Below are 115,343 nucleotides of genomic sequence, written 5' to 3'. Positions count from 1 at the left end.
GTTGCGGATGGAAGGGGAACACTTTGGGTATTAGACACAGCAGCACCGAATTTTTCTAAACCTATTAAAGGAGAGGCAAAATTAGTCGCTGTTGATTTAAAAACCAATACAATAAGAAAAGTATATACCTTTACAGAAGATGTTGTCCTGCCAACAACTTATCTGAATGATGTCCGTTTTGATTTTCGTGTTGGAAAAGCGGGTTATGCATATATAACAGATTCATCTTCCAAAGGACCAGGAGCTATTATCGTTGTAGATTTAGAAAATGGACACGCGTTTAGACGGCTAAATGGAGCAAGTTCAACTTCACCCGACCCTTATTTTTTACCGAAAGTAGAAGGTGAAATTTTGATGAACCGAAACAAAGATGGCTCAACATCTCCATTTAGATTGGCGTCTGATGGTATAGCGATTTCTCCCGATGGAAAGACTTTATTTTATTGTCCACTTACCAGTCGGCATTTGTATTCGATCTCAACAGAAGCTCTAAGAGACAGAACGATACCTGACATGGATTTACTTTATCAGGTGGAGTACTGGGGAGAAAAAGGTGCGTCTGATGGAATGATCACTGGGGCAAAAGGAAACATTTATGCCGGAGACTATGAAAACAACAGTATTCGAAAGATATTGCCGAATGGCATAATGGAAACAATCGCTCATGATCCGAGAATTTTATGGCCAGATACTTTTTCAATTGGGCCGGATCAATACTTATATGTCATTGTGAACCAATTACATCGGCAGGCACGGTTTCATTATGGAAAAGATCTGCGACAGAAGCCTTATAGTTTACTTCGTATGAAAATTGATGAATTCCCTGCTCCTACCTTTTCGTAATAAAATATAGTTGAATAATTTTCACATTACGTCAGGAGAGGTTTAATCGGTTATTAGTTTTTGCCCGGGAATTAGCTGACGATTCTACCTTCAATATTAAAACTCATATATTACCGACCCTTTCACAAAAAAAGTTTTTAGGAACAGTTTTATTGGCCAATGTTAAACTGTTCCTAAAAACTTTTCTATAGATTAGGTAAGTTTAATGCTGTATTAATATTATCGAAATCTAAACTGATTTGTTCGTTCGTATCCCAAGCGTGGTACCACCCCTTTTCTACCATATAACTAGAAATTTGTTCATGCATATCAAGAGCTTCCACCAAGTGATGAGTTAGAATCTCTTTAACTTCAGGCGTTCCTGATTCAGTAACTGCAAACGCATAATTTCTAATTCCACTTTTAGCTGCAATTAATTAATCCATTGCAACCATTCAATCAGATAGTCCATCAATTGTTGATACTAAAAAGGCTTCATCTCTACGTCCTTTAATTGCTTCACCTACTAAGCGTTTAGAATCGCCATCACCATACATTTCTGCCGTTTCTATTAGTTTCATGCCTAATTCTATTCCGAGTGATTTCCCTTTCTCTCATTTGAGTATTTTCTCCCATGTACCAAGTTCCTTGTCCTATTTTCGGTAGAGAAGTCCCATCAGGCAATGTAACTACACGACTTTCAAGGGAATTTTTTATTTTTGTTAATTTATTTTCGTTAATTTATTTTCGTCCTGTACACTTATTAAAAATCAACACTCCCTTTTGTATATTTTTATGTACCTAATGAACAAAAAAGGCGGCAATACTCTTTTGCAGTATTGCCACCAGTAAATCACTCAATTCTTACCTTATTTCTATTTTAGTTAGAACTGCTGCTTGGTAGGGTGGTAAGCTTCGGTTCAACATCCATTTAGGCCATTATACTAAGTGAGCTCCACCATCAATAAGAACAGCCGTCCCAGTAGTAAAACCATTTTTAGCAAGGTATACATAGGTTGCAGCTATGTCTTCCGGCTTTGCAATCCGTCCAACAGGGAGCTGTTGTGCAATGCCGTTGAACAGTGCTTGCCTCTGATCATCTGACATTCCAGCATAAATTGGAGTGTCTACAATTCCAGGTGAAACCACGTTTACCCTAATAGGGGCTAGGTCTATGGAAAGTCCTCGAACCAATCCTTCAATGGCTGAATTGATTGCCGCTAACGTAGTAGCGCCTTGAGGAGGACGAACGCCATATACACCAGAGGTTAAGGTGATTGAGCTCTCATTGCTTAAATATGGAAGTGCTGAACGAACAGTAATATATTGCCCCCAGAACTTACTATCAAACGCCTCTTTAGCACTTGCCACAGGCAGTTCGCTAAAGTGCCCCATTGCACCTTCTCCTGCTGTTACCACAAGGTGGTCAAATTTTCCAATCTTACTGAAAAATTCTGCTGCTTTTTCTTCGCTTCGAAAATCGATTTCAATTGCTTCTACACTGCCACCAAGAACTTGTTTTGCTTCATTTAATTTGGAAACAGAACGGCTGGCAATGATCACTTGAGCAGATTGATCTAGAAACGCTTTGGCAGTTGCTAAACCAATACCAGAAGTACCCCCTAAAACAACTACTCGTTTACCATTTAATGACATAGTAAAACCCTTCCTTCTTAAAACCTTTTGTATTGATCATTCATTGTGAAATTTATTTCTAAAACGATACTATTCAGTACTTATTATTCAGCTAATAATTTTAAGGATTCACGATTAAAGGCAGGAATGTCATCTGGAAAACGGCTTGTTACAATATTATTGCTAACTACAACTTCTTCATCTTTGTAGTTAGCACCTGCATTTTTGAGATCGTTCCTTATTGATTTGAAACCTGTTATGTCGACGCCTTTTAATAGGTCTGTATCAATTAATATTTGTGGGCCATGGCAAATGGCAAAAACAGGTTTACCTTCTTGTATAAATGCTTTTGCGAATTCACCAAAACGGTCATCTTCACGTAATAAATCAGGAGAGAAGCCGCCAGGGATTAGTAAAGCATCAAAGTCTTGAGGATTAACTTCCCCAATTCCTTTATCTATTTTTACTGTTTCACCTTTTTTACCAGTAATATCTTTTCCAGCTTGTATGTCGATTGTGATCACTTGATGACCAGCATCTTTAAATGCTTGTGCTGGTTCTGTGAATTCTACATCTTCAAATAAGTCTGTTATTAGTGTAGCGATTTTTTTGCTCATAATGATAAGCCCCCTTAAATTTGTAAAAGCATCGTTGGTATTATTCTCATTTACCCCAATAAATAAAAGCAATCTACCGTGTTTAGTATATTGGGAGTGTAAAAACAATTAGTATCGCACTGTCGTGTGTTTAATGATGGTGATGTATTTTTGAAGAATTCGTGATTTCAAATCCTGCTTGCGGCACATAGAAATACTTGATCCAAACCCCATCTAAAAACGGTTCCCTTTTATCAAGTAAAACATCAATGCCTTTGTCTGTTTTCACAATTTCATCATGGTCCGTGGGCGTATCAAGTTTTACATCATAATGGGCATGGTCCCCATGGTCCAATGTAACGTAGACACGAACCATTTTCCCTTCAGCCTCTTCACTTTCCAACATTTGTTTCAACACTTTAGCAGCATTTCGGTTAATTTTGCAGTTCATATCATTCTCTCCTATTCTAACAACTTTTATCTTTTTAATTAAGGAATCCTGTAAACAACCTCATAACCTGATCTCACGGTTTCATCCATATTCAATGCCTTAGAAAAATCATCAAGAAGGTTGCCTTGCTGATGTCTTCCTTTTTACCTTTCGCTTTTTATAATTTCTGCCAGAAGCTCGTATGAATGCAGGCGAGCTTTGTGGTCGTAAACTTGGGCAATAGCCATGATTTCATCAGCCTGGCTCTCCTTCAAAAATGTATGCAGCTTGTCCTTTATCGTCTGCTGGCTACCAACAATCGATGTGCCTAATTGCTGCTCGAGAGCCTTTAATTGGTAGCTGCTGGCCACTTCGGATATGTCATCTACCGGTGGTTGAAGCTGCGTAAGGTTGCCGCTCATCAGATTCAAAAATTGCTGCTGCAGGGTTGTGAAAAGGAGTTTTGCCTCTTTATCCGTTTCTGCTGCAATGATATTCAATGCCACCATCACATACGGCTTATCAAGAACATTCGAAGGCTTAAACGCCTTGCGATAGATCTGTAGAGCACCCAGAGTGTTAAGTGGCGAGAAATGGGCGGCAAACGCGAATGGCAAACCCAGTTCTCCCGCCAGCTGCGCACTGAAGCCGCTTGAACCTAGCAGCCAGATTGGAATATTCAAACCTTCACCTGGAATCGCTTTTATAGGGTTTCCTTGGGCCAAGGATGGATCAAAGTAACCGCGGAGTTCCGCTAATTGCTCAGGAAAGTCATCTCCGGTACTTCCCAAGTTGCGTCTCAATGCACGAGCGGTCCCCTGATCTGTACCGGGCGCCCGCCCCAAACCAAGGTCAATTCGTCCAGGATATAAGGATTCAAGAGTGCCAAACTGCTCAGCGATGACGAGCGGAGCGTGATTCGGCAGCATGATTCCTCCTGAACCAATCCGGATTTGTGATGTACCGGCTGCCACATGGGACATCACCACAGAAGTGGCGGAACTGGCGATAAACGGCATATTGTGGTGTTCAGCGAGCCAAAAACGGTTGTAATCAAGTTTTTCAGCATGCTGTGCGAGTTCCAATGTATGGCGAAAAGAATCAGCAGGAGTACTTCCGGCTGTTATCGGTGAAAGATCCAGCACCGAGAATGGAATTTCTTTTAGTTTAATTGCATGTTTAGACATAAAGTTCATCTTCTTCCCTTATCTAATTTTATTAAAAACTAATCTCATACTGGAATTTCATGAGTCGGAAAGTAAGGCCGCACAAACTCTCCAAGCTCCTGTATGACTTCCTCGGGAGGGCGCTTTGAAAAATACAATACAAATGCCAGGTGATTGACACCAATGGATTGAAATTGATATAAAATTTCTAATAACTGTTTACGCCCTACATGAAATCCTAAAGGAATCGGAACAGGAGACGCATCGGGATTTTCCGATAAATCGATAAATAAAGTCTGAGTGAAAGGTTTAAACACTCCTGGGGCGTAAATTTCCGACAACTCGCGATACTCGTTAATCAATTGAGCCTGTTGTGGGATAATCCTCGGGTAATGGATCCAGCCGTCCCCATTCTGGGCGATCCATTCAATCGATTGATTGCTGAATCCTGTCACCATGGTCGGAATCGAAGAAAAAGGCTTGGGGATCATTCTCATATCCGTTCCATCGATGACGCCTAAATCGCTGTTGATTGTCGGCCTGTCCTCCTTTAACAGCCGTTCAAGGAATGCATAATTCTTTTTAAACAGCCCTCCACTTTCGAGCTTGGATATTCCCAAAGCTGTGAAATCTTTATCCCGGTCTCCTGAAGCCACTCCCATGATCAGCCGTTCGGGAAACAACCGGTCAATAGATGATGCTTCCTTTGCAACTCTGACAGGATGGCGCAGAGGGAGGACCACACTAGCCGTCCCAAGTGCAATATCCTTGGTATGGGCCGCAAGATAAGTCAAATAAATCCATACATCATACATTTGACCATTATCATCAATATTCAAATTCTGAATCGTAACGTCCCGAAGCCACAATGCCGCGAAACCATGGTCTTCAATTTTGCGGGCAAGCGACAGCTGATTTTCCATAATCGGATATTTGGACATCCTTGCCGTCGGAATCGCGAAACCAAGCGTCATTTTATCCTTTTGGTACAACCTGTTATATGCACGATGCTGTAATAAACTCACTTCAATTCTCCTTAAATTTTTGTACTAATGTATTTTTCGAACTTTTTAATCGTCTCCTCATTACGGCGATAATACGTCCATTGTCCGATTCGCTTTATTTCAACAAGTCCGCTTTGCAGCAGAATCGATAAATACTGTGAAGTAGTGGATTGCGAAATCCCCGCCTTGCTTCGGATATCCCCTACACAAACCCCGCCTTCAAATCCTTCATCAGCAATAATATGGGCTTGCGGTGAAAAATGACTGTCGGGATCTTTTAACATTTGAAGAATGCTCACCCTCGTCTGGTTCGACAATGCCTTAAAAATTTCAACGGCTTGTTCATCATTTAAGCGTTCCAATTCCTGCCTCAATGTCATTTGCCTCTTTCTATATTGATTATCACTATCCCAATGGAAGTTGGATAGATGATCTGAAAGCATGATGCCAAATCGGTAATTCCCGATATTAATATATTAGCCATCTGGTCCTTCCAAATCAAATGATTTGTTTCGAAGGAGATACGGCGAAAAGTTCCCATCTTAAAAAAACCTGCAAATAACAGGTTTTCCGACGGTTCCGCCACTCCATCTTTGAACTTATTCCATTATTTTCAGCTTATACACTTCTCTATTTGATACAAGGTCTGCAATATTGTTCCTGTATTCCTGATAATGAGCAGACTGAATATGGTATTCCAGCGCTTCCTCATCCTTCCACACTTCATATAAAGCGAAAGTTTGGTCTTCAGATTGGTGCAAGTCATACTTTATACAACCTGCCTCTTCCCTTGATGCCACTTGTACCTTTTTGAGCTTTGATAATAGTTGCCCCTGCAGGCCTTCTTTTGGTTTTAATACAGCAGCAATTACAATATGCTCCATTTTCACCCCCCCTTAATAATGAGTAGTTTGTCTTTCTTTTATAAAGTTTTTAACGTGGCAGTAGAGTTTATGTCCCTCCCAGCACCGTGTAAAAAATATACCCTTTTAAATCTCTTATCCGCTTCAATTTTGTAAGCTTTTAACTGTTTACTCTTAACTTTTTTAGTATAACCAAAAAGTTGAGGCTTGTTTCAAGTAGTCTTGTAATTCTTTATCCAAGGCATTTTTAATCCATCTTATTAATCATTTTTGGTAACTTCCTTTAGAAACTGTTTGCTTGTACAGAAGTTCGTACAATCTAAACAAACATTTGCGTGAGGACAAGGTCCAGCGATTATTGGTAGACGACAATAACCATTAGGAAGTGCTTGTGCATTAATATTCTTTTTAAACCGTTGAAGACCTGTATCGTCAGCTTCACTTATCTCTGGCGCTAATTTTCAAATCAATTCGTTTACTTGGCCGATAGTAAATATATTCTTTTGTATTAGAAACAGCAATCGAAATTTCATCCGAAAATAATTCACCAACGACGTCCAGCAGTGAACTTAAGGTTATATCTTCCATACTATTAACACCTCATTCACATCTATATTAACACTAAATTTCACTGATGCTTAGAAACTATAGACTAGTAGTAATTATTTTAAGCCATTACTAATAACGGGTATACTGATAAGGAAAGGATGTGGTTCATCATGAATACAATGAAGGCGGTAGGATTAACTCGTTACCTTCCAATTGACAATCCCCAAAGCCTGGTGGACATAGTTGTAGAAAAACCAAAAGCAACGGGTCATGACATTTTGGTCAAAGTTGCGGCCATATCGGTCAATCCTGTTGATACAAAGGTACGAGCTCCTAAGGAAAGAGTTGAGGAAGTTCCTAAAATTCTAGGTTGGGATGTAGCAGGAGTCGTCGAAGAGACAGGACCGGACTGTTCATTGTTTCGTCCGGGAGATGAAGTTTTTTATGCTGGCAGTATTGCACGACAAGGCGGAAACAGTGAATACCATCTGGTCGATGAACGAATCGTTGGGCGCAAACCTGTTTCCTTAAGTTTTGTGGAAGCCGCAGCTCTTCCCCTAACCTCCATTACAGCTTGGGAAGCGTTATTTACCCGAATGTCTATTTCCCAAGATCCGGGCCCTAACAAAGGAAAGGCTCTGCTGATCATTGGTGCAGCCGGAGGTGTAGGTTCCATTGCCACTCAGCTTGCAAAACAAGCAGGGCTTACTGTAGTCGAGACCTTTGCTGCTGTCGATGGTGCTGATTTTCACTTATTTGAACATCAAGAGAAGCTGAGCAAAAAGGGGGAAAATTAGACTTGGTGTCTACACGCCCATTATGTATCAGTCTATAAGGCGGGCTTAGCTGTATGTATGCTATATATTCGTAAATGATCGACATCATGTTACTTACCATAAAACCTTCTATTTTCATCTGTTATCTCCACGTAATCTTTATCGTACGCATACATATTTACATTATTTTTATTTATATAAATCTCATAAATGCGTTTATTATATTCCTTAAATTCACTTAAAACTAAACATTCTCTTTAGGCTATTCGAAATAACTAAAATAACTCATCTTCCTCCAAAAAAACAAACCCACTATCAATAACCCCCTGCAAATACTCATCAAAACTGTCAGCAATCACTTTGTATTCGTCCGGGTCATGCACAAAGCGAATGATTTGACCACTTACCCCCTCTGGAGAAGGATTAAAGTCAATATAGAGCCTTGATGTTCCGCCATTATTCATACAGTCTGCAAAATGAATATAGGTTTCAGGGTGAAGTCCGTCTGGATTGATTCTAGGATCAACGTCTTCCTCGTATTCCAACAGGTACGAAACGTCCTCTTCTTCTTTTGAACTATCGAGCATTTGCTGCGTAGATAGTAAATAGTACGGATATCTCCCTTCTTCAACATCTGAACCTAGCATATAAACGGCAATTTCATTTTCACCGTATTTACGCCAATATGTACCATCAATCTTTTCAAGTAGTGTGATTAATGATTGGGGACAATTTGGATACGTTGATTTTAGTAAGTCTATATCCTTTTTTGTAGCACCACACGCTGTATTTAGTTCTGCAAGATCACCTGTTGGTAACGCTGCTTTTAATCTCGTTACAAAATTATTTACTAAGTCCATTACCTTATCCTCCTATAACGATAGCCGCTCTTATCATGAGCAAGCTGATTTCATTTTGAGCACTTTCTTCTCTCTTATAACGTACGCTTAGATTACTGCACGCTCCATACTTCTAAACTATCATTAATTCCCTTATCCTTAAACAATTTTCCACAATTTGTTAAAAACATGTTAAAATTATTCTATATGTTTGAAAAAACCTAAACAAACTCTTTCAAAGCAATCCATACATAGAAACGAGGAAACAAAATGACGAAAGCGAAATGGCTACTGATTCTTCTGTGCGTAATGGACTTGGGACTAGTAGCTATGCATCTATCAGGCTATTTCTTTCTCTCTTTGAAACCAACGGGTTATGTCATTCCTTTAGTCATCAATATGATCTTGCTGTTTTTCATTAATAAAAAGCTGTGGGTCGGTTTAGGACTAGTCGTTGGCGTTCCGGCCTTATTTATACATGGTTTTATGGTTTTGTTCATGGAATATGGCTACACAAAGATTGATTCACCCCACGATAAAAGATCTCTTATGATTGAGTATCGTCACGTCACTTTAGGTGAGACAACGTATTTTTATCACTTTTATAAAACACGATTTGGAATAATTGGTAAACTTCTCGACGATCAATCGGTGGAATTTATGGTTCGAGGGCCAGAATATCCTGTTGAAGAAGGAGCTGAGGCAGCATTAGGAGCCCATAACCCAACTTGGATTTCAAAAGATATTGTCCAGTTTAACTCATGGAAGGGAGCAAAAGATGTGTATTTAGCCTCTTCTTCATCAGCGGTAAGCACAAAGGAAATAGACAATTTCATACTGAAAGCAAAAAGCAACAGTGACGGAGAGACCATTACCATTAACGGGATGGATTTCATCACCCGGTATGATAAAAAAGCCGGTCAGCGTTGGATTGATGTTGTAAGCGATGGTGACGAAGGGCTAATACCCAGACAGCAGTGCTCCCGGATTGTACGCAACGAGGAGCGCGGATATTATATGTTAGAGGAATGTACGCATCAGTGGGAGTATGAGCTATATCCTCTTACGGACGGACAGTAATATTATGAGACCGAGACATAAGTAGTTCAGCCTCTACTATACCTGAACGATTGAGAGTTCATAACTTTTAATCGTTCAGATTTTTTGGTTGATTGTGAAAACAATGTTGGAAACAGGGTGGAATGGAGCGTAGGACACTCGACTCCTGCGGGAAAGAGAGGGAAAACTGAGATCCCGCAGCGCAGCGAGGAAGCTCAGGTTCCTCCCCGCGGAAAGCGAGTGGCCGTAGCGCAATGGAACGAACGTGTTGAGACAAACTAAAGAGATGGGAACAGCTAGTGTTCGTCTTTTAGAAGCAATCATTTTGTTATGTCCCAAACTCTTTTAATCTTTCTCTACAGCGCTAACTGCTTCACAATTTCTTTCTCAATCTTTCTCGGCTCCACAGTTGGCGCATAGCGCTCTAATACATTACCTTTCTTATCAACAAGAAACTTTGTAAAGTTCCACTTGATGTTTTTGGACAGGAGACCCTTTTTTTGATTCTTTAAAAACGTAAACAGTGGATCTTCGTTCTCTCCGTTCACGTCGATCTTCGAAAACATTGGGAAGATTACGCCATAATTGAGCTGACAGAACTGCGTTGTTTCATTAATATTATCGAATTCTTGGTTGTTAAATTGACTGCATGGAAAACCTAAGATTTCTAAGCCTTGTTCTTTGTACTTGTCATATAGCTCTTGTAATTCTTTAAACTGCCCTGCCAAACCGCAGTGACTAGCGGTATTCACAATGAGCACTACTTTTCCTTCATACTCTTTTAATGCTTGTTTTTCCCCATTTGTCTTTTTTACCGTCAAATCGTATAAAGTCTCCATTCGATTTCCTCCTCAATAAATATTGTGCGCTATTTAATTTTATAAAACATTTATTGAGAATTCAATCATTTTCCTTTTCATCAGAAACCACAAGACCATTTAAATAACAATTTCCAGCACAACAAGATGCCTCGTTCCCTTGCACTTTTTATTTAATACGATTAAAGTATATAGTGGTTGAATTTCTTCTATAGTAGAAATCAGCTCTCTAACAATCATTTCACTTTTTAATTTCGGGAACGCGTTTCCCTTTAAGGAAAGGGTTTAGATATACAATGAAAGATAATTTTTGGCATGAGTTGCCTCGTCCGTTCTTTATTTTGGCTCCAATGGAAGCCGTAACGGATGTTGTGTTCCGTCACGTGGTGACAGAAGCAGCTCGACCTGATGTGTTTTTTACAGAGTTTACGAATACGGAAAGCTACTGCCATCCGAAAGGAAAAGATAGCGTAAAAGGACGCCTAACGTTCACTGAAGACGAGCAGCCAATCGTTGCGCATATTTGGGGAGACAAGCCTGAATACTTCCGTCAAATGAGTATTGGTATGGCTGAAATGGGCTTCCGAGGCATTGATATTAACATGGGCTGTCCTGTACAAAACGTTGCAGGAAACGGAAAAGGATCTGGCTTGATTCGTCGTCCAGACGTTGCGGCAGAGATTATCCAAGCGGCTAAAGCTGGGGGACTTCCTGTCAGCGTGAAAACGCGCCTTGGCTATACAAAAGTCGACGAGTGGTACGACTGGTTAAAGCATATTTTAGAACAAGATATCGTTAACCTATCTATCCACCTTCGTACGAAAAAAGAAATGAGCGACGTGGACGCACACTGGGAGCTAATCCCAGAAATCAAAAAGCTTCGTGATGAAATTGCGCCTCATACGCTTCTTACGATTAACGGCGACATTCCTGACCGTCAAAAAGGCTTGGAGCTTGCGGAAAAGTACGGTGTTGATGGAATCATGATTGGACGCGGAATTTTCCACAATCCATTTGCTTTCGAAAAAGAAAAGAAAGAGCACACAAGTGAAGAGCTATTAGATCTTCTTCGCCTGCAGCTAGATCTTCACGATAAATATTCGAAAGAATTAGAGCCACGCCCATTCAAACCGCTTCGTCGCTTCTTCAAAATCTACGTTCGTGGATTCCGAGGCGCAAGTGAGCTACGAAACTTACTTATGAGCACAGAAACGACTGATGAAGTACGTGATTTGCTTGATGAGTTCAAGGATCGAACTGGTATGAAGGAAGACGAAGGTTTCTCAATTAAGTAACGCTTGTTTCACTTAAAAATAGCAACACAAAAAGCTGAGCCTACACGAGGTTCAGCTTTTGTTTTTTGATAAATCAAATTTGCTTACTCACCAAATCCATCTTCCGTTAACGCATAGTTAATGCGCACAAATAAATTATTCGTTTCTTGTCTGACTTGGGCATATACCTTTTCAAATTCCTCTTTGTTTTCAGCAGGGTTTTCAAATTTACCTACCTCTCCCCACATTGCTTGAACCATTTTCATATTCTGGAAAAGCTTATAGTCTAGCGGGGTTTGCGGAGCTGGTGCAAAAACAAGTGGTGCACCTAGTTTTTCTAGCTCTTCTTGTCCTACTACAAACGCTGGGTGATTGTATAGGTCACGGTCCATCGCGGTTTTAATATCGTTCATTGTCGGTCCAACTAAATAAAGCATCTGCATCATGCCTCGCTCTAAGTTCGTTGCTTGTTCCCACGTTCTGTATTCAGAAGGGTCTGTTCCTTGAAGCTGCTTTGGCTGATTAGCTAAAATCAATTTATAGATCTGATCGATTTCTGCCTGACTTTGAAGCTGATATGCTTGTTTGTCCACTGGATTAATAAACGCATCACTATAGTTCGTGATGTTTGAAACTTTTGGAGATGTCGTACCACTGACAATCGTTCTGATTGGCTCTTCCGTTAAGCTAAAATAAATTCTCCCCGTCTCGTCCATATAGTTTTCAACCAGCTCTTGTTCCGTATGGTCTTTTTCATGATATGGTGAATTAATTGGAACTGTTGGGATTCGAAGCTTGTCCATCTCTTCTTGGGATAGTTCCACTTTTGAGCTTTCTTCTTTTGAATTTTCCTCTTCAGTCTCTTTTTCTACCTTTTCTGCTTTCTCCTCACTAGCGTGCTCTTCTGTTTTATCTGCCGTAGCCGCTGTTTCTTTCGCTTCTTCTGCACTCTCGCCTTTACCACAAGCTGCTAGTAGTAAGCTTGCAGCCGCTACAAGTAACCATTTTTTCATCATGTTCGCCTCGCTCGTCCGTTTTTTCTCAACTAAAAAATTATATCATTCACAAATTGAAAATTATGGATGATATGTAAAAACAGGAAAATGGCATTAAGGACTAGAGTGAATATCATACGAATTAACTAATCATTAAGTCTTAGAAAATAGTCATGCACGATAGCCCGCTTTACATACATAAACTGTATGAATTGCAAATGCAGGGAGGACAATCTATGTATTCATATTTTCATGATTTTTATCGAAACACCTCAGATACAAAGCTTTTAAGCGCTATCCAAAAAGCTATTAACGCAGAGTATAGTGCTGTTTCGTGCTACGAGAAGTTAGCTAAACTAGCACCGACAAAAGAAGAGCGCAACAAAATACGTGAAATTCAAAAAGATGAAAAACGACATCTCGAAGAGTTCACCAGAATTTATATAGCGTTAGCTGGAAGACAGCCCTCTTATCAAATCACTGAACAATGTCCCAACAATTATAAAGATGGCATTGAGTTTGCGTTTAAAGACGAGCAAGAAGCTGTAGATTCTTACTTAGACATCTCAGACAAAGCTCAAGACCTTACGGTAAAAGATCGTTTTCGACGTGCAGCCTCAGATGAGCAAAATCACGCCGTATGGTTCTTATATTTTATGAAAAACCCAAAGCCTTCTTCGTCTCAAAGACAGCTTGATGATTACGGTGCTAAAGGAGCATTAAACGCACCATCACTATCGTTATCAGAAATGCTGACGTATGCACTTCAAGACGGATACCTAGCTCAGGCTAGATATAATAACGTTATTACAACGTTTGGTCCAGTACGGACGTTTGTCCAAATCAAAGAAGCAGAACTACGCCATATTGATGCATTACTGCCACTATTTGATCGCTACCAAGTACCGATTCCAGATGATACCTCTCAAAACCTTGTCAAAACTCCAGCAAACCTCAAAGCCGCATATTCAGCAGGTGTTCAAGCAGAAATCGATAACATCGCGATGTATGAACGCTTTTTGACATTCGATATTCCAAGTGATGTACGAATGGTCTTTTCGCAGCTACGAAACGCATCTGTAAATCATTTGGCTGCTTTCGAAAGAGGAGTTGCATCCTTCGGCTAGAAGCTTATTTATCTAACAAAAGGCTAGACTGACAGCAGTTTAGCCTTTTTGATATGAACATCATTCTTATACAGGCTTTCTGGCCACTTTATTTTTTCAAACCAGCAGCAAAAAAAGGACCGTTAAAAGTAATAATTGAAAAGATTTTAGCCATTTCTTCTGGAGATTCTTTTCGCCCACTATTAAGCCACTGTTGGATTACTCCTATGTGTGCAGAAGCTATGTAAGAAGCTAAATAGTCTCCTGGAACAAGGAAATTTTCTTTCCGAACAAAGTCAAAGGCTTCATTCTCAAAGATTTCTTTCCACATAAACTTTTTTAATCTCGTCTGAAAAGTTAAATCTCCGTTTGGACCTAATAACGCTCTCATAAAACTACTGTTTTCGTTTAGATATTCAAAGATTACGATTGCAATGGAAGACGGGACGGCTATCGGTGAATCCTCCTCTAGAGAAGCAACAACGCTTGGGAAATTTTCTTTTACAATAGTAGAAAGCTCTAGCATCACTTCATCTTCACATTTCTTCATTAAATCAAACTTATCCTCATAATGCGCATAAAAGGTGCCTCGATTGATGTTGGCTCTCGTTGTAATATCTTTCACTGAAATAGCGTCGAACCCTTTTTCTTCAATTAATTCAATGAATGCATTTTGAATGGATTCTCTTGTCCGAACAATTCGTAAATCCAAATGTTGATTTTTCACAGTATGTCCCCCTTTATTTTATCCAACAGATTGCTAAGCAGTGTTCCATAACCGACACATCCTTGAATTTTGATTATTGAACACTTATTACATGAGGTATAGAATTTGAACAGAACTAAAATAAACAACAGGTTGTTCATTATTCTATCAAAAGTATAAGGAGGACGAAACATGTTTAAAAACAAACTACTCTTACTTTCACCTATTATTGTATTTGGCATCATCTTTATTTTTTCACAAACATTATATCCATCCGTTCAGCCTGAACTAAAGAATTTACCGATTGCCATTGTGAACGAAGACGAAGGAATTCAGATTCCTAATCAACCGGAGGTAAACATGGGACAGAAAGTTGTGGACATGGTGCAGGAACGTTCGAAAGCCACAGCTGAAAGTGAACCTGCTGTAAAGTGGATTGTTGAAGAAAATGAAAATGATATGCAAAAAGGATTGGAAAATCGCGACTATTACGCAGCACTCATCATTCCAAAAGACTTCAGCGCAAAACAAGCTTCTTTCAGAACACCTGCCCCGGAAACAGCTAAAATAGAAATTTTTATCAATCAAGGGATGAACACTATGGCATCCACAGCGGCAGGACAAATAGTAAACAATGTAGTTGATCAGATGAACACAACTGTGCGCACTCAGCTCATTACTGAATTGGAAAAGCAAGGAGCAATGTTAACGCCAAAGCAAGCTGAACTGTTAGCGAACCCGATTGGTAAAACGGTAACGAATGTTCATGAAACCGGAAAAAATAGCGCAAACGGCAATGTTCCTATCTCTTTGTTTCAACCCGTGTGGATTGCTTGCCTAGCAAGCGCTGCGATTATCTTCATTGCCACTCGTAAATTACCGGTTAGAAACCGTAAAGATGTTGTAAAAACCAAATTAGGGCAAATTTTCACGGGAGCTGTTATAGCACTTGTAATTGGATTCAGCTTAACCTGGTTAGCTGATCACATGATTGGTTTCCATATTCCACAGCTTATAGAAACAGCCTTATTTCTAACAATCACGTCTTTTAGTTTTATCTTAATGATTTTAGCGGTTCTTTCACTAGTAGGAATCAAAGGGTTACCGTTATTTGCCCTGATGCTATTCTTTGGAGCACCTTTGCTTTCACTGCCTCCAGAAATGATTTCTTCTTTTTATCGAGACTGGATTTACTCATGGTTGCCAATGCGCTTTATGATTGAAGGATTACGAGATCTCTTCTTCTTTGGAAAGGACATAACGTGGGACGGTCCACTATCTATACTTGTATGGATTGGCATCATCAGTGGAATTATGATCCTACTTTCTACGTTTAAGCCACAAGCTGTTAACGAAAAAGTGGAGCTTGAACAGTAATAGGAATATAAACAAGCCGAATTCAGTTTGAATCCGGCTTGTTTATGCTTTGTTATTGACCTTCGTTTGATGAAAGAAACATTTCGTTTAGCTGCTCTAAACAACCTCTTGGAATATTACACCCTTTTTCTAAATATGTCCCAATATCTCCGTACTGCTTCATTATTTTTTGATAAACATCTTCAAAGTACTCACGCCGCACTTCTAACACGGGCCTAATTTGCTCAGGGGAAATTCGAAATAAGCTCATCCACCGAATAAATGACTCAGTTCTTTTCATCTTCGCTGCAATTAAGTCATTTGATTTTAAGTATTCATCGATTACCGTTTCATATGGAACGCCTAGATATAGTTGAATAATGGCAGCGACAAACCCAGTTCGGTCCTTACCACCCGTACAATGAATAAGAGCTGGCACTCGATTTGCATCTGACAAGAAGCAAATAATTTCTTTCATTTCGTCATGACAGCCAAAAGCCATATGCTCATACATATCTCTCATTATTTTTTCAAAATCAACGGTAGTAGATTTGCTCACAAGAAATTTTAAAAACTCAAAATGGGTAAACTCCTGGCTTTTATCATGAATTGATACAGATAATAGCTCTATATCAGGTCCCGGCTGCACTCGACTAACCTTTGATTTTTGTTCAGACGGCATTCTTAAATCACAGATTGCTTTAATATTCAGCTGACGAAAGGTCTCAATATCTTGTTTCGTTAGCTTTGATAGATCTTCTGAGCGAAACAAAACTCCTTCTTTAAGCTTTTCCCCATTCTCTGTCACCACTCCGCCAACATCTCGAAAGTTAAATAGCTTTTTAAAGTTATAGTTCATATCGTTTCTCCATTGTTTGTGATATTTGCTTTTCTTTATTCTACGATAGAGTACAAAAATACTGAACTGTTAATTAAATTCACTCTTTAATTCACGTTAAATGACTGTATTTCTTCAGGATAAAATAAATTATATTAATGATACTAGCCTACCCTCCATATATTGTAAATGGATTAAATTCTAATAGCTATAGGGGGGAAAACTATGGGCAACCAAGATTTTTATAGAGGCCCGGCCAATGGTTATCAGGGTTCAATTGAGTCCATTGAAGCAGAAGTCAGGGCATTAAAGCGTCACCTAAAGAAGATGAGCCGAGAAGAAAAGCGTCACTCAAGCAAACGAGACCAAAAGGAATCCCCACAAGAAGACTGTGAAACAGATGATGAGATTTTACCTGAAAATCAATTATTCCTAGAGGTCCTTGGTGAAGAAATACTGATAACCATGGATTCTGATCAATATAACTTATTCGGTCAAACTTTTCGTCCCATTTTTTGTGGAAAAGTAGTGGACGTAACAAATGGATTCATTACGCTAAATCCCGTCATTATAAAAATGCAAAATGTTCCATTTCATCGTTTCCCTATTCCATTAAGTTTCGCAATCGAACAAATTTCCAATTTCACACCGTTTGATAGTAGTACACAGTTCCCTATTCCATAATTCGGTTAAAGCCATTATTTAAAGGAGGTTATCTATATGTATCAATCACCATCTATTAATGAGATTCGACAACAAGTCGTTACGGAAGCGTTTGCTACGGCAAGTGGTGAGCGAAGTCTTATATTTATTAGTTCTTTTCCTTTTATATGTATTGGAACAATCCTTAAAGTGGAAAGCGATTACGTTTTTTTAGATATCGAAACCACTTATATTTCTGAATTAGAAGACAAGGTTATGCGCATTCATATTGATGATATAGATGTATTTTATATTGAGAATGGCGGGCCTTCTATACCGAAAATCCGCTAAGTTGTTAAAGGGGTTGATGGTAAGTGAAAAGATACTTTCATGTTGTTGCAATTCCCATTCGGATTGTCATTAATAACTTTGGTGATCACGATCCCAATGGAATGATGTATGTTTTAAAAGAAAATGAAAAAAAGGTACGTGAACAAGTGGACTGTAGCCCATTCATGCCCGTTGAGCTTGTCCAACCGCTGACAATCCGAGCAAATGTAGGAGACAATATTGAAATTTTATTTGAGAATAAGCTTCCTTTCCCAACATCTATGCATATCCAGCGAGCAGAATATGATGTTCAAACATCTGATGGAGCTTTCGTTGGATTAAATGCTGATAGTACGGTTCCACCTTGCCCTTCAGGTGAAACCCATATTTATCGCTGGAAGGTTCATAATGAAGGGATTCATATTTTTTCAGATTTAGGTAACTCGTTATCTAGTGAACTAGGGACTAATCTACACGGACTTTTTGGCGCACTCATTGTTCAAACAAAAGGATCTTGGTGGACAGATCCAGTGACAGGCGATGAAATAAATAGCGGTTTATATGCTGATATTCACAACCCACTAGGTCCGTCTTTTAGAGAATATGCATGGTTTTTCCACGATGAACAAGAAGCCAATAACTTAACCGGTGATCATCCAATTGACCCTCACACGCTACAGCCGTCCATGCAGCACTCTATTAACTACCGCTCTGAACCGATGAGAAATCGGCACATGTTAATACTAGAAGGTGTCGCTTGTAGTGACTGTGAGGGAGAAGAGGTTCACCATGATTCCTGGGCATTTGGCGATCCTGCAACGCCTGTCTTACCATCTTATGTAGGAGATCCTCTTAAAATACGTCTCATTCATGGAGGCGTTCAGGAAACCCATGTATTTCACTATCATGTTCATCAGTGGAAGTTTGAATTAGAAGATAGTGATTCTGACATCATTGACTCTCAAGCAATTTCACCACAAAATTCGTATACAATTTCACCGCTATATGGTGCAGGAAGCTTCCAAAAAGCATTTGGAGATATTATCATTCACTGTCATTTGTACCCTCACTTCGGTGAAGGAATGTGGGGAATGCACCGCATATTTAATACGTTGCAAGACGGTAGTCAGTGTTATCCTAACGGAGTGCCAATTCCTTGCTTACAGCCTTTGCCTGATCGGCCGTTACCACCAAAACCAACGGCAAAGAAACCTGGGTTTCCAAACTTTATTCCCGGTATAGTCGGCTGTAAGTCTCCAAGACCTCCTATCGGAATAAGCGATGCAAATCGAACACCCACCACGCTAGAAAAGAATCAGTTCGCACCGAATGCTTCTCCAGGCGCATTGTTTGCTAACCCTTGTATTGAAGGGGTAACACCTGTACGCGTTTATGACACGGTGTTGATACAGATGCCCATTCAATACAATGAGGAAGGTTGGCATGACCCTGAAGGACGACTATACGTTTTAGCAGAAGACGAAGAAGATGTTCTCGCTGGTCGAAAAAAACCTGAACCGCTTGTCATTCATGCCAATGCTGGAGAATGTATTAAGATTCGTTTTACAAATAAACTTCCCCAAGTATTGGGGGGAAATGCTTTTCAGTTAGTTAATCGCACCTATGAAGCAACTCAGCACGTTCACTTTGTAAAGTTTGACCCTTTATGTTCAGACGGCGCTAATACTGGCTGGAACTATAACACGGGGGTACTACCTGGAGAGACTATTGAGCTACAGTGGTACGCAGATGTAGAGCTCAGAGGCGTGTTTTTTCATGACCATAACTTTGCTGCTCAAGGGCAACAGCATGGCGTGTTTGGTGGTTTAAATGTTCATGCAAAAGGTGCTGAAGTTTTAGATATACAAACAGGAAAGCCCTCTGATACTGGTACAAAAACAATTGTTACACACCCTTTAATTGCAGACTACCGAGAATTCTCACTATTTGTTCACGATTTTGCTTTACTATTTGACAAGGACGGCTGCCCTCTTAACCCACCGCCTTTTCCTGGCTCTCAAGAAGATCCTGGGGTAATGGGTATTAACTATAAAAATGAACCTCTGCAATTCCGATTAGTTGAGCCAACGTGTGATCCTGCTTATGTGTTTAGTTCTTATCTACATGGTGATCCTGTTACACCACTACTTGAAACGTATAATGGCGATCCTGTTAGAATTAGATTATTTCAAGGTGCACAAGAAGAGTCTCATAGCTTTAATCTACACCGACAAATTTGGCAAAAAGAGCGCCAAGACCTGGATTCTGAACTAACTCAGCAGCAGCATATAGGTCTTTCTGAACACTTTACTCTTGCATTTTCGATAGAAGGTAAAGGCGATTTTGATATGTTATATCATTTCGGCAGCATTGACGACATATGGCTCGGAAACTGGGGATTAATGCGAACGTTTGAAGGAGAAGTAGATCACTTACATCCTCTTCCGGATCGCCCTTGTCCTCCAAAACGACAGTTACCTTTACCATGTGAGAATGGAAAGGTGCCAAAGAAAGCTGTTTCTAAAGAATGCCCGGGCCCAAAAGATGCACGTGTTATTAAATATAACGTTGTCGCAATGCAAACGGATATTGTCTACAACAAATATGGTGACCATGATCCATTTGGTATTGTGTTTGCTCTTGCGAAAGATGAAAAAGCGATTCGCTCTGGTAAATTAAACCCGGAACCTCTCATTTTAAGAGCAAACGTGGGGGATTGCATAGAAATAACGCTTCACAATAAGCTAAAGGGCTTTTCACATCCACAACATGCTATTCATGGCTATCCTGGAGTTCCTGTTGAAACACCGTTCCCACCTTCTTGTCGAATTTCTTTACATGCACAGCTTTTAGAGTATGACGTGAGAAATTCAGACGGCGCAACAGTAGGATTTAACCCTGATCAAACAATTGGTCCAGGTGAAACGATTACCTATCGCTGGTACGTCAGTCGTCCTGTAGGCGCATGTAACTTATGGGATATGGCTGATTTGCGTAACCACCGGCACCATGGAGCATTCGGAATCTTTATTGCTGAACCAAAAGGTACTTATTATTTGGATTCTGTTACTAGAAAGAAAGTACAGTCTGGCAATCAAGTCATACTCTCTCACCCTCTTTTGGGCGAAAAGCGGGAATTTGTCTTGTTAATGCATGATGGCGTTCGGTTAGTAGATCGCAAAGGTGACCTTATTATTGACCCGGAACCTATTTTCATGGACCGTGAAGAATTAGAAGACTTTGAAGATCAAGGCTCAAGAGGATTTAACTATCGATCAGAACGGTTTATTAATCGATTACGGCGAAACCCTGATATCTCTAAAGTTTTCAGCTCAAAGGTACATGGGGATCCATCCACTCCAATTTTTCTTGCTCACCCAGGTGATCCAATTACAATACGCTTCGTTTTTCCTGCTGACAGAGCACGCACTCATACTTTCACTTTACACGCTCATGAGTGGAGCCGAAGCATTCGTGATGTTAACTCAGAAGCTATTTCTGCAATAGGACAAAACACAATCGGTACGCATGAGAACTTTGAACTTCATGATGGAGCCGGCGGGCAGTTTGCTTTACCTGGTGACTATATGTATCGCTCTGGCGATATCCGATGGGATATTGAACTGGGGATGTGGGGAATTATGCGTGTCCTTCAAAAAGGTGACTCTCGTATTGCACCACTAAAAAAATACGAAAAGAGAGGATAAATATGGGTGATATTAAAAAAAGCCATTCCGATAAGACTAGCGGGTATCATCGGCACTTCCACTGTCCAAGTTGCATCTCAGAAGCTGAAAACGATCCTACAAGGTTCTGTTCTCCCGAGGAATGTCCCGAGGAAATACCCACTAAAAGATTTTCTGGTCCTACTAGGATTTTGCCAATTAAAGAGCATGAGGAATTAAAAGAATGTATTCATGAAGTTAACCAGCTTTTACTAGCCTTTGCGGATGAAAGAGATCCTCACTTATTAGAATCTTTTCGATTAAAAGTAAAATCGATGCGAGGACATTTTGTCACCGTTCATGTGTTATGTGGTAAAGCTGAAATTCCTATTGAAGGTGAGCTTTCCGATGCAGGAAAAGATTTTTTGATTATTGATCATTTACATCAAAATTTCTTCGTTCCGTACGAACGTATTTGCAATATCAACCACAGTGAAATGAATGAGCATATGACGGGAAGACACGGCGGAGAATTAGCCAACTTGAATGACTGCTGCCGTCGAGAATTAATGCTTAACTTTGGAGAAGTTGTAGCAGCCAATCCTTTTTTAATCAACCTATTCTTCGGAATGAGGCTGCACAAATTTTTATGTGCCTTTCTTAAATCCGATATATGTGTTGTGACGAAAGATAAAGGTGAAAAGAAAGGATGTTTATTGACAGTTGAAGAAGCTAACCTTACTTTAGAAATAAACGAATCAAAAGAAACAATATCTTTTGAAGAAATTTGCTTCATTAAAGACTAGCCTTTTACCATAAAGGACTCAAAACCAATTGGTTTTGAGTCCTTCCTTTTTAAAAAATCGCATCAGAAAATTTAGTGACTTGAACATTCAATAATCACGCGTTTTCCTATGTTCTTAAACAAATGGAAGTTTAAGTTGTCTGTTAGGCTTCCCAGTCTTAACTGCACCATTCCGTCACATGCTGGAATAGAAGGCGCTGGATGAAATTTTTTAATATGATGAGGTTGATTTTTTCTGCAAATGCACTTGCGGTGACGACGACAATGACAAGGATAATGGACGTGTTTAGAGTGTGTAGAACGATGTGAAGAATTATGGTTAGAAGTGGCCGTCTTCTTTACTTTATCGTGCCAAATGATTTTGCTCATATTATTTCTTAAAATTGTAACAACTGTACAATCGTCCTTCATTATATCGACAAAATCTGTTCCTACCATATATAAAGTACCTTCAACTTTATGTTTTGCGGTGGTGTTTGCAGCGGACTTAGGTTGTAGAGGTTTCGTTGCTTTCGTGGGTTTCACGTGTTGCGTGGGTCTCATGAGTTTCATAGGTTTCATAGGTTTCATAGGTTTCATAGGTTTCATGAGTTACTTTCACCTGCCTTTCTGATATTGATAACATGGTATGAACATGCCAAGCTTCAAGAATGGGTAACCACACAGATTCAGTAAATATTTCACAAAAAAAAACCTGGCGCCCTTCAAAACACCAGCTGAACCAATCCCATATATAAAACTGTTCCTCCCCCAATCGAAAGCAACATGCTTCCCCTCCATGCATGAAGCAATACCACAAAGCCAACTGCTAGCATTTCAGGTAACCCATGACTTCCTGAAATAAAGCTGATATCCTTTAACGAATACACTACCAACAGTCCGATAACCGCTGCCGGTAGAACAACTCCGAGATACTGAACATACTTAGGCGTTGGCTTGTTGGCTGGAAAAAGCAAAAATGGTAAAAAGCGCGTAATCATCGTTCCTAGAACGACCATGATGATCATGATAACTTGCTGGGTAATGCTCATATTACGTAGTCACCTCTGCTTTTTGAACCGGCTTGCGAATAAGCGTGAGCACCGCTAGTATCAAAATCATAGCCGGAATAATAAAGCTGCTTGGGTCAAAAACGAAGAGGCTTATGCTCGAAAAACCAACTCCGATTAGTGCGCTTTGGTACTGCTTGCCTTTTTTCCATTGCTCCATAAAAATGACGACAAACAGCGCGGTCATTACGAACTCAATCCCTTCCGTACTGAACGTAATAAACGAGCCAAAAATACTGCCAAGCGCTGATCCGAGCACCCAGTAGCAGTGGTTCAGTAGCGTAATAAAAAACAAAAAGTGGTTGTAAATCACTAAAGAAATAGGAAGGTTGAAAACCATGGATATCAGCTTTTTCTGGCTTGCTATCGGGCTAGCCGCCTTTGGTTATTTTATTGGAGATGGTTTGAAAAATTTTGGTAAACCCAAAGAGAAAACGACTTACCCTTATTTAATTAAAGAACGTGATCTTCACTATCACTTTAGCTTAACGAGAGAAGAGATGCAGGAACTATTAAGCAAGTACCCAGATGCTCCTAAAATTGAGCTGAAAGGCAAGACGTATTATCCGCATCATCAGTTTGTTGAGTGGCTTTCATCAGCCGATCTTTATACCAATAATAAACACAGAGAATAGATGGGAGAAATAGACATGGACGCTAGAATTACATATGATACTGACGCAAAGTTAGCTTACCTTTATCTCTTCCCCGCTTCGGCTTCTTATCAAATTCAAGAAACGGAAGAATTAGAAGTAAATCCTAGTTTACTGCTTGATATTGATAGTGAGGGCCGAATTGTTGGCATTGAGCTTTTCGGAATGCTTGCAGAGAAGATAGCGCCACTTTCTGGTGCTGAACATATCTATACAATGCATGATGAGATGTTCTCATTTTACCTATCATCTCAAGAGGTTCATGCAACATTTGTTTTTAACGGAATTAAATTTTGCTTTGCAGACGCTGATTATCAAGACTTCGTCGGCTTTGACGTAATTGATTCAAATCTATATGAGCGACAGCTATTGATGCAGCTCGTTAAGCCATAAAAGAAAGCTGTAAAAAGACAAGCTACCTTCAGCTTGTCTTTTCTTATTCATGAAATCTTCGTTCCATTTGGCAACTTTTCATCCGGCTGTAGCAGCACTACATCTCCTTCTCCTGGAACGCCACCTAAAACGAGCACTTCTGATTTAAATCCTGCAATTCGCATTGGTGGAAAGTTTACAACCGCGACGACTTGACGATTCAGAAGCTCGGTTGGCTCATAGCGATGCGTAATTTGCGCAGATGACTGCTTCACTCCGATCTCTTCTCCAAAATCAACTTCAAGCTTAATCGCCGGCTTTTTGGCCTCTGGAAACGGTTTGGCGTCAAGAATTGTACCAACGCGTAAATCTAATTTTAAAAAGTCTTCAATGTTTGCCATTTAGCTTGAACCACCTTTTTATTATTTTTCGATTGTAACCATTTCAGATTTTCTGCTTACATCACGTGTTGACCAAATCAGGATCCCAATTCCTATTAACAACAAGCTAATTCCGCTCCAAGACGTCATCGTCAGCTTTTCTCCTACAACTAAAACGCCAAGCATCGTTGCAGTTAGCGGCTCTGCTAACGCTAGAGTAACTGCGGTTGAAGATGAAACGTGTGCAAGCCCTTTGGCAAATAGAAAATAAGCAATCCCTGTGGCCATAACGCCAAGCTGAAGGCTTACACCAATACCTCTCATGCTTACAAACCACGACATATCAAATAAAAATAGGAGCGGTGATAAAAAAAGCGCGCTTAAAATAAAGACAACCGCAACGGCTGATAGTGACGAATACTTTTCCACTAACCCTCTGCTTGCAAGGGTGTAGCAAGCAAAGGATAGGCCTGCTCCAAGCGCCATGAAAATTCCCGTTATATTTAGGCTTGCCGATTCTTTGTTCAGAAATAACAGCACGCAGCCTAAGATAGATAAAAACGTAGAACACCACCAGATGATGCTTGGCCGCTTGTTTGAATAAAACCATTCAATAAGACCAGATAAAACAGGTGCACTCCCGATGGCCACAACTGTGCCAACCGCAACGCCTGTGATGGAAACTGCTGAAAAGAACAGCGGCTGATAGCATGCCATACTAAGAGCTGCGACAAGAGTGGCTTTTAGCGGCCATCCTTTTAGACGTAAATCTTTTCTAATCAGCAGAAGCAGTAATAGAAACACACCGCCTACTGCAAGCCTTGTTGCGCCAATAGCAATTGGGTGTGCGGAGTCCGGTGCTAGCGCCTGGGTAGTACCTGTTGTGCCCCATAGAATCCCTGCTAGTAAAATGAAAAAAGGAGCTGCTTTCACAATGATTCACCTCAATAAAAAGATAAAAAGAACGATTACCCTTATGATAAAGAATTCCCTATTCATTTTCTTTACCAAGTTTAATCTTCTTTTTATCTATTATTAAGAATTCGATATTTTTGCGGTGACACGCTTTCATGGCTGACAAACCATCTTGTAAAGGAAGAGGAGTTAGCAAAACCAATCTCTTCACTAATCCTGGACATCGACCATCCTGTTGATAGCAATAAACGCTTCGCTTCATCTAAACGAAGTTTCGATAAATACTCCTTCACGCTTTTTCCCGTTTGCTTTTTAAACCATGTCGAATAGTAAACGGGATGATAATGCTCAATTGCTGCGAGGGTTTCCAGGTTGAGTGGCTCCTTAAAGTGCTGATGAATGTAATCAATTGAAGGAGGATTGGACGTTTGGAGCTTTTTAGTCACATACCTCGTTAAATCAACTAAAGCAGAATAATCAGCAGGGTTTTTCGCTTCTTCTAACAATAAATACCGAATAGCTGACCACTGACTATCAAGCGTCATATACATGCTGTTTGTACCCTTTGGCAGGTACTGCGTTGGAATATCTAAGATTAAAAATTCATTTCGGTCTCTGGAGCGATAGTTATGATTCAGTCCCGGAGGCAGGTAAAAGCATTGATCCGGGCTAAGCGTTACTTCTTGAAACGCCATTTCCATATCAAGAGAGCCTTGCAGCGGAAAAAGAAACTGTCCAAATTCGTGCTGGTGCAGCGTGAATTCTTTCGAGTAGGATCTCTTTTCACACGTTAACTCGTTCACTTTATCCATTTGGCTCTCTCCTTTACGTTAAGTTGAATCTATTATAAGTGCAAAATCCGCTAAAAAAAAGCCTAACATGTCGCTAGGCTCTCGGTTTATTTGTTCATTTTCCAAACGGCCGCAACGTTCATCGCCGTTTTTTCCACATAGTCGCTGGCATTCGCAAAAGCATTTTCTAACGTCGTCACTCCTGGCACAATACTAAATAACGCATCGATACCATGCTCATAAACGACGTGGCTGTCAGCTCCGATGTTCCCAGCAATTCCAATGACCGGAATGCCATGCTTTTTGGCTGTTTTTGCTACGCCAATGGGAGTTTTACCATAAATGGTTTGCCCGTCAATTTTTCCTTCTCCTGTGATGACTACGTCCGCATCACGAACGGCTTCTAATAGATTTGTTGCTTCAATGACGATGTCGACGCCCCTTTTCAATTCCGCTTGTAAGAAAGCAAGCAGCCCTGCACCTAATCCCCCTGCTGCACCAGCTCCTGGCACGTCATCAATCTTTTGACCAAGGTCTCGTTCAAGAACGGCTGCGTAATGTCGTAAATTTCGATCCAAAAGCGCAACCATCTCTGGCGTTGCTCCTTTTTGTGGACCGAAGATGGCAGATGCTCCTCGCTCTCCGGTAAGAGGATTATCAACATCACACGCTACTTCAATTTTGACGTGCTGAAGACGCGAATCTAGCGTTGATAGATTAATAAAAGCTAAGTTTCCGAGTGCTCCGCCACCATCTAGAATTTCGTTTCCTTCTGCATCTAGTAACTGTGCACCAAGCGCTTTGGCCATTCCAGCGCCTCCATCGTTTGTGGCACTTCCACCAATTCCAATGATAATATGATTTACACCGTAATCTAGCGCTACTGAAATGAGCTCACCTGTACCTTTTGTTGTTGTCATAAGCGGATTTCGCTTAGCAGGGGGTACGAGATGCAATCCGGACGCGGCTGCCATTTCAATGACGGCTGTTCTCTTCGTTCCCAGAATGCCAAAGAAAGCTTCAACCGGCTCACCTAAAGGACCCGTAACCGTTTTTGAGATAATCTCTCCATCCGTTGCGTCAACCAGGGACTGAACCGTCCCTTCTCCTCCGTCAGCCATCGGTACTTTTACATAGTTTGCTTGTGGCAGTACTTGCTTAAAGCCTTTTTCAACTGCTTCAGCTACCTCTAAAGCTGATAAGCTTTCTTTAAATGAATCCGGAGCAATGACAATCTTCATTACGTTCTCTCCCTATACTTTAATATTAGCTAAATAGCTTGAACACACCGTAAATGAGCGTCGATAAAATCGCTAGCGTTAAACCAACTGCTGACTCATATGGAATAAGCTTAAGTCGTTCTTTAATTTCCATATTGACGCTTCCACCCGTTGCGTGGAAAAAGCTACCGTGCGGTAAATGATCTAAAACAGTTGCACCTGCGTGTACCATAGCCGCTCCGGCAAGTGCTGAAACGCCCATCTCTAAAATCGTGGAGCTAAACACCTGACTGGCAACCGCTGTTCCTGCAGTTGTTGAAGCAGTCGCAGCAGACATGAAGATTCCTGATGCTGGCGCTAGTACATAGCCTGGTAAGCCGAGCGCACTTAGTCCTTCAATCAATACATCTTTTAAGCCTGAATTGGCGATAATTCCAGCCAGCGTACCCGTTCCTAGGAGCATAATGGCCACACCCGTCATTTTTCCTAACCCTGAAACAGCATAGTCATTCAGCTTTTTGCCTCTTCCCATGACAATTGCACCGACAATTCCTCCAATTGGCAAAGCAATCATTGGATCAATATTAATGTCAAACAGCGGTCGCAGTGATAGTAAAACAATCGTCACAAGCGGCGCAATAATAGCTGGTAAAAATGCCGGTAGCTTATCTGCATTATTTACTTCTATTTCGGCAAGCTGTACAGGAGCCCCTTTTTTCACAAGCTTTTTGGCAATGAGATACGTCACAACAATTCCAAAAGCTGCTGGGATTATACCCGCTGCCATAATGGATGTGAGCGGAACATTAAAAGCATCTGAAGCTGCGATAGCATTGGGGTTTGGCGACATAATGTTCCCAGCTTTCCCGCCTCCAATCATTGCTAATAAAATCGCTGGTTTTGACAGATTGGCTTTTTGAGCAATTGCAAGCGCAATTGGTGCCACCGTAATAACCGCTACGTCAACAAATACACCAACTGTAGTTAAAATCATTGTTGCAAGCGCCAGCGCAAGCAGTGCTCTCGCTTCTCCTAGCTTTTTTACAATTGTTTCTGCAATAACAGCAGCTGCTCCTGATTCGATGAGCACACCTGCTAATATACCTGCAGCTAATATTCTTAGTACGGCAGGTATAATCCCTTGCGCTCCTTCCATCATAAGCGCCACGGTATTCGTTATATCCACTCCTCCTACTAGACCACCAATTAAAGCACCGGCAATCATTCCATAGGCAGGAGATACTTTCTTTAAGATCAATACAATTGCAACAACAAGCGCAACCACTGCGCCTAAAGCGCTTACTTCAATAGTAGCATCCATTTCCCGTTCCCCCTTGAATGTTATAAGTTAATTGTAAGCGTTTTCTAAACTAACTGCATTGTTCATGAAACTAAAAAAAGGCCTGTCTTTTTCAAGCCTTTTTGTGCATCGGAACAATTTTATTGAATTTTATACTGTAGTATCGCAACGTACAGCTCAACCAAGTCACTGAGTTTACGAGGGTCTTTATTCGTCAGCTCAGAAATGCGCTCTAAGCGATACCTGAGCGTATTTCGGTGGATAAACAGCTTACCTGCTGCTTTATTTACATCTCCATTTTCTTCAACATATACGCTTAGCGTTTCTAACAAATCGCCTTTTTCATCATAGTCTTTTAGCTCTTCAACTGACTGACTTAACTCGCCTTTTACGCCAAATTCTTTCGCTTCAGCTAAAAAAACAGCTAGCTTATAGTGTTCATAGCGGTAAAGTAATTGATCAGGGTGTAATTTCTCACCCACTTTTAACGTATAGAGCGCTTCTTGATAAGATATCGCCAATCCTTCTATTGACGGAATGAACCTTCCAATCGCCACCTTACCTTCTAGCTGATTATGTTGAACCCAACTTTTAATTTGATTAAAAGTACCGTCTTCTTGTTCATGCGTCATATCAATTCTTTTCAGCACCACAATATGAGTAGGCTGAACAATGTACAAGTCATCTTTTTCGAGCTTTCCTCGCAACCACTTATAGCCGTTTGAATGATTCTCCACTTTTAAAATTACCGCTATGCGCGGGAGGTCCAACTGAATGCCAAGACGCTCTACTCGTTCAAAGTAAAAGGAATCTAGCTTGTCCATTCCGTGAAGCAATTGACTCGTTAACTCTTCTTTCAACCGCTCATCCCATTGAATTTCATCTACTAACACCGCTTGCTGTAAAATCATTTCAGCAGCCATTTTCACAAGCTCTCCGTAGTTCCGTACTTCCTCTGGTTCACCTGTAATACCAATCACACCAACGACCTCATCATGAAAGGTAATGGGCAAATTAATACCTGCTTTCACTCCGTGAAACTGCGTTAACTCAGAGCTAGTAATTTCAAAGCCTTTTTGTGTTTCAATTACTCGCACAGCACCTTCGTGAATAGAATCAATTCGATGATGATCACCTGATCCGATAATGACGCCTTTTTCATTCATCACGTTGATGTTGCGGTGAATAATGTTCGTCGTTCGATTCACAATTTCTTGAGCTAAAGAATGATTTAAAAACCTCATGCACTTCACCTCTTCATTCCCATGAATGCCTTTTCAACCTATCGTTAACTATAGCACCATCCAACAAAAAAAAGAAAGCCTGCTTATCTCTAGGCTTTCTTGCTATTGAAGAGTCCATTAACGTAAATGAATATTGTCGATTGTCATACTCTTTTTTACACCTCCTAAGTAAAAGACGAGCTGAGCATTTTCATCGTCACGAGTTAGCTGTAAATTTTTAAACACGAGGTGGTACTTCTGTGTTTTAGAAGATACGCTTACTTTCTGCTTCTCATACACGTTTCCAGCTTCATCTGTCAGCGCAACAAATACATCACCTTTTGGCTGCGTGCTTGCATCAAAGCTTAATTCATATGAATCCCCTGCATTCAGCAAAATGCCTTTTTGAAGTAGCTTCAAGTCATCTTCATGCTTGCTGCTTTTTTTCACATCGATGTGAAGCTGACGCTCATTAGGATCAACACTTGCTGAAGCGCTCATTTTGCCTTCTTGGACTACGTGCCAATAGCTCATTCCATCTGCTTCTCCAACGCTAAATGTCCCGTTGTATACTCGATTTCCATCACTCAAAGGAACCTTTGGGATATCGTCATTAAACGGAATTCCTTCAACTTCTACAAGCTTTGCGTTTCCAATCCATACAGGCTGGTCGTTTGTTCCAAGATTAAACTCAATGCGAGCTGCGTTATCCGATTCTTTTTTCATTTGAAACAATACTTCATAGCTTTGTACTTCGTTTGTCAGCTGAGCATTTAAAGCTGGTGAATATCCCGCATAACCAACCGATGCTCCTCCTGTTACTTGCACCTTTATGCTTCTTGTTGCTTCCGTTTTAGCATCAAACGTTAGCTTATAAAAGCGGCCTTTCGCTAGTGACACAATAGACTGAGGCTGCACGGAGTAAAGCTGACCTCCAGGACGAAGCATATTGACCTTTAAAAAGCGGCTATTGTTTAATTCTTCTATTGATAAAGCTGCATCTCCATCCGGTTCTTTATGAAGCGACCAGTTAGCAGTACCTTCAATTCCCATACCAGGGTCACCCGCTTTTGTTTCTGTAAACTGATTATTATAAACTAAGTTTCCGTCTGCTTGAGGAAGCTTAGACCCTGGTAAATAGTCTTCTTTTGTAATGATTGGAGGAGTTGGCTCACGGTATTCTCTACCCGTTAATTCATAGACTCTTACGTAATCAATTTTCATTTCTTTTGGGAACTGGGTCTCTGCTGTTGGATTTCCATCAAAATTTCCCCCAACTGCTAGATTCATAATAAGGTGAAACTCTTCGTCAAACGGAGCTGGATAAGCATTGGTGTCTGGCTGTCCATCACTTTGACTGTACCAGTCGTTTTGTATGCTATAGAGCTCCCCATCAACGTACCATCGGATTTCACCAGGCTCCCATTCAACAGCGTACGTATGAAAATCTTCAATCGTGCTTCCGTCTTTAAACGTATATTCTTCGCCGCTATACATGTTGTTTGGCCACTGCTGACCGTAGTGAATGGTGCCTGCAATGGTATTTGGCCTGCTGCCCCAGCCTTCCATAATATCAATTTCACCAGAAGCTGCCCAGCCGCCGTAACGATTATGTTCAGGAAGCATCCAAATCGCAGGCCAGTAACCTTTACCTGTTGGAGCGCTAGCACGGATTTCAAATTTCCCGTATTTCTTGCTGAATAACCCTTTCGTCTTTACACGAGCAGATGTGTAGTCAAAGCCTTGGTAATTCTCTTTATGAGCTTGAATTAGAAGATTACCATCTTCTTCTCGAACATTCTTTGAACGATTGGTGTAATACTGAAGCTCATTGTTCCCCCACCCAGGTATGCCCACAGAAGCACCGTTTGTTAAATCAAACGTCCATTTTGTAGGATCAATCTTTCCATCGTCAAACTCGTCTCCCCACACTTGAGTCCACATTGGCTTATTTTTTTCTTTTTGACCTTTAGCTTGCTCTTTCTCTTCAGCATGACCAACCGGGGTAAACAAAGAACTAATTAACGCTGCTGATAATACGGAACCGACAACCTTTCGTTTTAAAGAAGGACTTTTCATTTATGCTTTCCTCTCTTCTATCAAAATATAGTAATCGCTTACATTTTAATTGACTTTTCTATTACTTATAAAAGCCTGCATACGTTGTCCTTACTCTCTGGTTAGCCTTAATGATTCAGATAGAACAAGTTTTATATTTTCCGAAAATTCAGATATAAAATAGTGTAAAAAACCGCTATGGCCATAGGTTTATCACACTAGACATGCTTGTCTTCACTGAAGCGAAAGCGCTTTCGATAAAATCATTATAGCCTAGTCCATTTTGGTAAGCAACAGAAAAATAATAAGAGAATTTTACTATTCTCTTAAAAATACGGTTAAATGAGACGGCTGAAACTAAGAAATAATAGGAGATATAAATGTTAAAACAAATCGTTTGAGGGGTATATGGGAGCCTAATCTTGCCTTCTATTTTCGGATAGTAGCTACCATCCGAAAATAGAATTAAACGTTAAAAATAGATATCTATTGCTGTAGAGAACAATAGCTCGTTTCCCTAGTCATACAAATAGACATTTTACAATGGACTGATGCTTTCAATCATTGTTCCTTGCGACGTTTTTACGCCTGTCAGCAACACTTTTGTACCAGGAGCAAATTTCTCGTTATGATGTGCCAAATAGTCTGATAGTTTGAACGTTGTTGGCTGATTGTTTACGTACACTTGAACCGTATTCCAATTCACCATTTCAAAATAGTCAGCTTCAATAGATACTGTTTGATCGCCCGTATCAGGACTTACAACTTCCACAATATCACGAATTTGATTTTGACCATTTGGACTTGCTACATAACGAACAACCAGTGCTGTTCCTGGTTCATACTGGCGAATCTCATTTTGTAAATCGATATCGCTTTTGACGTGAAACGCTTTCGCTTGCCCTTGAACGTCAAGTTCAATACAATGTGCATCAACTAACCCCGTTACGACTCCAAGAACTTCTAAAATTTGTTCTTGTCTTACGTTATTTTCAACAGGCACTGACGAAGTACTTTGTTCTTGCTGTACAGGCGCCACCGTTTCTTCTTGTAAAGACTCTTGCTTTTCTTGAAGTGGAGAGCTTTGTTCTTCCTCTAAAGCTTCTTCTTCCTTAGACTCTACTTCTTGAACAGGTGCTGGCTCGTTCTCTACTTGTAAAGCCTCTTCCTCTTGAATTGGTTGGTCCTCGGTTGACACTATGTCCTCTTCAACTGCTGTTTGCAGCTCTTCTGTTGGTACTTCTTGTACCCGTGTTTGTGCGTGTGCATCTTCTTCTGCAGATGAAGGTAAAGGCTCTTGTACCGCATCTTGTTCCTGATAGCTTAATGGTACTACTTTTACTGTAGACTGCACTGCTTCTTGTCCAGCAGTGACTTCTTTCACTGAATCTTGTTCTTTCGCACTAGACACGGCAGTGATTTCTTGTGCTAGCACCTGTTCATCCGGCTTAGGAGAATGGACTACCTTTTGTTCTGGTGCTTCGCTTGCTTGATTATAAGAAAATAGCATATCCTTTTCCGGCAGGTTCACTACCTTTTTAGGGTTCATGCTAGGACTCTGCTCTTGAACGCTTTTCTGTACTTGTGCTACTTTTGCCTCTGTCTGTTCGCTGTTTAGAGCATTTGAGACGCTGCATCCAGTAATTGTCGTTACAATGGCTAATCCTGTTCCGCCAATTTTGATAAGCTTCTTTCTCTCTTTCGCTTTTTGCCTAGAAAACTTCTCAACTCTTGTAATTCTATCCATTTAATTACAACCTTTCATTAATTTTCTGCTTTTTTAATTTATATTAGATTAAGAATTATGAATAGAGAGAAAGAGAAATACAGTTCTAAGGGTTTAATGTTTTTCTACATATTAGTCATTAATCCCCAAAAATCGACAAACTTTTTTAAGTATCATCGCACTACAAAAAGGGAATTTATGAGAAATGAAAAGAGAGTAGAAACAAACTGAGTTATCGCAGGTGAACTTTTGGCTGAGGATGAAAACAAACAAAAAACTAGAAGCCGGTTGCTTCTAGTTCATTTTTGATGATACTTTTCAATTACTTTATGAAGCTCTTCTAAATAAATTCGAGCCATGCGACTAAGCTGAGTTTTATTGTGAACGACCCATCCCACTCTAATAAACTCACCTTCATCAAGCGGCACCGATACAATATTTGAGCCGTTTAAATCTTCACTTAAAATACCCGTTGAAATGGTGTAGCCGTTTAAGCCAATAAGCAAATTAAATAACGTTGCTCGATCACTGACTTGAATGCTTTGTTTACTTGGAATCGTGCTGAAAATTTCTTCAGCATAATAAAACGAGTTAAATTCTCCTTGTTCAAAGCTCAACCGTGGGTATTTTTCTAAATCTTTAAGCGTAACGGATTTCTTTTTAGCAAGCTGATTTTGGGCACTCACAAAGATATGAGGGGTAGCTTGAAACAGTTCATGAAACTCCAACCCTTGTTCTTTCAAAAGCTGCAGCATCACTTTTTCATTAAACGAGCTAACGTATAAAATACCGATTTCGCTTTTTAAACTCTTTACATCTTCAATAATTTCATAGGTTCTCGTTTCTCTCATCGTAAACTGGTATTTTTCTTGCCCGTACTTTTTAATCATATCCACAAACGCATTGACGGCGAACGCATAGTGCTGAGTAGAAATTGAAAGTAGCTGTGGAGAAGGCGCTGCATTCAAATACCGGTGTTCTAACAGCTCTGCTTGTTCAACAACCTGCCTTGCATACCCGAGAAACTCGGCTCCGTCTGAGGAAAGCGCAATACCTGTTGAAGTACGGGTGAAAATCGTAATTCCAATTTCTTTCTCTAACTCTTTCACTGCTTTTGACAAGCTTGGCTGTGAGATGTAAAGCCTGCGCGCTGCTTCATTAATTGATCCACATCTCACAACCTCAATCACGTATTTTAGCTGCTGTAATTTCATAATTAAATAAATGGGACCCCTTTTGATTCGAAATTTTCTGTACAATATTCGTTTGTATTTTAACTTCAAATGGTTAAAAGTTCAAATCATTGTTCGTTTTTTATTTGTTATATCTTTTAGCTATACCAATTGATGCATTTTATCAGTTACACTATACCTCTTTAGTCATGGTAGGATACATACAATAAAACAAATTGTTGGGCTTTCTAAGGGTGTTTAGAAGTAACTTAAAATACAAGAATTTCAGGAGGAATCTCATGCGCGTTGTTCAAACTTCTCAGGTCATTGCTGAAAGTACGTTTAATAAGTTTCATTTGCTCGTGTTTCTATGGTGTTTTTATGCCATTGCGTTTGACGGTTTTGATATTGCACTTTATGGAATAGGTTTACCGCTTATGATGGAGGATTACGGACTAAGCGTCGTGGAAGCAGGAGCAATCGGCAGCTATACGCTTGTTGGTATGATGCTCGGCTCTTTCCTACTCGGTTCTCTTGCAGACGTAATTGGTCGAAAAAAAATTCTAGCGATTTGCATGGCTATATTCAGCATTTTTTCTCTTTTAGCAGGGCTTGCACCAAACCCGCTTACCTTTACCATTATGAGGTTTATCGCAGCGCTAGGAATGGGCGGACTAATGCCCGCTGTCATTGCAGTGATGACCGAATACTCTCCTAAGAAAAATCGCGCTCTCACCGTTGCTACGATGTACTGCGGCTACTCAATTGGAGCAATACTAGCTTCTCTTATAGGGATGTATTTAATGGAAAACTTAGGTTGGCGTTTTTTATATTGGCTAGGAGTTATTCCACTGCTCACCTTGCCTTTATTTTTAAAACAGTTTCCAGAGTCGCTATCGTTTCACATTCTGCGAAACCAAGGTGACAAGATTGCGGATATTCTTAATAAAGTTAATCCGAAAGGAAATTACCAAGCAACCGATGATTTTGAATACGAGATCGTGAAGGAAAAAGCAAAAGGGGTTCCTGTTAAAAAGTTGTTTTCTGACAAGCGAGGTATTAGCACAGTATCCTTTTGGCTTATTGTCTCTAGCTGCCTCCTTATGATTTACGGTTTAAACACATGGCTACCTAAAATTATGCAAGGTGCCGGTTATGGTATTACGTCAAGCCTGTCCTTTAGTCTTGTTTTAGGAGTAGGCCAAATCGGAGGCTCTTTATTAGGCGGATATTTCGTTGATCGCATCGGTCATCGAAAAGTTCTTTTATACATGTTTTTACTAGGTTCACTTTGTTTTATCTCGCTAAGCGTCACAGCTCATCAGCTTTTATTATACGTTTTAATTGCGATTAGCGGTGCGTGCACAGCTGGAACTCAAAACTTAGTAAACCCTTATGTTTCAGGGTTCTACCCACCAGAAATTCGCACCACTGGATTAAGTGTAACAGTAGGAATCGGTCGAGTAGGTTCTATTTTGGCTCCTGTGATTATTGGTTTCTTATTAACAACCAACTTAGCTCCTCAGCAAGCATTCATGGCTTTTGCCGTTCCTAGTATCATCGGTTGTATCGCTCTTTTATTTGTTCAAGAGCGCCATGGACATACAGAAGAAAGAACAACAGCACCCGTGCATTTTAAAGCATCAAAGATTTCAAGCTAAATAGCGTATAGTAAGAAGCGAAGGAAAAGCGCGAAGGTTAAGGCTCACGGTACGTCTATTGGAGTGACAGTAGAGATGGTTCCTTATCTTAAACCGATAAAATAAGAAAAAACGAGATCACGTAAAATGATCTCGTTTTTTCTATTTATCTTGTACCTTATCATTATTAAACATTCAGCGTATTTTTTTCAGATTCAATTAATACTTTATTTTGCCCTAAGAAAATTGCGAGAATGACAATAAAAACCCCTGTGCCAATCAAGAGCCATTCCACACTAATCCAGTCTGCGAGAGGTCCAAAAACCAACATTCCCAGCGGCATCATAGACGTAGAAATCATGCCCATCACCCCGAATACGCGTCCTAAATAATCTTCTTCTACCTTTTCCTGCAATAATACGGTAGCTGGCGTATTAAAGATAGGCATAGCCACCCCGAATAGCCCCATAAACCCTAAATACAGCCAAAAAATAGGAACTAAACCAAGAGCTAACGTACAGACACCCATAATTACGCTAGCTAATCCTAACGTTTTAATCCGGTTTTGAAAGCCTCCCCAAGCTGCAATGACTCCTCCACCTATCATCATTCCAACTGAAAATGCAATTTCAATTGCCGTCAATCGCCACACGTCATCGCCAAAGCTTCGCGTCACTTGAAGCGGGGTTAAAAATGCAGCTGGCGCCATTAGTACAAAGAAAACGGCAAAGAATAAGAAAAATTGCTTTAAGAAAGCATGATTATTCACGTAGCGAATTCCTTGTTTAAAATCACTGAAATAGCTTACTTCCTGTTTCCCCACAGCTTTTTTATGCACAGAAACTTTCACGAAGGTAAGCAGTGTCACAATGGCAAGTGCTGCTGTAACGACGTCAATGAAAAAAATAATCTCAAGCGACACTGTAGCAAGTAAAGCAGCGCTAACCATCGGCGATATAAACATAATGATTGCCTGGATACTTCCGTTTGCTCCGTTTACTTTTGTCAGCTTATCTTTTGGCACAATTTGTGGCAAGATGGCCCCAACAGCAGGTGTTTGAATCCCTGCTCCAAACGCACGGACTGCTGCCATCACAAAAAGAAGCCAAATGCTATCAAATCCCATTAAAAAAAGGATTGCTAGAACAAGCGTTGCAGTGGCAATTAATCCATCCGCGAGCATAATGAGAACTTTTCGATTGTAGCGATCCGCCCAAACTCCAGCAACGGGCGATAAAATAAAGGTCGGAATAAATCCACAGATAATGTACAACGTCATCATGAAGCCCGATTGCGTGGTTAACGTAATGTGCCACATGATAGCGTATTGCACGAGGGACGATCCAAACAGTGAAATCGTTTGGCTACTGAGAAAAAGAATAATATTCTTTAACCAGTTCTCTTGTAAATGACTTTCTGCACTATTCATATTTAACAGCTCATTTCTATTCAATTTTTATCTCATTTACTTACTAACTCCGTCCATGCACTCCTATTTTGAGACAACAAAAAAGAGAGGAATATTCTCCTCTCTTCTTAAAATAACCGTAAAATATAGGGTTTTCTTAAAAATAGACAGACCAATTCCGTTGCTCTGAGCGCAGGCAGAGCTTCCAAGTATTCAATTAGCGAATGAACATTGGTAAACGTAATCTCATTGATGCTGTCAACAGAAAAACCCCCATTTCTTATTAGATACTATCATCATAGCAAAAAGGCCCTTTTGATACAATTATCTTTTTTCTTGAAATTAACAACTCTCTTCTCCTGCCATTAAAAATTAGTATGCACTAAGTGAGCATTTCATTCATTAAAAAGAGCAAACAGTTACAGTTTAAACTTCTACCGACTAAACAAGAAGGATTGCTCACGGATAATAGTTACTTTCTATGTGTCTGAAACATCCTCATCACTTTGATACTCTAGAATATCACCTGGCTGACAGTCTAAAGCTTTACATATGGCTTCTAATGTTGAGAACCTGACCGCCTTTGCTTTCCCATTTTTCAAGATAGAAAGATTCGCCATTGTAATCCCTACCTTCTCTGACAGTTCAGTTACGCTCATTTTTCGCTTGGCTAACATCACATCGATATTAATAATAATAGCCATATTCTTCACCTCAAATTGTTAAGTCATTTTCTGATTTGATATCAATTGCTTCTTTTAAAATTCTTTGAAGAACCGCGGCGAATACAGAGATAACGATGGAAGCAAAGGGAACAATTAAGCCAACCAAAATGACTCCAGGAGCATCATCTTTTTCCGCAAAGAGATAGAAAAACGGCAACACAAGCAGATGTAACGTACTAACCATAATGGCACAATGCTTAATTTTCTTTAGAGCTTCTACAGATAACTCCGAGAAAGCCTTGCTTTTGTCAATGTAGCGTAAAAGCTTGAAAGCTTGATATAAAGCAAAGTAAAAAGGTATGGCTGAAGCATAAAACGCAACGGAAACAAAATATTTCATATACGCAAATTCAGGAAGCAATTTTCCAGTAACATCCGCCAGCTCTGGAACTAAAAATACACATAGAGCTAGAACCGGTATTCCAATAAAGATTACAGCCACCTTTAAGAACAGCGTTGATAATCCTTGTTTCATATAAAGCACCTCACTTAATTTATTATTTACAATATGATAGTAACTCAACATTTATCGTTTTTCAATAAATATTTTATTTTATTCATGATTTTATTATTGTTAAATCATAAAAGGCTTTTGTTCATTCATCTGCTTTTTTCCTATGCTAATAAAAATAAGCAGCCCATATTTGTATAATATGGGCTGCTTTTCATACTATTTTATATACCATTGCTACATTTCGCCTAATGAACTTTCTTCAACTCTTGAAACCATCACCTTGTCTACACGAAACTGATCCATATCAACCACTTCCAATAACAAATCCCCTACGCGAACTTCATCTTTTACTTTAGGAATTTCTCCCTTTTGGCTGGTGATAAAACCACCAAGGGTATGAAAATTTTTATTGCTCGTTAGGTTTTCGACGCCTTCAAGGTCGAAATACCTCACAAATGTGTCGATTGGAATCAGCCCGTCTGCAAGCCAAGAATTTTCGTTACGCTGGACAATTTGAAGCTCTGTTTCGTGCTCTTCTGGCATCTCACCAATAATATGTTCAAATACATCGTGAAGAGTAACTAATCCTTCCACCCCTCCATATTCATCGATTACAATCGCTTCGTGGTGTGCAGATTTCTTCAACATCTCCATCGCTTGAAAAGCTTTCATTGATTCAGGAAGAATGATTGTTTGACGTATACATTCCGTTAAGTCAAAGTGTTCATCAGACACTAGCTTTGCAAACATGTCTTTCGCATGAACAATTCCTTTAAAATCATCAAGCGTTCCCTCTCCTACAGGAAACCTAGAATATGAATTTTCTTTCATAATCCTAATGTTTTCCTCTAATGGATCTTCTAAATCAAGCCATACGAGCTGAGGGCGTGGTGTTAAAATATCGCCTAATCGCTTATCTCCTAAGTAAAAGATTTGTTCCACAAGATCTTGTTCAATGGATTCAACAACTCCGCTATACACGCCTTGTTCAATGAGCTGAGTAATTTCTTCTTCCGTTACATCTGGCTCATCATTTGGCTTTACTCTCAGCACTTTTAATACAAACTCTGTTGATTTACTTAAGATAAAGATAAGAGGTTTACCAATTTTTGAGAAGTAATACATTGGCTTTGCCACAATCGATGCCGTTTTTTCTGGATTGTTTAATCCAATTCGCTTTGGGACCAGTTCCCCAATAATTAACGACAAGTATGTAGACAGACCTACCACAATGATAAAGCTTAACTGATAGCTAAACGCAGACAAAGCATCAATTCGTTCTACATAGCCTGACAGCTGCCCAGCAATTGTGGCTCCACCAAATGCGCCCGTTATTACACCAATTAACGTAATTCCAATTTGAATGGTTGATAATAGCTGGTTTGGATCCTCAGCAAGCTTTAATGCATATGCAGCTCTGCGGTCACCTTGTTCTTTTAATTTTTCAAGTCGATTCTTTTTAGACGTTACAATTGCAATTTCGGTCATCGCAAAGAGTCCATTTGCGACAATAAGGATTAAAACAATAACAATCGAAACCCAAATACTATTCAAGAGGTTTTCACCGGCCTTTAACGTAATAATATACAGTTAACTTACCCGCTTGAACAATAAGTAATACCATTATTTTTCATTGATGGTAAAATCAATATAAATTAATTTTAAAGGAGCTTCTATGCGCTGGTTTACGTTTTTAGGACTTTTTATTTTAAGTTGGTTCGTTTATTTCGTACAGGATCTCGTACTTGAAGATTATCTTAAAGGTTCCATTTCGCTAACTCTTATCGTCGCTATTATCATTAAAGTAATTATCTTTTTCCTAGTATTTAATTTGGCGAGCAAGCTGTTTGACAAGTACCAAAAGAAAACGAGTACTAAGGTGTTGTTAATAGTTACTGCTTTTTTTATCGTTTTTGTTATTATAGCTACAGCAGATAACTTATGGTACGAGTATTATGGCGATTGGTTGATCAAATAAAAAAGCGTGAAGGTTTATGCTAGACCTTCACGCTTTTTTATGGTGTAATCAATTGAAAGAAACGGAATTCCAAAAATCCACATTTTATGACTAGCTTTGATTTGATGTAAGCCTGTCTCCGGCCATACTGTAAAATGCTCATTTATTGGTAAGCGAATTGTAAACCACTTTGTTACGTAGTAAATCCCTTCATCACCTTTATCACCTGACTGTTTTAGACTAGTTAAAATAAAGCCTCTTTCTCTCTGCTTATCCTGTGGATTTTCAAAGCGCAGCACGCCGGTCATTTGGCCAGACGGTAGAGGAAGCGCAATATTTAAGTACTTTTTCTCCTGATATTCATGGGATGAATACGCAGCGACAAAAACAGCTTTATTCGTTTCTCTTGATGTTCGAATCCAAGCTCGAACTTTCTGCCTTCCATCTTGCTTACTGCTAATTCCAACAATTCTGCTATCCACAACTAGCTCTTCCGTTTCATGATTAAGCGGTAGGTTAATTTGCTCAATACTTGAGCTAAATTGCTTATAGATTCTGGATAGAAAACCCAATCCTTTATGCCAATATGTTTTAGAATGAAGCTCATATTCAAGCGTTTGTTCATAAAAATGTCGAACAGTAGGATGAACAGACTGAGCATCGAAACCTCTTTGCTGAAATTCACCTAAGTTATCTACTAGCCCTTCATAGTGGTTATGCTTTCTATCTTTTGATTCGTACTGCTGAAAGAAATCAGCGCCAATTTTCCACCTTCCAAAAAGATTGCTAGTAGGCATTGCGTATGGGTTGAATACCATACTTGGACGAATAAAAGACCAGCCGATGACCCCTAGAAAGACAAATCCAAATGCATTTCCAATCCCATGAAGCGACACCATATTTGGAATTGAAATGAGCTCGACGTGTAGTACGCGTGATAAGCCATAATACCCTGCCAGTAGCATGGTCAGCAAAAGTGTCCCCGATGATAAGACAAGAAAAACATACGCAATTGTGCTTTTGGTTAAGGTTCGTATCCTTACTACTGTAAAATAAGCATATATCCACAGACAAATGACAAACACTACAACAAACACGAATTCAATCAATCGAGAAAACGTAATGCCAACCGCAATACCCATCGAGCTTACCATAATACCAATTGCTGCTATGTGATACATAACTGGTAGTTTCTCACCTCGTTGCCTCAGTAACCTTCCAAAAAAACCCATAAAGATTGGCGTAATCAGAGCCGAAAAGTGAAAGTGGATAGCGGTCAATAGCGTAATTGTTGGGCCAAATGACATCACGTCGATGCCAAATCGAAACGTTGAAAACCATGCTCCTCCAAGCAGGAGATACATTAACCCAATATCAATACTTACTTCTTCAATTAAATAAAGGCCTCTTGCCAAAAGCCTTGATGCACCATATAAAAACACCATTGCTGTCCATATTAACCAACCAAGCGATAATAACCCTGCTGTTATTCCTGTGGAAAAAAAGAATGACAAACAAGCTAACAGGGCGGCTATTGGATATAGATATACGCTGAATATGTACGTTTTAAACATATCGCCATTGCGATTTCTTGTTTCAATAACGTTTAAGATAAGCGGTACAATGACGAGCATGGCAAATAGTAAAAGCCGCTCAATTTGATTAACCTCAATAGCTAGAAAGAAACTTAGCCACATAATAAATCCGATAAGTGCTTGTATGGATGTGCACTTTCTCATAACTCAGCTTTCCTCCTAAACCGCTGTTACTACTGCTTCACGCCTTGGTTTTGCGTAGGCGGGAGGATCTTCACAAGTCACGTACTCAATCGTGAACGTTCCTTTATAGCCAAATACTGTGCCAAAGCTTCCGTTCGTTACTTCCACATGAATGTGAAAGCACTCGTTTTCTTCGTCATACCACTCAATTGCTTCCGCTGTACCTGAAAAAACGGCCGGTATCTTTAGATTTAAACCTTTTTTCGAAAACGTAAGCGGTCCTGAAAGTAAACGAATCCCGCCGTTTTCCAACACGGAAATATCAATATCCGTGACAAAGTCTTGGTCGATACCTAGATAATCTACAATTCCTTTCTTCTTCGAACTATAGATCATTGTGGCATCAAAATTGCGTACTGTGTCAAATTGAAATTTCCGAATCCAAGCCATGCACTCCTGACCTTGTGCGTTTCGATACGCGTAATTCTCTAACGTAAATGGGATATTTCTCCCTCTTTCTGAAAATGTAATGTTCTTCTGTGCACCTAGATGAAGAAAAGGTTTCATATAAACTTTTCCGCCCCATATTTCTTCCATCACTCCAGTACAGATAATAGATGTTCTAGCCTCGCTCGTTAAGCCAAATTTCTTCTGAAGTTCTGGATGAAGCCGACTGTAATCTTCTCCAAGTGCTCGTTCATAAATTGAAATCATTGTTTTCCCCTTTTTGTCGTTCGTTTCCTTTTGCAACTTGACGCGCTTGGTAAATCGCGTAAGTTCAAAAGCGCCATTGCTGAGTAGCCAATCATTGCAAGCGTTAAGGTGGCTGGATTGAAAGGTGCTGCAAAGATACTACCTCCACTCATTACTGCGCCAACACCTAAGCTAATTAACGCGACAATATTTATCAAATGAAGCCATTTGCTTCGGCTAAATATTAAAAAAAGCAAGCCGAAGGTAATTTGTCCAGCTCCTAGTCCGTATAAAAAAAGTTCTTCTTTTCCTTGAAGTAAACCTGTTCCTTTTAATAACGCCAGCTCGCCTGCTTCTTGATATAAAACTTTAGGAACAAGCCCTTGGTAAATCCAGATAAAAGCAAGGATACCACTTAAAATGATTTGAAACAGGGTTTTCATTATCGAAATGCGCGGTGGAATTTCCTTTTCAATCCATAACCGTAGACAGTCAAAACTCCAAGCTGTCGCCCAACCCATCAGAGGTTTAAAGAGGACATCTAGCACTCGGTCAAAAAAACTAAAGCGGGTCTTATAGTCATACTGCGTTAAAAACTGGATGCCTCGATCAGTTCTTATATACTTCCAGTAGCCACTACCTTCTTTAATTAGCGAAATTGGGTGGTCTGCCCAAAATTTTAGTGAGGAAATGCGCTCGTCATCTTTTTCAATCGTTTTTACGCTCTCTCCCGTTCCTTTTACGCTAATTCCAACCCCAATATTCGTTTGGTACAGAAACTGCTGAGGCGCTTCTTCTTTTTCTTTCGGTAAATATTCAATATTTGAAAATCGCAAATCCCACTGCTGGTGTAGCTCAGGTTTTTGCGTATATTCCCAAAGCTTCTCCATTTCACAATCAATTACTATTTCCACATAAATTGGCTTTGATTTCGCCATACAATGCTCCTCTTTTTAATAAATTGTCTTATTTAGTAGTTCAGTATGTTCATAGAAAGTCCTTTTTGATAAAACTAGAAAAAGAAGAGTAACTACTACTCTTCTAAATTTATTTATGTAAGGAGTAACAAAATGCCTTTTATCAATAACGATGTTAAATTAATTCAAACTCTGCTCCTTTTGGATAAAGCGCTACGTATTCATCGCTGTCATCATCTAAATAGGCAATCTTTGCGCCTTCAAGCACGTTGTTCTTTTCAAGATCTTGGATAATAGTTTGAGTGGCTTTCTCGGGATCAATCACATAGTTTACAATATTCGCTGTGCCACTTCCAATGTCTCCACCATCGCAGAAGCCATTACCTGTCCACCCTAAGCATTCATTCATTAAATCCTCAATGTGATGTCTCTTATCAAGTACTTCTTCCATTTCCCCATCTTCATAGCTATACTGTACAACCAGCTCGATAAGCTCATCTTCATCTATGTAATCATAGCCTTCATCAACTTTTGCTTCTGCGAGAGCTTCCATTATTTTTTCAGCGTTATGAAGTCGTGATAGCTTTTTTTCTTGCATCTCACCTACATCTCCAACTTGTCCAAAATGAATCAATAAAGACTTCTCATCTTCCCAAACTTCCCAATAAAGCAGCTCATCGTTTACTTCTTTCAGCATCTTGATCAAGACCCTTACCCCCTATATGACTTTTGTTAAGTAAATTATACTATTTATTTTGAAAAATTTTTTACTATTTTTTGACTACAAACTAAAATAGTCACTGTCATTTCATAAAAATATGTGGTTTTTAAATGACATTGCTTTACACAAACCGAACATCAATTAGTTCACTTAATCTCATTTTACGCTTTATTCCTAATGCATCGTCAATAAAAACAAAAATGGCCCTCAATGAATCGACAAACTGAATGAATCCTGTTTCCGTTATATAATGCCCTTGCTTGTAGTATGTAAGATAAACTTTTCGATTTGCATGTAATGCTTCAATTAAAGTAAAGTTCATGTGCTCTATTTGATCTTCGGCTAAAACTGGCTGTGAAACTTCTAATTGTTTATTAATTATGTTTTGTATACCTATATATTGCTCTGGCATTGTTGCAAATGGTCGCCATTTTTTCATTCCTCTATTTTGCATAAAATCCCCTCTTTCTTATCATGCTTTATGCCCCCCAATGAGGCCATTTCGATAGTGAGCTGTTGAGTGATCGAGATGGCTTGAAGCTCGTAGAATACTGTTCTTTCCGTAGCGTAGCCGAATATCATCAACCGTTTTGGAAAGCGCGTAGGCTCTTTCACGCTGATCACTATCTTCAAATAAGCTCATTTGCTCTTCTCTTTGAATGCTTGTTTTTGATAGCGAAATACCAATCGATCGAATAGGCATTCCACTATCAAATGTATGTAAGATTGTTAAACAATATGGAAAGATATCTTGGGTCAAGTTTGACGCCCGCATCATTTTCTTTTGCTTGGAAAATCCTCCTTTTTGCTTACTGTAGCCAATGGATAAATGAACAGTTTGAGCCACCACTTGGTGCATACGCAATCGAAAACAGACGTCATCTAACAGCTCCAATAGCAAAAGTTCCACTTCTTTTCGACTTGTATAGTCTTGAAATAAAATTTGACTCTTTCCAAAAGAACGAGAGCTTGGAACATACACGTCAGAAATACGGCTAAAATCAATTCCGTTAGCATGTTGGTGAAGCTCTTCTCCCATAACACCAAACTCTTTTTTCAACATCTCTTTGGAAGAAAGCGCAAGCTCTTTTATAGTCGTAATGCCTAAACGGTGTAATCGTTTTTCCGTAGCCGATGAAATCCCCCAGAAGTTTTTCAATGGATGAATTGACCATAGTTTAATAGGAATGTCCTCATAGCGCCAATAGGCAACGCCCGATGAGCTGTTCTTCGCTTCATGGTCCAAGCTGATTTTAGCTAATAAGAGGTTGGGGCCTATTCCTGCAGTGGCTGTTAGCCTCGTCTTTTGGTAGATTTCATCACGTATTCGATGGGCTAATTCTTCAGGAGTTTTGGCAAATAAATGTAGAGAAGCTGTCACATCAATAAACAATTCATCAATGCTGTATGCATGAAAATCTTCAGGCGCTACATACTGTAGTACCAAGCTTGAAATATAGTTAGAAGCCTTGATATAGCGCTTCATAGATGGGTTCACCACATAAACGTCTTTTCTTTTAGGAATGTCAAACAGCCGACTGCCGGTTTTGATTCCTTCTTTCTTTAACAAGGGTGTGGCTGCTAAAACAACCGAGCCAGGCCGCTTCGTGTCTCCCACAACAGCAAGTTTTACTTTCAGTGGATTCAATCCCCTAATCACGCAAGAAACCGATGCAAAAAATGCCTTCATATCAATACAAATAATGACTCTGTTCGGTAACTGACCATAATCCATGAAAATAACTCCTCAAAAGAAATTAAAGAACACTTGTTCTTATTATATAAGAACAAGTGTTCTTTAATCAATGAATTTTTTTGAACTATCTCAAACGGAAATGAAGCTGATTTCAGACTTAACAAAGCCGGATGGCAGAATTAACTCTACTCTTTTTACTATTTTCTATGTATTATCCTTCTTTAAATCCACCACACTTGGGGCAAGTTTAATCTCTTTATACTCCTAGACTTACCCTTTCCTTTCTCCCTATACTTATTAGACACAGAAACATTGCTTTTGGCTTGTTTTTTAAAATAAAAGAGACAAATGATAAAAAACCCTAAATTCTTTCTCTAACTCAAAGAATTTAGGGTTAAATAAATATTGTTTAAACCTTTAATAGACCTCGAAAGCCCCTGGCAGAATAGTAAGAATCCGCTCCGTTATGGTAGACAAAGACTGTGTCATAGCGACGATCACAAAAGATAGCTCCACCACGCTTTCTAATAGGGTCTGGTGTTTGTACCCAACTCGATGTTTTATTATCGAAGCTTCCAAACTCCTGTAGATATCGATATTGTTCTTCCGTTAAAAGGTCAACTCCCATATCCGTAGCCATATCAATAGCCGTATTTTCAGGCTTGTGCTTCTTTCTTGATTCCAGCGCTTCACGATCGTAACAAACGCTTCGACGTCCTTTTGGACTTTCTACTGCGCAATCATAGAACGTGTATACATCCGTTTCTGTATCATAATCAATCACATCTGGCTCGCCGCCAGTTCGCTCCATTTCATGAAGGGACCAGAGCTTTTCAGGATTTGTTTTGAGCTTTGCTTCTACTTCGCTCCATTCAAGCTCTGGATGACGATTTATATTTTTTTCAAAACGTTCTCTCAATACTGTAATAATTTCTTCACTCTGTTCAGGTGACAACTGCTTTTCGTTATTTGTCATATTAAAGCCTCCTTGGCAACTCTCGAAATAGCTTCATAAAAAAATAAAGGTAAAGACGAACATATTTATTATACTAGCTTATTTTTCTAACCAGTAAGAAGGTTTCCTTCCCAAATATTATTTTTTCACAAATGCATTTACTGTTTACTTCTTCTCTGCCACACTACAACTGGAATCAATAACAACGAAAGCATCCCCCCAACTAGTGATAACGTGGGAAAGCTTGAACCTGCTACAATCACTCCTGATAAAGCTCCACCTGCAGCTCCTGATAAGGCAATGGAAACATCAACCGTTCCCTGCACTTTCGCTCGTGTAGAGATGCTCGTAGAGTCCACAATTAGTGCCGTACCGCTTATTAAGCCAAAATTCCACCCTAATCCAAGTAAAACAAGGGCAAGGACTAATAGAACCATGGATTCTCCTGGTGCTAGTGCTGCGATTAATCCAGCCAACAGCAAGGTAGCTCCAGAAGCAATCGCCATCGGAACGCGTCCAAGCTTATCGACAAGGATTCCAGTAAACAGTGACGGAAGGTACATAGCACCAATATGAAAGCCAATTACTAATCCAACAGCTCCTAAGTCGTGGCCGTGGTGAGTCATATGAACAGGTGTCATCGTCATGATGGCAACCATCACGATTTGAGTAATGACCATAATTGTGGCACCAATTACAATTCCTCTTTTATCTTCTTTAATCTCTGCTGAAACCGTAGCCTCCTTTTTATCATGTTGCTTCATCATTTCTATTTCTCTTGCTATGACTAATGGCTCTGGACGAAGAAAGATAAAAAGGAAGATTCCAGCTAAAAGATAAGCTGCAGCTCCTAACATGAACGGACCTGTAAGAGATGGAAACCCGATTGACTGGGCAAATTCTCCCGTCACGCCTACTAAGTTAGGACCCGCTACGGCACCGAATGTCGTAAACACCATTGTCGTACTAATCGCTGTGGCTCGCTGCTTGCTGTTGGCTAAGTCTGTGCCCGCATAGCGAGCCTGCAGATTTGTAGCTGTGCCTGCTCCGTATATTAGCAACGAAGCAAATAACAGTACAATACTGTTTAGAATAGCTGCCAATATGACCCCAACTGCACCGATACCACCAAAGAAAAAGCCAGTTGATAGACCAATACGCCGTCCATATCGTTGTGAAAGTCTGCCCACTAGCAGCGCTGCTCCGGCTGATCCAAAAGTTAATAACGCAGAAGGAACTCCTGCATAAGCTTCTGTTCCTAGCATCTGCTGGGCAATAAGTGCACCAACCGTTACTCCTGCAGCGAGCCCTGCACCGCCAAGTATTTGTGAAATACTAACAATGAATAAAATCCGCTTGTAGAGCATTTGTTGCTTTTCTGGTGAGACCACGTAGCTATGTACCTCTTTTGCAGTGCTTATGTTTGTCATAAACTAACTGAACCACCCCTCAAAAAATATGATTACTTACATAAAAAACAGATAATTACTATTTCTATGATACTATATCTTTACAAAATAAAAGCAGCTCATTTACTACTAAAAAATAATCAACGGAGGTATTTTAGTGGAATTCTCAAAATCTGAATTAGTTGAAGCAAAACGTCAAATTGATTCAACTTTACATAAGCTCAGAGAAACCGTCAAAACGCTAGAAGCAAAAGAAATTCCCAGCAGATATAAATCGCAAATCACTTTAGCTAGGCGACGTATAGATGCATTTGAAATTTCTGTATTCCTTATTGCAAGAGAACTAATGGAACTTGATGAGGAAAGTTAAAGAGACAAAAAAACCCAAAAATCGCACATAACCACGCGAGGTTTGGGTCTTTAGTACATTCTTATTTATGCATACTTTTCAACTTCAATGTCGTCACAGACTCAACGTGAGCCGTATGAGGGAACATATCGACTGGCTGTACGTTTTTTACTTTGTAGTACTTTGAAAGAATTTGGACGTCTTTTGCAAGAGTCGATGGGTTACAAGATACGTACACAACTTTCTTCGGCTTCACTTGTAAAATTGCTTTTAAAAGCTTTTCGTCACAGCCCGTACGCGGTGGATCCACAACAATAACATCCGGCTTCCAGCCTTCACTTACCCATTTTGGTAACCATTGTTCAGCTGGCCCTGTTACATATGTTGCATTTTCAAAGCCGTGATCTTTCGCATTTTTACGCGCATCCACAATTGATTCTTCAATGGTATCCATTCCGCGGATTTCTTTGGCGTCATCCGCTAGCCATAAACCAATCGTTCCAACACCACAGTAAGCATCAACGATTTTTTCTTCTCCTGTTAGCGCCGCTGCTTTTTTCACTTCGTCATAAAGCTTAACGGTTTGCTGAGGATTTAATTGGAAGAAAGCGCGAGCTGATAGTTCAAATGAGATATCTCCTAGCGTTTCTTGAATGACTGGCTTGCCTGCTAGCGTAAACGTTTCATCACCAAAGATTAGCGATGTTTTTTGACCGTTTACGTTTTGAACAACAGATTTCACTTCCGGTAGACAACGTTTGATTTCCTCTAGTAGTAAGTCTTTACGCGGAATATCTTTTTGTGCCGTAATTAAAACAAGCTGCACTTCACCTGTTTCAAATCCAACGCGCGTCACAATTGTACGAACAACCCCACCGCGCTTTTTCTCGTCGTACACAGGAATTTTTAAATCTTGTAAAATACGCTTCATTTCTTTTGTCACGTGATTTGTCGCGCGATGTTGAATCGGACAGTTTTCAATGTCAATTAAGCGGTGTGAATTGATTCCATATAGGCCGGCAATGACTTTTTGCTTGTCCATTCCAACCTGAAACTGTGACTTGTTTCGGTAACGCCACGGATCTTCCATACCAATTGTTGATTTGATTTTTGACTCAACGTTTTTCAATGAGCTATGACGTTCAAAGGCTTGTGAGACAATGTCACGCTTTGAATCAAGCTGGCCTTCATACGACAAGTGCTGAAGCTGGCAGCCTCCACACTGCTCATAGATGGGACAGGGCGGGTTAACGCGCTGTGGTGATTTTTTACGAATACGCTTAATACGACCTTCCGCAAAGTTACGCTGTACGTTCGTTGCTTCAACAACTACTTCTTCATCTGGCAACGCACCAGGAACAAAGACAACTTGGCGTTTGAAGTACCCTACTCCTTCACCGTTAATACCAAGACGCTTAATAGTAAGCGGAAAGGTTTGTCCTTTTTGAACCTTCATTTCTTGTTTAGGTTTATTCATTCTAACAACTCCGATTATAGTTTCTGTTTCTATTTATGCACGGTTTTACCTTTTCATAAAACCGATGATGTTTTTCTTAAAAAAGAACCAAGGCATATTATAACACTTTCACGACAAAAAAACCGACAAGGATTCTTGTCGGTTTTAAGGAGTTCGTTGCTCTGTCATATCGGTAGGCTCTTTTTTCTCAATTGGGGCTACTTTTTCACGCTCAAATACGAGGTCATCAATGCTTTTGAACGTATATCCTTCTTTTTGAAGATCACGAATTGCTTTATCAAGCGCTTCGGCGTTATCTTTTGAAACAGTATGAAGAAGTAAAATCGCACCGGGGTGGATTTGAGCCATAATGTTGTCATAGGAATAACGCCAGCCTTTTTGTGCATCCGTCATCCAATCCACAAATGCCAGTGACCAAAAAACGTTAATATAGCCTTCCTCTTTTGATAAAGCCAGCGTTCGTTCACTAAAGACGCCGCGGGGTGAGCGAATGTATTGCATATCATCTCGTCCGGTAATATCTTTGTATTTATCTTCTACTTTTTGTAACTCTTCTTTAAAACGCTTATCGTTTACTTGAGTTAAGTCCGGGTGGTGCCAAGAGTGATTTCCAACAATATGGCCTTCTCGTACCATTCGTTTAATCAGCTTTGGTTGGTCTTTTAGATAATGCCCTGTCACAAAGAACGTTGCCGGTACTTTACGCTTTTTCAACACGTCAAGAACGTCTGCCGTGTAGCCATTTTCATAGCCATTGTCAAACGTAAGATAAATTTCTTTTTTCTTCGTATCGCCAAGGTAAAAAGCTTCATATTTCTTTAAAAGCTTTTCATGGGAAGCTCCTGCATCAGCCGGCTTGTGGTTTTTACTTTTTTGAAATCCCCAGCTAATCGGTTTATTTGAATAGGTTTGTGCTGAGACTGGGATCGTTACGCCTACTAAAACAACGAGGAAAAGGATGAATCTACGCATAACGTGCTCCTTTCCAAAGGTCAGTTTATGCTTAGTATCCATCCTTTTCGTTTACGTATGCTCGCTACTTTTTACCAGTTATTTAAAAACAGGCTCTTTAAATTGCTCAAGTTTTTCAAGCGATGATTTATCAACATCGGCATGTAAGCTATTGCCGTGAGAATCCATCGTTACAACTGCTGTGAATCCTTCAACTTTTAAATGCCACATTGCTTCTGGAATACCAAACTGCATTAAATCCACGCCTTCAACGCTCTTAATGCAATCTGCGTAGTACTGCGCTGCGCCGCCGATTGCGTTTAAATATACGCCTCCGTGCTCTTGTAGAGCCGCTAGGGTTTTTGGTCCCATTCCACCTTTACCGATGACAGCACGAATACCAAATTTCTTCATAATATCACCTTGGTAAGGCTCTTCACGAATACTTGTGGTTGGACCTGCCGCTGCTACCTTCCAGTTGCCCGCATCGTCTTTTAACATAACTGGACCACAGTGGTAAATGATTTGGCCGTCTAAGTCAACTGGCGCATCGTTCGTTGTTAAGTGTTTGTGGATTGCGTCACGGCCCGTATACATCATGCCGTTAATCGTTACCACATCACCTACTTTTAACTCACGAATTTGCTCTTCTGTAATTGGTGCTTGCAGAACAACTTCGCGCGTTTTATTCGCTACTTTATCTTCTGCTTGCTCCGCTTGTTCAGAGAAGTCAATTTCTTCACCTTCTTGGTATAGCCATTCTGTTACGTCACCTGTCGCTGCATTAATCTTAATGCCAAGACGACGGTATGCCCAACAGTTGTACGCAACCGATACGAAGAAGCTTGCTGGGATACGGTTAATAACGCCAACTTTACAGCCAAGAAGCGTTGTTTCACCGCCAAATCCCATTGTACCAATGCCAAGCTTATTGGCATTTTCCATCACATACTCCTCAAGCTCTTTTAGCTGCTCGTTTGAGTTTTCATCGTCTAAGCTTCTGAAAAGCTGCTCTTTTGCTAGCTCATAGCCTGTTGTACGGTCGCCACCGATTCCCACTCCGATGACGCCGGCGCTACAGCCTTGGCCTTGCGCCTGATACACAGAATGCATCACGCATTTACGAATGCCGTCTAAATCACGACCCGCACGGCCCAGTCCTTCAAGCTCACATGGTAAACTGTACTGAATGTTTTTGTTCTCACAGCCGCCGCCTTTTAAAATGAGACGCGCGTCAATATAATCATTTTCCCACTGTTCAAACTTAATAACCGGCGTTCCTGCACCTAGGTTATCACCGCTGTTCGCTCCTGTTAACGAGTCAACGGAGTTTGGACGAAGCTTTCCATCTTTTGTTGCTTCTTCAATTGCCCAATAAATCGCTTTTTTGATTTCAATTTGGTTCACGCCAACTGGAGTTTTAATTTTAAATGTCGGCATCCCCGTATCCTGACAGATTGGTGAGATGTTTTCATCCGCCATTTTAATGTTGTTTGTGATTGTTGCAAGTGACATCGCTGCACGCGTGCCCGCATTTTCTTTTGCTTTTGCCGCTGCAATAGCACGTCGCACATCCTTCGGTAGTTTCGTGGATGTTTCAACAATTAGATCGTACATACTCTTTTTAAAGCTTCAATCATTGTAGATCTCCTCCCGTGTCCCCTAAATAAATGTAAGCGTTTTTTATTTTCAGAAGAGCCGGCCGTTTCCGTTCTTCATTTCACTTTTATTATACTCTCTTGTCTTATAATCTGAAAGGTTTTCCTTGGAATTAGCTGGCTACCAGTTCTTCTGTTTTCTTAGCGTTGTAATGTGTGCAATATGATGTTTTCCATGCCATGCATAGGTTCTAATTACTTCTGCAATGGTCATTGTACCGTTATCAGGATGTTGAATCGTTAATACTCCAATTGGATATTGGTTAAACATACGTTTCTCCCCCCCTGACCATTAATCAAAATATGTAGGTACATTCGGTTCTTTAACACAGTCAAACATCTGCTTAATTTGGCTTTCTGTATTACGTTCTACGGATAATGGGGGCAGCTCATCCTCAGCAAAAAAGCCAACATCACTCGTTTCCATTCCTGACTCACCACTTCCCCCAGTAATTTCACATTGAATAAATAGCTTATAAACGTGATAAGATGACGGTGGATGAGGATGACATTTTTTATCTAAAACAGCAAGTAACTTGATGGGCTGAACGTTATATCCTGCTTCTTCTCTCACTTCTTTTACAGCCACTTCTTTAGCCGTTAGACCAATATCAGCCCAGCCGCCAGGAAGTGCCCAGTGGCCATCTAGCTTCTCTTTTACCATAAGAATCTTATTGCCTTTAAAAATGACCGCTCGTACATCCACTTTGGGCGTGGCGTACCCCGTTTCATTCGCAAATAATTCTTTTACTACTTTCTGAGGTGTCCCCGTTTGTTTAGCCATCATTTCTATACTGAGATCTCGAATCATTTCAAAACGCTCAATATCGTACATGTCTTTTGAATAAGTTAATCCTGCCTGTGCAATCGCTTGAAGCTCTTTTGCCCAGTCTAACCACTTTATTTCCATGATTCATCCCTCCCACTTTTTAGCATATCGAATTGATAACGAAACATAAAGATTTTCAATCCATAAAAAAACGAAAGGACTCTTTAGCCCTTTCGCTTATCTTATTTATTATCGTCGCTCTTTTTAAACTGCTCACACTTTAATTCAAGGTCATCAATCATTGTGATTAACCGATCGATATCTTCAAGCTCCGTTGTTTCAGGTTCAATTGAGTCAAGCACCTGCATAAACATATTTAAACGTTCTTTTAGATAGCGAACTTGTGATTCTGAATCATGTACTGCATTTCCCATCCTTGTCTACACCTTCTCATGATAAATTTAAATGCGCTTTTCTACTTTAATAAAAGAAATAATTTCTTTTATCGTAACGAATGCTTTTGCATTTGACAACTAAAAGCATTGGATTTCATAATAGTCACTAGTGTCCTTTTTAAGCTAGGTAACACGTTGAATGAAAAAAAGGAGTTTTTGTGATGACCACTTTACAAAAGATCACGCCGTCTTATGACCCGTGGGAAGCTTATTTAGATATAAAAGATTACGGCAAACCAACCTTAACAAACGTTGAGTTCACAACAACAACGCTGTGTAACATGCGCTGTGAGCACTGTGCGGTTGGCTACACGCTTCAGCCAAAAGACCCGAATGCTTTACCTCTTGATTTGATTTTAAAACGCTTGGATGAAGTACCAACTCTTCGCGCTCTAAGTATTACAGGCGGCGAACCGATGATGTCTTTGAAATCTGTCAAAAACTACGTAGTGCCTCTTTTAAAGTATGCGCATGAACGCGGCATTCGTACACAGATTAATTCAAATTTAACGCTTGATTTAGCGCGCTATGAGCTTATTATTCCATACCTTGATGTTTTACATATCTCACACAACTGGGGAACAATGGATGACTTTGTTGAAGCAGGGTTTGCTATGATGGACCGAAAACCAACATACGAGCAGCGTGCTAAATATTTTGATCGCATGATTGAAAATAGTCGTGCGCTGGTAAAGGCTGGCGTAACGGTATCAGCTGAAACAATGCTCAACAAACGTACGCTTCCTCATATGGAAAAGATCCATCGTCAAATCGTTGATGAAATGCTTTGTCAGCGTCACGAAGTGCATCCAATGTACCCAAGCGACTTCGCAAGCGCGCTTGAAACACTGTCATTACAAGACATGCGCAACGCCATTCATCACCTGCTTGATATCCGTGATGAAAACGTTTGGATGCTTTTTGGTACGCTGCCGTTCTATGCGTGTAACGATAACGAAGAAGATCAAGCGTTGTTAAAGCGTTTATACAGCAGCAAAAACGTAACGGTTCGCAACGATCCAGACGGCCGTTCTCGCTTAAACGTAAACATTTTTGATGGCGATATTATCGTTACGGACTTTGGCGATACGCCTCCGCTTGGCAACATTCAAGATACAAAGCTGCAGGATGCGTTTGACACATGGCAGCAGTCATCGATTTCAAAAGAACTTAGCTGTCACTGCTCAGCTGTTTCCTGTCTTGGACCAAATATTCTGGTGAAAAACAGCTACTATAAAGACACGGACTTTTCAACACGCAAAGCGTTGATTATGAAGTAAGAAAAACCTCTCCAATAAGCTGGAGAGGTTTTCTTTTGATTAACGTGGCTGGTCGTATGAACCAAAGCTTAAGGATACGTAATCTTGGACTGGAATCCACGCACCAATACCTTGTGACGTTACGTTTTTTACAACAATCATGCGCTTGCTGCCTTTCATGGTCAAATAGACTTCACCATACGTTACTTTTCCTTTTTCATGAACGGCTGGTGTATATGCGTAGAGGTATCCAACCTTTTTGGGTGCGATATTATATACCTGATCTTTTTTCGTACCTGCACCGATAATCGTTTGGAATGATAACGTTAGATTTGTTTTCTTTGAAGCTGTTAAAAGCATCATTTGCTTTACGTGGTCCGCTTCGTTAATACGAGACGTTAAGCCACCTTTTACAATGCTTTGGGATTCTTGGTTATAGTGCATTTGCTGCTGGGACTTCCCTGAACGATTATCATAATGATTTGTGTTTACCTTTTGATACTGCCAGTTCACGCTTGTTGCTTCGGATTCATAGTTAAGCGGCCATTGACCGAGATAAATCGTTGCTCGAAAACCAATTGCCCACGGTGTCTTTGAAATGGATGTTTCATTTAAAATACGAATTAAGTCCGGATTTTGAATTGGCACATTGGACGTTTCAAGCAATTCTTGAGACAGTTCACTTGGCTGTAAATAAGGCGTATCTTGACTCGTATTTGGATTTGTATTCTCCTTTGCAATATGAAGCGTAGAACTAGGAATTTGCACAGTTGTGCTTGGCGTTTTCGTCTCCTTGTTTTTCGCTTCTATTGTATGCAAACCTGAAAATGACAAGAAAATAGCGAACGTTACGATAGTTAATTGACGTAGCATATAAGAGCTCCTTTCAACCTCATAAATAGATGTATGCATAGTTTTTTCAAAGGAATAGCTCTTTATCCTGTTTTAGCCAAAGGGAATTATAACCAAAAAAAGCCGAGCACTCCTCCAGCTCGACTTTTTCTTAGATTAAATAAAACCCAATTCCCATAATGATGTATGCACCTAATAAAACGGCACCTTCAAACCAGTTTGTATCTCCGTCATTTGAGATGGCCACAGTGACAAAGACTGCTGTTACCATAGCAATAAGCTCTGGCCACGTAAAGACAAGTGGCATTTGCTCCTCAAAAAGCAAAGAGATTAACACCAATACAGGGGCTACAAACATAGCTACCTGAAGCGTAGAGCCAATCGCAATCTCAACGGCCACACCCATCTTATTTTTCACAGCCATAATAATTGCAGATGCGTGCTCGGCTGCGTTTCCAACGATGGCCACGATAATAACCCCGATAAACAGCTCACTCCAGCCGAAGCGAAGCGCAACGGTTTCAATTGTATGTACTAAGCTCTCTGCCACGTAAGCAACGGCGACGGTCGCAAGCAGCAGGACAAGGATTGCTCTACCTTTTGACCATTCTGGCTCTTCGTGTTCTTCCGTTTGCTCGCTTTTATGCTGATATACACCGCGGTGCGTTACTAGTTTAAATAATAGTGCGGCTAAGTAAAGAAGAATTAACGTGATTGATACGCCAACGCTTAGTACCATCGTCTTTTGATTATTCATTCCTTGAGAGAATACTTCTGGAATAACAAAAGCTACAATCACTGCAAAAATTAACAATCCAGAGTTATGACGCGCATCGTATACGTTAAATTCCTGACGCTTAAACTTTAATCCTCCAATAAAGAAAGATAAGCCCCCAACAAGAAGCAGATTTCCCAAAACAGAACCCGTTAATGAAGCTAATACAACGCCGATCAATCCAGCTTTTAATGCGAAAATAGAAATGATAAGTTCAACGGCATTACCAAACGTTGCGTTTAACAATCCTCCGATTCGCGGTCCTGCGACCACAGCCAGACTTTCCGTAGCGCGCCCCATATATGCTGCCAAAGCTATAATGGTCAAGCAAAACACTGCAAACATGAGAACCTGCGACCAGTGCAGAAGATTACCAATCACCGATAGCGGAACACCAATGAGCACCATTATAAAAAACACTCGATTCATTCATATGCACCTACTTCTCTAAGTTAAATCCATTCACTCTACAAGCTTCGTCTTTCTAACGCTTGTTTATTCATTATCACTGTTACCCCTTTATTTTTAAAAGTTAAACTTTTTTATGAACAAAATAAATTCTTCTTTAAGAAAATGTTTAAAAAAAGGCCAAACTAGCAAAAGTAAGAAAGATGAAGAAAGGAGTTGAGCATATGTCAGATGTAAAACAAAAAGTACTATCTATTTTAGATAACTATAAGGTTGGCACGCTTGCCACAATCCAAAATAACAAACCCTATTCTCGCTTTATGATGTTTTCTCACGACGACCTTGTACTTTACACAGCAACAAACAAAAACGCGCACAAGGTTGACGACATTCAATCTAATCCATACGTTCATATTCTCCTCGGCTATGACGGCCAAGGCTGGAATGATCCGTATGTTGAAATCGAAGCAAAAGCTCTAATTGAAGACAACAAAGAACTAAAAGAAACGTTTTGGAACGACCATTTAAAAGAATGGATTAACAGCCCAGACGACCCAAACTACGTGCTCCTTCAGCTAACACCTGAAAATATTCGCTACTTCGAAAAAGCAGGTAGCGAACCTGAAGAGTTATAATCCTTTAAAAAACTCAAACAAGAAATTTTCTTGTTTGAGTTTTTTATGCTTTTAGCTTTATATAGTTCATAAAGCTGATAAGTTTTTCTTTTTCAAAAAAATTAGGTAACTTGCGTTATTTTTTTGAAAAAAAGAAGGGTTTTCTATTATTCATCTCTAATCCCTCTTTTGGTAACGCTTACACAAAAGTGAAGGGGGATGGAAATGTGAGAACAAAAAGTTCAAGAACATGGTTTAGTTTACTTCTTGCTTTATTGATTTTTGTGCCAACGGTTGCACCGAATCATAAAGCGGAAGCAGCAGCGCAAAACGGAACGATGATGCAATACTTTGAATGGTACGTGCCCAATGATGGCCAACACTGGAACCGATTGCGCAATGATGCGGCATACTTAAAAAGCGTAGGTGTTTCGGCTGTTTGGACACCTCCTGCTTATAAAGGTACAAGCCAAAATGATGTTGGATATGGCGCTTATGATCTCTATGATTTAGGGGAATTCAATCAAAAAGGAACGATTCGAACAAAGTACGGAACAAAAGCAGAATTAAAATCAGCGGTTAGTACTCTCAAATCAAACGGCATTCAAGTATATGGAGATGTCGTTATGAATCATAAAGGTGGCGCTGACTATACTGAAAACGTAACAGCAGTTGAAGTAAACCCTTCTAACCGAAATCAAGAAACTTCAGATGAATATACCATCCAAGCGTGGACTGGCTTTAACTTTCCAGGTCGCGGGACTACGCACAGTCCATTTAAATGGCAGTGGTATCATTTTGATGGAACGGACTGGGATCAATCACGAAACGCCAGCCGCATTTTTAAATTCCGTGGAACAGGAAAAGCGTGGGACTGGGAAGTATCAAGTGAAAACGGCAACTATGATTATTTAATGTATGCTGACCTTGATTTTGATCACCCCGATGTTGGGAACGAAATGAAGAACTGGGGCGTATGGTACGCAAACGAAGTCGGCTTAGACGGCTTTCGCTTAGACGCAGTGAAACATATTAAGCATTCCTACTTAGGGGATTGGGTCAACCATGTTCGTACGAAAACCGGAAAAGAAATGTTTACAGTGGCAGAGTACTGGCAAAACGATGTGAATGCCATTAATAACTACCTAGCAAAGGTAAACTATAACCATTCTGTCTTTGATGCACCTCTTCACTACAATTTCCATTATGCTTCTCAGTCTGGTGGAAATTACGATATGAGAAATTTATTAAACGGAACGGTTGTTGCTGCACACCCAACAAAGGCCGTAACGTTAGTTGAAAATCACGATTCACAGCCAGGTCAGTCCCTAGAATCCGTTGTACAGCCTTGGTTTAAACCGCTAGCCTATGCGTTTATCCTAACAAGAGCAGAAGGTTACCCAAGCATATTTTACGGTGACATGTACGGTACAAAAGGAAACAGTTCATATGAGATCCCAGCTTTAAAAACAAAGATAGAGCCTCTATTAAAAGCTCGTAAAGATTACGCATACGGTACGCAGCACAATTATATGGACCACTGGGACGTAATTGGCTGGACGCGAGAAGGAGACAGCACAAAAGAAAAATCTGGTCTCGCAACGCTTGTTACAGATGGACCTGGCGGATCAAAATGGATGTATGTTGGAAAACAAAACGCTGGTGAGGTTTGGTACGACATTACAGGTAATCGAACAGATAAGATTACGATTAATACAGATGGATGGGGGAATTTCCAAGTAAACGGTGGATCCGTATCTGTTTACGTTCAGCAATAAAAACAACAAAAATAAGCTCTGCGGTGAAGCATTATCCCGCAGAGCTTTTTAATAGTTAACTCTCAACCGTCGCAAATCGATACATCGTATTTGCAGAGTAAACTTTGTTTTTTTCTAATACAATGGACGGAAATTCTGCATGATGAATAGCGTTTGGTAAATTCTGCGTCTCTAAGCATAAACCGAGGTATTCACGACTTTTCACATCGCGAATCATGCCTGTATTTTCAAGCATATTCGCCGTATATAACACGACGCACGGCTGGTCTGTTTCTACGATAAGCTTGCGCCCGCTATCATAATCAACCACCGTTATTTCTTCGTTTTGATTCTCGCTCAGTAAAAACGGATGATCGTAGCCATTGCCAACCTTCACATTTTGAGGATGCTGAGATTCTACACCCGCTCGAACCTTCTTACCTTCTCTAAGATCAAACGCAGTATCCGTTACGTTTACTTTTTCACCCGTAGGAAGCATGATATCGTTAAGCTCTAAAAAAGCATCACTCTTCATTGTTAATTCATGCTCTAAAACGTCTCTTTTGACGTTTCCACTTAAGTTAAAGTACGTATGGTTCGTCATATTCAGCAGCGTATCTTGATCTGAAATCCCCTGATATGATAATTTGAGCTCATTCTCGTTCGTAAGCGTATACATTACGCTGACTTTTAAATTACCTGGATACCCATTTTCACCGTCTGGGCTATCATATGTAAACGTAACGCTTACCTCATCCTGATTTTCTTTCACTTCAGCATTCCAAATGACGTGGCTAAACGCTTTGTCTCCACCATGAAGATGCTTCTCCCCTTCATTTTTTGAAAGCTCATACGTCTTATTGGCAATTTCCACTTTAGCTGGATGGATTCTTCCTGCTACCCGTCCGACAACTGCCCCAAAGTAAGCCGTGTTATGAAGGTAGCCTTCTACTGAATCATAGCCTAGTACCACGTTTTCAACCTTTCCAGCTTGATCTTGCACCTGAATTTTAGTAATGATGCCTCCTAGGCTAATACACGTTACGGACATATTGTTATCGTTAGTCATCGTGTATGCCATCACTTCTTGACCGTGTAGTTCTCCAAACAAGCATTGTGTAATGTTCATCTGTTTCCCCTCTGTTTCATTAGTATATGTAATGCGTAAGTATAATTGAAAGTATATCATTACTAGATAATTTATTGCTAAAAGTAGTCTTTAGCAAACATAAAAAAGAGCAGAAAAACATGTATTCTTCCACTCTTTTCTCTATTGCTAATAGTAGTTAATGGATTAATTAACTAAATACGTAAATCAATCTACTCCTCTTTTAGCGTGAAAATTGTTAAAAGAGCTAAAAGAATTGTAGTAATAATGATTAGATTGAGAACAAGAACAGACAGATACTCATCGCGAATAATTAAAGCTACAATTGATATAGTTACCATTGCTCTTGTGGTATTGATATAATGATTTTTTTTACTACTGACTGCTAATTTTAAATGTATAACTAACTGTAAAAGAATAATAAAAAACAAAATAACAAGTTGTGCTAAGCTGATTCTCTCATAAAAATTATTAATCCATAATATTACTAAAGGGGGAATTAAATAAAAAATCTTATAAAATATGTTCATTTCTACCAAAAACCTCCTAATTTATGTTAAGGTATATTTTAGGTTATTATCTACAACATTATATTCTCATAAAATAGGAGGAAGTAAAATGGAAAAGTCTAAAAAACTATTTTTAATTACTATTTCACTAGTTTTCCTATTTTCTTTTTTAGGACCTTCGTTTTCCTATGCAGAAAATCAGGAAGAGATTAGTCCAGAACAGTTAGAGAGCCTCACATCTATAGATGGAACTATACTAGACTTGATTGATAGATTACCTGAATCAGTATCAGATCGGGGTATTGAAGCTTCAGCTAACTGGTTAAATAAAAATAAAGGTAAGGAACTATCCAATATCAAATTTTCTTCTGATTCAGAAAATATGTATATAACACAAACCGACAGTCCACAAGATAACACCTCTAATAATGTAGTTAAAGCTGCGGGGTGGGCTGAAGCAGGGGCATGTGCTGTTGCTTTAGGTACAGCTGCTGTTCAAGCTTTACCTTGGGCTAAACTTTTAAAGTTAAAAAAAGCTGCAAAAGTGGCTGGGGGCTTAGAAAAGCTTTTTACGAAACTTATTAATTCTTACAAACATCAGCGCAACTTAGGCTACTCAAAAACAAATGCTGCGAAAAGAGCTGTAAACATTGTAGCAAATAACTTTCCAAAAGATTTAAAAGATGCTTTGTTAGAAGTACTGGGGATAGGCGGCGCTATAACAGCTTGTGGGGTGTTATTAAAGTAAGTATAGTAGAGTTAGTTATGTATTATTATTTCAGATACGAGAAAAGGTGATTTACCAATTGGTAATCACCTTTTCTCGTATCTATTATAATTTTCACCCTTTAAAAATCACGGCAATCATTTCATCTTCCGTCATGCCGCTATCAACTTCAAACGTTCCTGGACGGAGGTTATTTTCAACGCCTTGACCTTCTACCTTTTTGTAGAACTCAAAGCCGCTTTTTACGATTTTAGCTTTTTCAAGAATCTCACCAACATCAACTGCCGTCATACCAGATGACACGTTGATGACCGTACGATAAACCGCCTCTTCTTCTTTTGGTTGCTCTTCTTTTTCTTCTTTCGGTTCTTTTCCAACTGCTTGCACTGCTTCTGCTTTCGCATCAGCTAACTGCTTGTCCAGTTCGTCTTGGGTTTGAACTATAAAACCTTTGTCTTCTAACTGGGTTTGCATCTCTTCTTCTGATAACTCTTTAGAAGTTGAGGTTGAAGATGGCTCAAGCAAGTACACAATGCCCGTTGCGGTTGCTGCAACGAGTAAACCCATAGCAAAGCTGCGTAGCGTATTCGGTGTCATTATGCCATCATGCTCCCTTCATCTTTCTTCTTCGTGTAAGGAGCCAGCATTTGTTCCACTTCTTGTTGCGTATAGCCTTTCATTCGTCCTGCAATGCTTTCAAATGAATAGCCGCGCTTATGCATATCAATCATGTTGCGAAGGTCTTTGCGTTCAGGTGAATCTAGCCCTAATACGCCTGATTTTTCTGCTGTAATGGCTGCATCGATTTCAAGAGTGCGGATGCGATCATTCAATTCATTCATTTCTTGTCCAATTGTTAACGTCAGCTGTTCTAACTGCTGGTCTGTATGAGTTTGTGATTGTTTTGTCTTTCTGAAAGATAAAATAAGCAATAAAATAGCTATGCCTAATAAAATAACTATAAGTAATCCCATGGTAAATCCTCCCTTATCTATACATCGATTATCTCATTCATACTGAATTATACATTGATAAAGTTGGTATTTCGAATCAAAGCCCTAAAACCAACCGATAGTCCTATCAGTATCTCAAGAAACCTTTAGCAATCAAATCTATCTTACTTGTCTTTTCCTTTTCTTTCAATCTTTTATTAGTTCTATATACCTATTATATATAAGTTGGTGCGTATCTTATTGATGTTCATGATACGTATCATACAAGCCTTTATAGTCATCTTTTAATTTAGCGACGTTAGTAGTATCATTGGAAATAACATCAATAACATCGGTACTTACATATAACAAATAGTCATTCGAATAAAATGAGATATACGCTGGTCTTCTTCCTTTTCTGATACTTAAACAATAATTATAAACATCGATAGAACTTAGTTTTTTGATAGAAGCATAGACAACTGCATTATTTTCATCTTCCGCTACTACGTGTTCTTGCCAATTATTCAGCTGCAGAATTCGACCAACTTTGGACTTAGCTGATTGGCGCTTTCCATTGAAAATATATTGCGAAATAAAAATAGCATTGATGTCTTTTCTCTCCTGAAAGACTTCGTTAATGATGCTTTTAAAATCAGCCAGCGATATTTCATAAAGATCAAACCGAATTCTATTGTTCTGATGAACTTGGAAAAAAGGTATCCCTTTCGTACAGTCAAAATCAATCGTAAAATCTTTTAATTTAACCAAATGATATCAAACTCCTCTTCTTTTTAGGTCCCAGTCCTAGGTTTCCAAACGTGTTACCTCACAATATATAGAAATATATTCCAAACATATTTTTTATTATAGATGGATTTTAGTCAAAATTGAACCTTTATTTTACATGAAACAGCACAAGAATAATTACGGAAACAAAAGCACCCCACAAACAAAAAAAACCCCTCTTAAATTCAATCTGAGAGGGGCAAGCTTATGCGACTAATTCAAATGATTCCGTTACCTCAATGCTGTTAATAACAGATTGAAGCATTGAGCAATTCTTTCTAGCAAGCTCAATTGACTTTTCGATTTTATCGTGCGGAAGGTTTTCCCCGCTAATTTTATAGTGTAAATGGATGCTTTCAATGCGATTTGCTTCTTTTTCGTTGCGCGTCACGTCTGCTGAGATGTGAATATCTTTAACCGCAATGCGCTTCTTTTCTAATATTTTGCGAAGAACGCCACCGCTACAAACCGCAATGGATGAAACCATTAATTGAAAAGGACGAAAGCCGTATTCATCATCTCCTGCCACCTGCAAATTTCCAAACGGTAAATCTGTTGAGAAACCAACTTCCTGCATTTTAAATTCCATTTTAAAATACCTCCTAGGGTTTTACTTCGTTATATCACGAAATGGAATAACACTCAAATAATTAAGTTCGCTTATTGTCATTTTCAGATAGGTTCTATAGGATTATACGTGGAGAAAAAACATCTTAAAACGAGGTCACTTATATGAACAAAACGTTGCGAACACGATTTTGGATTTTGGTTAGTCTAGTAGCGATTTCTGGCTTTAGTCAAGGTATGCTTCTACCCCTCATTGCCATTATCTTTGAAAAAGATGGGGTATCATCGACTTTAAACGGATTAAACGCCGCTGGACTGTACATTGGTATTTTATTAGCCTCTCCATTTATGGAGCCACTCTTACGAAAGCATGGCTACAAACCTATCATTATGTGGGGAGGAGCTTTAGTCATTTTATCCCTCTTTTTGTTTCCGCTTTGGAAATCCGTTACGTTTTGGTTCTTGCTTCGTCTCGCGATTGGAATTGGGGATCACGCTCTTCACTTTGCAACGCAAACGTGGATTACAGCCTTTTCACCTGTAGATAAGCGCGGACGCAACATCTCACTGTACGGCCTTTCTTTTGGTATTGGCTTTGCAGTCGGTCCTTTAATGGCCAATTTAGTTAACGTGAGTGAAACGTTACCATTTATTTTTTCAGCTTTCATTTGCTTAGTCACATGGGTATTTTTATTTTTATTAAAAAATGAGATTCCAACGGGTGACGAAGAAGTAAGCACAATGTCTTTTACTGCAACAATGAAGCGCTTTTCCAAAGCCATCAAATACGGCTGGATTGCTTTTTTACCACCACTCGGCTATGGGTTTCTAGAGTCTTCGCTAAATGGTATCTTTCCTATTTATGGATTACGAATTGGCCTAAACGTAGAATTTATTTCACTCCTGCTGACTTCTTTTGCAGTCGGTGGCATTATATTTCAGCTTCCCCTTGGTATGCTGAGTGATAAATATGAACGAAAGTTTGTTCTTCACTGGGTTTTGTTTTTAGGCTCTGGAGCGTTTTTACTGGCAACGCTACTAGAATCAACAACTATTCCACTGTTAGCTTGCTTGTTTATCGGAGGTATGCTTCTTGGCTCTACGTTTAGCTTAGGAATTAGCTATATGACGGATCTCATGCCAAGCTCGCTGCTACCAACAGGTAACTTGCTATGTGGAATTGCCTTTAGCGTTGGAAGCTTAGCGGGACCGTACTTAGGTGGAACTTTTATCGGGCTATTTGAAGGTTTAAGCTTTTTTGTCGTTATTAGTTCTGTACTATTTTTAATTTTTCTGTGCGTCTTTTTATTTAGTACATCGGTGCAGACGTATAAAGAGACTACTTTGTCAAAGTGAATAGAAAAGGAGGCTGCTTTATTGCAGCCTCCTTTTCTATTCTCCTCTATACCTTCAGCTCACCATGCTCCAGTCCCGACTTCTCAACTTGAATCGTCGAATGCTCAATGCCACACTGCTCGTTCACTAAGTTCAGCGCCTTTTGTAAAATAGCCTGGCAGTCCTGGTCGTCACTTACTTGTAAATGACAGCTAAAAGAATGAAGTCCCGATGTAATCGTCCATACATGAATATCGTGAACACCTTTTACGCCATCAATTTCTTTAAGTAGTTCCTTGATTTCATTTATATCTACGTGTGCAGGCGAACCTTCCATTAGGATATGAAAGCTATGAGTTAATACTCCCCACGCACTTTTTAGAATTAGGAGTGCAACCACAACGGAAATAATAGGATCGGCAATATACCAATTAAACAAAAGCATGAGCAGCCCGGCAACTAATGCTCCCACAGAGCCTAAAGCATCCCCTAACACGTGTAGGTATGCACTTCGCAAATTAACGTTATCCTTTACGTCCCCTTGTCGTAGCAGCGACCACGCACTAAGCAGGTTAGCACCTAAACCAATGGCTGCAATAATCATCATTGTACCGCTCGCAACCGTTTGTGGATTTAATACTCGTTCATATGCTTCATAAATAATAAAACCTGCGATAACAAAGAGAGTTACTCCGTTAAACAAGGCAGCTAATACTTCGAAGCGATAATACCCGTACGTTTTTTCAGATGAAGCTGCTCGGTTTGCAAACCAAATGGCTACAAGACTCAGTGCTAATGAACTTGTATCCGAAAGCATATGACCACTGTCTGATAGAAGAGCCAAGCTATTTGTGACAAGTCCTCCAATGAATTCTAAAATCATGATACCTGCTGTAATACATAAAGCAATAAGCAACCCTTTTTGGTTGCCTTCACGCTGCATATCAAAGTGTTGATGACCATGGTGATCATGGCCGTGATGGTGATGATGGTGGTGACTCATTCAATCTCCTCCCTATTCTTCATGCACGCATTCAATATGCTGAATCACTTGATTTAAAATACCTACAACATGTTCGTCTGCATATGTGTAAAAGTATGTATTTCCTTCTCTTCTGTATTTCACTAATCGTAAATTTCGCAAATAGCTTAGCTGGTGGGATACAGCAGATTGTGAAATATTTAATACTTCTGTCATATGGCCAACGGAACATTCTTCTTGAAATAGTAAATATAAAATTTTCATTCGTGTCGGATCAGAAATAGCTTTTAGCATGCGAGATGCTTCGTCGACTGTTCTGTCTGATAAAAAGTGATGGTCTTCTCTCTTCATTAAAGATTCCCCTTCCACAACATATGACAGTATATGAGCATATGCTCATATACATGATTGTAAATTCGATAAAAATATTTGTCAACTGTTACTATTTCCAGAAATACTGTTTTCATTACTAAGGAGTCGCACGCTCCTTCGCTTCATTATTTTTGTATTTAATCGTTTAAAACTAGATACAGCGTCTGCAATTTCTAGGCTAAATCAACAATTTTAAAAAAATAAGCCTAATTTCAAAAAAAAGCTACACAAAATTCAGAAAACTGTTATATAATACAATTAATAATAATAAGCTGTATTAAAACAGATTGAGAGGAGAAATAACAATGAGCAGACAAGAGCGTAAGAATATGATTATGTTTATTGAAACAATTAAGGGGTTTGATCGTGAGACGTTAATGTACATGACGGATGCTGATATTGAGCATGTTTATTCATCCGCATACCGACTATATGAAGAACACTTAGACATGTAAGCGCATATACTCTTTTTAGGTTATAAGCGCCATTTTCACTATTCCTTCTGTAGCTATTCCATGTTATACTTTTGTTACTAATATATTCAAAAAAACTTTATAACAATTGTAAGACGTGCTGCTATCGCTGAGATGGCAGCTTTTGTGCTTTTTTAGGGGTAATGATTGTGATTATTCTTCTCAACTACTACATTATAGGAGGCTTTTTATGGAACAAACATTAGCAAAAAAACAAGAGAACCAATCGACTTCTTCGTTTCTTGCTGGCATGCAGACACACGGTGAATTGATTGCTGCTCTTGCAAGCGGCGTGCTTATTTTAGTTGCTTGGCTTTTATCAAAACAAGATGCTTCGACCTTATCTATTACGTTATTCATTCTGGCTTATGTTATTGGAGGATTTGCCAAAGCTAAAGAAGGTATTGAGGAAACGATTGAAAATAAAGAACTAAACGTGGAAATGCTGATGATTATTGCAGCCATTGGTGCAGCTGTGATTGGCTACTGGACAGAAGGTGCCATGCTTATCTTTATCTTTGCACTAAGCGGAGCGCTTGAAACATACACCATGAATAAAAGTAGCCGTGAAATTAGTGCTTTAATGGATTTACAGCCTCAAGAAGCAACGCGCTTAAACGGAGATCATGAAGAAGTCGTAGCCATTTCTGAACTACAAGTGAACGATACGTTGCTTGTGAAGCCTGGTGAACGTGTACCGGTAGATGGCATTGTCTTATCAGGTGAAACAACGATTGATCAAGCAGCCATCACGGGTGAATCCGTTCCTGTTTTAAAAGCGGCTGATGAAGAAGTGTTTGCTGGTACAGTAAATTTAAAAGGGGCTATCGTCATTCAAATGACAAAGCCAAGTACGGAAACACTGTTTCAAAAGATTATTCAGCTTGTACAAAGTGCTCAAAGCGAAAAATCACCTTCTCAGCTATTCATTGAACGCTTTGAAGGAACCTATGTAAAAGTGGTTCTCTCTGTTGTTGCCATCATGCTGTTCCTTCCTCACTATGTTCTTGGGTGGAGCTGGACTGAAACGTTTTACAGAGCAATGATTTTACTTGTTGTTGCCTCTCCTTGCGCACTTGTAGCGTCCATTACGCCAGCTTCGCTTTCAGCTATTTCGAACGGAGCTCGTAAAGGAATCTTATTTAAAGGAGGCGTCCATTTAGAGCGATTAAACCATTTAAACGCAGTGGCGTTTGATAAAACGGGGACGCTTACGAAAGGAAAGCCTGAGGTAACAGATGTACTCGTTCGTGACGGCGTTTCTGAAGATGAGTTTTTAATTAAAATTGCTTCCATTGAGCGTCAGTCAAACCATCCGCTTGCTCAGTCAATTGTGCAGTTCGCAAAAGACAAAAAGAATCTTCAGCTACTTCAGCCTGAATCTCTTGAAGATGTTCCAGGCTTTGGTGTTATTGGCACGGTCCAAGGTAAGCAATGGAAGATTGGAAAAGCAGATTTCATTGGCAAAGATGATGCCACTTCGTTTAAAAACGGAGCTGCGGTAAATCTTGCTTCTGAGGGGAAAACCGTTGTTTATGCAAAAGATGAACACGGCGTTATTGGAATCTTAGCATTAAAAGACGTTGTACGAACAGAAGCAGTAGAAGCCATTAAAGTACTGAAATCACTTGGCATTCACACCGTCATGATTACAGGAGATAGTAAAAAAACAGCGGAAGCAATCGCAAAAGAATGCATGGTAGATGAATATATTTCCGAATGCTTGCCTGAAGCAAAAGTTGATAAAGTAAAAGAATTAAAAGAGAGATATTCGACTGTAGCGATGGTTGGAGACGGAATTAACGACGCACCAGCTCTTGCTACTTCTAATGTTGGAATTGCGATGGGAGAAGGGACAGACGTCGCGTTAGAAACAGCTGACGTTGTACTAATGAAAAACAATTTATCAAGAATTGCCGATGCTGTTAAATTATCTAAGAGAATGAACAACATTGTTAAGCAAAACGTCATCTTCTCAATCAGCGTTATTTTCTTATTAATTTCGTCAAACTTCCTTCAAGTTCTTGATATGCCTTTTGGTGTTATTGGGCATGAAGGAAGCACAATTCTTGTTATCCTAAACGGACTGCGCTTATTAAAGTCTTAACACAAAAAGAGGCCCTTCACCAGGCCTCTTTTTTTATAAAAGCATATTCCTTAATGGTAGCCGTTTTGCCCATTTTGGCTATTACTTGTCTTATGCTTTGGATGGCTTTTTTTGTTTTGTTTCGTGTTGCTTCCGTCTTTTTTCGTATGCTTTGTCATGGTAAATCCCCCTTTCATTTCACCATTAGTATGCCCACTTCCTACTCTTCGTTTCATACCAATATATGCAAATAGGGTGGTCGCCTTATGCTTTGATTGCTTTTTTTCGCTCATAAAAAATGGCGTTAATTTCTCCACCAATGACAATAATCATTCCTGACAAATACAGCCAGATCAACAATACAATAATGCCGCCTAAGCTCCCGTACGTTGCCGTATAGTTTCCAAAATTATTAACGTAATATGAGAAAATAAACGACACAACCGTCCAACCAATTGTTGCAAAAGCAGCTCCTTGTACAACGTTTTTTAAAGTCAAGCGCTTGTTGGGAGCAAAATAGTATAAACCCATAAAGACAATAAACAGGATAATACCGCTAATAATCCACCTAGAAGCAGCCCATAATGATAAAAAGGTTTCAGATAATCCGAAGGTTGAGAACAGATAAAAGCCGACCATATGACCAAACACAGGTAATAACAGCGCCACAATAATCACGAAAATCATCGCAAACGTTAGTAATACAGCCATGCCTCTTGCCACTAGAAAAGGACGATTCTCTTGCACATGGTAAGCACGGTTAAATGCTCGCACAATGGCATTAATTCCGTTAGACGCTGACCACATTGTCGCGATGATCCCAAACGATAACAACTTTCCGTTATGAGAGCCAATAATATTATCTAGATTATTTTCAATCATACTCATTGCTTGATCTGGCGCAAAGCTTTCAACAAGCTCCAATAAATCAGGTGCTTGAACGGGCAAAAAACCAATGAGCGTAATGAGAAAGATTAGAAACGGAAAAAGCGACAAAAGCAAATAGTATGCTAGCTCCGCTGACAGGCTTGGCAGTTCATCGTTATGAATGCGAGCTGCTAATTCTTTTATAAAAGCTACAATCTTTGTTGTGTCGGCCATATGCTCACCTCTCAATTATTCCTGTTCATCTTGGCCATACTTATGTGAGAAAGTCTCCTTTGTTGTTTTTACTACGTCTAATACCTGGGGAGTTGTTTTCTTAAGCTGTTCCACCTGTGTCGTTAAAAACGAAACGTCATCGGATACTTGTTCAATTGTTTCACGCACAGCAGCATATTTTTCTTGAAGGTTTTGCTTTACCTCATCTGGATGTTTAATCATATGTACCGTCTTATTTTTAACAGCTTTACTGTTTTCAATAACCGTTCTACGCGTATTTTTATCAAGCATTGAAATTGCAGCACCAGCTATTGCTCCAATAATAATCCCTTCAAGAAGTTTACTTTTTCCTTGACTCATATTCCCACTCTCCTCTTGTTTAGTTAGCTTAATTTCTGCTCTTTTATGATTTCTTCTACTAACTGCTTACATCCTGCTGTAACCAGGCCGTATACCTCATCAAAATCCCCCGTATAATAAGGGTCAGGAACATTTTCAACGGACAAATGTGGAACATAATCTAACAGACGCTCAATGCGTACATCACGATGATGTCCAGCCATACGTCTTAAGTTCCCCACATTTTCAGCGTCCATGCCAATAATATAATCAAATTGATTAAGATCTTCTTCAATAACTTGGCGCGCTGTTAAACCTGTAACGTCAATTTGATTGTCCGTTAAAATACGAAGCGTTCCTTCATGAGGTGGCTTGCCCTCATGCCAGTTTCCTGTTCCGGCTGAATCAACCTCAATTTGCTGTTCGAGCCCTTTGTCTTTTACGATCTTTCGAAAGATTGCTTCTGCCATTGGAGAGCGACAGATGTTACCAAGACATACAAATAGTACTTTAACCATAGTTTCGACTCCTTTCTCTTATTACAAACATTATATACAAGCCTTTTCATTTAAGAAAACCCTGTTTTTGGTCAAAGAGTTTGACAACACAGTGTTCTTCTTATAAAAACATGTTACAATGAGAAAAAAGCTCGGAAGGATGAACATAGTGGATTTATCAGTAAAGTCTCCAGAAAACATTACGTTTATGATTGATCAAATTAGCGAAAAACTTCGCATGTTAAACATCGGTGCAATTAAAGGTGATGCATTTGATGAAGAAATGTACGAGGATTTAAAATATTTATATGAAATGGTTATGCGTAAAGATTCATTCAGTCCAAGTGAAATGCAAGCAATTGCAGAAGAATTAGGGGCGTTACGCAAGCAAGCTTAAGCTTCACAAACGCCGTCAATGCCTGCTCTGTACATTGGCGGCTTTTTCTTACCCACATCACTTCTTCCAACTTCACGACATTCGTTTATTTTTCTTTAAAACATTATACGAGTAGAATATTCACAAAAGTCTTTCTTTTCCGAGAGTAATTGACGACTTCTCAAAATACAGATACAATGTATCGCAATACCTATAAGCATACACTCGTATAATCTTGGAAATAGGGTCCAAGAGTTTCTACCAAACTACCGTAAATAGTTGGACTACGAGAGTTGAACATTTTTATACCTCTATATTACTTCCGAGCGGTGTTCTACTCTTTTTAGTCCTTCATTGTTTCACAATGAGAGGAGATAAACCATTATGTCAAACCATTCACTTAAAAAGCAAATTGCTGTTGCAAATAAACAAATTCCAGCTGACTTAGTCATAAAAAACGGACGTATTATCGATGTGTTTACATTAAGCGTTCTTGAAGCAGACATTGCCATCGCGGACGGAATGATTGTTGGCCTTGGTGAATATGAAGGCAAACAAACAATCGATGCGACTGGCAAATATGTCTCACCTACTTTCATTGATGGCCATGTTCATATTGAGTCATCAATGGTCACACCGAAAGAGTTTACAAAGCTTCTCGTACCGAGAGGCGTTACCACTGTCGTAACTGACCCTCATGAAATTGCCAACGTTTCAGGCGAAAAAGGCATTGAATTTATGCTCCAAAACTCTGAAAACCTTCCGCTTGAAGTACTTGTTAACTTGCCATCAAGCATTCCAGCTACTCCGTTTGAAAGCTCTGGAGCTGTCTTAAAAGCAGAGGACTTACGACCTTTTTTCAATCATGAACGCGTGATTGGTTTAGCGGAAGTTATGGACTTTCCTGCTGTCCGTGATGCGAACGATGATATGCTTGCTAAACTTCAGGCGGCCAAAGATCATCAAGGCGTAATCGATGGCCATGGAGCCGGATTGGATGCAACAGGGATTAATATTTATCGAACAGCTCACATTTCAACGGATCACGAATGCGTAACAGCTGATGAAGCACTCGAGCGCGTTCAGCGTGGCATGCACGTCCTTATCCGTGAAGGCTCTGTTGCCAAAGATTTGAAGCAGTTGCTGCCGGCTGTTAATGATCGCAACGTTCGACGCTTCTTATTCTGTACAGACGATAAGCATCTAGATGATTTGCTAGCTGAAGGATCTGTTGACCACAACGTTCGACTTGCAGTGAACGAAGGTTTGGACCCACTTATGGCAATCCAAATGGCATCATTAAACGCGGCTGAGTGCTACGGTTTAGCGCAACAAGGTGCTGTTGCTCCTGGATACAAAGCAAACATCATGCTATTTGATGAACTAGAAAATATTTATGCGTCAACGGTTATTACAAATGGAGAAGTAGTGGCCAAAAGCGGCCAGCTTGTCGTTGAACCGGCTAATGAAACAAACGAGCCTAAAGACTTGATGCACTCCGTAAATTTGAAATCTATTTCCATTGAACAGCTGCAAATTAACATGAAGAACAATAAAGCAAATATTATTGAAATCATTCCAAATCAGCTTATTACCAACCACGTAGTGGAAGAAGTAGTAGTTGAAAACGGAACGTTCACGATTGATACAGAGAGAGATCATTTAAAATTAGTCGTGGCCGAGCGCCACCACCAAACGGGCAATATCGGCCTTGGGATTGTCAAAGGGTTTCAATTAAAAGATGGAGCCATCGCAACAACGATTGCTCACGACTCTCACAATATTGTAGCCGTTGGTACAAATGATCGCGATTTACTGATGGCCATTAAAGAAATGGAAAAAATCCAAGGTGGAATTGTACTCGTAAAGGATGAACAAGTGCTTGCTTCTCTTCCGCTTTCAATTGGGGGGCTAATGTCTCCTCTACCTTACGAAGAAGTAAACAAAGAGCTTCACGTTCTACATGAAGCGTTAAAAGGATTAGATATTAGCGATGCCTTCAATCCATTGCTTACTTTATCTTTTTTAAGCTTACCCGTTATTCCATGCTTAAAATTAACGGATAAAGGACTTTTTGACTTTATGAGCTTTAAACATATTGATATAGAAGCGAATTAATTCACAAAAAAGCTCACTCTCATAAGAGAGTGAGTTTTTTATTTATACGTACGCGTAGACGTTGTTGAACGATTCTTTCGGTTTTTATAGTACTGGTAGCCTTCTTTCATTAAAATAGGGAATACAGCTACTATGATTTTTTTTAAAATTCTTCTCATGCGCATCGCACCCTTTCCTTGTCTTATGACATTAATTTACCCGACTTTCTTTAATAAAAAACATAAACAAGCAAGCAGACAAAAATCTGCTTGCTTGTTTGTGTTATGAATTATTTTGAAATAAACATTTGTGTCCAGTAAGTTGAATCTCCTTCAACAAAGCCTACACCGATGTGAGTGAAATCAGGGTTCATGATGTTTTTACGGTGGCCATCACTGTTCATCCAGCCTTCCATTACTTCTTCAGGTGTTTTTTGACCTTTTGCAATGTTTTCACCTGCAGATGAATATTCAATGCCAAATTGCTTCATCATATCAAATGGTGAACCGTACGTTGGTGAAGTGTGGTCAAAGTAACCTTTATCCATCATGTCTTTTGATTTTTCACGAGCTACGTCACTTAATTCTGTGTCAAGCTCAAGTGGTTTTAACCCTTCTTTCGCACGCTCTTCGTTTACTAGTGTAACTACTTGTTGTTCAAACTCACTTACGTCTTTTGCTTCAGCTTTTGAATCTTTAGATTCTGCTGGTTTTGCTTCAGCTTGCTGAGCTGGCTGTGCTGCTTCTTCTTTTGGTTTTGCTTCAGCTTTTGGCTGTGCTTCTTTCTTAGCTGGTGCTGCCGCCTCAGCTTTTTGTGGTTGAGCGTTGTATTTCTTTAATAACTCATCGACATTTATATTTTGTGCTGCTTGAGCATCTTTAATAGTAATTTGCTTTGGTGTGTTGCAGTCAGGTGCAGCTGCGTTAGCTTGTCCTGCTGTTAATAAGCCGATTGAAACGGCACCTGCGATTGTAGCAATACGGAACTTCTTATTCATGTTGTAAATTCCTCCTTGAAAGATATCTGTATTTGTAGACAGCTACGCTACAGAATGAATCTGCTAATCTCGCGTTGCATATTCATTGTTACATGGATTCATAGATTCAATCAACCGCTTTTCCGTTACCAAAATTAACTAGAGTTTTTTGTAATTTTTTTTAATATATCGCTAGCCCTTGGTATTCCTCACTTTTCCCCTCTCTTTTTCCATTCTATTAAAATCGCTAGTAATATAACTGTAAATATAGCGTTACAAACGTTACAAGAAAAGAATGAGAATAATAGGAACGAGACCATTTTATATCCTTTTTTACCATTCAAGAAGATGTTTTGTGATATGATTCAGTGTGTAGATTCATTTAGAAACACGAAGTACTTAGTAAATACGAAGTACTTTGTCGACATACTTACTAAAATGATCGGGGAACGATATTATGTGGAAAAATCGCAATGTATGGATTTTGCTGTTGGGTGAGCTAATCGCTGGATTAGGTCTATGGATGGGGATTATCGGCAATCTAGAGTTTATGCAGGCTAAAATCCCTTCTGATTTTATGAAATCAATTATCTTAGCCATTGGAATTGTCATTGGGGTTGCCCTCGGCCCTCTTGCTGGAAAGCTTACTGACCAATTACATAAAAAGAAAGTAATGCTAGCAGCCGGATTGCTTCGAACAATCAGCGTCTTATTTATGCTGCTTGCATTAGCAACTGATTCAATTGGCTGGATGATTGTTTTCCTTATTTTAATTCAAATTTCTGCTGCATTCTATTTTCCTGCTCTGCAGGCTACCCTTCCCCTTGTTGTAGATGAAAAAGAATTACTTCAGCTAAACGGCGTATACATGAATGTTTCTACGCTGTCTAGAATTTTAGGTACAGCATTGGGCGGTGCTCTTTTAATTATCATGCCTTTACATACGCTTTACCTCTTTTCATTCGCTGCTTATCTCGCTTTATTTTTATTAACGATGCTATTAAAAGTTGAAGATGACAGCGTGTCGAAGGTTGGGGAACATGTAAAAGAAAAGCGGGATTTTAGCACGTTATTCCCAATGATTAAGCAGGAGCCTATTGTTTCAATTACGCTTATCATGCTGTTGATTCCTTTATTATTTATTGGTGGCTTTAACTTAATTGTCATTAACATTAGTGAGCTTCAAGACAGCGCAGCTATTAAAGGCTGGATCTATACAGCTGAAGGAATTGCATTTATGCTCGGTGCGTTTACTGTTAAACAACTCACGAAATATATAAGCCAAGTGCAAATCTTATTTGTTTTTTCATTATTTGTAGGGGTTTCACAACTCATGCTCTACATGGCTACAAATTCTCTTATTACTATCATCGCATTCACAATTTTCGGTTTTGCTATCGGCTGCTTTTTCCCTGTTGCAGCAACGATTTTTCAAACAACCGTACCAAAAGACTTTCACGGTCGCTTCTTTTCGTTCCGTAATATGCTTGAACGTATCGTCTTTCAAGTTGTGCTTCTAACAACGGGCTTCTTGCTAGATAGCATTGGTTTTCAATTAATGACGGTTGCTTTTGGAATGGTCTCTGTTGGTCTTACCACCCTCTTTTACATTTGGTATCGCCAAACTCGTCAACGAGTCACTTTAAACAAGAAAAAAGCGCTCAGCTGAGCGCTTTTTATTCTTATGATAGTACATTTACTGATTCACGAATGAATGCAGGTAAATCATCAGGTGTACGGCTTGTAACTAGTTGGTTTTGGCACACAACAACTTCTTTATCATGGAAGTTTGCGCCTGCGTTTTTCAAGTCAACCGCAATTGACTTATAGCCTGTAATATCGCGACCTTTTAACGTATCTGCATTAATTAAAAGCTGCGGGCCGTGACAGATGGCCATAACCGGCTTTTTCTCATCCATAAATGCTTTTGTAAATGCAACGACATCATCGTTAGCGCGCAGAATGTCAGGTGAAAAACCTCCTGGTAAGAATAAAGCATCAAACTCTTCTGGCTTTACCTCTTTAATACCTTTATCAATGCTGATCGTTGTTTCTCCTTGCTTACCTTTTACTGTTTTGCCGCCTTCAACGTCAATCGTTGTTAGCTCATGACCTGCTTCTTTCAATGCTTTGGCAGGGTCTGTATATTCCACATCTTCAAATAAATCTGTTACTAATACTGCGATTTTTTTACTCATCTCAACAAGCAACTCCTTTATTTCTGTGTGTAATAGCTTTTGTTCTATAAATAATGTACCCTTGTCTTTTCACCTTAAACATGGAATTTACAAATGATATGTACAAAAAAAAGCTTTGCTGACCGCAAAGCTTTACCATTTTGTCTTATATTCTTTATAAATTTTGACTACAACAGGGCTCAAAATAAAGAGCGCGATTACGTTTGGCAGAACCATTAATGCATTGAATGTATCGGCTAAGTCCCATACAAGCGTGACGTTTAAAGTAGATCCTAACACAATAAAAAGTAGTACAAGCGCACGATAAACGCTGATTCCTTTTTTTCCAAACAGATAATTGATATTGTTTTCTCCAAAATAGTACCATCCTAAAATGGTTGTGAAAGCAAAGAAGAATAAACAAATTGCAATAAACGGATGGCCAAACTCGCCGAGACCCCTTGTAAAACTTTCTTGAGTTAACTGGATACCATTTAAGCCCGTTTCATAGGATTTCGTCATGATAATGACGAGCGCTGTTAGGGTACAAATAATGACGGTGTCAATTACAACCGCTATGATAGCAACTAATCCCTGCTGAGCAGGATGTTTTACGTTTGCCGCAGCGTGAGCATGAGGCGTTGAGCCCATTCCTGCTTCGTTGGAAAATAACCCACGTGAAACCCCATAACGAATAGCTTCTTTAATTGTTGCGCCGATAACTCCACCAGTGGCAGCAGCTGGATTAAACGCTGATTCTACGATTAATATAAACGCATCCACGATTCCAGAGAAATTTGCGAATACGATAACTAAGCTTCCTCCTATATAGAAAAGTGCCATAAACGGTACAACAAATTCAGCAATTTTTGCGATTCGCTGAATTCCGCCAAAGATAATAAAGCCAATTAATACCGCAACAACAATTCCTACCGCAACGCGTGGAATATTGAACGTATCAAAGGATGCTGCGATGGAGTTTGACTGCACCATATTTCCGATAAACCCAAGTGCGATAATAATGGACACGGCAAAAAAGCCCGCTAACCATTTGCTCCCTACTCCTTTTCGGATATAATAAGCAGGTCCTCCAACAATCTGGCCATCTTTCTCTTCTTTATATTTCTGCGCAAGAACTGCCTCTGCAAAAATCGTGGCCATGCCGAAAAACGAGCTAACCCACATCCAAAAAATAGCCCCAGGTCCTCCCAGAGCAATAGCTGTTGCAACACCCGCTAGATTTCCTGTCCCAACCTGAGCAGCAACTGATGTTGCCAACGCTTGAAAGGGAGAAATTCCATCTTTATTGTCAGGGTTCTTTTTAAACATTCCGCCAAACGTTTGAACAAATGCTTGTTTGAGCATTGTTACTTGGATAAAGCCTAAGCGAAACGTATAAAGGATACCAATTCCCAATAAAAATGTAATCATAAACGGCCCCCATAAAAAACCATTTATGCTATTTATAAATTCTGATATGTTCACTTTTTCTACTCACCTCAAATACTATAATGGTTAAATCAACATGTATGTTTTATCCACACTTCTACCTTCTACTTTGACATAACAAAATAGGAGGTAGAAGTATCGATGCGATAGACATCGAACCATATCCTTTGACAATACTGAGACAAAACTCCTGATTTATTGAACACAATTATGTCATTATACCGAAAAAAAATAAAAAGACAAAGTAAGTTTTTAACTGTAAACACTTACATTTCACATAAAAATGAGGATGGTACATAAGTATTTCATTCAATGATATATCCGAACTATTGAGAGTTATCTCTTTTTTATACTTCAGTTGTTTGTTGACTTGAAAAACAAGTTTAAAAAAAGAGTGGAATAGAGCGTAGGACACGCGACTCCTGTGGGAACTGGAGGAAAAACTGAGACCGCTCAGCGAAGCGAGGAGGATCAGGTTCCTCCCCGCCGAAAGCGAGTGTCTGTAGTGCAATGGAACGAACGCTTTCTGACAACTTAACTCGTTTAGAACAGTCACGATTCTTCTTTGAGAAGGAATCATGTAGTTATGTCACACCCTCATTCAGGTAAATCAAATTGTTGAAAGGTCGTGTTAAAGGAAACAGGATAAATTTCTTTACCCGCAATTGTATTAACGATACATTGATTTCGTTGAACAGATAGCCCTAAGTTTGTTGCGCTTGAACCATGGGAATGCTCAATATTTGTTAGCGTAAACATGTAATGGTCACGAGGGGTTTTGAACTGCAAGCGATAGTCTTTCATTACTTTAAAACGCTTATCATCTTCCCATTCAATTTCATTGTAAAATTTATCCATCCATTTTGGCAAGTGTGGTTTATAACCCGTTGCGAGAACCACTCGATCAGTTTCGTAAGCGAATTCTTTATTTGTTTGCTTTTGACAGCAGTGTAAGTGATAGCCACCTTCATTTGTTATTCCTTCTACTTCGATTGAAGCTCGAATCGTAACCGGAACCTCACCTTGAATCGAGCGATGATACATTAAATCATAAATATGCTGAAGAGTGGAAGCTTCAATCCCATTTCGTAAAGGATTTAAATCTTCTAACGCTTGGATTCGTTCTTTAAAAGGAAGATCATGAAAATGCTGAACATAATCTGGTGAGAATAGCTCTTGAGCAAGCTTTGACTGATCTAACTGCTGAAAGTTTGAAGAGCGAGTAAACCAACTCAGATGATAGCCATATGTAGGCTGATTTTTTAAAAGGTCATAAAAAATCTCTGCCGCGCTTTGACCAGAACCAACTACGGTAATATGATGTCCTTGTTGTAAATGCTCTTTGTGCTGTAAATATGAACTGCTATGTACGACATCATTTCCCAGGGAATGTTTTAGACCTTTTGGTACGAATGGAACTGCACCTGTTCCGAGCACCACATGCTTCGCATAAAATAGCTCCTCTTTATTGCTCTTCGTCTGCTTCACAGTTACTTCATATCCATATTCATGATTCTTTACATCCACAACTTCATGCTGAAAATGGCACGATTTAAGCTGGGCTTCTACCCATTTGGCATATTCGTTATACTCCTGCCTTGGAATATCGAATCGATTAAAATAAAAAAATGGATACATGCGCTTTTGCTTATGGATATAGTTTAAAAACGTATAGGGACTAGTCGGATCAGCAAACGTAACTAAGTCTGCTAAAAATGGTACTTGCAAGTCTGTTCCGTCAATTAACATACCGGGATGCCACTCAAATTTCTCTTCTTTATCAAAGAACACCGCACTTATTTCTTCAACAGGCTCAATTAAAGCAGCAAGTCCTAAATTAAATGGGCCAATACCGATTCCAATCACATCATATACTTGTTCGTTCATTAAAAAACTCCCTTTCATCAAAAAAGCTAACAGTTTATAGTCCTGTTAGCTTTTTACCCGTTCTACGCAAATTTATTCAGTTACCGCTACGCTCATTTTAGGGGTAAAAGCCTCAAAATGAATACTTTCGCTTTTCACTCCTATTGCCTTTAAGCTTTTAATCATTTCTTCCATAAATAATGGTGAACCACAAATATAAAAAGAAGCTTCTGGGTTTTTACACCACTTCTGTAAGTCGTCGCGAATAATACGTCCAGCTTTTTGGTCATACGTTCTGTCGGCATCTACATCTCCGTCACTATATGCTATGTGGTAGCTAAACGGATACTTAGCGAAAAGCTCCTGTAGCTCATCTTTAAAAATATGCTGTTCTTTCGTTCTCACTGCATGAATAAACGTAATATCCCGATGCTCTTCAATGGATTTTTTCAACATTGGCATTGTTGGCGTTATGCCAACTCCTCCGCTAATCAAGACCACTGGATGCTCTTCGCTCTGCTCTAAAACAAAGTCACCAGCAGGCGCGCTCATTTCAATTTCATTTCCTACTTCTACGTGATCATGTAAATAAGCTGATACTTCCCCTTCTGCTACATTCACTTCTCGTTTTACCGTAATGCGATAGTATGACTGGTCCCAAAAATCAGATAAGCTATATTGACGAATAGACATAAATTCCTCTGAAGGTACCTGAACACGCACACTTACATACTGCCCTGGTAAAAAAGTAGGTAATGGATTTTGATCGACCGGTTTTAAATAGAAAGAGTACACATCACTCGACTCTTTAACTTTCTTAGCCACCACAAACGGTTTATAATCACTCCATCCACCTTTAGCACCTTCCGCTTGCTCATACATTTCTTTTTCGACAGAAATAAAAATGTCAGCAATGTCTCCGTATGCTTTCTTCCATGCTGCTAAAATATCATCGGTTGCGCTATCTCCAAGGACCTCTTTAATAGCCCCAAGTAAAAATTCACCTACAATCGGATAATGCTCAGCTTTCACACCAATGCTTCGGTGTTTATGAGCAATTTGTTTCACAACAGGAACCAATACATGGAGCTGATCGATATGCTGTGCGGCTGCATATACCGTGTTAGCAAGAGCGGTTTGTTGGCGCCCTGTTCGTTGATTTGTACGATTAAATACGTTTAATAACTCCGGATGAGCTTCAAATAAATTTCGATAAAAACAGGTCGTAATTTGTTCACCATACTGTGCTAAAACAGGAGCCGTGCTTTTTACAATATCAATTTCATGCTGATTCATTTTGTTATCCTCCTAAAAAGATATATTTAATATATATGTTTTAAAACAAAAAAGATATATCAAAAATACATCTTTATAATACCCTAAACTTCTTGAAAAAAATAGCTACTTCTGAAAACCGCAATAAATAATTCACAAATTAGCAATGTGCGAAACAAAGAGCAACTTGCTATTCCTGTCGGAAACAGTCATGATATGATTAATAAAGTTAGTACAGAAAGAAGCGTGAAACTATGAGGCTAACACAGTATACGGATTATTCCTTACGTGTGCTGCTTTACTTAGCTGTTCGAGATCGTCAAAGCTTAAGCAATATTAAAGAAATTGCTGACGCTTATCAAATATCAAAGAATCACTTGATGAAGGTAACCCATGAACTAGGAAAGCTTGGATTAATAGAGACGATCCGCGGGCGTAAAGGCGGCATTCGATTAGCAAAAAACCCTAAAGAAATTAATATTGGTGCTGTCGTGCGCCAAACAGAAGAAGATTTTCATATTGTTGAATGTTTTAACAGCGAGCTTAATAAATGTACAATTTCTCCTTCATGCAAGCTCAAGCATGTGCTCTACGAAGCCATGCAAGCTTTTATCAAAGTACTTGATGGTTATACGCTTCAAGACTTAGTTATGAACAAAGATGAGCTAAATTTCTTATTGTTATCCGGTCAACAACTCGATTAACAAAATTGCTTCTCCCCCCTTTTTTCTTATTTTAAAAGATGTTACAATGGCACACAGATTGGAAAGACAGAGCTCTTCCATTCAAGCAGACAATGAACCTCATTCTGTTCAGCTGTGTAACTACAAATGAGAAGAAAGGGTGTTATAGGATGCATGTAGCAAGCAAAGGTTGGTACGTTGAACAATTAAAACAAAATGGTGTAAGACACCATGAAGGACGTAAAATTGAAAAGTACAAAACGCATATACTTGCCAATCTACTTGATAAGCACAAAAGATAAGCATAACCATTAACTAATTATCCACGGCTTTGGTAACTTCAAACCGCTAAATAAAGAAGATATTCTTTCTATCTTAAAAGCCTCTTTATAAGAAAATTAAAAACCACGAGAGTCTCGTGGTTTTTAATATGGTTTTTTCTGATAAAAATAATTCGGTGACAGCACCTTGTTTTTATAAGGCTTGTGAAAAATATGCGTCGTCGCTGGTGAAACTGGTGGGATGAGCCACGTCCAGTTCCCCGTTACTTCTCGTCCATTTTTCTCTTCACGCTCTTCAAATAAGCGAAACTGCTGGGCAGCTGTATGATGATCAACGATACTGACACCTTGCTCTTTAAAAGAAGACAGGACGGCCACATTTAGTTCAACAAGCGCTTTATCCTTCCATAGCGTTGCGTTATAGCGAGTATCTAACCCCATAATAGAGGCAACTTTAGGAAGCATATTATAACGATCTGTATCCGCTAAATTACGCGCGCCAATTTCTGTGCCCATATACCAGCCGTTAAACGGTGCAGCTATATATTCAATCCCACCAATTTCCAGATTCATATCAGAAATCATCGGCACTCCATACCATTTAAGCTGTAGATTAGCAAATCCTGCTATCTCTGGGTGAGTAATAGTGACTTCCTTGACAAGTTCCTTAGGAATCGAGAACCACTGCGGCTTCTCCCCATTCACTTGAATAACTAAAGGAAGCAAATCAAAGTGTGTACCGGCTCCTTCCCAACCTAACTCTTGGCACACTTTCGTAAATTCATTGGATGCGGCATCACCAAGCTGTCCATATTCCATTTCATAGCCTGCGTACCTCAGCAGCTGATGATTCCAGATTCGTACCGGCTCTTTCTCACCTGCTTTTGGTTTAAAAACCGTAATCGTTGAGCGAATTTTCCCATCGTTAGTCGCATACTCAATATGCTTATAAAGAGCATCGCGTACTTCTTCAACAGTTGATGCTTCACGCTCATCAAACACGTGAAGAGACTGCCAAAATAAGCGACCGATACATTTGTTGCTGTTTCTCCAAGCCATTCGAGCACCATGTTCAAGCTCATCAAACGTGTGAGTGTACGTTCCTGTTTCTTCAATTTCTTTTTGAACCTGCACTAAACGCTCAGCAGTTTCTTCGGCTCTATCAAGCTCTATATAACAAAGGTGAATAAATTCACTCGCTTTTATCATCAAGTCTTGTTTGTTCAATTTTGTTCACTCCTAGAAGAACAACTTCTTGCTTTTAACCGCAAGCATTCTTCAGTATACCATTACCTTGAATTAAAAGCTTTTTACAATGTTTATTTTATACGTCAGTATCCTCGATTAAGATCTACTTTATTTTCTAACGGTTTGTCCGCTTCAATTCGATCTAGCGTATCAAAAAAACAAGCAACCGCTTCTTCAGGCGTCGTAACAGCCGAAATATGAGGCGTAATTACGATGTTCTCATGCTCCCATAGCATATCAGATTGAGGTAGCGGTTCCACTTCAAACACATCTAAAAATGCCTTTTTAATTCTTCTCGTATTGATAGCTTCTATAAGTGATACCGTATCAACCGTTGCGCCTCTTCCTACATTAATAAAGTATGCACCTTGTAAAATATTCATCCACTCCGCATTAAACATACGATTCGTTTCAGGCGTTAGCGGCAGTGTATTAATGATCCAATCTGCTTGTTTTACATGCGATGCTTCATCACCTGTTGCTACAACCTGATGAAAATGTTGGTTGCTTTTGCCACTTCGAGAAACTCCTGTTACTTGGACACCAAACCTTTTTAACATTTCTGCAATAGACTGTCCAATTTCACCAGTTCCATAAATAACAACTTTTTGACTTGATAACAAAACAGGTTCCAATGGCTCCCATTTCTTTTCACGCTGTGCTTTTTGAAAAGCAACATGGTACTGAAGCTCACTCAGCATATAGCTTAAACAATACTCGCTCATTCTCGCTCCAAATGAGCAAACGGTTCTTGTCAAAATAACATCGTCTTTCCAACTATCTAATTTGACGTAGCGATCTACACCTGCTCCTAAAGAATGAACCCACTTCATTTGATGAAAGGCAAAGTTTTCAACAGGATAAAAGCTCATATAAGCATCTGCCCACTTCAAGTCCTCATCGTTTATATTTTTTTCATCAACGTAGCGAAAAGTCTTGCCTCGCTTATCTTCTCTTTCAATGATACCCTCTAATTCTTTATACATGCGGCTTGTGACCAAAATGTTTTGAATCTCCACTGTCTGCTCCCCCTTGCTTCAACCTATATCCTTGTTTCTTATTATGAAGCATGAAATAGAAACAATCGAGTCTGAAACATTTATTCATTCTTTTTTTCTGAAACAAGCGCCTAAACATCACCTGTTACGGAATGACATAATATTAGCATGGATTTATCTCTCTAATTTCGCTATAATCGGGGGTGGATTACTGATAGATAAACAATCATCGATTGATTTTAAATAGAAAAGGTGTGTAAACATGAGCGTACTAACGGTTAAAAATTTAAGTCATGGCTTTGGTGATCGCGCAATTTTTAATGATGTTTCATTTCGCCTGTTAAAAGGTGAACACGTAGGTTTAATCGGAGCAAACGGAGAAGGTAAATCAACGTTTATGAACATTATTACAGGAAAGCTCGAGCCGGATGCCGGAAAAGTTGAGTGGTCTAGAAAAGTTCGTGTCGGTTACCTTGACCAGCACACTTCTCTTGAAAAGGGATTAACAATCCGCGACGTTTTAAAAGGTGCGTTTCAATACTTATTTGACTTAGAAGCGCAGATGAACGGACTATATGAAAAAATGGCTGACGTCTCTCCTGAAGAACTAGAAAAGCTTCTGGAAGAAGTGGGTACAATCCAGGATTTATTAACGAATAATGATTTCTATGTCATTGATGCTAAGGTTGAAGAAATCGCTAGAGGGCTAGGACTAGAAGATATCGGATTAGAGCGTGATGTGCAAGACTTAAGCGGTGGGCAGCGTACAAAAGTCCTTCTTGCGAAACTCTTGTTAGAAAAACCAGAGATTCTTTTACTTGATGAGCCCACTAACTATTTAGATGAGCAGCATATTGAATGGTTGAAACGTTACCTACAGGAATACGAAAATGCATTTATTTTAATCTCGCATGATATTCCATTTTTAAATAGCGTTATTAACCTTATTTATCATATGGAAAATCAAGAGTTGAATCGCTATGTAGGCGACTACGATGATTTTATGAAAATCTATGAAATGAAAAAACAGCAGCTAGAAGCAGCTTACAAAAAGCAACAGCAAGAAATGGCTGATTTAAAGGATTTTGTGGCTCGAAACAAAGCTCGTGTGTCGACACGAAACATGGCAATGTCTCGACAAAAGAAGCTTGATAAAATGGAGGTTATTGAGCTTGCTCAAGAGCGTCCGAAACCAGAATTCAACTTCAAACCTGCACGTACATCCAGCAAGCTGATTTTCGAAACAACAGATTTAGTCATTGGGTATGACGAGCCGTTATCAAAACCACTGAATCTCCGCATGGAGCGTGGTCAGAAAATCGCATTATCCGGTGCGAACGGAATTGGTAAAACAACGCTATTAAAAAGTATTTTAGGTGAAATCAAACCGCTATCTGGTTCTGTTGAAAAAGGAGACTATCAGCACATCGGCTACTTTGAACAAGAAATCAAAAAAACCAATTATAACACATGTATTGAAGAAGTCTGGAATGAATTCCCTCACTTTACGCAGTACGAAATTCGCGCTGCGCTTGCGAAATGCGGTTTAACAACGAAGCATATTGAAAGTAAAGTTGAAGTATTAAGCGGTGGAGAAAAAGCAAAGGTTCGCCTATGTAAGCTCATTAACAATGAAACCAACATTCTTGTTCTCGATGAGCCTACCAACCACTTAGACGTAGATGCCAAGGAAGAATTAAAGCGTGCTTTAAAAGAATACAAAGGAAGCATTTTGCTTATTTGTCACGAACCTGAGTTTTATGAAGACGTTGTAACGGACGTATGGAACTGCGAAACGTGGACAACAAAATTATTTTAATTTTTTCATCACTATGTGCATATAAAGGAAAAAAGCGGGAATGCTATTAGTAAGTTCCCCCCCCTTTGTATTGAGTAACCATTTTCGGATGGTTACTTTTTTTATTTTTATAAATAAGCTGTGTATAAATTTGTTTACACCCGACCATACTAGAATCATATTCTCCCCTAATTGGACAAGCCGGTTAGCTTTAACAGCTAGCCGGCTTATTTTTTCATGTTCACCCAACTATCAAAATGATGAATGCTGAAACGGGTGGATTTATCATCTACTATAAGAATCATTTCTTGAATTTCTTGCATCATAGCTGCCTCACCTTTAGAAGCAAACGAAATAAACTTCCCTTCCGTTGAAGGCACGGTTTCCAATCCAATTTCAATAGGAGTCGAAAGCACTGATCCCCACCTACGTTCATTCTTTGTAAGCTCAATAAATCCATTTTCCCCCTTCGCTTTATTGCGATAAGCCATTATTGTTACTTCATCAACCATCTTAATAACGGAGTAAGCAAGGCTATCTGATTCAGTGGTTGAATCTATTTCATCAAACCAAAATGGAATGTCAGCTCCTACTGGCACCTGAAGCGCTTTAGCCCGATTAGCAGCGTCTCGTATCATTTCTTCATACGCACTAACGATTTGCAGCTGATTCTTTTCCCAATTCGGCAATAAATACGGCTCAACATCTAGATGAACGCCTTTAAAGCGCTCATCAACTGCTACTTCTTCTTGGTAGTATCCAATCCAGTCCCAAAAGGCTGCATAATCTGATTGACCTGACGTTGCCCATGTACGACTGCCATCTAAAGCATAGACAGTTATTCCGATACTGTTTGCAGATTTTATAAAACGTTGATATGCCAAGATAGGTACCTCATGGTTAATTTGCAAATATACACGGTTTACCTTCTTTTTTTGAATATCTTTTACCAACTGGGCTGGATTCTGTTCAATACGAGTCGTATCCCACAACCATGTTGAAAAAAACGTATCATCTACTTCTTCACCACTACTAGCAGCACAACTCGTTGAACCCAATAAAGCAAGCATCCCTACAAATAAACCAACAACTTTTCACTTCACACTTATTCCTCCCTTCTATAACCTTCGATTAAGTAAGCTTGCTTTGGATGGTTAGGCTGTTCAGGATATTTAAGCTGAAGCTTACCTTTGCGCAACATTTTAGATAAGTAATTGTTTCTTACTCCATCAGGCGTACGATCTAGTAAATGAGCTAAATCTTTTAGCCTAAGAGGCTGCTGTGCGCATAGCGAAACAATAACTTCTTCCATTTTTGCTGGACTTAATCGCTTTTTGCGCCTTGCTATTTCAGCTAGATTCCATAGAACGCTATTTTCATCTTCTAAATCTGAAATTAAAACATCTTTTTTATTATAGGAGTAATTATTTTTATTATAGGACCATTCTTCTTTATTATAGGGGTTATCTCCTATATTAACAGGACTAACTCCTATATTTTTACCCTTAAACTCCTCTATTAAATGTGAATTATCTTTATTAAAGGAGTTTACAATTTTATTATAGGAGCTACTTTTTTCAACAAATTCTCCGGTCGATTCGACATCTCCCGTTTTATTTCCCGTATTGTTATTAAACGATAAAGTCGAAGTCGTTTGATTTCCAGACTCTTTCTGTCCTTCTAGAAAAGACATAGGTAGACTGAGAGTTGTCCTCTTTAGATAGACATCTTGATCAATAGTTGGAAGCTCGTAGCCGTATGATTTCCATTTATCGTGGAGAGCGGTTAAGCCGCTTCCAGAACGTTCACATAAATTTAGTAGTCGAAATAGCTTAAATAAATGTGGATTTCTTAAATTACTCATCTTTGTTATGAACACCTTATCCACAGGAATTCGAAATAATCCTGGATTAGAGAATACGCAGCTCTGCTGATTGTATTCGAATGTTAATCCACCTTCTCCATTATAGTCTGCATGTAGCAACATGTTCGTAACTACCTCAACTAATGAGGAAGCGATCTCACCATTTGGCTGATGTTTATAGACTTGCTCTGTAACATAAAAGTAAAAGTCATATAAATTTCCAGACCATGTACCGTCCTGGGATGTGAATCGTTCATTCCATCCACCTTGTGCATCGCTTTCTCGATACTCTAAAAAGTATTGTGGTAAAATTTCTGTAATCATTCTCTCTTCACTAAACATAAGCAGGCCCGCAAGCGTTACACCTTCTTTATGAGTGTCTCTCGCTTTTCCCCATGCTCCTATCTTATAAAGAAACTCTTTGGTTTCAAGGACGTTCCAAGGATGATCTGGCTTTACTGCAGCAAACTTATCTCGATAACTTTTAATTGTTTCAAAGTTCAGCTCATTTAATCCATAATGCTCTAGGATGAGGTTATCTTGTATCATTTTTTACTCTCCTATTGTATATTTATTCGTACTTATCCATCTTTTCTGTGGATAACTAGTAAATTTCTCAGTTTATTCTTCTTATATGACTTGCAAAAACGTATTCAATACGCTTTTGAGCATACATAACTAACTACTCGTGGCTATATGTAAGCTAGACATATATCCTTTTTATTTTATCACTTTTTTCTTCTTTCCTCTTCTGCATTCTCAACTATTCATAGCTAGCTTTGTTTTGCTACATAATTCCTTCTTCTCAACCAATCTACTAGGTAAATCAATTATTCGCTCTATCCGCTCTGTTTTGTTATAATACAGAACATAATTACAAAGAGAATGAGGGATTTATATGGAAAAAGCAACGTTTGCAGGTGGATGCTTTTGGTGTATGGTTACACCCTTCGATGAACTAGAAGGCATTCATGGTATTGTATCAGGATACACAGGTGGTACCGTAGAAAACCCAACTTATGAGCAGGTAAAATCAGGTACTTCAGGTCATTATGAGGCTGTACAAATCACGTTTGACCCGGAAGTATTCCCTTACAAGCGCTTATTAGATCTTTATTGGCCACAAATCGATCCAACTGATCCAGACGGTCAGTTCCAAGATCGTGGCCCTCAATACAGAACAGCAATTTTTTACCATAATGAACAACAGCGTACGGAAGCAGAGGAATCAAAACAAGCCGTTGCCGATAGCGGCCGCTTTAAAAATCCTATCGTAACAGCGGTTCTTCCTGCCTCTGAATTCTATGCAGCGGAAGATTATCATCAGGATTTTCATAAGAAAAACCCTAAGCACTACAAAGAAGATCGTGCTAAATCTGGCCGCGATGAGTTTATTGAGGAGAACTGGAAATAAAAATAAGCACCCATGCTGGCATGGGTGCTTTCTTCTTACCAATTATTCGTATACGTTGTAGGCGTTCCTGGAACATTCCAATACTGCTGGGTTGGTTGCCATGATTTTAATGAGCCATCCGAGCGCTTGATAATCGCTTTGAACTGAACGCTTCGATCGGCTGGGAAATTAACGGTTCCTCTCCAATCTCCGTACGTTGAGTTGTAAGAGAGTTTAATTGGATAAGCGATTGTGTCCCACTGTCCAAGTTCAGGACGATCTCCGACGATGTAAACACTCTCTCCAGACGATGTAGGTGCATTTTTAACAACCATTGTCTGTGCAACCGGTTTTATATTTAAGTGCTGATTAAACTGGCTCATACGCGTTGAGTTATTAATAACATCATAGAATCTTAAAAGCGTAAAGCCCGCAAAGTTATAGTTAAATGTCATTTCAGCTGCGCGTTTATACTGCTCTTCACTTCCGATACTTAAAGCATTTTCACCATTTAATACAATCCCTTTTGCGTTTGCTAGGCTTGCAACTTCTTTTACTAACGTTTTTGGCATTGAATACTCAGGATATGTCCCGCTATCAACCATTTCTAAGCACGTAAACGTCAAATCTAGCTTGGCTGTTTTAAATGAGTCTAATAACGTACTGTAGTTATTATAACCCGCTGGCTTTTCAGCAGCATGAGGCATTGTTGGATTATTATATTGCCAGTGTATCCCTGCTATTTTAGCTCCTACAGGCACATTAAACACCGGATCAAAGGCTTGATGAGCTAATGCTCCAATACGCTTTGCATGGTCTTGCAGAACTCCTTGATACCATTCTAGAAAGTCTTTTCCATAGTTTGTGTTATATCCATCCTTTAAAAACTGATTCCCATCTGAAGGTGGTAAAATTTGTGATGTTGATGTTAAACTTAGTCCCCATGCTTGGTTTACACCCGCTAACGAGCCATACTTGTTAACGGCCCACATTTGGAATTTAGATTTTGCAAAGTCTGTGTATGCTTGAAATTTCCCTCTAGAAGGGTAGCCTGTCCCATCAGCAGCTGTATATGAAGGATAGCGAAGCTCACCAGCTGGTCCCCCTGATAAATAAACCTTTGGAATAACGTCTTTATACGGTGCTAACGCTTGCGCAAATGCTGTGTATAGCTCCCCGTACTGTTTTGTAATTACGTCTGTCGCTAATGGGTTTACTGTTTCTTTGTTTACTGTACCTGTTTCTGATTTAAAATATAGGCTATCATCTGTTTTAGTATTCCAAATCCATGAAGGAAGAGGCGTGTTACAGTCATCTCCTACATTTCCACCACATTGATGCGTCGAGATAATCGGCACCATTTTTATTCCCGCATTTCGAGCTGCCTGTGCGAATCGCTGTGCATAAGAAAAGTCGAACTGCTGGTCACCGTTTTTCTCCATATCTCCCCACCAAAAATCTACTGTCACAGCGTAAAACCCATTTTGCTTTGCCTTCCGAAGGTCATTTTCAAAAGCTTCCCACGTAGTAAACTCCGTTACTTTCTTTAGTGGTGCCATTAAATAGGTCTTGTAATTCGAGTTAAACGACTGTCCATTTACCGCTGCTTGGCTATTGGTTGGCCCTAATATGAAAGCGGCAACAAAACTTAACAAAACAATAAGTGATGCAAACTTTTTAATTGGCTTGTACATATAATTCCCCCTATTTTTTAAAATCCAATAGGTTATATTCGGCTTCTTTCTTCAAAATCCTGTTGCGAAAAAAAATAAAATCAGCGCATGAGGAGTCATGCGCTGATTTCTTATCTTATTAATTCCAAATAGCGCTTACCCATTCAGGGTGGTCAATAAATGGATTTCGGTTATGCTGATAATCTGAGTAAATAATCTCATTACGACGTCGCTCAGAAGCGTCTACAGGGTCCTGTTGATGCCACTGTAACAACACTGACAGCTTACCATGGTACGGAGCACTTCCGTTGTTTACCACATTATTCAACTCTAAATCCGGCTCATCGCTTACATCACCTTCATAACGAACAGCCATATAAAATAGCATACGGGCCACGTCACCTTTTACCTCATCGCGAGGCTCCCAAGAGTCACTATCATAGTAGTTGCCAAGCGCTTCAGTATGCTCTTTGCCACCGTTATCAAAATCTAAATTATTACGCGTACTGTTAACTGACATATCCGTTGGACGTAAATGGTGAATATCAGTTCCTGCTCCCATTGATGTTCCAAAATCTCCATGCGACTTTGCCCAAACGTGTTCTCGGTTCCAATCATTTGAACCTGATCCGTTTGTAAACTTCCCTTGAGAACGCCCTGTATAAAGTAAGATAATATTATTAGAATTAGTAGGATCTTCATCTGTTTTACGAAGTGCATCCCATACTGCTGAGTATGAAATTTCTGTATGATCATCAATGATGTTATGTAATGCTGATTTTAATTCAGTCCCCGTTTTTCCTTCAGCAGGTGAATAATACTCTTCAACAGATGAAGCGGGTGGATTTGTTGGTTCAGTTGGATCCGTCGTGCCGCTTGTTTCCTTTGACATCATCGTTACATTTTTTAAGCCTGGGTGTGAAAAATAAGCTGTTAAGTTTCCAGTCGCTGCAATTTGTTTTCCTTTTAGCGTTGGATTTGTTTGTAGTCCAAATCCTGAACGAAACGTAGACGGGATTTGAACATAAAGCATTTTAGATGGATTAGTTTCAGTTGGCGTATCCGCAATTGCTAGTGCATAGTCATTTGGATAATTACTCGTTACAACTGTAGTGGTGCCAGTTGGTTGCCCCACAACGTATCCTTCTACCGTTTGAATGGAATTATTTTGCGACGAAATGGCTTGTGAGACGCTGATTGCAGTTGCAGCTTTCGGGTGCTGCAGTGGCAGGCCGCTAATAACTAGCGCTACTAATAAAGTAACTAGAAACAACACCTTGTACAAAGGAGCAGAACTTTTCTTCAACATCATTTCCCCCTATGGAATTATTATTTGACTCTTTTTATTATAGTTTTCAAACGTTAAAATTTTTGTAGGAATTTGTTAAATTTTCTAGGGAAAAGGAATCAATCTTCTTTACAAGTCTTTCTTCTCATAGAAAAGGTCTGCTTCTTCCAAATGAAGTGTGATATAATCAACCGAATATAGAAATCATAGACTAGACAGTCTAATTTGAAATGAGGTTACTGAATGCTTACTTTTGACGAAAAACTATCCGTTATTACGTCTTTCTCTGAACTAGAGCGTAAAGACGTTTCGCTTGGACGCGTAAATTTTCAATACAATGAAAGTGTTTATGATAAAAAGAATGTGGTGTATCACTTGCACCCAAATGGAAACGGATTTGTATACGCTGGTCACCTTTCTGGCTATGACACAAATGATAAAGGCCTTGTGAATATCCGTGAGTTTTCACAGGAAGAGCTGCGTACAATTATCGAGCAGTCAATCAATAGTCTTTCTCACCGCCCTGAGCACGAAATGATTGAAGAGGCTGTAATCGGAGACGGCCGCGAGCAGCGCTGGCACGGTCCCGAAGGAGCTACGTTATTACTGGTACATGAAGATTCACTATGGAACATTTATGCTGGATTGAATTTAGAAGCTGCGTTTGAATCATATGAAGAAGCAGAAGACTATCTAATGGATGAAGGATTTAGCCGCTTGCGAGATTAATTTATAAATGAAAAGACGCCGCGTTCTTAATAAAAGAACGCAGCGTCTTTTATTCATTCTGCCCATTTATCTGAGCTGGTTTTAACTTTGGAATAAGCACCGTAAATAATAAAACTAATCCAATTCCAATCAACAATATATACACCCACTGTAGTTTTAATCCTGTTTCCTCCGGTACATCTTGTACTGAGGAAGACTGAACAGGTGACTCAGTTGAAGTGAACAAACCATATTTATTAACTTGAGATTGAATGGAGTGGTTTGTTGTTGAATCATTTAAAAATAAAGAGCTTTTTAACGAAGGCTTTTTCTCTTCATCAGTAAATGGGATTCCTCTTATTTCCTCAGGAATGTTTTCTACTTCTCTTTTCGTTTGACCAAGAGAATCGGGATTGAGCTTTATTTGCTCATCTTGAAAAATATTGGGTGCTAGATTTTGCACCTGTGTTTGCGTGTCATTCGCTGCGTATACGTTTGAAGTAGATAGAAAGAGAAGAACCGCTAAAAGTGCGATTCTTCCTATCATATTATGCTTCATACGTTTCATCACTCTCTGCTTGTTTATCCTTAGATGTCAGCATACGAATGATAAACGGAATAACCGTTAACACAGCAGTTAGTCCAAGCAGAATAGTAGTCGCTTCTGCAAATAGAGAAGTCGTTTCGTACTGAATTGACATATATACTTTTGAAACCGGATCTTCGTAATTGAAGTTTGGCATTGCTAGATTTAATAGCGGCGTGATAAAGAATAAAATCATCAGCACTGTTACAATCCAACCTACGAAATTACCGATTAAGAAGGCTCCTCTTACAAGAGTTGAAGCTAATAGTAATAGTACAATCGTGAAGATAGACCATTCCATTGCTCTTTCTCCTGACAGTGAGTAAATATTTAAGCTGAATGTACTAATCATTAAACCAACAATCATCACCAGTAGTCCGAATAATGATCCTCTTACAAGAAGAGGCGCGTTTTTGTAGTAGTGACTAAAGTATCCTATTAATAAACTGCTGATAAGGATAATAACAAGAAGTACAACAGGTGGAACAGTCTTTGTCTTTTCTGCTGGTACCTCACCGCTTACCTGTAGCGGATTTGCAAGGTAGTCATAGACATAATCATTGTTTTGGCCATCTACTAACGTGTTGTTTAATAGACGATATACTTGGCCACGCACAAGCTTCGTTGAATCTACGTTTTGTGACCATTTGTTATTAAGCGTATCCGCTTGATCCTGTACTTCGTTAACTTTCTCCTGCAGTTCACCCGTATACTCTACAACGCTTGATTGACGTTCACCAAGAGTTGAAATCAAATCATTCATTCCTTTTAGCTCTTGACCCATACTCTTTTGAAGAGTAATAAGACTTGAAACGTCTGCATTCTCTTGTGTTGGAGCTTCAACTGCACTTTCAGAAGCTACGCTTTGAAGCGTTTCATTCATTGATCCTGCCTTTTCTTGAAGAGCTGATAAGCTTTCAACAATAGATGCTTGCTCCCCTTCAATTAGCTGGCCATAAGAATCAGTAAACTGTTGAATAGATGAAGAGAATGAATCTATTCCTTCTGCTGTTGATAATAAGTTATTTTGCAGCTGCTTGCGAATAACGCTTGGCTGCTCATCTCCGTAAAGAATTGCTTGAATGCGCTGACGCGTGCCTTCATTTTGCAGCACAGCGTCTTGAAGATCTTCGTTACTTCCTCGACTTAAGGCTAACTCATACTGTGAAAGATCCCCATAATATTGGAGAAGCTTTGACATATTCTCTGTTTGAATACCTGGAGCAAATAGTTCAGCCAACTTTTGTTTTCTGCTTTCAGATAGCTGACTTGAGGATAAAATTTTATCTTCTTTATCAGTAATCATGCTAACAACGGTTTGCACGTCACCATTAGGCTGATTATTTATTTCTTCTAACTGCGCTACGCGTTCTCTTAGCGCTTCGTTGACAGCTAACAGCTCTTGAATTTGCTTTTGAAGTTCTTCTTTTCCGTCATTGTCATTGTTGTTTGATGGGGGAACTTCAACCGTTACGTTTTCCAACTGGTCACTTACACCTTGTAAGCGTGTAGAAAAGTCTGCAATCTTTTGTTGCGTATCGGCCACGCCTTCATTTTGCTCTTCTTCTGGTAAAGCAGCAAGATTCTCACTCCACGCTTGAAGATCGTTCTTCATCCCTTGAAGCTGTTGACGTTGACTCTCTAAGTCAACAGGAACTGTTGTAGGAGACTCTTCGCCAGTTTCTGACGGCGTCTCACCCTCTTCTTCTTCTGGAATTACCGGATTATCTTCTATTGGTGGTAAGGTCTCACCCTCTTCTTCTTTTGAAGGTGCTATCTCTAGCTCTTTTCGAAGCGTGGACAGCTTGCTTTGTACTTCGTTTAGCGTTGTTTGCTCAGTTACTTGGCTGTACTGGCTGAGTAAATCCTGATTTAAACGATTGAGTTCGTCCCGCTGTCCAGACGTTTTATCTTCTGTCGCTTCCTGCAGATTATCAGCAATTTGCTTGTTTTCATCGATTTGCTGCTGAACGTTTGAAAGCTTCCCAAACACTTTCCCTGCTTCACTTTCAAACTGCTCGCGATCGCCGTTTTGTCCTTCAGAAATCATCGCGATTCCTTCTTGAATATCGCCCACACTTTCCGTTTGAGCTTTTAACAGCATTTCTTTTTGCTTTTCTTGGTACATTTTGTATTCTTCAACGTATTTAATAAAATTTGTCAGGTTTTCTTCAACCTGCTGCACATCATTTTTACGTTCACTTGAGCCTTCTTCCGCACTTTTTACATTTGTTTGAATTTGCTCAAGAATTTTCTTTTGGTCATCAATTTCACCAGCTAGATTTTTAGAATTAGGTTTATAGAAAGCTACCATTGTGTTTTGGAAAGCAATCTCTTTTTCTAAAATCTTATCAAACTGACCTCTAACCTTTTCAACTTCTTGCGATACATAGCTCCAATAAAGAGAAGACATATCATTGTTTACTTTGGCCGTCGCATCCTCTAGCTCACGAACGACTTTTTCTTTGTTAACTGCATTCAATTGATTTTGAACTTTATATTGGAAAGTGGCTTTCTGAGGTTTCTCTTGGTCATACGTCAAAATATTCTCTGAGAAGTTCGATGGAATATAAATTACCGCATCGTATTTACCACTTTGTAATCCATTTGTAGCTGCGCTTCGACTTAGGACCGTCCAATCGTAATCTGAATCCTTATCTAATATGGCTGCCACTCGTTGTCCAAAACGAATAGGCTCTTCACCTTTTTCTTCCTCCACACCAATATCTTCATTTACAACAGCGATGGTTCTTGTTGCATTTTCAGTTACTTTCAGTGGGTTATCACCAATATATTGAAAGAAAAGGGAAGGAAACCCTAAGATGAAAATGACAGCTACGATTACTTTAAGCGTATATTTTCGCTGTTCCGTCATATTAGAACCTTCCTTTCACTCATACATAAGGGAATTTGAATACGCGTCGCTTTATTGTCTTTTACGTAATATCCAAACCCTGGGTTTACATCTGCTTCTTTGCGATCATAGTTTAGGTTAATCAGGTTTTGCTCTGATTTTTTCATTAATAAAACGGCTTGGCGTATTTGCTTCATTTCAGTGGTTAATACATCAAAGCCTTTAGAGAAGTCATTTTGACTTCCTGATGCAACAATATTAAAGCCAACATGACTATAGTTTTTAATAAGCTTTGTAATGCGATCTTGCATCAAGGTATCAATGGTTTGCTGGAATCGTCCAAACCCATCAATCATAAGAAGTATTGGTGTAAATGTTAAGTCACCAACGGTTCCATCATGAATGGCTTCTAAATAGCGCTCTTCTCGTTTTTGCAGCTTTGCTTCCGCTCCTTCTATCCACTGCATAATTTGCTCTTTCGTCTCAATGTATACAATTTCATCTTCCGTGGCATAAGATGAAAGGCCACGATCGATTGCATCAAATAAACCAATTTGACGAATCCCCTGCACAAGAGAAGTTTGTAGCATCACTTTAAGGACGTTTGTTTTTCCTTTTTGTGTCGGCCCCAGCACGAGACAATGTTTGTTCTTCATTAAGTTTAAGTGCACTGGACGAACAAACTCTTCATCTAATCCGAGCGGAATAACACCACTTTCTCGTACGATACGGTGATCCGTCATAAACTCATGCAGTACAAGTTTAGGTTGTAACATTGGCACTTGTTCTGGTAATTCAATACCTGCATATTTCTCTTTCAGAACCTGAACTTGATTTTTGATGTTATCAAGAATCGCGAAGTCATCCTCACCTTCAGCGGGCAGGAACATCTGTGAAAAATAAGACGTATCCGTTTTAATAACCGCACGACCAGGTATTGCTTCTAGAGCATAAGGAATGCGTCCTAAGATTGTGTATGATTCTGAGCTATCCATTAAATAGTGAACAACCTTGGTTTTTAAGTTATTCATAAGCGACTGGCGCACAGAGTTAATTCGCGTTGCCGTAAAAATCATATATACGCCAAGCGACTGGCCGTCACGGACAAGCTGCGTAAATTGCATCTCTAAATCTTGCATTTCTTCTTTTACAAGATCAAAATTATCAATCGTGATAAAGATAAGCGGAAGCTTCTCTTGAGCCATTCGGTTATACATCTTTATGTTGCTAACCTCTGTGTCTTGGAATAGCTGCTTGCGCTCGGATAGCTCGTGCTTAATAATCTTCATGAACTTTTCAATCTTACGTCCTTCATCCATTAAGAAATAATCAGCAGTGTGCGGAAGCTGGCGTAATGGAAGCAGCGTACCATTTCCAAAATCAAAGATATAGTAGTGTAGCTCATCTGGCTGATAGCGCTCAGCGAAGCTAAGCATAAGCGTCATCGCAGTGAATGATTTTCCATAGCCCGATGAACCAAATACGCCGATATTGCCATCTTCCATCATTTCGTATGCATATGGCGTTTGGCTTTGTTTTTCAGGCTCATCTACAAGGCCAATATAGAATTTCTCCCTCTCTCCTGTTTGGAAAGCAGAGCGATATAAACGATTTTCTAGCGGAGGGAGCCATGGGCTTCTTAATCGATTAATTCCTAAATTATGTTGAACTTCTTCAATTCTTTCTACAATCACGGCGATTTCCGGCTGAGCACTTTTCTTTTTCGTTTGCTGTGATGATACGTCAGAGAGTGGAATTAGCCCTAAGTCTGTTACGATGGCCACTTCATCTTCCGTTCCATACACATCATCTTGTTGATATGGTGCTCCGCTCCAAGCAGATTGGAACAGTTCGTATACTTCGTTATTACCAACTTGTAAATAACCTCGACCTGTCACCGTAATCGAAGCCGCATCAGCATTTTTTAGAATCTCTTTACTATCTGTTGCGTCTTGTACTTTTAGAGCTACTTTAAACCTTGCGTTACTCCAAATTTGCTCATCGATAACTCCACCTGGCTTTTGTGTGGCCAAGATCAAGTGAACGCCTAAGCTACGTCCAATACGAGCGGCGCTGACAAGCTCTCGAATAAATTCTGGCTCTTCACTTTTTAATTCAGCAAACTCGTCTGATATTAAGAATAAGTGTGGCAGCGGCTCTTCAGCAGCTCTCTGCTTATACAAGTCTGTATAGTCATTTATGTGATTAACTTCGTACTGATCAAATAAGCGCTGGCGTCTTTTCAACTCACTTTTAATGGAGGCCAAGGCACGCGTACTGAAATTTTTACTACCTTCTATATTCGTGATGGTTCCAAGCAAATGTGGCATATTCTTAAACGGCTGTGCCATTCCTCCACCCTTGTAGTCAATCAATAAAAATGCGACTTCATGAGGATGGAAATTGACAGCTAACGATAGGATATACGTTTGTAAAAATTCACTTTTACCTGAACCTGTTGTTCCAGCTAGTAACCCGTGTGGACCGTGCGCTTTTTCATGTAGATTCAGCTCAACCAGATCCTCTTTTCCTTTTAGACCGATTGGTACAGCCAATGACTTGGCCGACTCATTCGTATGCCAGTTTCTCTCAATTGGCAGATCAGCCACTTCCTTTGCTTGGAATAACTCCAGAAAGGACACGCTGTCTGGAATAGAGTTAGTCATTCCCATTTGATGATCTAGCGTTCGCAGCATGCGAGCGAACGCTTCATTATCCTCATTACGGTGTTCATCAAGCTGAAATGGAATATTAACTGCCTTTTTCTTTTGAATTAAAATGTCTCCCTCTTGTTCATTAATATAACGAATAAGAGTGTGAACATTATCCGATAAACTTTCCTTTGTTTCAGCTCCAAAGATTGTAGAGAAGCCAAGATGCGGATGCTCCCCTTCTAGATATTCTAAGATTACGTGATCTGTAATAAGCTGTTGGTTCGTAACAATGAATACCAAGTGAGGTAAAAACACACCGTTGCCTTTCTCTTCATCCAAGTCTCTTTCGCGCAACAGTTCATAAATAGAGGATAAAAGCTGGTCTCTTGTTTTTTCATTATAAATAAAGCCTTTGGCGAACGAATGAGGCAGTTGAAAATGCGGAAGCCACTTCATCCATTCCCAATCCTTATATTCATTTTCATCAAAGATAAAGATAAAGCGAACATCATGATAGCTATGAGCAAAAGCAAGCTGACCAATTAACTGATGAAGCTCACGCTTAACTGTTTTCGATTTACCAATTAAACCAATGGCTCCGTTTTCTAACTTCGCAGTGATTGGCGCCTGAGAAACTTCACGATATACCTTTTCCATGTGCTGGGACTGTTCAAGCAGATCGTCAATTTCTCTATTAGCCATATCTCCTGTATTTAAGGAAATTTCATAGCTAGAGGGTACTGTCCCGGTACCAAGACGTATTTGAAGAAAATCGCTACTATCTAGCGTTCGTTCCCAAATACGGTCAGAGATATGATTGGTTAAATACTTCATTCGCTCAAACGTTGGAAAATGGTAATGAAGCACTTTTCCTTGCGATTCAGCTAGTTCCTGAAGCTCCGTTCGCTTATTTTCTAAATACTGCGTGTAAATACGGCGACGACGTTCTTGGCGCTTTTTACGCTGCTTTTTATCTCGGAAATATTGCACTGTTGAGACAACAAGCGTCGTCGTAAACATCATCACAGAAATAATAATAAAGATTCCACGCGGTTGAATAAGTGCTACGGTCCCCATAACAAGAAGCATAACAAGCGGTGGCAAGATTGTTAGCCACAGGCTTCGGTTGTTATCATCGCCATCCTGAGCTGGGAACGATAAATGCACTTTTTCATCGGGCAGCTCATAAATCATCCGCGGCGTACGGCGATAAACAGGATATTTTTTTTTCATTTCAGAAATAGGCTGTTTCGACTTAGGAAGCTTCGTAAAAAACTCATCAAAACGATGAACCTTTAATAAATCATGTTCAAGTAATTCAATTGTAACCGCACCCCATGTAATCACATCGCCAAGCTTCAGCTTGGTCACACTTGAAATACGCTGGCCGTTTACAAATACGGCACCATCTTTTGGAACGATTCGCCATGTTGCTTTAACTTTCAGCAAAGAAAATTCCTTGCTATTATGTACAACTAGCTTCTTGTTGGGCTGATATACATCTGCTGTCTCGTCAACGGTTGAGAAGTTGACCTCATGATAATAATCTATATAGTACGTATCTTCCTGCAGCTTTGCAGGACTCAGCACAAATCGAAGTTCTTGATTACTTTCTTGTAGGGTGATAGAGTCGTAATAACTCAGTTGACTCAGTTCGTTATCACCTTGAGAAATAACTACTCTTTGATCTTCTGTTGTCGATATAGTAACGACTCCTTTTTCAAATGGATAGGAAGAAAAAGTCACCGTCTCTTTCGAACTATTACCTACAGTTGCTTGGCGAAAGTTATCAAAGTTAATCGGCAGTTGCTGATAAGTCGTTCCGCTAAAAACCCATAAAATGCTCATCTGTCCACCTCCTAGGATGCCGGTTTATCCGACGAATCTGAGTTAGGAGCAGGCTTTTCATCTGCTTTGTCATCTTTATTTTGCTCAACTTCTTTTTCAGACTGCTTCTTATCTTCTTCCTGCTTATTATCTGCAGGCTCAGACTGCTTTTGGTTCTCCTGCTGCTCATTTTCAGCTGACTCTTCAGCTTGCTTTTCCTCTTCTTCAATCTGTGATTCAAGCTCTTCAATTTCACTTTGAACTGGATCTAATTTCTCTTTTCTTTCATCGCTTGCAAGACTTTCATCTGCTTTTAACTGATTTTCATATTTATAAAGACCGTATAAAATCAAGCTTCGATCTTCTAATAAGCGTGCTTCTTCTAAAGCCTGCTCATTTTCACCTCGACCGATATGAATCCAATAGCTTAAATATTTATCGTCTGATTGAAGCGTAACCGTATTTTGAATGACTTCTTTTTGTTCTTCACTTAATGACTCATTCGTTAAATAAGCTAGAGCTAGCTCATACTGAACAACTTTGGGCATTTCTTTTACTTTATAATCTTCCAGCTGCTCAATAACCCCACTATACTCTTGCTGTAAAAAAGCTTCATTACTACTCACGAATGCCTCTTGCTTTGGCTGTAAGAAAAACGTGGAATAAAACGTATAAATTAAAGCAGGAACTAAGAGCACCGTTACGCCAATTGATGCAAAGCGAAAGATGGTCCACTTTTTCTTCGGGACGGTTACAACTGTTTTTCGCACTTCTTCTACTGTCGTTAGCTGTTGTCTAATAATAGTTAAAAGCTCATTTAAGTCGTCAGCATTTATTAATTTAGAAGCAACCTCTGATAGCTGAATCGTTTCATGCAATTTTAAATACTGAATAAAGCTATATTTGGAATCAACAAGTGAAGCAATTGTCGCTTTTACTTCCACTAGCTCACGAGCCGGATCATATTCATATGGTGGAATGCTTTCTTTAATTCCATAGTGTAAGAAAGCAGGTGTTAAACTTGCGTCAAACATTAAGTTTTCTGGACAAACCACGAGATGAAATCTTGTAAAACTATGATTTTGTATAGATTTTACAAGCTGATAAGCAAACTGCCACTTTTGTTCTTCCGTCTTTTTCTTAAAAAAAGAAAATGGAACAAACGCTTCTGATGGCTGAATTTTCACGTGAAGCTCGTCTTCACTTACGATGATTTCACGAGTGAAATCCGAGTGCATCTCTTTTAACATATCAACTTCTATGCCATCATTTAGCTTTATCTTTTCTTTTTGGAAGATAAATGTATAGCCTTCTTCTTTGTCACGAATAATAGACGCTTCCAATAAGCTTTCTAAGTAAGTTGGTTTCTTTTCTGCCATTTTAGTAAGCTCCTTCAAAGAATTTCAATGCAATCACCGCTCGAAATGCCACATTCATTTAGTTTTTGATGGCCTGCAAATACTAGGTTTTTATTTGGAACGCGAACCCAATATCCTTCTTTTGGTGTGCTTGAAATTTTTTTAGCTTGCCATGCAATTTCAATCACTTTTTTTACAGAATGATAGTCTGATAGTCTTAAATCAAACCGCTCACCCGTATAGTGTTTTAGATCGATGGTCACTTCAATATACATATGATCTCACCTCAAAACATAGAAAAAGCGCCGTCATCTAAAAAAATGGGGCGCTCTTTTTATCTTATCACTCTCTATATGAGCAAGTTAACCGCGAATTTGGCTAGCGATTTGGTTGTCTGTATCTTCAAGAACGTTTGCAGAATCATCAAGCTGTTTAGCAATTTTGTTTAACAGATTCGACATTTCTACGAAAGATGGCTTTAGCTCTTCATATTGAGCGATAAATGCTTGGCTAGAAGAACCTTCCCACATATCTTGTAACTGATTTCTCATCATATCAAGGCGACCAACTAGGTCTTGAACTTGCCCACTTTCATTATTATAGCGAGCAGCCATTTCACGAAGTTCTGCTGGAGTAACACGAATGATTCCTGACATCGATTTCTCTCCTTATGTATCGTTATAGATTTACTTTAATTGTAAGAAAAAATAGGGTTGAAGGTCAAAGAGAACTTGTAAAAACTAGAAAAAATAAGAATATATATCTACGTATACCCCTAAAAAATGACAATAAACCTCATAAAACAATGAATTTTATCACAGTAAATATGGCATAAACAGAGACAATTATACCTATATACTGGAAATATATTCATTTATCATACAGAAAAAGCTAACAATTAATATGAAATTTGTTAGCTTCTACTACGATGAAAAATAGTTAAAAAGATTCTTATTTTCTTTTAGCATTTTTAACTCTTCTGGAATAAGTAGTTTCGAAAGTGGAGTATCTGGATTTAGTAAAATCGCCGTATTATCGTTTATCTCTTGCAATAAATCAGAAAATTTAATGACCGCAGCCTTCTCTTTTGATAGCATCTTTTGGAATGGATAATAAGATGAAAAGGCAGGTAAATATAGTTTTTGATTTTTTTCCATTACTCGGACACGCTTGTAAAAATCAACAGACTGTTCATTTCCTGATACTTCGATACATAACAGTTCACTTTTCATTAGCTCTTCATAAAAATGGCCAATTTCTCGATTATCTTTCATTGCTTCAATTAAAGCTTTTTCTAAGGCATTAAAAGAACTACCCATATTTTTCAGTTCCATGCTGTATATTTTCTAAGTCGTTAAATGGTTTTATCCGAGAAGCCTGTTGACTAGTTAACTGCCTTTCGTACAAACCGTATGTTCCTCGTTTATTCATTTGACCTTATCACACCTCAAGCTGTACAAATTTTTCATAAATTAAATCGCATGTTTCTCTATTTGTAACACCGTAACGATCAGTCTACGTTAAGGTTTTTCATAAAGAGCGCAATATTTATCACTTCATTCATTCCCTGCAAAATCGCTATGCTGAGCTACGTTTGTTCCTTCTTCTGTTTTTTGAATGCCTTTACCACCTAATATGCCTAAACCCATTTGAATAACACCGTATGTAAAAAACTCTGTACGGGTATGCAAATCACCGTGCGCTACTTTTTCTTCCCATGAATTTGAAAGGGATGACCACATCATGTCGAGCGTCTCTAAAGGGTGAGTAATTTCAGCTCGCATTGTTTCAAAGGTTTCCCACTCTGAAATAGACTTAACGCCTTCCCATGTATCCTTAACCCCTGTTGTAGCCCCATCCCACACGTTGCTCCAAAATTCTGTCCATCCGCCAGACAGCTCATCTGCTTCTTTTAGTTTTTCAGCTGTTTCGCTAACGAGCGTATACGCACTTTCAGTTAATGATTCAATTTTCCCAATAATCTGCTGGATTTCCTCTTGCAAATTTAGAATAGACTCAACGTTAGCTACCGATAAAAAGTGCAGATTCGTAGATTCCCAACTTAAACGCTGCAAAGCATCATCCGCTTCTCCTCTCGAGTGCTTAATGCGCTCTGAAAATCGCTCCAAGTCTTCGAAGTTCACTTTAATTTCCATTTGTACACCCTCTTTCCCATGGATATTTTCCATTTTCATATATTAAAAGTTTACTAAATAGCCTCTGCTTCTTCTCTTAGTCTTGACATTTCGTGATGCAATGAACGATATAACTCATCTCGAACGTCATATAAACGATAAGCTGCCTGTAGGATTTCATTATTAACATTCTCATAAGAATCTTTCGAACGGCCAGACCATTCAGAAGTATACTGTTGATGAGCACTCTGAAGGGCATATAGCATTTCTTCAAATTGATTAATAATTTGTTGTACCGTCTCCAAATACAGCTCAAGCTTTTCAACATCTCGATTATATTCCATTCGCTTCCTATTACGATCCATATCGCCAAAGAAGTCATCCATTGCATCAATCAAAATATCCCACGTCCTTATTCCTTTATTATTAGAAGTCTCTTAAAGTAATGTTAAAATAAGGTTATCCAAAACGAAATGCATCATTTAAACTATTTTCAATAATAGGATAATGTATCTATATGATTTTTTACCCAAAATAAAACAACGCCCGTTAGCTTGTAGGCGTTGCTTTTTAAACTCTTATTACTTTATCACAACAAAAATTCTTTTCAAGAAGGAAATAAAAGGATTACTTCTTTTTAGTCTGTTTATGCTGATATGTTTTTTTGTTTGTCTTCTTTCTTGGTTTGTAGCTCTCTCGTTTCTCTTGCTTCGTTCCTTCGGCTACAATTTCACCCATATATAATTCTTTCTTTACCAGCTTAATCTTTAGCTCACGAGCAATTTGTTTTAGTTCTCTCTCTTCACGCTCCGTTACAAGTGAAATGACCGTTCCTTCAGCTCCTGATCTTCCTGTACGCCCTGATCTGTGTACATATTGTTCAACACTTTGAGGAATATCCACATGAATAACATGTGAAAGCTCTTTAATATCAAGACCACGTGCAGCTACGTCCGTTGCTAATAAGATTGGAAACTCACCTTTACGAAATGACGTTAACACCTTTGAGCGATCAAGCTTTCGCGTTTCACTATGAAGCGATCCTACGTTCAGCTTTTTAAATTTTAGCTTTTCTTCAAAAATAGATAACGTTTCAATCCCTTTGAAAAAAGCTAGAGCTTTCATTGGTCCCTGATGCGCAAGCTTACGAAGTACTTCTACTTTATCTCGACCTTCACTTACGATATACATATGCTCAACTTTTGGAGCAGGAAGTTCATTTCGGGTTACTTGAACGAAAAGAGGATCATTCATTAATTCCTGAGCTAATGTTTGCGTATGCTGTGATAGCGTTGCTGAAAACACGAGAAGCTGACGATCACTTGGGGCCATTTTAACAATACCTTGTACTGTTTGAATATGTTCAGGTACAAACAGCTGGTCAGCTTCATCAATGACAATCGTTTTTACTTCGTGCATCTTCACTTTTTTCATTTTAATCAGCTCTTGAATGCGCCCAGGCGTTCCAATAATTAGGTTAGGACGTTTTTTCAACTTTTCAACTTGACGCTTAATGTTTGCTCCACCGATAAGCGCTGCGCTAGAAATTCCGCTTCCCTGGCCCCATGTTTGAATCTCACCATGAATCTGCATAACAAGTTCATGGGAAGAAGCTAAGATAACCGCTTGAATATGAGAAGGTCCTGGCTTAAGGTCATGTAAAATTGGAAGTAAATAAGCAAGAGTCTTCCCAGTACCTGTTGGCGACTCACCCATTACATCTCTTTTATTTAAAATTTCTGGTATAGCTTTTGTTTGAATAGCCATTGCTTGTTCAAAGCCTGCCTTCTTCCACGCTTCTTGCAAGAACGGCTGTAGCTGTTCGATAAATTGACTCATATCTTTTCTCCTTTGTCGTTCATCTATTATAAATGCCTAAAGCATCCGTTTCATCTTCAATAGAAGTCCCACCTATGATACACTATTGATTCGTTGAAATACAATGCTTCACGTGAGTATTCATAAGAAAAGCATTGAAAATGCGTCAAAACAACGCATTTTCAATGCTCTTTTCTTGGAACTATCTTAAGATTGGAAGCTTCATTGTAATGGCGGTCCCTACACCAGGGGCGGACCTTACAACAATATGGCCACCATGGAGCTCACAAATCGCTTTGGCAATGTTCATTCCAAGACCTGACCCTTCTTTTTTTTCACTTGTATTCGTTCCTCGGTAATAGCGCTCAAAAAGATTTTCTAGTACGGATTCATCCATACCTACTCCATCATCCTTCACTTCTATAGAAATAAATTCTGTTTCTACAGAAATCGATAGCTTAATAGTTATGTGAGGTGGGTTATGCTTGATTCCATTAAAAATGATATTATCAAGCATTCTCTCAAACCAACGCTTATCTACTTTCACCAAAACCTTCTCATTTAAAGGTTGATAAACAAAGTGAACATCTTGAATCGTTCGGTCATTTACAAACTTCAATACCACATTTTGGAGAAATTGATTGATTTCTAAAGGTTTAGCCTCTAAAGGAATAGCCTGATTTTTCAATTTGAAGGCTAACGAAAAATCCTCCACTAATTCAACCATATACTCTCCTTTTTGCCGAAGCGTCTCACCGATTTCTTTCAGCTCTGCTTCTGTCCACTTATATTGGCCGCTTTCAAGCATGTGCCCATAGCCTTGAATAGTGGAAATTGGCGTTCTTAAATCATGAGAAATGCCCGTCATCCACTCCTCCCGCGTCAACTCAAGCTTTGTTCGCTCTTTTTCAGCGGCGCTTAGCTTCTCTGCCATCTTATAGAAAGCTTTTATGACTTCTTCATATAACCGGTATTGAAATCGAACCTTTCCATTTTTACGAAATACACGCTTTTTTTCTTTATCTGTTAATACTTCAGAATAGTTACCATTTCCCATTCTTTCAAGCCAGCTGGTAAACAATAAAAGCGGACCTCCGTATCGAAAAGCATTCCATACGGCAAACGCAATCGTGGCAAATAGTACAGTGACTGCGATGACAATAACTACAATAATAATTTGTTTAATAACAGATGCATTCACAATATCCGTATGCTGGCGATTAGGAGTATGGAAAACCCACGTGTACCCGGTCTTTTTATCATAAAAATTAGTGGTGATTGTATCATATTTACCTGGTTCAAACTTACGACCGATTAACTCTAAGGGACGATATCTTACTTCTCGTTCTTCTCCAAATGAAACAACGATATGGCCTGTTGAATTTAAAATTTGCAAACTCGCATCGCTTTTCACTATTTCCTGCGTAATATCCTTCTGTTCTTTTTCATTCGGCAGCTTCCCTTGATACTTATCATAGATATTCTGTAATTCATCCCGTAAGTCATTTTCATACCCTAGAACATAGTAAGAAGGTACATCAAAGAATTTCTCAAACGAAGTAACAAGATGATACTCTTTTATTTTCTTTGTTTCTTCCATTTGTACAAGTTCAGCTACTGAGTATCTATCTGGAAAACCTTTCGGAGTATTCACTTCACCAATGACCTTTCCACTTTCATTAATAACTTGATACCACATATTTTCTTTTACAATTTGCTTTTGAATTTTTTCTGGTATCACTGCATGATTTTCTGTAACTTCCGTATCTGTCACCAGAAGGCTAAGAGTACCTGAAGGAAAGTCATGTTTAACTTCTTCGTTTGAAAGATAAAAAGCAAGGATAAAAAACGCTGCGCATAATAGCAGTAATATGCAAATAAACAGGGAAATAAACTGAAAAGAGAAATGGAAGGTTAGTCTTCTTTTAATTGATTTCACGATGTTTTTCCACGGACCAGCTTATACCCAAGTCCTCGTACGGTAAGAAGATGCTTTGGGTTTCCTGGATTTTCTTCAATTCGCTCTCGAATCCTACGAATATGAACAGTGACTGTGTTTTCATCAACAAACTGATTGTATCCCCAGACCGCTTCTAAAAGCTGTGACTTAGATAATACAATGTTGACGTTTTTACAAAAATGAAGCAGCAACAAAAAGACCTGAGCTGGACAAGCTACAACCTTTCCATTCACAATTAATTCGCCTGCCGTTTCATCTACTATAAAGTGATCAAACGTATAGCGCTTCACCATTGAAATAGATTGGCCTTGCTTCGGTTGTTCGAGAAGTGCTTCTTTCCGTCGTAACCTTGCTTTAATTCGAGCTGCAATTTCTAATGGGTTGAACGGCTTCGTCACATAGTCGTCTCCCCCAATCGCAAATCCAGTTAATACATCTAAATCCGATACTTTTGCTGTTACAAATAAAATATAGGCGTTTGATAACTCCCGAATTTTAGGACAAATATCAAAGCCACTTTTATCAGGTAACATGACGTCTAATAAAATAATATCAATTGAATGCTTCTGTAATAGGTCTAGTGCCTCTTTAGCAGTATGCGCTTTATATATATGTTGAAAGCCCTCTTTATTTAGTACCGTTTCCATCATTTTCACAATGGCCACCTCATCATCTACTAATAAAATAGATGCTTCATTCATCTTAGTCACCTCTTTATCTTATCATCCGCTTTCGATTTTATCATAGCAACATTACGAAAAGATTAACATTATTGGAAAATATTAATGAAATGATAATCTGGCGTTTACGTTCTTGAAAATATGCCTCCATATACTGAGAATACATAGATTAACAGAAAAGGGGCTTTTGATATGAACACAAACCGTGTGACGCTAATCGATAGCATGAGAGGATTTAGTTTATTTGGCATCTTACTCGCCAATATGCTCATTTTCCAGTACGGCATTTATGGAAAAGATGCTATTCACTTATTTTCTTTACCAGGAAGTGACATGGGCGGCTATTACTTTTTAAAAATAGCTGTAGAAGGAAGCTTCATGCCGATTTTCACTTTTTTATTCGGCTATTCAATGGTGAAAATGAAAGAGAGTTTAGAGCGAAAACAGCTGGGCGTGAAACGTCACTTCTCTCGACGTTTTAGCTTACTTTTTGCAATGGGTATGTGCCATGGAATCTTCCTTTGGGAAGGTGACATTCTTGCTTTTTACGGTATGATTGGCTTCTTTTTATTATTTTTCTTTTTAAATCGCAAGCCAAAAACGCTGCTAATATGGTCTGCGCTTTTATTTCTTTTAGTTGGCGCATCAAGTTATGGATCGCTGAATGAAACAACTGAATTTTTAATGGATAAAGATGATTTAACAACTTACGTAAAAGAATCTATTTCTACCTATGGTTCTGGAACGTATGCAGAAATTAGCGATTATCGCAATAACGCAGATGACCCGTTAAATATTGAAGGAACCAAACTGGCATTAGTCTTTCTATTAGCTCCCTTTGCTACAGCCCCTTTATTCCTACTCGGTATGTATGCAGGAAAGAAAGATTGGTTTCGCGCTCCGGCACTACACCAAAAGCGTTATGGACGCTTGGCTGTCATTTTAATCCCTATTAGCTTACTTTTTAAAGCTACTGCGCATATATGGCCAGATGCTAGCTGGGCAGGCATTCCAAGTGCTTTTGGCTTAAATTTGCTATCGCTCGGGTATATGTTTGGGTTTGCGTGGCTTTACTGCAAGCTTGAGCAATCCACTCTGATGAAGGCTTTTGAAAGCGTTGGCCGCCTTTCACTAAGCAACTACTTGTTCCAAACGGTTATCTGCACCACTATTTTTTATGGATATGGCCTAGGACAATTCGGAACATTTGGCATGATTAAAGGTATTGCACTATGTACGACAATCTATTTCATTCAGCTCGTTTCCAGCTTGCTTTATTTACGTAAGTTTAAAGTCGGTCCTGTAGAACAGCTGCTTCGTATGTGGACGAATTTATCATGGAGTGGCAAAGCAAAAATGAAGAAGAAAACATTCATAGATGATAGTAAACAGTCTGTGATTTAATCGATTAACTAATGAAAAAGAACCCTCCTTCATAAAGGCGGGTTCCTTACATGTTCTACTCACTAGCTAAAGGCATTGACACCGTTACCAATGTTCCTTTTCCCTTTTCACTTTCAAACTCAATCTGACCTTGATGACGCTCGATAATTTTAAAACAAACGGCTAGTCCCAATCCTGTACCTGCTTCTTTTGTTGAATAAAAAGGTGTGCCAACTTGTTCAATTCTCTCTTCACTCATGCCAATTCCCGTATCCCGAAACTGAATAACGGCACTACCTTCTTCTTCAGCTAACGTTACAATAATCTCACCTTGATTAATTATTGCTTCGATACTATTTTTAATAATATTAATGAATACCTGCTTCAACTGATTAGGATCTGACATAACGTACAGGTCCCGCTTTGAATCATAATGAGCAACGAGAGAAATATTATTGAAATTTGCTTGCGCTTCCATTAAGATTAACACTTGCTTCAATACTTCATTTAAGTTAGTTACTTCAAAAGCTACATGCTGTTTTTTACCTAAAATCAGCATTTCACTAGAAATTAAATTAATTCGGTCAATTTCAGCCATCATGATGTCTAAGTAACGATCATCCACTTGCTTTGTGGCCTGCATCACTTGTACAAATCCCTTTAATGAAGTCAGCGGATTTCTTACCTCATGGGCAACGGCAGCTGCTAGCTGGCCAATTACAGACATTTTCTCAGAAGCAATCATAAGCTCTTCATCTCGACGATAGTTCGTAATATCTCTAGCAATCATAAATACGCCGACTACTTGGCCGTTGACGATAATTGGTAATAATGAGCTTCTTAATAATCGAACTTGACCTTGTTGGTTCACAATCTTTAATTCATATTTAGCGCTTTTGCCTTTTAAAACATTACGAAAATGTTCATGACAAAGGCTTTGATCATCATCAGCGATTAATTCTGAGGTCTTCATTCCTTTTAGCTGTAATCTTGAATAACCCGTTATTTTTTCACCTTCAGGGTTAGTAGAGAGAACTTGACCTTCTTTACTAATCTCAAATACTGCATCCGGGTTATGCTGAAATAACGATTGATAATGTTCATGGCTAGTTAGAAGTTCATAATCCTTTTTTGATAATTCATCCTGTGATTGAAGCAAATAATATGCACGACGATAGACTAACCCGTATAGAATAATACCTGTCGCCAACATGAAGAACCAGCCTTTATACTGTTGAAAAAAGATATATAATTCAAACTTATCTTGAGCAAGAATACGAGATAACTTATCAGAAATAAGAATCCATACGGCTCCCGTTATAATGTACATCACTGCAATTTTCAGTGCTGCTTTACGAGCATCTTTTATCAATGTTTATCCACCTATTATTTTTATAGTTTATGATATCAGGGTAAAAAAGTAATTTATCTTCAATTAAATCCACTTCTTTACCCTTTATGTTAAACGTTTGCAACTAAAAAAACACCTGTTTTTTTATAAAAATATACTCGCAAAGTGAAAATGTCAGGCAGCGGCTCGTTGACTCCTATGATAGGTAATTACTTAATACATGCTTTTGCTTCTCATTATAAATGTACGCATAAACAGGGCGACCAATCGTTCCATACGTCATTCGTTCTCCAAGAACACCGATATCGGTCAAAAACTTTAAATATTTGCGAACGGATACTCTAGAAATACCTGATTTCTCAGCGATATCATCCGTTGAGAAAGCCTCCCCATTCATTTCTTCTATTTTCTGAATCACAACTTCAAGAGTACCCGTCGTAAGCCCTTTTGGTAGCGTTTCTGATTCGATTTCATCCGAACTATGTGAAGTAAACAACTCGTCCACTTCCTGTTGGTTCATCCTAGACTGAGATTTCATTGTATAGAACTTATTTTTATATGTTACTAATGCTTGTTGAAAGCGGCTGAACGTAAACGGCTTAATTAAATATTCAATTGCGCCATTTCGCAACACTTGTTGAATCGTTTTCATATCAGAAGCAGCCGTTATAGCAATAACGTCTACTTCTTTCTGCTCTTGGCGAATATATGTTAACAGTTCTAATCCATTTTGCCCCGGCATAAAAATATCAAGCAAAATCAAGTCAACGTGCACTTCTTCTAATTGACTGAGTGCATCCTTCACGGAATGAGCGATGCCCGCTACCGAAAATCCATCGATATCTTCAACATATTTTTGATTAAATTGCGCCACCATTGGATCGTCTTCTACAATTAAAATGTTAATCATGTTGCTCTATCCTTCCTTTATATGTAAGGTTTATTGAAAATGTTGTTCCGCTATTAACAAATGAATCAATCATTAGCTCACCTTGTAAGGCATCAATGCTTTGTTTCACTAAATATAAACCAAAGCCTCGATTAGAACCTTTTGTTGAAAAACCTTTTTCAAATATGCGAGTGAGCTTATCCGATGACATTCCGTAGCCATTATCTGAAATCTCAATTAGCAAACGCTCGTTTTCATACTTTAATACCACGCTTACTTTTTTCGATTTTTTATTATCTTTAACCGCATCAATTCCGTTATCCACTAAATTACCAATGATGGTAATAAGATGATGCGTAAGCTGTGAATCTTGAGGCTCTGGAATTTGATTAATAACGTTCATGCTTAACTGCACTTGTTCTTCTCTAGCGTAGCTCATTTTTCCCATTAAAAAGCCGGCTAACGCTAAATCCTTTATTTGTTTCGTTACGGAATTCACTTCTCCGTACCTGTGATCAACGAGTTCATGGATGTATTTTGACAGTTCATCATGATACCCCATTTGCACCATTCCTAAAATAACATGTAGCTTATTCATAAACTCATGAGATTGAGCACGAAGTGCTTCAACATACGTTTTCACACCTGTAAGCTGCTCAGCTAACACATTCACTTCCGTTTTATCACGAAACGTTGATAAAGCTCCTACAGCTTCACCATCTACAAGCAGCGGTACACGGTTTACAACGATGGAAATACCATTCACTACCTGCTCTTCGTCATAATGCGATTCGCCTGTTGACAATACTTCTTCCAAGCGTGAACCCGGCATATAGTCAGCAATCTTTAAACCGATTGGCCGGCTCGATAAGCCCGCTTTTTTAAATAATCGCACAGCTGATTTATTCGCTAGAGTAATCGTTCCTTCCTTATCAATAGCAAGAACACCTTCTCGCACTGACTGCAACATCATGCTTCTTTCTTCAAGAATTTTGGCAATGTTTGATGGCTCTAAACCAAATAACGTTCGCTTAATGTAGGTTGCCAATAGGACAGCACCGATAATCCCAACTAATAATCCGAAAAGAGACCCAATTAAAATGCGTCGATGACCTTCCTGAACAGCTTGCT

Annotated in this window: 111 protein-coding genes, 5 pseudogenes and 1 riboswitch (2 of these 117 cut by a window edge); of the genes and pseudogenes, 31 read left to right on the top strand and 85 right to left on the bottom strand. The window is 39.2% G+C overall.

Translation table 11 applies throughout. The annotated features are described in order from the left end of the window. On the top strand, positions 1 to 843 hold the 3' portion of the coding sequence (locus tag LZP85_RS00855; protein WP_061785733.1) for an L-dopachrome tautomerase-related protein. The gene continues 255 nt to the left of window position 1, outside the view; only the last 843 of its 1,098 coding nucleotides appear in the window; its start codon lies beyond the left edge, outside the window; the stop codon is at positions 841 to 843. 185 nt (positions 844 to 1,028) lie between these two features. On the opposite strand, the pseudogene LZP85_RS00850 reads toward LZP85_RS00855, so the two are convergent. The 11 genes and pseudogenes from LZP85_RS00850 to LZP85_RS00800 form a co-directional block, all read right to left on the bottom strand. Beyond that, positions 1,029 to 1,259 (bottom strand): annotated as a pseudogene (locus tag LZP85_RS00850) (spore coat protein); the annotation flags it as partial. Positions 1,260 to 1,295: 36 nt separating this feature from the next. Then, positions 1,296 to 1,563: pseudogene (locus LZP85_RS00845) on the bottom strand (aldo/keto reductase); the annotation flags it as partial. A 198-nt stretch (positions 1,564 to 1,761) separates the two neighbouring features. Then, a complete protein-coding gene (locus LZP85_RS00840) occupies positions 1,762 to 2,478 on the bottom strand; it encodes an SDR family oxidoreductase (RefSeq protein WP_061785732.1) in 717 nt (238 codons plus the stop codon). 83 nt (positions 2,479 to 2,561) lie between these two features. Next, positions 2,562 to 3,074: a cysteine protease YraA gene (locus LZP85_RS00835; protein ID WP_076512886.1), complete on the bottom strand. Its 513-nt coding sequence runs from the start codon at positions 3,072 to 3,074 to the stop codon at positions 2,562 to 2,564. A gap of 130 nt (positions 3,075 to 3,204) precedes the next feature. Beyond that, positions 3,205 to 3,504: an iron-sulfur cluster assembly accessory protein gene (locus tag LZP85_RS00830; RefSeq protein ID WP_025908317.1), complete on the bottom strand. Its 300-nt coding sequence runs from the start codon at positions 3,502 to 3,504 to the stop codon at positions 3,205 to 3,207. A gap of 143 nt (positions 3,505 to 3,647) precedes the next feature. Beyond that, positions 3,648 to 4,670: an LLM class flavin-dependent oxidoreductase gene (locus LZP85_RS00825; RefSeq protein ID WP_226639431.1), complete on the bottom strand. Its 1,023-nt coding sequence runs from the start codon at positions 4,668 to 4,670 to the stop codon at positions 3,648 to 3,650. A gap of 44 nt (positions 4,671 to 4,714) precedes the next feature. Continuing rightward, positions 4,715 to 5,674: a TIGR03571 family LLM class oxidoreductase gene (locus tag LZP85_RS00820; protein WP_206782856.1), complete on the bottom strand. Its 960-nt coding sequence runs from the start codon at positions 5,672 to 5,674 to the stop codon at positions 4,715 to 4,717. 11 nt (positions 5,675 to 5,685) lie between these two features. After that, positions 5,686 to 6,033, bottom strand: a complete 348-nt coding sequence (locus LZP85_RS00815; protein ID WP_051567065.1) for an ArsR/SmtB family transcription factor — start codon at positions 6,031 to 6,033, stop codon at positions 5,686 to 5,688. Between the two features lie 219 nt (positions 6,034 to 6,252). Then, positions 6,253 to 6,537, bottom strand: coding sequence for a putative quinol monooxygenase (locus LZP85_RS00810; RefSeq protein WP_226639429.1), 285 nt, complete (start codon positions 6,535 to 6,537; stop codon positions 6,253 to 6,255). Between the two features lie 239 nt (positions 6,538 to 6,776). Then, positions 6,777 to 6,965 (bottom strand): annotated as a pseudogene (locus tag LZP85_RS00805) (hypothetical protein); the annotation flags it as partial. Then, positions 6,961 to 7,104, bottom strand: a pseudogene (locus tag LZP85_RS00800) (LytTR family transcriptional regulator); the annotation flags it as partial. The pseudogenes LZP85_RS00805 and LZP85_RS00800, both read right to left, overlap by 5 nt. A 119-nt stretch (positions 7,105 to 7,223) precedes the next feature. Here LZP85_RS00800 and LZP85_RS00795 point away from each other — a divergent pair. Continuing rightward, positions 7,224 to 7,835, top strand: a pseudogene (locus LZP85_RS00795) (alcohol dehydrogenase catalytic domain-containing protein); the annotation flags it as partial. 281 nt (positions 7,836 to 8,116) lie between these two features. On the opposite strand, the gene LZP85_RS00790 reads toward LZP85_RS00795, so the two are convergent. Beyond that, on the bottom strand, positions 8,117 to 8,701 hold the full coding sequence (locus tag LZP85_RS00790; protein ID WP_206782854.1) for an SMI1/KNR4 family protein: 585 nt from the start codon (positions 8,699 to 8,701) through the stop codon (positions 8,117 to 8,119). Positions 8,702 to 8,950: 249 nt separating this feature from the next. On the opposite strand from LZP85_RS00790, the gene LZP85_RS00785 reads away from it, so the two are divergent. Next, on the top strand, positions 8,951 to 9,760 hold the full coding sequence (locus LZP85_RS00785; RefSeq protein WP_182840807.1) for a hypothetical protein: 810 nt from the start codon (positions 8,951 to 8,953) through the stop codon (positions 9,758 to 9,760). Positions 9,761 to 10,095: 335 nt separating this feature from the next. On the opposite strand, the gene LZP85_RS00780 is transcribed toward LZP85_RS00785, so the two are convergent. Further along, entirely contained in the window at positions 10,096 to 10,578 is a 483-nt protein-coding gene (locus tag LZP85_RS00780; protein WP_025908310.1) for a glutathione peroxidase, read from the bottom strand. Between the two features lie 275 nt (positions 10,579 to 10,853). Between LZP85_RS00780 and LZP85_RS00775 the strand changes: the two genes are divergently transcribed. Next, complete coding sequence (locus LZP85_RS00775; RefSeq protein ID WP_025908309.1) at positions 10,854 to 11,852, top strand: tRNA dihydrouridine synthase; 999 nt, start codon at positions 10,854 to 10,856, stop codon at positions 11,850 to 11,852. Between the two features lie 83 nt (positions 11,853 to 11,935). Here the strand turns inward: LZP85_RS00775 and LZP85_RS00770 are convergent, their stop codons facing one another. Next, positions 11,936 to 12,847, bottom strand: coding sequence for a hypothetical protein (locus LZP85_RS00770; RefSeq protein ID WP_226639423.1), 912 nt, complete (start codon positions 12,845 to 12,847; stop codon positions 11,936 to 11,938). Positions 12,848 to 13,062: 215 nt separating this feature from the next. On the opposite strand from LZP85_RS00770, the gene LZP85_RS00765 reads away from it, so the two are divergent. Beyond that, positions 13,063 to 13,953, top strand: coding sequence for a ferritin family protein (locus LZP85_RS00765; protein ID WP_234561930.1), 891 nt, complete (start codon positions 13,063 to 13,065; stop codon positions 13,951 to 13,953). Between the two features lie 88 nt (positions 13,954 to 14,041). Here LZP85_RS00765 and LZP85_RS00760 read toward each other — a convergent pair whose 3' ends face one another. Further along, the gene (locus tag LZP85_RS00760; protein ID WP_025908104.1) at positions 14,042 to 14,659 is read right to left on the bottom strand and encodes a TetR/AcrR family transcriptional regulator; all 618 of its coding nucleotides are present in this window, start codon (positions 14,657 to 14,659) and stop codon (positions 14,042 to 14,044) included. 171 nt (positions 14,660 to 14,830) lie between these two features. On the opposite strand from LZP85_RS00760, the gene LZP85_RS00755 reads away from it, so the two are divergent. After that, positions 14,831 to 16,015 (top strand): YhgE/Pip domain-containing protein, encoded by a 1,185-nt coding sequence (locus LZP85_RS00755; RefSeq protein WP_206833659.1) that lies wholly within the window; start codon positions 14,831 to 14,833, stop codon positions 16,013 to 16,015. A 52-nt stretch (positions 16,016 to 16,067) separates the two neighbouring features. On the opposite strand, the gene LZP85_RS00750 is transcribed toward LZP85_RS00755, so the two are convergent. Further along, positions 16,068 to 16,853 carry a tyrosine-protein phosphatase gene (locus LZP85_RS00750; RefSeq protein WP_078990375.1) on the bottom strand — a complete coding sequence of 262 codons (786 nt, stop codon included), beginning with the start codon at positions 16,851 to 16,853 and terminating at the stop codon, positions 16,068 to 16,070. Positions 16,854 to 17,057: 204 nt separating this feature from the next. Between LZP85_RS00750 and LZP85_RS00745 the strand changes: the two genes are divergently transcribed. Genes LZP85_RS00745 through LZP85_RS00730 form a run of 4 tightly spaced genes read left to right on the top strand, consistent with a single transcriptional unit; the run spans position 17,058 to position 22,275 of the window. Then, complete coding sequence (locus LZP85_RS00745) at positions 17,058 to 17,516, top strand: hypothetical protein (protein WP_224840284.1); 459 nt, start codon at positions 17,058 to 17,060, stop codon at positions 17,514 to 17,516. A 36-nt stretch (positions 17,517 to 17,552) separates the two neighbouring features. Continuing rightward, positions 17,553 to 17,825 (top strand): hypothetical protein, encoded by a 273-nt coding sequence (locus tag LZP85_RS00740; RefSeq protein WP_025908693.1) that lies wholly within the window; start codon positions 17,553 to 17,555, stop codon positions 17,823 to 17,825. Between the two features lie 23 nt (positions 17,826 to 17,848). After that, positions 17,849 to 21,511 (top strand): multicopper oxidase domain-containing protein, encoded by a 3,663-nt coding sequence (locus LZP85_RS00735; RefSeq protein ID WP_119544154.1) that lies wholly within the window; start codon positions 17,849 to 17,851, stop codon positions 21,509 to 21,511. 2 nt (positions 21,512 to 21,513) lie between these two features. Then, the gene (locus tag LZP85_RS00730) at positions 21,514 to 22,275 is read left to right on the top strand and encodes a hypothetical protein (protein ID WP_139325244.1); all 762 of its coding nucleotides are present in this window, start codon (positions 21,514 to 21,516) and stop codon (positions 22,273 to 22,275) included. A 71-nt stretch (positions 22,276 to 22,346) separates the two neighbouring features. On the opposite strand, the gene LZP85_RS00725 is transcribed toward LZP85_RS00730, so the two are convergent. From LZP85_RS00725 to LZP85_RS00715, 3 genes are all read right to left on the bottom strand, one after another. Continuing rightward, the gene (locus LZP85_RS00725; RefSeq protein WP_234561928.1) at positions 22,347 to 22,862 is read right to left on the bottom strand and encodes a hypothetical protein; all 516 of its coding nucleotides are present in this window, start codon (positions 22,860 to 22,862) and stop codon (positions 22,347 to 22,349) included. Positions 22,863 to 22,978: 116 nt separating this feature from the next. Continuing rightward, positions 22,979 to 23,305 (bottom strand): branched-chain amino acid transporter permease, encoded by a 327-nt coding sequence (locus tag LZP85_RS00720; protein WP_206833657.1) that lies wholly within the window; start codon positions 23,303 to 23,305, stop codon positions 22,979 to 22,981. A 1-nt stretch (position 23,306) separates the two neighbouring features. Further along, positions 23,307 to 23,663: an ABC transporter permease family protein gene (locus tag LZP85_RS00715; protein ID WP_404826311.1), complete on the bottom strand. Its 357-nt coding sequence runs from the start codon at positions 23,661 to 23,663 to the stop codon at positions 23,307 to 23,309. Between LZP85_RS00715 and LZP85_RS00710 the strand changes: the two genes are divergently transcribed. Further along, positions 23,662 to 23,958: a DNA-binding protein gene (locus LZP85_RS00710; protein WP_078990379.1), complete on the top strand. Its 297-nt coding sequence runs from the start codon at positions 23,662 to 23,664 to the stop codon at positions 23,956 to 23,958. The two genes, LZP85_RS00715 and LZP85_RS00710, sit on opposite strands and share 2 nt — an antisense overlap. A 15-nt stretch (positions 23,959 to 23,973) precedes the next feature. Further along, a complete protein-coding gene (locus tag LZP85_RS00705; protein WP_167556177.1) occupies positions 23,974 to 24,369 on the top strand; it encodes a DUF2283 domain-containing protein in 396 nt (131 codons plus the stop codon). 47 nt (positions 24,370 to 24,416) lie between these two features. On the opposite strand, the gene csaA is transcribed toward LZP85_RS00705, so the two are convergent. The 9 genes from csaA to LZP85_RS00660 form a co-directional block, all read right to left on the bottom strand. Then, positions 24,417 to 24,749, bottom strand: a complete 333-nt coding sequence (gene csaA, locus LZP85_RS00700) for a chaperone CsaA (RefSeq protein ID WP_025908687.1) — start codon at positions 24,747 to 24,749, stop codon at positions 24,417 to 24,419. 21 nt (positions 24,750 to 24,770) lie between these two features. After that, entirely contained in the window at positions 24,771 to 25,661 is an 891-nt protein-coding gene (locus LZP85_RS00695; RefSeq protein ID WP_374955987.1) for an EamA family transporter, read from the bottom strand. 92 nt (positions 25,662 to 25,753) lie between these two features. Further along, on the bottom strand, positions 25,754 to 26,455 hold the full coding sequence (locus LZP85_RS00690) for an AraC family transcriptional regulator (RefSeq protein WP_025908685.1): 702 nt from the start codon (positions 26,453 to 26,455) through the stop codon (positions 25,754 to 25,756). An 86-nt stretch (positions 26,456 to 26,541) separates the two neighbouring features. Further along, a complete protein-coding gene (locus LZP85_RS00685) occupies positions 26,542 to 27,675 on the bottom strand; it encodes a glycerate kinase (protein WP_226639414.1) in 1,134 nt (377 codons plus the stop codon). Between the two features lie 25 nt (positions 27,676 to 27,700). Then, positions 27,701 to 28,975, bottom strand: coding sequence for a GntP family permease (locus LZP85_RS00680; RefSeq protein ID WP_119544166.1), 1,275 nt, complete (start codon positions 28,973 to 28,975; stop codon positions 27,701 to 27,703). A gap of 119 nt (positions 28,976 to 29,094) precedes the next feature. Continuing rightward, complete coding sequence (locus LZP85_RS00675) at positions 29,095 to 30,198, bottom strand: sugar diacid recognition domain-containing protein (RefSeq protein WP_234561926.1); 1,104 nt, start codon at positions 30,196 to 30,198, stop codon at positions 29,095 to 29,097. A 117-nt stretch (positions 30,199 to 30,315) separates the two neighbouring features. Next, a complete protein-coding gene (locus LZP85_RS00670) occupies positions 30,316 to 32,256 on the bottom strand; it encodes a family 16 glycosylhydrolase (protein ID WP_234561924.1) in 1,941 nt (646 codons plus the stop codon). A gap of 517 nt (positions 32,257 to 32,773) precedes the next feature. Then, the gene (locus LZP85_RS00665; protein ID WP_206833650.1) at positions 32,774 to 33,982 is read right to left on the bottom strand and encodes a hypothetical protein; all 1,209 of its coding nucleotides are present in this window, start codon (positions 33,980 to 33,982) and stop codon (positions 32,774 to 32,776) included. Positions 33,983 to 34,260: 278 nt separating this feature from the next. Further along, complete coding sequence (locus tag LZP85_RS00660) at positions 34,261 to 35,175, bottom strand: LysR family transcriptional regulator (protein WP_025908681.1); 915 nt, start codon at positions 35,173 to 35,175, stop codon at positions 34,261 to 34,263. A 257-nt stretch (positions 35,176 to 35,432) separates the two neighbouring features. On the opposite strand from LZP85_RS00660, the gene LZP85_RS00655 reads away from it, so the two are divergent. After that, positions 35,433 to 36,794, top strand: a complete 1,362-nt coding sequence (locus LZP85_RS00655; protein ID WP_234561922.1) for an MFS transporter — start codon at positions 35,433 to 35,435, stop codon at positions 36,792 to 36,794. 166 nt (positions 36,795 to 36,960) lie between these two features. Here LZP85_RS00655 and LZP85_RS00650 read toward each other — a convergent pair whose 3' ends face one another. From LZP85_RS00650 to LZP85_RS00635, 4 genes are all read right to left on the bottom strand, one after another. After that, positions 36,961 to 38,202, bottom strand: a complete 1,242-nt coding sequence (locus tag LZP85_RS00650; protein WP_206833649.1) for an MFS transporter — start codon at positions 38,200 to 38,202, stop codon at positions 36,961 to 36,963. A gap of 458 nt (positions 38,203 to 38,660) precedes the next feature. Further along, a complete protein-coding gene (locus tag LZP85_RS00645; protein ID WP_138117430.1) occupies positions 38,661 to 38,885 on the bottom strand; it encodes a helix-turn-helix domain-containing protein in 225 nt (74 codons plus the stop codon). 10 nt (positions 38,886 to 38,895) lie between these two features. Beyond that, a complete protein-coding gene (locus tag LZP85_RS00640; protein ID WP_206782846.1) occupies positions 38,896 to 39,381 on the bottom strand; it encodes a DUF2975 domain-containing protein in 486 nt (161 codons plus the stop codon). Between the two features lie 213 nt (positions 39,382 to 39,594). Further along, entirely contained in the window at positions 39,595 to 40,914 is a 1,320-nt protein-coding gene (locus LZP85_RS00635; RefSeq protein WP_206782845.1) for a hemolysin family protein, read from the bottom strand. A 121-nt stretch (positions 40,915 to 41,035) separates the two neighbouring features. Here LZP85_RS00635 and LZP85_RS00630 point away from each other — a divergent pair, with 121 nt between their 5' ends. Then, positions 41,036 to 41,338, top strand: coding sequence for a hypothetical protein (locus tag LZP85_RS00630; protein WP_206782844.1), 303 nt, complete (start codon positions 41,036 to 41,038; stop codon positions 41,336 to 41,338). Between the two features lie 14 nt (positions 41,339 to 41,352). On the opposite strand, the gene LZP85_RS00625 is transcribed toward LZP85_RS00630, so the two are convergent. The 8 genes from LZP85_RS00625 to LZP85_RS00590 form a co-directional block, all read right to left on the bottom strand. Beyond that, a complete protein-coding gene (locus tag LZP85_RS00625) occupies positions 41,353 to 43,056 on the bottom strand; it encodes a YndJ family protein (RefSeq protein ID WP_206782843.1) in 1,704 nt (567 codons plus the stop codon). A 15-nt stretch (positions 43,057 to 43,071) separates the two neighbouring features. Continuing rightward, entirely contained in the window at positions 43,072 to 43,749 is a 678-nt protein-coding gene (locus tag LZP85_RS00620; protein ID WP_206782842.1) for a DUF4166 domain-containing protein, read from the bottom strand. Next, positions 43,746 to 44,666, bottom strand: coding sequence for a DoxX-like family protein (locus LZP85_RS00615; protein WP_206833648.1), 921 nt, complete (start codon positions 44,664 to 44,666; stop codon positions 43,746 to 43,748). The genes LZP85_RS00620 and LZP85_RS00615 overlap by 4 nt, the downstream gene beginning before the upstream one ends. Positions 44,667 to 44,820: 154 nt before the next feature. Further along, a complete protein-coding gene (locus LZP85_RS00610; protein WP_318246977.1) occupies positions 44,821 to 45,342 on the bottom strand; it encodes a WGR domain-containing protein in 522 nt (173 codons plus the stop codon). Between the two features lie 145 nt (positions 45,343 to 45,487). Then, a complete protein-coding gene (locus LZP85_RS00605; protein ID WP_206833646.1) occupies positions 45,488 to 45,820 on the bottom strand; it encodes a YolD-like family protein in 333 nt (110 codons plus the stop codon). 18 nt (positions 45,821 to 45,838) lie between these two features. Continuing rightward, positions 45,839 to 47,101 carry a Y-family DNA polymerase gene (locus LZP85_RS00600; RefSeq protein WP_234561920.1) on the bottom strand — a complete coding sequence of 421 codons (1,263 nt, stop codon included), beginning with the start codon at positions 47,099 to 47,101 and terminating at the stop codon, positions 45,839 to 45,841. 370 nt (positions 47,102 to 47,471) lie between these two features. Then, positions 47,472 to 48,038, bottom strand: a complete 567-nt coding sequence (locus tag LZP85_RS00595) for a DUF4256 domain-containing protein (protein WP_119542730.1) — start codon at positions 48,036 to 48,038, stop codon at positions 47,472 to 47,474. A 137-nt stretch (positions 48,039 to 48,175) separates the two neighbouring features. After that, positions 48,176 to 49,447: an MFS transporter gene (locus LZP85_RS00590; RefSeq protein ID WP_234561918.1), complete on the bottom strand. Its 1,272-nt coding sequence runs from the start codon at positions 49,445 to 49,447 to the stop codon at positions 48,176 to 48,178. Positions 49,448 to 49,583: 136 nt separating this feature from the next. Between LZP85_RS00590 and LZP85_RS00585 the strand changes: the two genes are divergently transcribed. After that, entirely contained in the window at positions 49,584 to 49,796 is a 213-nt protein-coding gene (locus LZP85_RS00585; protein WP_061785529.1) for a hypothetical protein, read from the top strand. A gap of 61 nt (positions 49,797 to 49,857) precedes the next feature. Here the strand turns inward: LZP85_RS00585 and rlmD are convergent, their stop codons facing one another. The 6 genes from rlmD to LZP85_RS00555 all read right to left on the bottom strand — a co-directional run bounded on the left by rlmD (position 49,858) and on the right by LZP85_RS00555 (position 55,064). Next, positions 49,858 to 51,252 (bottom strand): 23S rRNA (uracil(1939)-C(5))-methyltransferase RlmD, encoded by a 1,395-nt coding sequence (gene rlmD, locus LZP85_RS00580; protein ID WP_076512869.1) that lies wholly within the window; start codon positions 51,250 to 51,252, stop codon positions 49,858 to 49,860. 144 nt (positions 51,253 to 51,396) lie between these two features. Beyond that, positions 51,397 to 52,224: a delta-lactam-biosynthetic de-N-acetylase gene (gene pdaA, locus LZP85_RS00575; RefSeq protein ID WP_119543658.1), complete on the bottom strand. Its 828-nt coding sequence runs from the start codon at positions 52,222 to 52,224 to the stop codon at positions 51,397 to 51,399. A 78-nt stretch (positions 52,225 to 52,302) separates the two neighbouring features. Beyond that, positions 52,303 to 53,820, bottom strand: a complete 1,518-nt coding sequence (locus LZP85_RS00570; protein ID WP_234561916.1) for a fumarate hydratase — start codon at positions 53,818 to 53,820, stop codon at positions 52,303 to 52,305. 162 nt (positions 53,821 to 53,982) lie between these two features. Then, positions 53,983 to 54,132: a DinB family protein gene (locus LZP85_RS00565; protein ID WP_174521186.1), complete on the bottom strand. Its 150-nt coding sequence runs from the start codon at positions 54,130 to 54,132 to the stop codon at positions 53,983 to 53,985. Between the two features lie 21 nt (positions 54,133 to 54,153). Continuing rightward, complete coding sequence (locus tag LZP85_RS00560) at positions 54,154 to 54,771, bottom strand: NUDIX hydrolase (protein ID WP_226639406.1); 618 nt, start codon at positions 54,769 to 54,771, stop codon at positions 54,154 to 54,156. Between the two features lie 101 nt (positions 54,772 to 54,872). Beyond that, positions 54,873 to 55,064, bottom strand: coding sequence for an SE1561 family protein (locus tag LZP85_RS00555; protein ID WP_025908669.1), 192 nt, complete (start codon positions 55,062 to 55,064; stop codon positions 54,873 to 54,875). A gap of 182 nt (positions 55,065 to 55,246) precedes the next feature. Between LZP85_RS00555 and yfkAB the strand changes: the two genes are divergently transcribed. Next, positions 55,247 to 56,365 (top strand): radical SAM/CxCxxxxC motif protein YfkAB, encoded by a 1,119-nt coding sequence (yfkAB, locus tag LZP85_RS00550; protein WP_025908668.1) that lies wholly within the window; start codon positions 55,247 to 55,249, stop codon positions 56,363 to 56,365. Positions 56,366 to 56,404: 39 nt separating this feature from the next. On the opposite strand, the gene LZP85_RS00545 is transcribed toward yfkAB, so the two are convergent. After that, positions 56,405 to 57,217, bottom strand: a complete 813-nt coding sequence (locus LZP85_RS00545) for a YfkD famly protein (RefSeq protein ID WP_119543655.1) — start codon at positions 57,215 to 57,217, stop codon at positions 56,405 to 56,407. Between the two features lie 130 nt (positions 57,218 to 57,347). Next, the gene (gene cax / locus LZP85_RS00540) at positions 57,348 to 58,400 is read right to left on the bottom strand and encodes a calcium/proton exchanger (protein ID WP_025908666.1); all 1,053 of its coding nucleotides are present in this window, start codon (positions 58,398 to 58,400) and stop codon (positions 57,348 to 57,350) included. A 203-nt stretch (positions 58,401 to 58,603) separates the two neighbouring features. On the opposite strand from cax, the gene LZP85_RS00535 reads away from it, so the two are divergent. Both LZP85_RS00535 and amyS read left to right on the top strand, forming a co-directional pair. Continuing rightward, positions 58,604 to 59,014 carry a pyridoxamine 5'-phosphate oxidase family protein gene (locus tag LZP85_RS00535; RefSeq protein ID WP_078990576.1) on the top strand — a complete coding sequence of 137 codons (411 nt, stop codon included), beginning with the start codon at positions 58,604 to 58,606 and terminating at the stop codon, positions 59,012 to 59,014. Between the two features lie 188 nt (positions 59,015 to 59,202). Continuing rightward, a complete protein-coding gene (gene amyS / locus LZP85_RS00530; protein ID WP_404826310.1) occupies positions 59,203 to 60,771 on the top strand; it encodes an alpha-amylase in 1,569 nt (522 codons plus the stop codon). 55 nt (positions 60,772 to 60,826) lie between these two features. Here amyS and LZP85_RS00525 read toward each other — a convergent pair whose 3' ends face one another. Both LZP85_RS00525 and LZP85_RS00520 read right to left on the bottom strand, forming a co-directional pair. Then, positions 60,827 to 61,879, bottom strand: coding sequence for an aldose epimerase family protein (locus LZP85_RS00525; protein WP_206782836.1), 1,053 nt, complete (start codon positions 61,877 to 61,879; stop codon positions 60,827 to 60,829). Positions 61,880 to 62,070: 191 nt separating this feature from the next. Then, a complete protein-coding gene (locus LZP85_RS00520; RefSeq protein WP_025907495.1) occupies positions 62,071 to 62,388 on the bottom strand; it encodes a hypothetical protein in 318 nt (105 codons plus the stop codon). An 88-nt stretch (positions 62,389 to 62,476) separates the two neighbouring features. Between LZP85_RS00520 and LZP85_RS00515 the strand changes: the two genes are divergently transcribed. Beyond that, on the top strand, positions 62,477 to 63,115 hold the full coding sequence (locus LZP85_RS00515; protein ID WP_078990398.1) for a hypothetical protein: 639 nt from the start codon (positions 62,477 to 62,479) through the stop codon (positions 63,113 to 63,115). Between the two features lie 93 nt (positions 63,116 to 63,208). On the opposite strand, the gene LZP85_RS00510 is transcribed toward LZP85_RS00515, so the two are convergent. The 4 genes from LZP85_RS00510 to LZP85_RS00495 all read right to left on the bottom strand — a co-directional run bounded on the left by LZP85_RS00510 (position 63,209) and on the right by LZP85_RS00495 (position 65,404). Further along, the gene (locus tag LZP85_RS00510) at positions 63,209 to 63,691 is read right to left on the bottom strand and encodes a hypothetical protein (RefSeq protein ID WP_206782835.1); all 483 of its coding nucleotides are present in this window, start codon (positions 63,689 to 63,691) and stop codon (positions 63,209 to 63,211) included. Beyond that, positions 63,691 to 64,068, bottom strand: coding sequence for a hypothetical protein (locus LZP85_RS00505; protein WP_078990400.1), 378 nt, complete (start codon positions 64,066 to 64,068; stop codon positions 63,691 to 63,693). The genes LZP85_RS00510 and LZP85_RS00505 overlap by 1 nt, the downstream gene beginning before the upstream one ends. 216 nt (positions 64,069 to 64,284) lie before the next feature. Continuing rightward, positions 64,285 to 64,797 carry a hypothetical protein gene (locus tag LZP85_RS00500; RefSeq protein ID WP_025907501.1) on the bottom strand — a complete coding sequence of 171 codons (513 nt, stop codon included), beginning with the start codon at positions 64,795 to 64,797 and terminating at the stop codon, positions 64,285 to 64,287. Between the two features lie 223 nt (positions 64,798 to 65,020). Continuing rightward, complete coding sequence (locus tag LZP85_RS00495) at positions 65,021 to 65,404, bottom strand: OsmC family protein (RefSeq protein ID WP_025907503.1); 384 nt, start codon at positions 65,402 to 65,404, stop codon at positions 65,021 to 65,023. 143 nt (positions 65,405 to 65,547) lie between these two features. Here LZP85_RS00495 and LZP85_RS00490 point away from each other — a divergent pair, with 143 nt between their 5' ends. Then, positions 65,548 to 66,738 carry an MFS transporter gene (locus tag LZP85_RS00490; RefSeq protein WP_206782834.1) on the top strand — a complete coding sequence of 397 codons (1,191 nt, stop codon included), beginning with the start codon at positions 65,548 to 65,550 and terminating at the stop codon, positions 66,736 to 66,738. Between the two features lie 46 nt (positions 66,739 to 66,784). Here the strand turns inward: LZP85_RS00490 and LZP85_RS00485 are convergent, their stop codons facing one another. After that, positions 66,785 to 67,720 carry a cation diffusion facilitator family transporter gene (locus LZP85_RS00485; protein WP_206782833.1) on the bottom strand — a complete coding sequence of 312 codons (936 nt, stop codon included), beginning with the start codon at positions 67,718 to 67,720 and terminating at the stop codon, positions 66,785 to 66,787. A gap of 12 nt (positions 67,721 to 67,732) precedes the next feature. After that, positions 67,733 to 68,050, bottom strand: a complete 318-nt coding sequence (locus LZP85_RS00480; protein ID WP_025907506.1) for an ArsR/SmtB family transcription factor — start codon at positions 68,048 to 68,050, stop codon at positions 67,733 to 67,735. Between the two features lie 326 nt (positions 68,051 to 68,376). Between LZP85_RS00480 and LZP85_RS00475 the strand changes: the two genes are divergently transcribed. Beyond that, positions 68,377 to 68,526, top strand: coding sequence for a BH0509 family protein (locus LZP85_RS00475; protein ID WP_035319822.1), 150 nt, complete (start codon positions 68,377 to 68,379; stop codon positions 68,524 to 68,526). Between the two features lie 208 nt (positions 68,527 to 68,734). Beyond that, positions 68,735 to 70,651, top strand: coding sequence for a heavy metal translocating P-type ATPase (locus LZP85_RS00470; protein ID WP_206782832.1), 1,917 nt, complete (start codon positions 68,735 to 68,737; stop codon positions 70,649 to 70,651). A gap of 243 nt (positions 70,652 to 70,894) precedes the next feature. Here the strand turns inward: LZP85_RS00470 and LZP85_RS00465 are convergent, their stop codons facing one another. The 3 genes from LZP85_RS00465 to LZP85_RS00455 are packed head-to-tail and all read right to left on the bottom strand — an operon-like array spanning position 70,895 to position 72,588. Further along, complete coding sequence (locus LZP85_RS00465; RefSeq protein WP_025907509.1) at positions 70,895 to 71,731, bottom strand: YihY/virulence factor BrkB family protein; 837 nt, start codon at positions 71,729 to 71,731, stop codon at positions 70,895 to 70,897. A gap of 15 nt (positions 71,732 to 71,746) precedes the next feature. Then, the gene (locus LZP85_RS00460) at positions 71,747 to 72,091 is read right to left on the bottom strand and encodes a hypothetical protein (RefSeq protein WP_094911329.1); all 345 of its coding nucleotides are present in this window, start codon (positions 72,089 to 72,091) and stop codon (positions 71,747 to 71,749) included. A gap of 23 nt (positions 72,092 to 72,114) precedes the next feature. After that, on the bottom strand, positions 72,115 to 72,588 hold the full coding sequence (locus tag LZP85_RS00455) for a low molecular weight protein-tyrosine-phosphatase (protein WP_226639404.1): 474 nt from the start codon (positions 72,586 to 72,588) through the stop codon (positions 72,115 to 72,117). 148 nt (positions 72,589 to 72,736) lie between these two features. Here LZP85_RS00455 and LZP85_RS00450 point away from each other — a divergent pair, with 148 nt between their 5' ends. Next, the gene (locus LZP85_RS00450; protein WP_094911327.1) at positions 72,737 to 72,964 is read left to right on the top strand and encodes a DUF1128 domain-containing protein; all 228 of its coding nucleotides are present in this window, start codon (positions 72,737 to 72,739) and stop codon (positions 72,962 to 72,964) included. Positions 72,965 to 73,148: 184 nt separating this feature from the next. Continuing rightward, positions 73,149 to 73,250, top strand: a riboswitch (purine riboswitch). A 77-nt stretch (positions 73,251 to 73,327) separates the two neighbouring features. Next, positions 73,328 to 75,061: an adenine deaminase gene (gene ade, locus LZP85_RS00445; protein ID WP_226639402.1), complete on the top strand. Its 1,734-nt coding sequence runs from the start codon at positions 73,328 to 73,330 to the stop codon at positions 75,059 to 75,061. Between the two features lie 268 nt (positions 75,062 to 75,329). Here the strand turns inward: ade and LZP85_RS00440 are convergent, their stop codons facing one another. Beyond that, on the bottom strand, positions 75,330 to 76,037 hold the full coding sequence (locus LZP85_RS00440; RefSeq protein WP_226639400.1) for a CAP domain-containing protein: 708 nt from the start codon (positions 76,035 to 76,037) through the stop codon (positions 75,330 to 75,332). Between the two features lie 436 nt (positions 76,038 to 76,473). Between LZP85_RS00440 and LZP85_RS00435 the strand changes: the two genes are divergently transcribed. Continuing rightward, positions 76,474 to 77,685 (top strand): MFS transporter, encoded by a 1,212-nt coding sequence (locus LZP85_RS00435; RefSeq protein WP_119543662.1) that lies wholly within the window; start codon positions 76,474 to 76,476, stop codon positions 77,683 to 77,685. A gap of 13 nt (positions 77,686 to 77,698) precedes the next feature. Here the strand turns inward: LZP85_RS00435 and LZP85_RS00430 are convergent, their stop codons facing one another. From LZP85_RS00430 to hmpA, 4 genes are all read right to left on the bottom strand, one after another. Continuing rightward, complete coding sequence (locus LZP85_RS00430) at positions 77,699 to 78,214, bottom strand: type 1 glutamine amidotransferase domain-containing protein (RefSeq protein ID WP_025907522.1); 516 nt, start codon at positions 78,212 to 78,214, stop codon at positions 77,699 to 77,701. A gap of 132 nt (positions 78,215 to 78,346) precedes the next feature. Continuing rightward, on the bottom strand, positions 78,347 to 79,624 hold the full coding sequence (locus tag LZP85_RS00425) for an alanine/glycine:cation symporter family protein (protein ID WP_076512854.1): 1,278 nt from the start codon (positions 79,622 to 79,624) through the stop codon (positions 78,347 to 78,349). Between the two features lie 615 nt (positions 79,625 to 80,239). Next, entirely contained in the window at positions 80,240 to 81,529 is a 1,290-nt protein-coding gene (locus tag LZP85_RS00420) for a lysine N(6)-hydroxylase/L-ornithine N(5)-oxygenase family protein (protein ID WP_119543663.1), read from the bottom strand. 72 nt (positions 81,530 to 81,601) lie between these two features. Continuing rightward, positions 81,602 to 82,804 (bottom strand): NO-inducible flavohemoprotein, encoded by a 1,203-nt coding sequence (gene hmpA / locus LZP85_RS00415; RefSeq protein WP_226639398.1) that lies wholly within the window; start codon positions 82,802 to 82,804, stop codon positions 81,602 to 81,604. A gap of 233 nt (positions 82,805 to 83,037) precedes the next feature. Between hmpA and LZP85_RS00410 the strand changes: the two genes are divergently transcribed. Together LZP85_RS00410 and LZP85_RS00405 are read left to right on the top strand one after the other, a co-directional pair. Further along, positions 83,038 to 83,487 carry an RrF2 family transcriptional regulator gene (locus tag LZP85_RS00410; protein ID WP_206782829.1) on the top strand — a complete coding sequence of 150 codons (450 nt, stop codon included), beginning with the start codon at positions 83,038 to 83,040 and terminating at the stop codon, positions 83,485 to 83,487. 149 nt (positions 83,488 to 83,636) lie between these two features. Further along, a complete protein-coding gene (locus LZP85_RS00405) occupies positions 83,637 to 83,768 on the top strand; it encodes a YflJ family protein (RefSeq protein ID WP_206782828.1) in 132 nt (43 codons plus the stop codon). Between the two features lie 123 nt (positions 83,769 to 83,891). On the opposite strand, the gene LZP85_RS00400 is transcribed toward LZP85_RS00405, so the two are convergent. After that, the gene (locus LZP85_RS00400) at positions 83,892 to 84,956 is read right to left on the bottom strand and encodes a nitric oxide synthase oxygenase (protein WP_226639445.1); all 1,065 of its coding nucleotides are present in this window, start codon (positions 84,954 to 84,956) and stop codon (positions 83,892 to 83,894) included. A 122-nt stretch (positions 84,957 to 85,078) separates the two neighbouring features. Next, positions 85,079 to 86,014 carry a D-2-hydroxyacid dehydrogenase gene (locus LZP85_RS00395; RefSeq protein ID WP_061786450.1) on the bottom strand — a complete coding sequence of 312 codons (936 nt, stop codon included), beginning with the start codon at positions 86,012 to 86,014 and terminating at the stop codon, positions 85,079 to 85,081. Positions 86,015 to 86,255: 241 nt separating this feature from the next. Between LZP85_RS00395 and LZP85_RS00390 the strand changes: the two genes are divergently transcribed. Further along, complete coding sequence (locus LZP85_RS00390) at positions 86,256 to 87,812, top strand: ABC-F family ATP-binding cassette domain-containing protein (RefSeq protein WP_025907535.1); 1,557 nt, start codon at positions 86,256 to 86,258, stop codon at positions 87,810 to 87,812. A 206-nt stretch (positions 87,813 to 88,018) separates the two neighbouring features. On the opposite strand, the gene LZP85_RS00385 is transcribed toward LZP85_RS00390, so the two are convergent. Beyond that, complete coding sequence (locus tag LZP85_RS00385; protein ID WP_119543399.1) at positions 88,019 to 88,849, bottom strand: amidase; 831 nt, start codon at positions 88,847 to 88,849, stop codon at positions 88,019 to 88,021. Between the two features lie 47 nt (positions 88,850 to 88,896). Next, positions 88,897 to 90,204, bottom strand: a complete 1,308-nt coding sequence (locus LZP85_RS00380) for an ATP-binding protein (protein WP_226639396.1) — start codon at positions 90,202 to 90,204, stop codon at positions 88,897 to 88,899. Between the two features lie 349 nt (positions 90,205 to 90,553). Between LZP85_RS00380 and msrA the strand changes: the two genes are divergently transcribed. Further along, a complete protein-coding gene (gene msrA, locus LZP85_RS00375; protein ID WP_025907539.1) occupies positions 90,554 to 91,069 on the top strand; it encodes a peptide-methionine (S)-S-oxide reductase MsrA in 516 nt (171 codons plus the stop codon). A gap of 35 nt (positions 91,070 to 91,104) precedes the next feature. Here the strand turns inward: msrA and LZP85_RS00370 are convergent, their stop codons facing one another. Beyond that, positions 91,105 to 92,742: a family 14 glycosylhydrolase gene (locus tag LZP85_RS00370; protein ID WP_119543401.1), complete on the bottom strand. Its 1,638-nt coding sequence runs from the start codon at positions 92,740 to 92,742 to the stop codon at positions 91,105 to 91,107. Between the two features lie 118 nt (positions 92,743 to 92,860). Further along, positions 92,861 to 94,030, bottom strand: coding sequence for an endonuclease (locus tag LZP85_RS00365; RefSeq protein WP_224840348.1), 1,170 nt, complete (start codon positions 94,028 to 94,030; stop codon positions 92,861 to 92,863). Positions 94,031 to 94,252: 222 nt separating this feature from the next. Here LZP85_RS00365 and LZP85_RS00360 point away from each other — a divergent pair, with 222 nt between their 5' ends. Beyond that, complete coding sequence (locus LZP85_RS00360; RefSeq protein WP_025907547.1) at positions 94,253 to 94,738, top strand: hypothetical protein; 486 nt, start codon at positions 94,253 to 94,255, stop codon at positions 94,736 to 94,738. Positions 94,739 to 94,787: 49 nt separating this feature from the next. Here LZP85_RS00360 and essA read toward each other — a convergent pair whose 3' ends face one another. From essA to LZP85_RS00300, 12 genes are all read right to left on the bottom strand, one after another. After that, complete coding sequence (gene essA, locus LZP85_RS00355; RefSeq protein ID WP_119543404.1) at positions 94,788 to 95,285, bottom strand: type VII secretion protein EssA; 498 nt, start codon at positions 95,283 to 95,285, stop codon at positions 94,788 to 94,790. After that, on the bottom strand, positions 95,266 to 98,178 hold the full coding sequence (gene esaA, locus LZP85_RS00350) for a type VII secretion protein EsaA (protein WP_226639394.1): 2,913 nt from the start codon (positions 98,176 to 98,178) through the stop codon (positions 95,266 to 95,268). The genes essA and esaA overlap by 20 nt, the downstream gene beginning before the upstream one ends. After that, complete coding sequence (gene essC, locus LZP85_RS00345; RefSeq protein WP_119543406.1) at positions 98,175 to 102,659, bottom strand: type VII secretion protein EssC; 4,485 nt, start codon at positions 102,657 to 102,659, stop codon at positions 98,175 to 98,177. The genes esaA and essC overlap by 4 nt, the downstream gene beginning before the upstream one ends. A gap of 11 nt (positions 102,660 to 102,670) precedes the next feature. After that, entirely contained in the window at positions 102,671 to 104,017 is a 1,347-nt protein-coding gene (essB, locus tag LZP85_RS00340) for a type VII secretion protein EssB (protein WP_119543407.1), read from the bottom strand. A 14-nt stretch (positions 104,018 to 104,031) separates the two neighbouring features. Further along, positions 104,032 to 104,271: an ESX secretion system protein YukD gene (locus LZP85_RS00335; protein WP_025907558.1), complete on the bottom strand. Its 240-nt coding sequence runs from the start codon at positions 104,269 to 104,271 to the stop codon at positions 104,032 to 104,034. Positions 104,272 to 104,358: 87 nt separating this feature from the next. Then, a complete protein-coding gene (locus LZP85_RS00330) occupies positions 104,359 to 104,652 on the bottom strand; it encodes a WXG100 family type VII secretion target (RefSeq protein ID WP_025907560.1) in 294 nt (97 codons plus the stop codon). A 267-nt stretch (positions 104,653 to 104,919) separates the two neighbouring features. Further along, positions 104,920 to 105,330 carry an SseB family protein gene (locus LZP85_RS00325; protein ID WP_234561914.1) on the bottom strand — a complete coding sequence of 137 codons (411 nt, stop codon included), beginning with the start codon at positions 105,328 to 105,330 and terminating at the stop codon, positions 104,920 to 104,922. Between the two features lie 222 nt (positions 105,331 to 105,552). Further along, positions 105,553 to 106,152, bottom strand: a complete 600-nt coding sequence (locus tag LZP85_RS00320) for a hypothetical protein (protein WP_119543408.1) — start codon at positions 106,150 to 106,152, stop codon at positions 105,553 to 105,555. Positions 106,153 to 106,205: 53 nt separating this feature from the next. After that, the gene (locus tag LZP85_RS00315; RefSeq protein WP_224840340.1) at positions 106,206 to 106,529 is read right to left on the bottom strand and encodes a WXG100 family type VII secretion target; all 324 of its coding nucleotides are present in this window, start codon (positions 106,527 to 106,529) and stop codon (positions 106,206 to 106,208) included. Positions 106,530 to 106,758: 229 nt separating this feature from the next. Continuing rightward, positions 106,759 to 107,970: a DEAD/DEAH box helicase gene (locus LZP85_RS00310; RefSeq protein ID WP_119543409.1), complete on the bottom strand. Its 1,212-nt coding sequence runs from the start codon at positions 107,968 to 107,970 to the stop codon at positions 106,759 to 106,761. Positions 107,971 to 108,151: 181 nt separating this feature from the next. Next, a complete protein-coding gene (locus tag LZP85_RS00305) occupies positions 108,152 to 109,888 on the bottom strand; it encodes a sensor histidine kinase (RefSeq protein WP_206782821.1) in 1,737 nt (578 codons plus the stop codon). After that, positions 109,885 to 110,610, bottom strand: coding sequence for a response regulator transcription factor (locus tag LZP85_RS00300; protein ID WP_206782820.1), 726 nt, complete (start codon positions 110,608 to 110,610; stop codon positions 109,885 to 109,887). Before LZP85_RS00300 ends, LZP85_RS00305 begins: the two co-directional genes overlap by 4 nt. Before the next feature lie 171 nt (positions 110,611 to 110,781). Between LZP85_RS00300 and LZP85_RS00295 the strand changes: the two genes are divergently transcribed. Then, complete coding sequence (locus LZP85_RS00295; RefSeq protein WP_206833768.1) at positions 110,782 to 111,993, top strand: DUF418 domain-containing protein; 1,212 nt, start codon at positions 110,782 to 110,784, stop codon at positions 111,991 to 111,993. A 55-nt stretch (positions 111,994 to 112,048) separates the two neighbouring features. Here LZP85_RS00295 and LZP85_RS00290 read toward each other — a convergent pair whose 3' ends face one another. From LZP85_RS00290 to dcuS, 3 genes are all read right to left on the bottom strand, one after another. Beyond that, on the bottom strand, positions 112,049 to 113,344 hold the full coding sequence (locus tag LZP85_RS00290; protein WP_061785857.1) for an ATP-binding protein: 1,296 nt from the start codon (positions 113,342 to 113,344) through the stop codon (positions 112,049 to 112,051). Positions 113,345 to 113,519: 175 nt separating this feature from the next. Next, positions 113,520 to 114,233: a response regulator gene (locus LZP85_RS00285; protein ID WP_206782818.1), complete on the bottom strand. Its 714-nt coding sequence runs from the start codon at positions 114,231 to 114,233 to the stop codon at positions 113,520 to 113,522. Then, positions 114,226 to 115,343, bottom strand: the 3' portion of a protein-coding gene (gene dcuS, locus LZP85_RS00280; RefSeq protein WP_224840356.1) for a DcuS/MalK family sensor histidine kinase. 490 nt of this gene lie beyond the right edge of the window; the window shows 1,118 of its 1,608 coding nt (coding positions 491-1,608); the start codon falls outside the window, past its right edge; it ends in the stop codon at positions 114,226 to 114,228. Before dcuS ends, LZP85_RS00285 begins: the two co-directional genes overlap by 8 nt.

The organism is Priestia flexa (assembly GCF_021441905.1).
In the GTDB taxonomy this organism is placed as follows: domain Bacteria; phylum Bacillota; class Bacilli; order Bacillales; family Bacillaceae_H; genus Priestia; species Priestia flexa.
The sequence above is the reverse complement of the archived record's forward strand: the minus strand, read 5'-3'. Positions and strand labels throughout refer to the sequence as shown.

Coding starts and splice junctions, on each gene's coding strand:
- LZP85_RS00840 (WP_061785732.1), bottom strand. CDS start 2,478: ATGTCATTAAATGGTAAACGAGTAGTTGTTTTAGGGGGTACTTCTGGT.
- LZP85_RS00835 (WP_076512886.1), bottom strand. CDS start 3,074: ATGAGCAAAAAAATCGCTACACTAATAACAGACTTATTTGAAGATGTA.
- LZP85_RS00830 (WP_025908317.1), bottom strand. CDS start 3,504: ATGAACTGCAAAATTAACCGAAATGCTGCTAAAGTGTTGAAACAAATG.
- LZP85_RS00825 (WP_226639431.1), bottom strand. CDS start 4,670: ATGTCTAAACATGCAATTAAACTAAAAGAAATTCCATTCTCGGTGCTG.
- LZP85_RS00815 (WP_051567065.1), bottom strand. CDS start 6,033: ATGACATTGAGGCAGGAATTGGAACGCTTAAATGATGAACAAGCCGTT.
- LZP85_RS00810 (WP_226639429.1), bottom strand. CDS start 6,537: ATGGAGCATATTGTAATTGCTGCTGTATTAAAACCAAAAGAAGGCCTG.
- LZP85_RS00790 (WP_206782854.1), bottom strand. CDS start 8,701: ATGGACTTAGTAAATAATTTTGTAACGAGATTAAAAGCAGCGTTACCA.
- LZP85_RS00785 (WP_182840807.1), top strand. CDS start 8,951: ATGACGAAAGCGAAATGGCTACTGATTCTTCTGTGCGTAATGGACTTG.
- LZP85_RS00780 (WP_025908310.1), bottom strand. CDS start 10,578: ATGGAGACTTTATACGATTTGACGGTAAAAAAGACAAATGGGGAAAAA.
- LZP85_RS00775 (WP_025908309.1), top strand. CDS start 10,854: ATGAAAGATAATTTTTGGCATGAGTTGCCTCGTCCGTTCTTTATTTTG.
- LZP85_RS00770 (WP_226639423.1), bottom strand. CDS start 12,847: ATGATGAAAAAATGGTTACTTGTAGCGGCTGCAAGCTTACTACTAGCA.
- LZP85_RS00765 (WP_234561930.1), top strand. CDS start 13,063: ATGTATTCATATTTTCATGATTTTTATCGAAACACCTCAGATACAAAG.
- LZP85_RS00755 (WP_206833659.1), top strand. CDS start 14,831: ATGTTTAAAAACAAACTACTCTTACTTTCACCTATTATTGTATTTGGC.
- LZP85_RS00750 (WP_078990375.1), bottom strand. CDS start 16,853: ATGAACTATAACTTTAAAAAGCTATTTAACTTTCGAGATGTTGGCGGA.
- LZP85_RS00745 (WP_224840284.1), top strand. CDS start 17,058: ATGGGCAACCAAGATTTTTATAGAGGCCCGGCCAATGGTTATCAGGGT.
- LZP85_RS00740 (WP_025908693.1), top strand. CDS start 17,553: ATGTATCAATCACCATCTATTAATGAGATTCGACAACAAGTCGTTACG.
- LZP85_RS00730 (WP_139325244.1), top strand. CDS start 21,514: ATGGGTGATATTAAAAAAAGCCATTCCGATAAGACTAGCGGGTATCAT.
- LZP85_RS00725 (WP_234561928.1), bottom strand. CDS start 22,862: ATGAAACCTATGAAACCTATGAAACCTATGAAACCTATGAAACTCATG.
- LZP85_RS00720 (WP_206833657.1), bottom strand. CDS start 23,305: ATGAGCATTACCCAGCAAGTTATCATGATCATCATGGTCGTTCTAGGA.
- LZP85_RS00710 (WP_078990379.1), top strand. CDS start 23,662: ATGGATATCAGCTTTTTCTGGCTTGCTATCGGGCTAGCCGCCTTTGGT.
- LZP85_RS00715 (WP_404826311.1), bottom strand. CDS start 23,663: ATGGTTTTCAACCTTCCTATTTCTTTAGTGATTTACAACCACTTTTTG.
- LZP85_RS00705 (WP_167556177.1), top strand. CDS start 23,974: ATGGACGCTAGAATTACATATGATACTGACGCAAAGTTAGCTTACCTT.
- csaA (WP_025908687.1), bottom strand. CDS start 24,749: ATGGCAAACATTGAAGACTTTTTAAAATTAGATTTACGCGTTGGTACA.
- LZP85_RS00690 (WP_025908685.1), bottom strand. CDS start 26,455: ATGGATAAAGTGAACGAGTTAACGTGTGAAAAGAGATCCTACTCGAAA.
- LZP85_RS00685 (WP_226639414.1), bottom strand. CDS start 27,675: ATGAAGATTGTCATTGCTCCGGATTCATTTAAAGAAAGCTTATCAGCT.
- LZP85_RS00680 (WP_119544166.1), bottom strand. CDS start 28,975: ATGGATGCTACTATTGAAGTAAGCGCTTTAGGCGCAGTGGTTGCGCTT.
- LZP85_RS00675 (WP_234561926.1), bottom strand. CDS start 30,198: ATGAGGTTTTTAAATCATTCTTTAGCTCAAGAAATTGTGAATCGAACG.
- LZP85_RS00670 (WP_234561924.1), bottom strand. CDS start 32,256: ATGAAAAGTCCTTCTTTAAAACGAAAGGTTGTCGGTTCCGTATTATCA.
- LZP85_RS00665 (WP_206833650.1), bottom strand. CDS start 33,982: ATGGATAGAATTACAAGAGTTGAGAAGTTTTCTAGGCAAAAAGCGAAA.
- LZP85_RS00660 (WP_025908681.1), bottom strand. CDS start 35,175: ATGAAATTACAGCAGCTAAAATACGTGATTGAGGTTGTGAGATGTGGA.
- LZP85_RS00655 (WP_234561922.1), top strand. CDS start 35,433: ATGCGCGTTGTTCAAACTTCTCAGGTCATTGCTGAAAGTACGTTTAAT.
- LZP85_RS00650 (WP_206833649.1), bottom strand. CDS start 38,202: ATGAATAGTGCAGAAAGTCATTTACAAGAGAACTGGTTAAAGAATATT.
- LZP85_RS00645 (WP_138117430.1), bottom strand. CDS start 38,885: ATGGCTATTATTATTAATATCGATGTGATGTTAGCCAAGCGAAAAATG.
- LZP85_RS00640 (WP_206782846.1), bottom strand. CDS start 39,381: ATGAAACAAGGATTATCAACGCTGTTCTTAAAGGTGGCTGTAATCTTT.
- LZP85_RS00630 (WP_206782844.1), top strand. CDS start 41,036: ATGCGCTGGTTTACGTTTTTAGGACTTTTTATTTTAAGTTGGTTCGTT.
- LZP85_RS00625 (WP_206782843.1), bottom strand. CDS start 43,056: ATGAGAAAGTGCACATCCATACAAGCACTTATCGGATTTATTATGTGG.
- LZP85_RS00620 (WP_206782842.1), bottom strand. CDS start 43,749: ATGATTTCAATTTATGAACGAGCACTTGGAGAAGATTACAGTCGGCTT.
- LZP85_RS00615 (WP_206833648.1), bottom strand. CDS start 44,666: ATGGCGAAATCAAAGCCAATTTATGTGGAAATAGTAATTGATTGTGAA.
- LZP85_RS00610 (WP_318246977.1), bottom strand. CDS start 45,342: ATGCTGAAAGAAGTAAACGATGAGCTGCTTTATTGGGAAGTTTGGGAA.
- LZP85_RS00605 (WP_206833646.1), bottom strand. CDS start 45,820: ATGCAAAATAGAGGAATGAAAAAATGGCGACCATTTGCAACAATGCCA.
- LZP85_RS00600 (WP_234561920.1), bottom strand. CDS start 47,101: ATGGATTATGGTCAGTTACCGAACAGAGTCATTATTTGTATTGATATG.
- LZP85_RS00595 (WP_119542730.1), bottom strand. CDS start 48,038: ATGACAAATAACGAAAAGCAGTTGTCACCTGAACAGAGTGAAGAAATT.
- LZP85_RS00590 (WP_234561918.1), bottom strand. CDS start 49,447: ATGACAAACATAAGCACTGCAAAAGAGGTACATAGCTACGTGGTCTCA.
- rlmD (WP_076512869.1), bottom strand. CDS start 51,252: ATGAATAAACCTAAACAAGAAATGAAGGTTCAAAAAGGACAAACCTTT.
- pdaA (WP_119543658.1), bottom strand. CDS start 52,224: ATGCGTAGATTCATCCTTTTCCTCGTTGTTTTAGTAGGCGTAACGATC.
- LZP85_RS00570 (WP_234561916.1), bottom strand. CDS start 53,820: ATGTACGATCTAATTGTTGAAACATCCACGAAACTACCGAAGGATGTG.
- LZP85_RS00565 (WP_174521186.1), bottom strand. CDS start 54,132: ATGTTTAACCAATATCCAATTGGAGTATTAACGATTCAACATCCTGAT.
- LZP85_RS00560 (WP_226639406.1), bottom strand. CDS start 54,771: ATGGAAATAAAGTGGTTAGACTGGGCAAAAGAGCTTCAAGCGATTGCA.
- LZP85_RS00555 (WP_025908669.1), bottom strand. CDS start 55,064: ATGGGAAATGCAGTACATGATTCAGAATCACAAGTTCGCTATCTAAAA.
- yfkAB (WP_025908668.1), top strand. CDS start 55,247: ATGACCACTTTACAAAAGATCACGCCGTCTTATGACCCGTGGGAAGCT.
- LZP85_RS00545 (WP_119543655.1), bottom strand. CDS start 57,217: ATGCTACGTCAATTAACTATCGTAACGTTCGCTATTTTCTTGTCATTT.
- cax (WP_025908666.1), bottom strand. CDS start 58,400: ATGAATCGAGTGTTTTTTATAATGGTGCTCATTGGTGTTCCGCTATCG.
- LZP85_RS00535 (WP_078990576.1), top strand. CDS start 58,604: ATGTCAGATGTAAAACAAAAAGTACTATCTATTTTAGATAACTATAAG.
- LZP85_RS00525 (WP_206782836.1), bottom strand. CDS start 61,879: ATGAACATTACACAATGCTTGTTTGGAGAACTACACGGTCAAGAAGTG.
- LZP85_RS00520 (WP_025907495.1), bottom strand. CDS start 62,388: ATGAACATATTTTATAAGATTTTTTATTTAATTCCCCCTTTAGTAATA.
- LZP85_RS00515 (WP_078990398.1), top strand. CDS start 62,477: ATGGAAAAGTCTAAAAAACTATTTTTAATTACTATTTCACTAGTTTTC.
- LZP85_RS00510 (WP_206782835.1), bottom strand. CDS start 63,691: ATGACACCGAATACGCTACGCAGCTTTGCTATGGGTTTACTCGTTGCA.
- LZP85_RS00505 (WP_078990400.1), bottom strand. CDS start 64,068: ATGGGATTACTTATAGTTATTTTATTAGGCATAGCTATTTTATTGCTT.
- LZP85_RS00495 (WP_025907503.1), bottom strand. CDS start 65,404: ATGGAATTTAAAATGCAGGAAGTTGGTTTCTCAACAGATTTACCGTTT.
- LZP85_RS00490 (WP_206782834.1), top strand. CDS start 65,548: ATGAACAAAACGTTGCGAACACGATTTTGGATTTTGGTTAGTCTAGTA.
- LZP85_RS00485 (WP_206782833.1), bottom strand. CDS start 67,720: ATGAGTCACCACCATCATCACCATCACGGCCATGATCACCATGGTCAT.
- LZP85_RS00480 (WP_025907506.1), bottom strand. CDS start 68,050: ATGAAGAGAGAAGACCATCACTTTTTATCAGACAGAACAGTCGACGAA.
- LZP85_RS00475 (WP_035319822.1), top strand. CDS start 68,377: ATGAGCAGACAAGAGCGTAAGAATATGATTATGTTTATTGAAACAATT.
- LZP85_RS00470 (WP_206782832.1), top strand. CDS start 68,735: ATGGAACAAACATTAGCAAAAAAACAAGAGAACCAATCGACTTCTTCG.
- LZP85_RS00465 (WP_025907509.1), bottom strand. CDS start 71,731: ATGGCCGACACAACAAAGATTGTAGCTTTTATAAAAGAATTAGCAGCT.
- LZP85_RS00460 (WP_094911329.1), bottom strand. CDS start 72,091: ATGAGTCAAGGAAAAAGTAAACTTCTTGAAGGGATTATTATTGGAGCA.
- LZP85_RS00455 (WP_226639404.1), bottom strand. CDS start 72,588: ATGGTTAAAGTACTATTTGTATGTCTTGGTAACATCTGTCGCTCTCCA.
- ade (WP_226639402.1), top strand. CDS start 73,328: ATGTCAAACCATTCACTTAAAAAGCAAATTGCTGTTGCAAATAAACAA.
- LZP85_RS00440 (WP_226639400.1), bottom strand. CDS start 76,037: ATGAATAAGAAGTTCCGTATTGCTACAATCGCAGGTGCCGTTTCAATC.
- LZP85_RS00435 (WP_119543662.1), top strand. CDS start 76,474: ATGTGGAAAAATCGCAATGTATGGATTTTGCTGTTGGGTGAGCTAATC.
- LZP85_RS00430 (WP_025907522.1), bottom strand. CDS start 78,214: ATGAGTAAAAAAATCGCAGTATTAGTAACAGATTTATTTGAAGATGTG.
- LZP85_RS00425 (WP_076512854.1), bottom strand. CDS start 79,624: ATGATTACATTTTTATTGGGAATTGGTATCCTTTATACGTTTCGCTTA.
- LZP85_RS00420 (WP_119543663.1), bottom strand. CDS start 81,529: ATGAACGAACAAGTATATGATGTGATTGGAATCGGTATTGGCCCATTT.
- hmpA (WP_226639398.1), bottom strand. CDS start 82,804: ATGAATCAGCATGAAATTGATATTGTAAAAAGCACGGCTCCTGTTTTA.
- LZP85_RS00410 (WP_206782829.1), top strand. CDS start 83,038: ATGAGGCTAACACAGTATACGGATTATTCCTTACGTGTGCTGCTTTAC.
- LZP85_RS00405 (WP_206782828.1), top strand. CDS start 83,637: ATGCATGTAGCAAGCAAAGGTTGGTACGTTGAACAATTAAAACAAAAT.
- LZP85_RS00400 (WP_226639445.1), bottom strand. CDS start 84,956: ATGATAAAAGCGAGTGAATTTATTCACCTTTGTTATATAGAGCTTGAT.
- LZP85_RS00390 (WP_025907535.1), top strand. CDS start 86,256: ATGAGCGTACTAACGGTTAAAAATTTAAGTCATGGCTTTGGTGATCGC.
- LZP85_RS00380 (WP_226639396.1), bottom strand. CDS start 90,204: ATGATACAAGATAACCTCATCCTAGAGCATTATGGATTAAATGAGCTG.
- msrA (WP_025907539.1), top strand. CDS start 90,554: ATGGAAAAAGCAACGTTTGCAGGTGGATGCTTTTGGTGTATGGTTACA.
- LZP85_RS00370 (WP_119543401.1), bottom strand. CDS start 92,742: ATGTACAAGCCAATTAAAAAGTTTGCATCACTTATTGTTTTGTTAAGT.
- LZP85_RS00365 (WP_224840348.1), bottom strand. CDS start 94,030: ATGTTGAAGAAAAGTTCTGCTCCTTTGTACAAGGTGTTGTTTCTAGTT.
- LZP85_RS00360 (WP_025907547.1), top strand. CDS start 94,253: ATGCTTACTTTTGACGAAAAACTATCCGTTATTACGTCTTTCTCTGAA.
- essA (WP_119543404.1), bottom strand. CDS start 95,285: ATGAAACGTATGAAGCATAATATGATAGGAAGAATCGCACTTTTAGCG.
- esaA (WP_226639394.1), bottom strand. CDS start 98,178: ATGACGGAACAGCGAAAATATACGCTTAAAGTAATCGTAGCTGTCATT.
- essC (WP_119543406.1), bottom strand. CDS start 102,659: ATGAGCATTTTATGGGTTTTTAGCGGAACGACTTATCAGCAACTGCCG.
- essB (WP_119543407.1), bottom strand. CDS start 104,017: ATGGCAGAAAAGAAACCAACTTACTTAGAAAGCTTATTGGAAGCGTCT.
- LZP85_RS00335 (WP_025907558.1), bottom strand. CDS start 104,271: ATGTATATTGAAGTGACCATCGATCTAAAACACTATACGGGTGAGCGG.
- LZP85_RS00330 (WP_025907560.1), bottom strand. CDS start 104,652: ATGTCAGGAATCATTCGTGTTACTCCAGCAGAACTTCGTGAAATGGCT.
- LZP85_RS00325 (WP_234561914.1), bottom strand. CDS start 105,330: ATGGAACTGAAAAATATGGGTAGTTCTTTTAATGCCTTAGAAAAAGCT.
- LZP85_RS00320 (WP_119543408.1), bottom strand. CDS start 106,152: ATGGAAATTAAAGTGAACTTCGAAGACTTGGAGCGATTTTCAGAGCGC.
- LZP85_RS00310 (WP_119543409.1), bottom strand. CDS start 107,970: ATGAGTCAATTTATCGAACAGCTACAGCCGTTCTTGCAAGAAGCGTGG.
- LZP85_RS00300 (WP_206782820.1), bottom strand. CDS start 110,610: ATGAATGAAGCATCTATTTTATTAGTAGATGATGAGGTGGCCATTGTG.
- LZP85_RS00295 (WP_206833768.1), top strand. CDS start 110,782: ATGAACACAAACCGTGTGACGCTAATCGATAGCATGAGAGGATTTAGT.
- LZP85_RS00285 (WP_206782818.1), bottom strand. CDS start 114,233: ATGATTAACATTTTAATTGTAGAAGACGATCCAATGGTGGCGCAATTT.